The following is a 115,343-nucleotide window of genomic DNA, read 5'->3' on the forward strand; positions in this document are numbered from 1 at the left end:
AATTCTTTCCTAATAAATTTTGTGTCTTCTAATCTAAACTTAGATGTGGCAGACAAACAAAAGTTATTGCAAATAGGAGACTTGCAAGAGAGAGCTCTGGCTACATTAAAATATATGAATACTGAGCTTCAAAAGTTGGAGCTTAAGAATGATATTCAATCTAAGGTTAAGAGTGATATGGACCAGCAACAGCGGGAGTATTACTTGCACCAGCAGATGAAAACTATTCAGGAGGAGTTAGGTGGCGTTTCTTATGAAGAAGAAGTGGAAGAAATGCGCCAGAAAGCTAAAGATAAGAAGTGGAGTAAAAAGGTAAAAGAGCATTTTGAAAAAGAAGTTGCCAAAATGCAACGAATGAATCCGCAAGTGGCAGAATATTCAATTCAGCGTAATTATTTGGATTTATTTTTAGAATTGCCTTGGAACGAATATTCTAAAGATAAGTTCGATTTAAAACGAGCAGAAAAAATATTAGATAGAGACCACTACGGTTTAGAAGATGTTAAAAAACGTATTGTGGAATATCTAGCGGTGCTAAAACTCCGTAATGATATGAAATCTCCTATCCTATGCTTGTACGGTCCTCCTGGGGTAGGTAAAACCTCTTTAGGTAAATCTGTAGCAGAAGCATTGGGTAGAGAATACGTACGGATGTCTTTAGGTGGTTTGCGAGACGAAGCGGAAATACGTGGACACCGTAAAACCTATATAGGTGCTATGCCGGGTAGAATAATTCAAAGTATTAAAAAGGCAGCGACCAGTAATCCTGTTTTTATTTTAGACGAAATAGATAAGTTAAGCAACAGCCATCAAGGAGACCCGTCTTCTGCCATGTTAGAAGTATTAGACCCTGAACAAAACGAGGAGTTTTACGATAATTTCTTGGAAATGGGGTACGATTTGTCTAAAGTGATGTTCATAGCTACCGCCAATAACCTCTCTACCATTCAACCTGCTTTAAGAGACCGAATGGAAATTATAAATGTAACAGGTTATACCATAGAAGAGAAAGTAGAAATTGCTAAGAAACATTTACTTCCTAAGCAATTAAAAGAACATGGACTAACAGGGAATGACCTTAAGATTGGTAAGCCTCAATTAGAAAAGATTGTAGAAGGCTACACACGAGAATCTGGGGTGCGTACTTTAGAAAAGCAACTAGCCAAAATGGTTCGTTATGCGGCTAAGAATATTGCCACGGAAGAAGAGTACGAGGTTAAGGTAAGTAATGAAATTGTAGAGAAAGTTCTTGGTCCGGCACGTTTAGAGCGAGATAAGTATGAAAACAATGATGTAGCTGGTGTAGTAACTGGTTTGGCATGGACCAGCGTTGGGGGCGATATTTTATTTATAGAATCTATCTTATCTAAAGGTAAAGGGGCTATGAATATTACAGGTAACCTTGGTAAAGTAATGAAGGAGTCTGCCACCATTGCCATGGAGTACATAAAGAGCAATGCAGAAGAATTTGATATAGACCCTGCTGTTTTTGAAAAATACAACGTACACATTCACGTACCAGAAGGAGCGACTCCAAAAGATGGTCCTAGTGCAGGTATTACCATGCTAACTTCTTTAGTTTCTCTGTTTACTCAGAAAAAGGTTAAAAAGAGCTTGGCTATGACAGGAGAAATTACTTTACGTGGTAAGGTATTGCCTGTAGGCGGAATAAAAGAAAAAATTCTTGCAGCGAAAAGAGCTAGAATTAAAGAAATCATCCTTTGTGAGGAAAACCGTAGAGACATAGAAGAGATAAAAGCAGAATATTTAAAAGGGCTTACTTTTCATTATGTTTCTGATATGAAAGAAGTGGTAGAAATAGCGGTAACAAAACAGAAGGTTAAGAATGCCAAGAAGTTGTAAGTAAGCTTAATTTCTTGATTAACTTTAGGGTATGAAGCAGATTACGATAGCAATAGACGGGTATTCTTCTACAGGCAAAAGTACTGTGGCCAAGCGTTTGGCAAAAGCGCTTAATTACATTTACGTAGATACAGGTGCAATGTACCGTGCTGTAACGTTATATGCTCTAGACCAAAATTTAATTACAGATGAGCATTTAGATGTACAAGGTGTTGTTAATGCTGTAGAAAAACTAAAGCTCAATTTTGTTTTAAATCTAGATACCCAACAAGGCGAAATTCACCTAAACGGTGCTAACGTAGAAGGTAAGATTAGAAACCTTAGGGTAAGCAGAAAGGTAAGCAAGATAGCAGCCATACCAGAGGTAAGGGCCAAATTAGTGGCGTTACAACAGAAAATGGGTGAAGATAAAGGTGTAGTTATGGATGGCAGGGATATTGGCACGGTAGTTTTCCCTAATGCGGAGCTTAAGTTGTTTATGACAGCTTCTGCAGAAAAGAGAGCCAACAGGCGGTATAAGGAGTTATTGGAGCGCGGAGATAAAGTTTCTTATGACGATGTATTAAAAAACGTGCAAGAAAGAGACCATATAGATAGTACCAGAAAAACTTCACCTTTAAAAAAAGCAGCAGATGCAATTGAGTTTGATAACTCTGATATGGGTCTTGATGAGCAGTTTGAACGGATACATCAATTTGCTTTACGCCTAATAAATAAATAAAAAAAGCCACTCAAGAGTGGCTTTTTTATCAAATTTACTTAATCTTATTATAGATTTGGAATTACCAATTCTTGGTCTGGGTGAATAACATCTGGATTGCTCAACACCCCAGTGTTTGCTTCAAAAATTTGCTTGTACTTCATGGGGTCACCGTAGTAGTGTTTTGCAATTAAGCTTAAAGATTCACCACTTTTAACCGTATGTCTATGGTAAACAGAGTCATCAGCAACAGTAATATTAGCTTTAACGTCTGCTGGGCTATCGCCACCTATTTCTTTTATTTTATCCCAAAGTAAGTTTTTTTCATACTGGGTGTTTGCTTCACCTTTTATTTTTAAAACGCCACCTTCTTCAGAAACGTCTCCATTTTTAATAGCTAATTCTTCGCCTAAATCTAAAACAGGTTGGTATTTTGCTTTAACGCTCATAGTGTAAAATTTTTTAATGGTTACTAATAAGAAACAAGATAACTATAAAAGTCACACCTAAGTATAAATTAACTTTAATTGTTTTTCAGTTTTGTTTTAAGATAAAATAAAGCTTTGTAAAACAAGGAATTAATTGTATTTTTGCACACCTTTTTAACGAGAGACAGGAGAAAAAAGGGTTAATTTATATATATAATCACTTCTACGGTAAGCGTTAGCTCCTGTAAATCCGTAGGATACAAATTAAAATCAGCAAATGGCTGAAGAAAAAAACGCTGCCGAAGTAACTGAACAAGCTACGGCACCAGTTGTGTCTCAAAAAGACCCTAAAGAATTTTTAGAAAACTTTGATTGGGACAAGTACGAAGAAGGTATTGAAAAAGTAGACGACAGCAAACTTAACGAGTTTGAAAAGTTAGTTGAAGAAAACTTTGTAGATACTGCAGATGAAGAGGTTGTAGAAGGTACCGTTGTACACATGACGGACAGAGAGGCAATCATTGACATCAATGCTAAATCTGAAGGAGTTATCTCTTTAAACGAGTTCAGATACAACCCAGACCTTAAAGTAGGGGACAAGGTTGAAGTATTGATTGACATCCGTGAGGACAAAACAGGACAATTAGTATTATCTCATAGAAAAGCTAGAACAATCATGGCTTGGGATCGTGTTAACGCTGCCCATGACAAAGAAGAGATTGTTACAGGATTCGTTAAATGTCGTACCAAAGGTGGTATGATTGTAGACGTATTCGGTATCGAAGCTTTCTTGCCAGGTTCTCAGATAGATGTTAAACCAATCCGTGATTACGATCAGTATGTTGGTAAAACTATGGAATTTAAAGTGGTTAAGATTAATCACGAATTTAAGAACGTAGTTGTTTCGCATAAAGCACTTATCGAGGCAGATATTGAAGAGCAGAAGAAAGAAATCATCGGCCAATTAGAAAAAGGTCAGGTATTAGAAGGTGTTGTTAAGAACATCACTTCTTACGGTGTATTCATCGATTTAGGAGGTGTAGATGGTCTTATCCACATTACAGACCTTTCTTGGAGCCGTATTAACCACCCGAATGAGGTTGTTGAACTAGACCAGAAACTTAACGTTGTAATCTTAGACTTTGATGATAACAAGTCAAGAATTCAATTAGGTCTTAAGCAATTAGAGAAGCACCCATGGGATGCGTTAGGAGAAAACATCCAGGTAGGCGAAAAAGTTAAAGGTAAAGTAGTTGTAATCGCTGATTACGGTGCATTTATCGAGGTTGCAGAAGGTGTAGAAGGTCTTATTCACGTATCAGAAATGTCTTGGTCTACGCACTTGCGTTCTGCTCAAGATTTTGTAAAAGTTGGTGATGAGGTAGAGGCTGTAGTATTGACTTTGGACAGAGAGGAAAGAAAAATGAGCTTAGGTATTAAGCAATTGACTCCAGACCCATGGACAGATATTACTTCTAAGTACCCAGTAGGTTCTAGACACAAAGGTATTGTACGTAACTTTACTAACTTTGGTGTGTTTGTAGAAATGGAAGAAGGTATTGATGGTCTTATCTATATCTCTGACCTTTCTTGGACTAAGAAAATTAAGCACCCATCAGAATTTGTTAACGTAGGTGACGAATTAGAGGTTGAGGTACTTGAACTAGATGTAGACGGTAGAAAATTAAGCCTTGGTCACAAGCAAACTACTGAAAACCCTTGGGATAAGTACGCAGCTGACTTTGGTGAAGGTTCTGTACACAAAGCTACAGTAACAGACATCGTAGATAAAGGTGCAACAATCGTATTGAATGACGATATCACTGCATTTGTTCCTTCTAGACACATGGAGAAAGAAGATGGCAGTAAAATCAAAAAAGGTGAAGAAATTGAATTTAAAGTAATAGAATTCAATAAAGACTTTAAGAGAGTTGTTGCTAGCCATACTGCTATTTTCCGTGAGCAAGAGGAAAATAACATTAAAACTGCCAAGCGTAAAGCTGCTGCATCTGCAGAGGAAAATGCACCTACTTTAGGTGATGCTAACGCTCAGTTGCAAGCATTGAAAGAGAAAATGGAAGCAGACGCTAAAAAATAAGCATCGCTTGTATTTAAAATAGAAAGCCTCGAACGTAAGTTCGGGGCTTTTTCATTTATCATCGTTACTTAGAAATGTGTACTTTTGTAATAAGTGTTGGAAAAATTGCCAATGAGTCAAAAAATACTGCTTTCCGCTAAAGAAATAAACATCATTCTACATCGTTTGGCTTGCCAATTGTTAGAAAATCATTTAGATTTTTCAGAAACAGTTCTAATCGGTATACAGCCAAGAGGCACCTATCTTGCAGAAAGATTGGCTAAAATTCTTAAAGAAGAATACAAAGTTAAAAATGTAAAAATAGGTTTCTTAGACATTACTTTTTATAGAGACGATTTTAGAAGAGGTAATAAAACATTAGAAGCCAACTCTACCAAAATAGATTTTATAGTGGAGGACAAAAGTGTTGTATTTATAGATGACGTTTTATATACAGGTAGAAGTATACGGTCTGCACTAACAGCCGTGCAGTCTTTTGGTAGACCAAAGCAAATAGAACTATTAACGCTTATAGATCGCAGATTTAGTAGACATTTACCTATACAGCCTAATTATAGAGGTAGACAGGTTGATGCAATTAATAATGAGAAAGTAAAGGTAATGTGGCAAGAGAATGATGGGGAGGATGCCGTTTATCTAGTAGAAAAAGTATGAGTGAATTAACTGTAAATCATTTATTGGGCATAAAATATCTTAAAAAGAAAGATATAGACTTGATATTTGAGACAGCAGACCATTTTAAAGAAGTAATTAATAGGTCTATAAAAAAAGTCCCTACGCTTAGAGATATTACAATAGCCAACATCTTTTTTGAAAATAGTACTAGGACAAAACTTTCTTTTGAATTAGCACAAAAAAGGTTATCCGCAGATGTAGTTAATTTCTCTGCTTCTCAATCTTCTGTCAAAAAGGGAGAAACACTAATAGATACAGTAAATAATATCTTGAGCATGAAGGTGGATATGGTGGTCATGCGCCATCCTAATCCCGGTGCTGGTATCTTTTTATCTAAACACGTAAATGCAGCAATCGTAAATGCGGGTGATGGTGCACACGAGCATCCTACGCAAGCATTATTAGATTCTTATTCAATTAGAGAAAGACTGGGAGATGTTGGGGGTAAAAAGGTGGTTATTGTTGGTGATATTTTACACTCTAGAGTAGCCTTATCCAATATTTTTGCCTTAAAATTACAAGGTGCAGAAGTTAAGGTTTGTGGGCCTAAAACATTGCTGCCAAAATACATAGAGTCTTTAGGGGTAGAAGTAGAAACCAATTTAAGAAAAGCCTTAGAATGGTGTGATGTGGCCAATATGTTACGCATACAAAATGAACGCCTAGATATTAGTTATTTCCCAACTACTAGAGAATATACCCAACAATATGGCGTAAATAAGGCTTTGTTAGATAGTCTGGATAAAGAAATAGTTATAATGCACCCAGGCCCAATTAACAGGGGGGTAGAAATTACTACAGATGTTGCAGATTCCGGACAATCCATTATCTTAGATCAAGTAGAAAACGGTGTGGCCGTAAGGATGGCAGTAATCTATCTTTTGGCCTCCAAAATTAAATAGCCATGATATTTGATAAAGAAGGTAATACTACCATTGTTTTGCAAGAAAATGCATCTTTAGCTACTTTTTTAACCAATTTAAGGTCGACTTACGATAAGTTACAACATGATCATTTGATCATTAATCTTTTTTCTTTTGCCAAGTTGTCTCCCGATGATGTTTTAGAGTTTCTAGAACTGTCTAATACACACAGAGCACGTAAAAAGTCTTTTGTGTTGGTGAGTAATAAGGTAAGTTTTGAAGAAATTCCAGATGAAATCTGTTTAGTGCCAACACTACAAGAGGCAAAAGATATTATTGAGATGGAAGAAATTGAGCGCGATTTAGATTTATGAAATTAACCATCTTGGGCTGTTATTCTGCCACCCCACGAACTTTAAACAATCCTACAGCACAGGTATTAGAAATTAAAAATCATTTGTTTTTAATTGATTGTGGAGAAGGTACACAAGTGCAGCTAAGAAAGAGTAAGCTTAAATTTTCTAGAATAAAACACATCTTCATCTCTCATTTGCACGGAGACCATTTTTTTGGTCTGCCAGGTCTAGTGTCTACTTTTAGGCTATTAGGGAGAGAATCAGAATTGCACATCTATGGTCCAAAGGGGATTAAGGAGGCGATAACACTTTTATTAAAATTAGGTGATTCTTGGACCAATTACCCACTTTATTTTCATGAGTTAGAGTCTAAAGAACCACAACTCATCTTTGAAGATGATAAAGTAAAAGTAACTACAATTCCATTGCAACATAGAATTTATACCAATGGTTTTTTATTTGAAGAGAAGGAAGGTGCCCGTACTTTGAATGCGGAGGCAGCACAGTCATGGAATGTAGACCGCAGTCAATATCATAATATTAAGGCAGGCAAAGACGTAGTTTTAGAAACTGGAGAAATAGTGGCGAATAAATTACTCACTTTTGATCCTCCGAAACCAAAAAGTTACGCTTTTTGTAGTGATACAAAATATAATGAAGCCATAGTGCCACAATTGAAAAAGGTAAACTTACTATATCATGAGGCTACGTTTTTAGAAACAGAAGCACATCTAGCAGAAAAAACTAAACATAGTACCGCAAAACAAGCTGCTACTATAGCTTATATGGCCCAAGTTGAAAAACTGGTCTTAGGGCATTATTCTACGCGTTATAAATCTATTGCTCTATTTAAAGAAGAAGCAGAAACAGTTTTTGGTAACGTGGTTTTGGCAGAAGACGGTAAGTCTTTTGTTGTTAACTGATTCCTTTTAAATCTGCATGCTTTTCACCAACTTTGTAGTATGCAGCAAGACTTAAGTAATTACAGAAAAACATATCAGAAAAGTCAGCTAACAGAAGCTGAAATTGGTGATAATCCTATGCAACTATTTCAACAATGGTTTTATGAGGTAGAAGCATCCGATGGCGTTGATGAGCCTAACGCCATGACTGTAGCAACCATTGGTTTAGATGGTTTTCCTAAGAGTAGGGTAGTTCTCATGAAGCGGTTTACTCACGAAGGATTTATTTTTTACACCAATTACAAAAGTGAAAAGGGTAAAGCGATTGCTGTTAATCCAAATCTTTGTCTTTCTTTTTTTTGGCCCAATTTGGAACGTCAAGTAATTATTAAGGGTACAGCAGAAAAACTAGCAGAAAATTTATCTGACGGTTATTTTGAGTCGCGTCCCAGGGGTAGCCAATTAGGAGCTTTGGTTTCTGAACAAAGTGAACCTGTAACCTCTAGAGATGTATTAGAAGAAAGGTTGCAGCAATTAGAAAAAGAATATGACGGTCAAGAAATAAATCGTCCAGAGCATTGGGGAGGGTATCTAGTGCGGCCAGTTTCTCTAGAGTTTTGGCAAGGGAGGCCTAACCGTTTGCATGATCGCATTCGTTTTGAGTTACAAGAAGATTATGATTGGAAAATAGACCGACTTCAACCGTAAATAATGAAAAGAATCATTTTTATACGCCATGGTAAATCCTCTTGGGATTACGATGTTGCGGACAAGGACAGACCACTTAAAGAAAGAGGCATCACTGATGCTAGTAATATTGGGGTGGCTTTGGCAAAGATGGATTTACCAATAGATTTTGCATTCTCTAGCCCTGCAAATAGGGCTTTACACACAGCAATGATTGTTTTGCATACGATGCAGGCAAACTTAAATGATTTTAAGGTGGTTGAAAACCTATATGATTTTGCTGGGGAAGAGGTACTTAGTTTTGTGAAATCACTAGATAATAAACTAGAAACAGTACTGTTGTTTGGACACAACCATGCCTTTACCCATCTTGTAAACACTCTGGGAAATAGTAATATAGATAACCTTCCTACAGCAGGCATGGCAATAATAACATTTGATGTAGAAAAGTGGACTGACCTAACTGAGGGAAGAACTGAAAAACTTATCTTTCCAAAAGAATTAAGATAAATGGCAAAACCAAAAAACGACTACGTAAATAGAGAAATTAGCTGGCTACATTTTAATGACCGCGTGCTGCAAGAAAGTGCAGACAAAGATGTGCCTTTAATAGAAAGACTTCGGTTTTTAGGAATCTTTAGTAATAACCTAGACGAGTTTTTTAAAGTACGCTACGCCACAGTAAAGCGTATTGTAGATGCAGGTAAAAGTGGTAAAAGCGTTTTAGGTGGAGAAAAAGCGAAGGATTTGTTAGAAGAAATTACGCGTATTGTAATTAAACAACAGACCAAAAGTTTAGAAATACTAAATAAAATACAACGCGAGTTAGCTACAGAAAATATATTCATAATTAATGAAACGCAGGTGCCAGAAGCGCTTGCGCCATTCGTAAAGGAGTATTTTCTAAAAAAGGTAAACCCAGATTTAACCACCATTATCTTAAACAATTTAAGGCAGTTTCCTTTACTAAAAGATACAGCAGCATATTTAGCGGTACGTATGGTTTTGAATGACCAAGTAGGTAATTTTTTAAACCGTAGAAATGAGGTGCAATATGCGTTAATTGAGATTCCAAAAGGTATTGACCGCTTTGTGGTGTTGCCAGAACAAGACGGTAAAAATTATATTATCATGCTAGATGATGTTATCCGTTTTTGTATGGACAGCATTTTCACTATGTTTCAGTATAAAGAGATCTCTGCACATATGATTAAAATTACTAGGGATGCAGAGTTAGATATTGATAATGATTTAAGTAAAAGTTTTATACAGAAAATATCTTCTAGTGTAGAGCATAGAAAAATTAGTGACCCCGTACGTTTTGTCTATGACAAAAAGATAAAGGTAGATACCCTTCGTTTTCTAAAAGAGAAAATGGAGATAGAAGAAACGGATAGTGTCATCCCTGGGGGTAGATATCATAATCGTAGAGATTATATGGGCTTTCCTAGCTTGGGTAGAACAGATTTGTTGTACGATAAGATAAAACCGCTACCGGTAAAAGGTCTAAGTTTAGAAGGGAGTATTTTTGAAAAGATTGCGCAAAAGGATTACATGATTTATGCGCCCTACCATACTTATTCTTACGTAGTCAAATTTTTAAAAGAAGCAGCCTTAGATCCATATGTTAGGAGTATTAAGATTACTATTTATCGTTTAGCTAAGAACAGTCAAGTAGCGGCTGCATTAATTAATGCAGTCAAAAATGGTAAGGAAGTTACAGTTCAGATAGAATTGCAAGCCCGTTTTGACGAGCGAGCCAACATAGATTACGCCAATAAACTTCAAGATGAAGGTATTAAGCTCATCTTTGGGGTGCCTGGTTTAAAAGTACACAGTAAAATTTGTCTTGTAGAAAGAGAAGAGGAGACTGGTGTTAAATTTTATGGTTTTATAAGTACGGGTAATTTTAATGAAAGCACAGCTAGAATTTATACGGATTACACACTATTTACCGCTCACGATGCTATTTTAAAAGAAATAGATAAGGTATTTGGATTTTTTGAAACCACCTATAAAATAAATAAATACAAACATTTAATTGTTTCACCTCACTATACGCAAAGTAAGTTTTCTAAATTAATAGATAACGAAATTGCAAATGCAAAAGCAGGTAAAGAGGCCTATATCCGTATTAAGATGAACAGTTTTACCTCTTATAAGATGGTAGATAAGTTGTATGAAGCGAGTAGAGCAGGGGTTAAAGTACAGTTGATTATTAGAGGTATTTGTTGCTTAATTCCAGGAGTGGAAGGAATGAGTGAAAATATTGAGGCTATTAGTGTTGTTGATAAATTTTTAGAGCATCCTAGGTTATTTATTTTTGGAAATAATGGAGACCCAAAGGTGTATATTTCTTCTGCGGATTGGATGACTCGTAATATTGAATTTAGGGTAGAAGTTGGTTGTCCTATTTATGATGAAGATATTAAGCAAGAATTGATAGATACATTTGAACTTTCGTGGAAAGATAATGTAAAAGCCCGTGTATTCTCAGAAAAACAAGACAACGCCTACAAGGACGATGACCAACCACGTGTTCGATCTCAATTTGCTACGTACGACTACTATCAAAAGAAATTAGAAGGAGAATAAATGGGTATAAACATTAGAAAATTTGCTGCTATAGACATTGGTTCTAACGCAGTACGTTTATTAGTGCAAAATGTGATAGAACGAAAGGGAAAATTAGTTCAGTTCAAAAAAAGTGAACTGATTAGAGTTCCTATTAGGCTGGGAGAAGATGCTTTTGTTTTGGGAGAGATTTCAGAGAAAAACCAGGCCCGTATGATCAAAGCTATGCAGTCTTTTAAACTTTTGATGGATGTATACGGGGTAGAAAATTATTGGGCTTGTGCTACTTCTGCCATGAGAGAAGCTAACAATGGCCTAGAGGTGGTAGATAAAATTAGACAAGAAACGGGTGTTGCTATAGATATAATAGATGGTAAAATTGAAGCTAAGATAATTGCATCTACAGATTTAAAAGAATTATTGCAAAAAGGAAAAACCTATTTGTATGTAGACGTTGGTGGGGGGAGCACAGAATTTACGGTTTTTAACGGGGATCAAGTGGTGGTTTCTAAATCTTTTAAAATAGGAACAGTACGTTTATTGAATGACCAAGTAATAGACTCCGTGTGGGATGGCGTTAAAGCTTGGGTAAAAGAACATTTGGCAGCAAAAGATAATGTAGAAATTATAGGTTCTGGTGGTAATATTAATAAGTTGCATAAAATGTCTGGTCGTAAAATGGGACAGCCTTTATCTTATATTTGGTTAAACGCCCAATATCATTTTTTAGACGCTATGAGTTATGAAGATAGGGTATCGGAACTTGGACTTAATCAAGATAGAGCAGATGTCATTGTGCCGGCTACAAAAATATTCTTGAATACGGCTAAGTGGTCAGGCGCTAAAAAAATTCATGTTCCTAAAATAGGATTGTCAGACGGTATGATAAAAACGCTTTATAAGCGCGAAACTAGCCATGCATAGTTTCCTTGGTACCTAAATCTTTCATTATTTCGGCTTCATAATCTAGTAAATCTTGCCATTTTTGGTCTACCTCTTCTCGATTGCCATAATGTCTTGCAAACTTTAAAAACATGGTATAATGGTTTGCTTCACTAACCATCAACTTTCTGTAAAATTCCGCTAAATCTGTATCAGAAATATTTTCAGAGAGTAGCCTAAATCGTTCACAACTACGAGCTTCAATCATAGCAGCATATAACAATTTATGAACCAAATGAGTGGTTTTGCTGCCCCCTTTTGGAAAGAATTGCATCAGTTTGATTACATACTCATCCTTACGTTCTCTACCTAATTTTAAGTTCCGTTCTAAAATTTTTTCATGTACCATGTTAAAATGACCCATTTCCTCTCTAGACAAGGCAATCATTTCTTTTACCAATTCCGTTCGGTCTGGAAATCCGACAATTAAGGAAATAGCCATGCTGGCAGCCTTTTGTTCACAATAGGCATGATCCGTTAGAATTTCTTCAATATTCATTTCCACAATGTTAACCCATCGTGGGTCCGTAGGGAGTTTTAAACCTAGCATCAATCACATTTTTTTTGGATGATAAAGATAATTGTATAGAATTAAATATTTTAAGTAGACCCTCGTTATATTTGTAAGACAAACAGAATTAAACCAAAAAACGCTACCAATTGACCACGGAAGTATATACTACACTTTTAAAAAAATGCCTTTCCACAGAAGAATATAACTGGTTGCAAACAGCTATCGCAGAAGTAGTAGCCACTCAAAATAAGCAAAAACTTTACATAGCTTACAGCTTATGTGCTACTAAAATACATGCCGAAACTGTTAAAGAATATGACATTTTCCCAGGTGATAAAGCATCATGGTTATCTTCTCAAGAAATAAATTTTTTAGAGTTATCTAGAATTGTTTTGTTGAGGTCTATTTTAGAGGCAGAACCAAAGATGGAAGGTGCAGTACAAAAATTAATCCAAGTTGCAGATATCACCGAATTAGAAACCTTTTTAAAATTTTTAGTATTACTGCCTAAACCAGAAAATTACAAATTTGTTGCTGTAGAGGCTTTACGTACCAATATAGCTACGGTTTTCAACGCTATTTCTCAAAATAATCCATACCCGTCAGCATATTTTACATCAGCGGAATATAACCAGATGTATTTAAAATCGGCCTTCATGCAACAAGATTTGACCAAAATTATCGGAGTTGATGAAATGGCGAATGCAGATTTAGCACGCATTATTTCAGATTATGCCCACGAAAGATGGGCAGCGTCTAGGACAATTGACCCCGCATTTTGGAGGCCTGTATCCAATTTTTTAGACGGAACTCTTATAGATGATATCGAACGACTATTTAAGAGTAAAGATGCAAAAGAGCGTAGAGCAGCGACATTAGTTTGTTATCATTCTAAGAAAAAGGCAGCACAACAGCTATTGCAAATAAATATAGAATACCTAGAAGAGGCTAAGAATGGCACTCTTACTTGGCAAAACTTATAGTCCTATGGAAGACAAATTAATGATAATTGACCCACATGTGCACATGAGTGCTAGAACTACTGATGATTACGAAGCTATGGCCGCGGCAGGTGTTGTGGCCGTAATTGAGCCTTCTTTCTGGTTGGGACAGCCTAGAACACAAGTGGGCTCCTTTCAAGATTATTTTAGTAGTCTCGTTGGGTGGGAGCCCTTTAGAGCATCGCAATTTGGTATAAAGCACTACTGTACTATTGGTTTAAATTCTAAAGAGGCGAATAACGTGCCCTTGGCAGAAGAAGTAATGGAATTGCTACCGCTTTATTTACATAAAGAAAATGTAGTTGCTATAGGTGAAATTGGATATGATGACCAAACCGAAGCTGAGGACCGTTTTTTTAGAGCTCAATTAGAGTTAGCCAAGACCTTTAATATGATGGTCCAAGTGCACACACCGCACCGAGACAAAAAAGCAGGAACATTAAAAAGTATGGAGGTGTGTCTAGAACATGGTTTGGACCCAGGGATGGTAGTTATAGATCACAACAATGAAGAAACCGTAAAGGATGTTTTGGATAAGGGGTTCATAGCAGCTTTCACTATTTACCCAAAGACCAAAATGGGTAACCAAAGAATGGTAGAGGTAGTCAAGAAGTATGGCAGTACCAATATTATTGTAGATAGCTCTGCGGATTGGGGTGTGTCTGATCCTTTAGCAGTGCCTAAAACTGCCAACTTAATGCTTCAAAACGGAGTGGCTAAAGAAGATGTGGTAAAAACATGTTATCAAAATGCCTTAGATTTCTTTGGGCGTTCTGGAAAAATGAAAGATGAGCATTGGTTAAATCCAGAAGCTATAGATCAACGTAAATTATTTAATGATAATAGCGTTTTGCGTGGCCAAGAACCCAAAGTGGGGAATAATAAAATAATCTAATGGCGCAAAAACTAAAAGCCTATTTGCAACTTTGTAGACCTGCTAACTTACCTACTGCTGCTGCAGATATTTTAGCAGGTCTTGCTATTTCTGGTGTTTTCTACCAACTTGGACCGTGGCAATTTCCATTTTTGTATTCTTGGAGGCCAATATTGCTCGTTTTGTCGTCAATTTTCTTGTATGCAGGGGGAGTAACGCTTAATGATGTTTTTGATGCAGATTTGGATGCTGTGGAGCGTCCAGAAAGACCAATACCTAGAGGTAGTGTGAGTCTTAAGCAAGCACAAATCTTAGGGTATAGTCTTTTAAGTCTAGGTGTTATTTTGGCATTTTTAGCTCAATCTGTATGTGGCATTGTTGCCATTGCATTAGCAACAGCCATACTCTCTTATGATAAGTATGCTAAGCACCACCCCTTTATTGGTCCATTAATTATGGGTGTGTGTAGAGGGTTGAATTTACTAATGGGTATTTTATATTTAAATACTTTAGAACACTGGCCTTATACGCTGATTCCTGTGGCCTTTATTTTTGCTATAACGATGATTAGTAGGGGAGAGGTTCATGGAAATAACACAACAAATATTGTTATTGCGGCAGGGCTGTATGCATTAGTTATTTCTGCAATCGTTGGCTTGCACTACACATTTGCAAAATACAGTTGGTGGTATTTAATATTTGTAATGCTATTTGCTATAATGGTTTATTTACCCTTGTTAAAAGCGTATAAAATCAATAGCCCAGAAAATATAAAGAAGGCAGTAAAATCAGGGGTAATTGCTATTATTATATTAGATGCTGCTTTTGCTGTAGCGTATACAAATATAATTTTCGGACTTTTAGTACTTCTTTTACTTCCCTTATCTATATTCCTTGCAAAAAGATTTGCGGTAACTTAAATTGAATGCATGAAAGAGTTAATGCCGATAACGCAAAGTTTTACAGTCAACTATCAATATCAATTGCTGTTTACTAATGGATTGTTTTCCTTGGATAATACGCTGCTTAGAGCAATTATAAGGAAGTATAAACCTGTAGGTGAGGTAAAGTGTTTTTTTGTTTTAGACGATAAAGTATTAGAGTTTCATCCCAATCTAATAAATGCAATTAAAACGTATTGTAATCAAATTGGAGATGCTATTAAATACACGCAGACATTAGTTGTACCTGGTGGAGAGGCGAGTAAGAAAGATGATGCAGCTGTTCAGCAGGTGTTAAAAGGAATTAATGATTACGCTATTTGCAGGCATTCTTTTGTTATTGCAATAGGTGGTGGGGCGGTGATAGATATGGTAGGATACGCTGCCGCCATTGCACATAGAGGTGTAAAGCTAATTCGTGTTCCAACCACAGTATTAGCACAGAACGATGCTGCTGTTGGCGTGAAAAATAGTATCAATGCCTTTGGAAAAAAAAATTTCTTAGGCACGTTTGCTCTACCCTATGCCATTATCAATGATTTTCAGTTTTTGGAAACTTTAGAGCAACGAGATTGGATTTCTGGCGTTGCAGAGGCAGTTAAAGTGGCGTTAATTAAAGATGCAGACTTCTTTCAATACATAAAGAATAAAGCACAAAATTTAGCTGCTAGAGAAATGGAAAGTATGAGTTATGTAATTCACCGTTGTGCAGAATTACACATGCAACACATTGCGTTAGGTGGTGATCCATTTGAGAGTGGCTCTTCTAGGCCATTAGATTTTGGACACTGGGCGGCTCATAAATTGGAACAAATGACACATTATCAATTAAGACACGGAGAAGCCGTGGCTATTGGTATGGCTTTAGATTTAACTTATGCGTATTTGGTTGAACTTATAGATTTGCAAACGTTAGAAACCATTCTAACAGTTTTGCAGCAAATAGGCTTTAATTTAAAAGTTCCTGTTCAAACCGAAGTAGAACTTAGTGTACTTCTTAAAGGGATTGAAGAATTTAGAGAGCATTTAGGCGGAGAATTAACCATCACCTTAATTTCAGAAATTGGTAAGAAGCATGATGTGCATACTATAGATTACTTGGTGATGAAGGATGCTATTAGAGTTTTAAATCAAAAAGTGGCGTAAAAGGATGTTAATAAAAGATACATTTCACCTTACGTATTGCACCAACATTCATGCAGGTGGCGATTGGCAACAAACTTTAAAAAGTCTTAAGGAAAATTTACCTACAATAAAAACAAAGGTAGCTCCAGATAGCTCATTTGGGCTTGGCTTACGGCTATCAAATAAAGCCAGCTTAGAATTAAATCAGGCAGATAATCTCAACAGATTTAAGTCGTATTTAGCGTCTTTAAATTGTTACGTTTTTACAATGAATGGATTTCCTTACGGTAACTTTCATGGAGAACCTGTTAAGGATCAAGTTCACGTTCCTGATTGGACAACAGATGAGAGAGTTACCTATACGCTAAGGCTTTTTAATCAATTACATGTATTGGCTCCGGAGGGGCAAGACGCGGGTATTTCTACTTCGCCTATTAGTTATAAACATTGGTATTCCAGCGGTAAAGAGCGTGTTGATGCCTTTGCTAAGGGAACAGAAAATATGCTTAAAGTGGTTTTAGAGCTATACAATATAGAACAAACCACAGGTAGATATTTGCATTTAGATGTAGAGCCAGAACCAGACGGGTTTTTAGAAAACACAAAAGATGTGCTTCATTGGTATAAAACATATGTAATTCCACAAGGCATTGCCGCATTTTCTTATTTAAACATTACAGAAAAAAAAGCTATTCAATTACTCAAACGATATTTGACAATTTGTTATGATGTTTGCCATTTTGCTTTAGCTTTTGAAGAGCCAGAAGATACTTTAAGGCAATTAAAGACAGCCGGAATACAAATAGGTAAAATACAAATTAGTGCGGCACTGAAAGTAGTTCATCAGGCTGGCAAGGAGAATCAAATATGGGAGGAGTTAGCCAAATTTAACGAACCAGTATATTTACATCAGGTAACGGAAAGGGTAGAAGGAAAGGTTAAAACATACAATGATTTGCCCATCGTCCTAAAAGAAAAAAAAGCCTTTACAGAATTGCGTTCACATTTTCATGTACCTATTTTTTTAGAAGATTATGGGGTATTACAATCTACCCAAGACCATATTTTAAAAACGTTGCAAGTGCTCAAAGAACACCCAGTAAGTGGGCATTTAGAAGTGGAGACCTATACTTGGGATGTATTGCCTAAAGATTTAAAACTCCCTATTGCAGATTCTATAGTTAGAGAATTAAATTGGATGAAATCGCGTTTGGAATGAATAAAACTGTAGTTATTAATGTAGTTGGCCTTACCAAAAGGTTACTTGGAGCGCATACACCCTTTCTTACTACTTTTTTGGCTGCATCTAAGCAGCAATTTATTCAGCCAGCGTTCCCGGCGGTAACCTGTACAGCACAGAGTAATTACCTAACAGGAAAACTCCCAACTAATCATGGAATAGTTGGGAATGGATGGTATTTTAAAGAGGAGTGTGAGGTAAAGTTTTGGCGGCAAAGTAATAAGTTGGTACAGGTGCCAAAACTATGGGATGAGCTAAAAAAGACCAATCCAAATTTTACCTGCGCCAATATGTTTTGGTGGTATAACATGTATTCTACGGTAGATTTTAGTGTTACGCCCAGACCGAATTATTTAGCAGACGGTAGAAAAATTCCAGATATTTATTCGCATCCTGCTGAGTTAAGAGATACCTTGCAAAATCAATTAGGTACCTTTCCATTATTTAACTTCTGGGGTCCTAAAACATCTATAAAATCTAGTCAATGGATAGCAGATGCTACTATAAAAACAGACCAATTACACAATCCTACACTCACTTTGGTCTACTTGCCGCATTTGGATTATAACATTCAACGGTATGGATTAGATTTCTCAAAAATAGGTAAAGACTTATCAGAGATAGACACGGTTGTAAAGCAATTAGTATCCTATTACGAGGCTCAGCAAGCGTCTGTTGTTATTTTATCAGAATACGGTATAACAAACGTGAATAATCCTGTTCACATTAATAGATATTTAAGAAAAAAAGGATGGTTGGGCATCCGGGTAGAGCGCGGTTTAGAGTTATTAGACGCTGGAGCTAGTGAGGTATTTGCAGTAGCGGACCATCAAATTGCGCATGTCTACATAAAAAATAAGGAACAATTAGAAGTTGTAGCCGACTATTTAAAAAAAATAGATGGGATAGAACAAGTTTTGTTGGGAAAAGAGAAAGAAACTTTAGGTATGGCCCATGAGCGTGCCGGTGATATTGTTCTAGTAGCCGATTCCAAAAGTTGGTTTACCTATTATTTTTGGGAAGACGACGCTAAGGCACCTGATTATGCCAGAATGGTAGACATTCATAAAAAACCGGGATACGATCCTGTGGAAATGTTAACCGACCCAAAAGACCCATTTGTGGTGCCCAAAATTGTTGGTAAACTACTTAAAAAGAAACTCGGTTTTAGAACAGTTATGGACGTAATTCCATTAAAAGCAGAATTGATTAAAGGCTCTCACGGTAGAGTACCAGAAGACCGTGACGACTGGCCAATTTTTATGAGTAAAAATGCTTTTAAAGAAACGGTTATTTCTAGTACCCAAGTATACAGCCAATTAAAACAAATTGTAACGCATTGATTATGAGATTATTTTTAAAAATTTTTGCAGGCTTATTTACCATCTTATTTGGATATGCTATGGTAGTACAATTTAACGACCCGGATGCATTTAAATGGATTGGATATTATGGTATGGCTGCCTTGGCTTCTATTTTATTTCTGTTGAAACAATTAAAGGCTTTTACTTACTTTTTTTTAGGAGGTTTTTTCCTTGTGCTGTGTTATATGTACTGGCCAGAGGCATTTGAAGGTGTACAGTTAGACCAAGGAATGAAAACCGAAAATATAGAAAAAGGGAGAGAATCTTTAGGTTCCTTAATCGCAGCAATTGTTCTCTTTATTTACGGTATAGCTACTTTTTTTAATAAGCGCTAAAAATCCAAATCGAACTCTTTTCTTAAGATATCTATTGCTGGATTTTTCTCTCTTAATTTTTCGAATTTTTCCTGAGGTGTAAAGGCATATTTTTTAGCTGATGCTTCGTTTACATCTATTTTCAATTCAATAGAATAGTTTTGTAACTTCTCTCTTAGATAACGTATAAGCGGTCCCTGTTCTCTTTCCACTTCTTTTTTCATGGTGCTATTAGGGAGTTCCATCCATAGCGTATGTGTACCTCTTAGTCTAGGCGTGTCTGCTTGCAAATTACTTGATAATATTTTTTTTCCTTCGTTTTCTAACTTATTCACAAAGAAATTCCAGTGAGCTAACATAGCCTCTTCTGTAAAAGGCTTTTGCGGTAAGTCTTTCTCGTCTATTTCTTCCCCTTTTTTAGACTCTAGGTGTTCTTTTTTTGCCTTAATACTAGATAGGGATAAGCCAGAAACTCTTTTTACTCTATTTTTTAGGTTGATGGGTTTTATTGGTTCTTGCGGAGTCTTTTCAACTTTACTGGTAGCTATAGATTGGTTTACATTTGTCTTAGAACTGGGCACTGCTGCTGCACTACTGGTTGATGTTGCTGTAGTATTAACTACCGTTTCGTCTGTAATGGAGTACGATTTAGGTGCCTTTACAAAAGGTTGTCCTCTAAAATGTGTGGCCGGAATTATAAAATCAGGCTTTTTTTTTTCGCCCTCAAAACTTAGCGAAGCTAATTTCATTAGGGTTAATTCTACCAGCAAACGTTGATTTTTACTGCCTTTATATTTTAAATCACAGTCATTGGCTAAATCTAACCCTTTAAGTAGTACATCTCGATTTATTTTCTTGGCCTGCTCCAAATACTTGGTTTTGGCATCTTCCCCAACTTCTAAGAGCGAATGTGTTTGAGGATGTTGACATACCAGCAAATCTCTAAAATGTGAAGCCAAGCCGGCAATAAAATGATGACCATCAAAACCTAATGAAAGGGTTTGGTTAAACAGTAATAACAAATCTGGAATAGCATTAGCTAGCATCAAGTCTGTTGTCTTAAAAAAGGTATCGTAATCTAAGACGTTAAGGTTTTCAGTTACCGCTTTACGTGTAAGTTCTTTGCCAGAAAAACTAACTACTCTATCAAAAATAGAAAGTGCATCTCGCATAGCGCCATCTGCTTTTTGAGCAATAATATGCAATGCATCATCTTCTGCAGCAATACCTTGTTCTTCGGCAATGTACTTAAGATAATCTGCAGCATCCTTTATAGTAATTCTTTTAAAATCAAATATTTGACATCGAGATAATATGGTTGGGATTATCTTGTGTTTTTCCGTAGTTGCTAAAATAAAAATAGCGTGTTTTGGAGGCTCCTCTAAAGTTTTTAAAAAAGCATTAAAAGCAGATTGAGACAACATGTGTACCTCATCAATAATATAAACTTTATATTTCCCTACCTGTGGTGGTATCCGAACTTGATCTATTAAGTTTCTAATATCATCTACGGAGTTGTTAGATGCCGCATCTAACTCAAATATATTAAAGGCAAAATCTTCATCTTCACGCTCTGTACCGTCTTCATTTATTTTTTTGGCTAGGATACGAGCACAGGTGGTTTTACCCACTCCTCTAGGACCACAAAAAAGTAATGCCTGTGCCAAATGGTTGTTGGCAATGGCATTTTCTAAGGTGTTGGTAATAGCTTGTTGCCCAACAACATCCTTAAAGGTTTTTGGTCTGTATTTTCTTGCTGATACTATAAATGGTTCCACGCGTAAAATTTAAGCCGATTACAAATATAAAAATAGCCTCTGTGTTACTTATTGTATTTGCTTTTAGGTTACCTAATATTTATTAACAATTAAAGTATATTTGCGGCTTGCAGGCCACCTTATCGCTGCTGCGTTTTTGCGCAGGAGAGGAAAGTCCGGACACCATAGTGCAACATAGCGGGTAACGCCCGTCCGCCGAAAGGTGAGGACCAGTGCAACAGAAAGCAAGTACAGTTAGGCTGTAGTGAAATCCGGTAAACTCTATGTGGTGCAACGTCATGTATACCAGTGTTCTGGCAACAGAAAAGGGCGGCACGTCCAAGCTGGAGGGTAGGCGGTTAGAGCACAAAGGTAACTTTGTGCCTAGATAAATGATAAGGCCCCATTTTTGGGTACAGAATCCGGCTTATGGCCTGCTTTTTATTATACCTAAGGGTTCTTTGCACTACTAAATAAGGGTAATTTAATAGGCTATATTTCGATTATATTATTCGTTTTTCTAGAATTTTTTAGGTGTAAATTAAATTCTAATTAATGGGTATACTCCCATACCCGGTAAAGTCAATATTAAGGAATTATTGAAGGGATTGTAACCAGAATTAAACCCAAGAGAATACGTTTTTTCGACAATTGCAATCTTAAAAGGAATTGATAGAAGAAGTAGTAGTACTGTGTGCGAATTTAAGGAGGCAGAAGCTACTATAATCATAGAAAAAACGAAAGCAGATGAATCAAGTTTGCCTTATAGTTTTATTGCATCTTGGATAACTCTTACCCTACATTCTTTTTAGGATGCTGTGGATTTAACAGCAGTTTTTTCTATTGAACTACCTAGGAACCCTCTAATTTGCAATGTTATAGCGGGGTATTCCCTTGATTAAATATTTGTAGTTACAGTAGATGCAGAAAAAGCAATGTCCTATCTAGAAACGGGTAGTAAACAATGCTATTTTCCTTAGGTAATAGCTTCAAAAAAGCTAAAGACATTGCTACCGTACTTTCTGTTTTCTTGAAAAAAGGGAAGGTTTTCTAAGTTGGTTTGTGGGCTATGTTCTACAATTAGTAAACCTTCTGGAGCTAATAGGTTATTTTCAAAAATTAAAGCGGGTATTTGCTCAAACTTTTCCAAAGGCATGTCGTAAGGAGGGTCAGCAAAAATTAAATCGTATTGTGTTTTGGTCCGTTCTAAAAATTTGAATACATCGCTTTTGATAACACTTATATCAAAATCAAATTCTTGGGCGGTATTATGAATAAATTTGGTGCAACCTGCATGCTGGTCTACAGCGGTAATACCTTGCACACCTCTAGAAGCCATCTCAAAACTTATATTACCTGTACCTGAGAATAAGTCAAGCACACGTAAATCTTCTAAATAATATCGGTTTTTCAAAATATTAAAAATCCCCTCTTTAGCCATATCTGTAGTAGGCCTTACAGGTAATTTTTTTGGGGCAGTAATGCGCCTGCCTTTATGGGATCCAGAGATAATTCTCATAATTATAATGTGCTTAAAAGCGAATAATCTAACAGATGGGCTTTTGCTTCAGCTATATTGTAGGTGCCTTCTTCTGGTCTAAATACAGTAACGTCCTTAATGTATTCATAACAAAGTTTGTAGTTGTTATCTTCTGTGGTTATGGCACCGAATAATTTTAAAGGTGTAGACGCTACATTTAGTCCTAATTGCTCATAAGTAAATAGGATATAGTACAAGAAATCCTCTTTTACTTGATAGGTAAATTGATTATAAAGTATTAAATTTTTTTGCTCTAGAACTGCCATTTCTAGTTGAGTTGGTGTTACATGAACATAACAAGTGGTAGTTGCACTACTATTTTGTAATAAAGTCTGTAAAAGCGAAACGCTAGCATGTTTATACTCAAATTCTCCAAAGAGAGTAAAAAGATAGTTATTGATGTTAGTAAATGGCACATAAACACATACCATTTCTGTGTTAGGAATCTGGTCGTGTACAATCTGGTCTGTAGCTAAAATCTTAGTATTGAACTTTAAATAATTGGCAAGTTCATTTTTATCAAACAAAGCTACGGGGACTAAGCTGTACAAATTATTTCTATGCAGCACTAGCACTTCTGTAAATTCTCGCTCTGCTAACTTATGGTGCTCTACAAGAGCTTTAAGTTCTTTAAGTACTAAGTAGGGAGTAAGTTCTGTTTTAAAGAACTTTTGTTCCATTTCTTCTAATTGTAAAGAAACGGTGTCTTGAATACAAAAAGAAAGTCCATTCAAGCTTACCTGAATGGACAATTTTTTAAAAGTTGTGTTAGGATTGTTCACCCCATTAATTTTCTGTCTTTCTATCATAGATAGGAGGCCAGTTACCGTTGGTGCTAACTTCTGTTAAAGAACCAACTTTAATTTCAGTTCCATTAACTTCTTCTACACTTACGTGAGCGTTTTCTCTAGCAACTAAATCTTTAGGCTGATCGTATAATAAAGCATCCTTTTTAATCTTAGCTTCAAAAACTGGAGCTTTATAACCACTTTTATCCACTTGCCCTGCTTTCATGTCAAACTTAACATCTCCCTCAGCGTAAGGCACGTTCATCATAGTTTTATAACGGTCGTCTGTGCCGAATAATTTTTCTTTTACTTTTTCAAAACCTAAAGTATCAATTACTACGGTGTCTACCTGTAAGTCAATTTGATAAGTTTTGTCATAACGCATAAAAGAAGAATCTCTTTGCTGGGTAATGGTAAAACTTGCGGTGTCTATAAACTGTACAAGGCTGTTAAAGTCTTTTGCATATGTGCCAGTTACTTTTTTGTGAGCTTCTTGTGAATCTCTGATATCCTTAAGTTTAGCAATTACTGCAGAAAAACGTTCTTCACGGACTTTGTTGAATTCAATCGGTGCATTAATGGATTGGTAAATCATATAAGCCAATACCCCGCATACAATCCAAAGAACAATTTGTAAGATGGTCTTCATTTTATATAGTATTAATTACATTTAGTGGTTAGAAGCAAATCTACAATTTTTTTTGAATGATGAAAGTTTTTGTCCTAAAAATGATAGCTATCTTTGGACATCTATGGATAGCATAACACCGCAGGTTTTTCTAAAATTTTTAAAAGAAAAGTTTCCTCACGAGCCTACTTCGTTGCAAGCCTTAACGTTACAGCAATTAGCAGACTTTATTTTATCTAAGAATAATGAGCGTTTATTTCTTTTGAAGGGATATGCCGGGACAGGTAAAACAACCATAATTGGTAGTGTTGTAAAAAGTTTATGGAAAGTAAAGAAAACTGCAGTTTTGTTGGCTCCAACAGGTAGGGCAGCAAAAGTGATGACCAATTACTCTAATACCCAGGCCTTTACAATACATAAAAAGATTTATTTTCCTAAAAAACAACAGGGAGGTGGTGTTCAATTTACATTAGCACCAAATAAACACAGGAATACTGTTTTTATTGTAGATGAAGCTTCTATGATACCAGATGCCCCGTCTGATTCTAAGTTGTTTGAAAATGGTTCACTTTTAGACGATTTAATATATTATGTTTATTCGGGATTTAGGTGTAAGCTTATTTTGATTGGAGACACAGCGCAATTACCACCCGTGAAATTAGATTTGAGTCCTGCTTTAAATGAAAATACTTTGGGACTAAACTATAATAAAGAGGTTACCAAGATTGAGTTGGATGAAGTAATGCGGCAGTCTTCAGAATCTGGTATTTTATTCAATGCTACTAATTTAAGGGAGCAGTTGCAAAACGACTATTTTGATGATTTTAAATTTGCTTTATCAGGTTTTAAAGATATTGTAAGATTGATTGATGGTCATGAGATACAGGAAGCAATAGATAATAGTTACGCTACCAATGGTAAAGAAGAAACGGCGATAATTGTACGCTCTAATAAAAGAGCGAATTTATATAATGAAAACATTAGGCAACGTATCTTGTTTTTAGAGAATGAGATTTCTGTTGGGGATTTTATGATGGTGGTTAAGAATAATTATTATTGGCTAAAACCTACCACAGAAGCTGGATTTATTGCCAATGGAGATATCATAGAAATCTTAGAATTATTTGCCATTAAAGAACTTTATGGTTTTAAATTTGCAGAAGTTAAAGTTCAAATGGTAGACTATCCTAATCAAAAACCATTTGAAACAGTTCTACTTTTAGATACAATTACAGCAGAAACACCCTCTTTAAGTTATGAAGATGGTAATCGTTTGTACCAAGAAGTCAATAAAGATTACGCTCACGAAACCTCTAAATATAAACGCTTTCTAGGGGTTAAGAATAATAAGTATTTTAATGCTTTGCAAGTAAAATTTTCATACGCTATCACTTGTCATAAATCACAAGGTGGGCAGTGGGATACCGTTTTTGTGGAACAGCCCTACTTGCCCAATGGTTTAGATAAAGACTACCTAAGATGGTTGTATACAGCTGTTACAAGGGCCAAAAATAAATTGTATCTTATTGGTTTTAAGAAGGATTTTTTTCTTGGGAATGAATAGGCTATTTTAGTCCAAACCATTAACTATGACTACGGAAACTATAATTAGTATATTTTTAGGAGTAGGCCTTGCGGCATCTGCAGGTTTTAGGGTCTTTCTTCCGCTTTTTGCTTTAAGCTTAGCTGCTTATTTTAACATATGGGAACTTAATGATTCTTGGCAATGGATTGGTAGTTTAGCTGCTGTACTTACTTTGGGTGCTGCAACCGTTTTTGAAGTGTTTGCTTATTTTATACCTTGGGTAGATAATGCGTTAGATAGTATTGCAATTCCGCTAGCTGCTATTGCTGGTACAGCGGTAATGGTATCTACAATGGCAGATTTAGACCCTGTAATAACTTGGTCACTGGCTATAATTGCAGGTGGTGGTACTGCCTCCGCTATCAAAGGCGCAAATGCAGCAGGTAGATTAACTTCAACAGCAACAACTGGTGGTTTGGCAAACCCATTGGTATCTACTGTAGAAACGGGAACCGCTATGGTGGTTTCTACCGCATCTATTTTTGCTCCTCTATTGGCAGTTGTTTTAGTTATCTTAATTTTGGTTATCATTTTTAGGATTTACAGAAAGCTAAGACCTAGAGTATAACAACCAAAAAAATAACAGACTACCTATTATGAAGGTAATTTCCATGATTCCTGCCCGTTACAAGGCTTCTAGATTTCCTGCCAAATTAATGCAAGATTTAGCAGGTAAACCCGTGATATTGCGTACCTATGAGGCTGCAGTAAATACTCAGTTGTTTGATGCTGTTTACGTGGTAACAGATAGCCAAGAAATAGAAGAATTAATTGCAGCTAATGGCGGTAAGGTGATACGTAGTAAAAAAGAGCACGAAAGTGGTAGCGATAGAATAGCAGAAGCTGTATTAAATTTAGATGTAGATATTGTGGTTAATGTCCAAGGAGATGAACCCTTTATAGATGCAGCTAGTTTAGAAAAGGTAATACAAGTATTTAAAAAGGACCCGGAAAAGGTTATTGATTTAGCATCTTTAATGACTCCTATTACAGATTGGGAAGAAATAGAAAACCCAAATACTGTAAAAGTTATAGTTGATCAAGAAGATTTTGCCTTATATTTTTCAAGGTCGCCTATTCCTTATCCTAGAGATAAAGAAGTGGGTGCAACCTATTACAAACACAAAGGCATCTATGCTTTTAGAAAAAGAGCTCTATCAGATTTTACTAATTTACCCATGCTTTCTTTAGAGGCAACAGAAAAAATAGAAGCTATTCGATTTTTAGAATACGGCAAAAAAATTAAGATGGTAGAAACTACGGTCTCTGGTGTAGAAATAGATACTCCAGAAGATTTAGAAAGAGCTAGGAGAGAATGGAAGTAGACTACAGTAAAATAAAAGTTATTGGTTTTGATGCAGATGATACCCTGTGGATAAATGAAACATATTTTAGAGAAACAGAAGAACATTTTGCATCATTGTTAGAAGGTTATGAAACCAAAAACAAAATAGACCAAGAGCTTTTTAAAATGGAAATTAAGAACCTAGAATTATACGGTTATGGTATAAAAGGGTTTGTGCTTTCTATGATAGAATCAGCTTTAGACTTATCTAATAATAAACTGCCACAAGAAACACTTTCTAAAATTTTAGACCTAGGTAAAACCATGCTAAGGCAGCCGGTAGAATTGTTAGATGGGGTAGAAGAAGTGTTGCAGAGATTAGAACAAAAAGGCTACCGTTTAATTGTGCTTACTAAAGGAGATTTGTTAGACCAAGAGCGTAAATTAGAAAAGTCTGGATTGTCTAAGTACTTTCACCATGTAGAGGTGCTAAGTGATAAAAAAGAAAGCAATTATAAAAACTTACTAGAGCATTTAGAAATTGATGTAAATGAATTTTTGATGGTAGGGAATTCCCTTAAGTCAGATGTTATACCCTTATTAAATATTGGTGCACAAGCCATCCATATTCCATTTCATACCACTTGGGTACACGAGACTGTGTCTGAGAAGGAAGAACAAGAAAATGATTATCTAAAGTTGAATTCTATAAAGGATTTATTGAAGTATCTGGATTAATGACAAAAGAAAACAACGCACAACTAAATATAAAAACACTGGAACACTTAAATCAACATAAGAATTTTCCCATGGTCCCTAGAGTGGTATTTGGCAGGGGAAGTTTTAGCAGCTTGGGTAGTATTTTACTGCCAAAACGTAGAAATTCTGATGCTCCATTTATCTTTCTAGTCGATGCTTTTTTTGAGGGGTCAGATTTGGAAAACAGATTGCCTTTGTTGTTTAACGACCAAGTAATATATGTTTCTGCAGAAGAAGAACCTAAAACAGCACAAGTAGATGCATTAGTTCAAAAATTAAAATCAGATTACACAGAAGAACCTTCTGGTATTGTTGGGATAGGTGGGGGTACACTTTTAGATTTAGCCAAGGCAGTAGCATTATTAATGACTAATGCAGGTTCATCTTCTTTATATCAGGGATGGGATTTAATTCAAAAGCAAGGACTTTACCACGTGGGTATCCCAACCATAAGTGGTACAGGAGCAGAAGTTTCTAGAACAGCGGTACTTATGGGGCCTGAGAAAAAACTAGGCTTAAACTCAGATTATACGACCTATGACCAGGTAGTGTTAGACCCAGATTTTTTGGCTACAGTGCCTAAAGACCAGTGGTTTTATACGGGAATGGATTGTTTTATACATTGTGTAGAGTCGTTAGAAGGTACTTATTTAAATGCTTTTAGTCAGAGTTATGGGGAAAAGGCATATGACCTTTGTAAAGAAGTATTTTTAGGTGACATAGACCAAAAAGAAGCCGAAGAAAAATTGATGATGGCTTCGTGGCACGGAGGTATGAGTATAGCATACTCGCAAGTTGGTGTAGCACACGCCATGAGTTATGGCCTTTCTTATGTGTTGGGCACAAAACACGGGATAGGGAATTGTCTGGTTTTTCAATTTTTAGAAGAATATTATCCAGAAGGTGTGGCATTATTTAACCAAATGATGCAAAAACATCAGATTACGTTACCAAAAGGTGTTTGTGCCAATTGTACTGCAGAACAATTAGATACTATGGCAACCATCTCTTTGTCTATGGCACCACTATGGGAAAATGCACTTGGTGCAGATTGGACTTCTAAAATTTCTAAAGAAAAGCTAATCGCTATTTATAAAAAGATTTGATGCTAAGGAGCCTATCTAAATTTATTTTATTCCGTTTACTGGGGTGGAAACTAGAAGGCAACTTTTCTAAGCTTAAAAAGTACGTTATTATAGTAATACCACATACCCATTGGTTAGATTTTCCGTTGGGCGTTTTTGTACGTAAGATTGTGGGGTTAGATATGCATTATATTGCCAAGAAAGCACTTTTTAAGCCGCCTTTTGGTTGGTTTTTTAGGTGGACAGGAGGTACACCAGTAGACCGTAATAAAAACAATAATACGGTAGATGCCATTGTTGCTCTTTTTGATGAAAAGGATGAATTTAGGCTAGCGCTAGCCCCAGAAGGTACTCGTAAAAAAGTTACAAGTTTAAAAACAGGCTTTTATCACATTGCAAAAAAGGCAGGTGTTCCTATTGTTATGGTCGCTTTTGATTTTAGGAACAAAGCTGTTAGGATTAGGGATCCTTTTTATCCAACCTCAGACATTATAGCTGATTTTAAACTCATTTTTGAGTACTATGATGGCGTTACGGGAAAAGTCTCAGAAAATAGTTTTAATGGAGATGTGACTACTATTTGAAACCAAAAAAGACCGCTATTGCGGTCTTTTTTAGTAAGCTTACATGTATACCTTTCTATTACTCTTGCATGGTATGATATACGTTTTTAACATCATAATATATAACGTAAAGTATTTATTTTAAATATATTATATTTATGCCTTATGAAGTTTGTTCGATATTTGTTCGTATTCAGACCAATTAATTAGGCTATGCTATTAGCCATTCGGGCACTTATTCTATAGCTTGCACAATGACCAATAACACTTAAATATTTAGCCTGAAATTTGTGTTTTTAAAACTATAATTCAAACCAAACACAGCAGGACACTTTCCAATTAAGAGTTAGATATATTTGGTTTAATGCTGTAGCAATTGTTTAATGCGTTTTAGCTTAACAAATAGTGTGCTAGTGGCTTTCTAGAATGTAATAACGATGAAACTGTTTCATAATATTAGAACCATCTTTACGATTAGTTTATTGGGTTGTTTCCTTTTGAGTTGCCGGACCGAACCTACGTTGAAACCCGCTCAAGACCTTACCTTAAATGAAGGTTTTGTGAACCCTATAGGTTTTTATGACGCTACGCCTTCCTTTTCGTGGAAATTACCACAAGAAATACAAAAACAAACGGCATATCATTTAGTTGTGGCCTCTTCGCCAGAACTCTTATCAGAAGACCCAGATTTGTGGGATACGGGCAAAGTCAGTTCAGGTCAATCTTTATATATTTCTTATGAAGGAAAACCTTTGTTATCACGTGATAAGATGTATTGGAAAGTACGATTTTGGAATGCAGAAGACCAACCCTCAACATGGAGCGAGATTGCCCAGATGGAGCTAGGATTATTACAAAATGAAGACTGGCAAGCAAAATGGATTGGGTTGAATACCAGAAAGGATAGTATCAAGGGAAAAAGTAATATCATAATTCATACACCGCAATACCTAAGAAAAGAATTTGAGGTCAACAAGCAACTTGTATCTGCAAAATTGTATGTGACAGCTAAAGGGGTTTTTAAAGGATTTATCAACGGTAAGGCTATCAGTGAGGATGTAATGTCGCCAGGGTGGACACCCTATCAAAAACGCATAGAATCGCTCACCTATGATGTAACCGATTTGCTGAAAGAAGGGGATAATGCTATCGGGTTTCAATTGGCTTCAGGGTGGCATTTTGGACGCCTATTATGGAATAAAATGATTTGGGGGCAAAACGGTTCCCCAAAAGTGTTGAGCCAACTGGAATTGCTTTATAAAGATGGAACCAAAAAAAACATTGTTTCAGACAACAGTTGGCAAGGTACAACCAGAGGTCCTATTCGTTTTGCAGAGATATACGATGGGGAGATTTATGATGCCAATTTTCAAATGCATGGGTGGGCCACTTCAGATTTTGAGGCGAAAGAATGGAGCAAGGTTGAGGTCGCTCCGTTGGAGAATGCTATAGCCATACGACCAAAAAGGCATCATTCCGTTAGGCAAAAAACAACTTTGGATACCAAAGAAATCATCACACCGAAAGATGGTAGTGGTGTCATATTCAATCTACAACAGAATATGTTAGGTGTGCCAAGACTTCGGGTTCCCATGAAAAAGGGAGATACCTTAAAAGTCCGTTTTTCTGAAATGTTAGATCCAGACGGTTCTTTTTATACAGATAATTACCGTTCAGCAGAATCAACCGATTATTATATAGCAGCTGAAGATGGTAGGATAGATTGGCATCCCACCTTTACCTTTCACGGCTTTCAATATGCAGAACTTAGCGGTTTTGATACCTCAAAAACCCCTAAAAAAGAATGGGTTACGGGTTTAGTTCAGTACTCCGACTTTGATAAAACTGGGTACTTTTCTTCTTCACATGATAAACTAAATCAACTTCAGAGTAATATCAATTGGGGTTTAAGGGGAAACTTTTTTGATATTCCTACTGACTGTCCCCAACGTGATGAAAGATTGGGTTGGACAGGGGATGCACAAGTAATTTCTCCGACATCCATTTTCAATAACAATGTTCACGCATTTTGGGCAAGTTGGTTGCAAACACTAAGAGAGTCTCAATATGTAGATGGAGGAATTCCTTTCGTCGCCCCAGATGTATTAGAAAATAATAAGGTTAGCTCTGGTTGGGGAGATGCAGCAGTAATAATACCATGGGATATCTACACCCGAACAGCAGATACTACTGTTCTAAAAGAAAATTATGAAATGATGAAGAAATGGGTTTCACATCATCAATCCATTTCAGAGAATTACATTTCTCAGATGAATTCTTTTGGTGATTGGTTACAGCCCTTTCAAGCTAAGGAGAGCAATAAACGAGGTGATACATCAAAAAAGTTGATAGGCACCGCGTTTTTTGCCCATGCCGCTCATCTTACATCAAAGGCAGCAGAAGTGTTGGGTTTGAAAGAAGAAAAAGAAGAATATCAAAAACTTTATCAAACTGTGGCTAACGCTTTTGAAAGTGAGTTTTTTGATAACGAAGGGAAAATTAAAAATGGCAAGGCTACTCAAACAGCATATTTATTGGCCCTACATTTTGATTTGTTATCGGATACTATTACCAAAAAAGCTGAGCAACATTTGTTGCATAAGATTGAAGAAGCTGACAATCATTTGAGAACAGGATTTTTGGGTACACCTCTTTTGCCAAGAGTTTTGGATGCTATGGGTGAAACGGACTTGATGTACCAAATCTTATTAAAGGAAACTTATCCTTCATGGTTTTATTCTATAAATCAAGGTGCTACTACTATGTGGGAAAGATGGAATAGCTACAGCCGGTTAGAAGGCTATAATCCAGAATCAATGAATAGTCTAAACCATTACGCCTATGGTGCTGTTGGTGAATGGATGTATGAGCGTATTGCTGGAATTAAACCACTTGAACCTGGATATAAAAAAATACGGATAGCCCCTATACCCGGTGGGGGATTGACTTCTGCGGAAGCCACTTATGACTCTCCCTATGGCGAAATTAAATCCACCTGGAAGATTGAGGGTGATACCTTTTATCACGATGCAACCGTTCCGCCGAATACGACAGCCTTGTTGTCGATTATTTCAGATAATGTACAAAGGGTTATTGTAAATGGAGCGTCTTTAAAAGACTTTAAATATGGTCAAGTCATAGAAAATGAAGACGGCATCATAACCATTGAAGTACCATCAGGTAACTACAGCATACAAACTTTACGTTAAAACACTCAAAATGAAAATACGCAACCTAACTATTTTATTGTGGACAGTGTTGGTTTGTTTTGCTTCCTGTAAGGAAAATAAGCAAAACAACGAAACCGCCAAAGTGGAGGAACGACCACCGAATATTGTTTTTATCCTATCGGATGACCAAGCGTGGACAGATTACGGTTTCATGGGTCATAAAGCCATTGAAACACCATATTTAGATAAGTTGGCGGCAGAGAGTCTTACGTTTGAACGAGGTTATGTGCCTACTTCATTGTGTTCACCGTCATTGGCATCGATTATAACGGGTGTTTATCCACGTACGCACATGGTATTGGGTAACGATCGGGTGCTACCGGGAGATGATAGATCTAGTCCACAACCATGGCGTTCTTCATGGAGGCCTAAAAATTATGAAGCAGTTATCAATCATTTTAATACGCTAGAGACGCTACCTAAACTATTAAAAAATAAAGGTTACCTTTCTTTTCAAACGGGAAAATGGTGGATAGGAAATTATAAAAATGGAGGTTTTGATTATGGGATGACACATGGTGACCCTAATCGTGGTGGACGCCATGGCGACTACGGACTAGAAATTGGTCGCAAGGGTATGGATACCCTTTACAATTATATAGACTTGGCCCTTGAAAAAAAGAAACCATTTTTTATGTGGTACGCTCCTTTTCTACCTCATGCCCCCCATACACCACCAGACAGTTTATTACAAAAATATCTTCCTAAAGCTCCAACACCATATGTAGCTAAATATTGGGCAATGTGTGAATGGTTCGACAAGACCTGTGGTGATTTAATGAATTATATTGAAGAAAAAGGAGAAACAGAAAATACGTTATTCGTATATGTATGTGATAATGGATGGATTCAAAATGAAGATAATTCAAGTTATGATAAAAACTCCAAACGCTCCCCTTATGATTTTGGACTCCGAACACCAATAATGTATAAATGGAAAGGAAAAATAAAACCACTTAGAGATAGTATCACATTAACAAGTAGTTTAGATATGGTTCCTACGGTTTTAGATTTAGTAGGTATGAGTAAACCTAAAAATTTAGATGGAATTAGTGTTTTAGACGAAAAAAAATTAAAATCTAGAAATGCTATTTACGGTGAAATTTATGACCACGATTTTAATACTGTAGATAGTAGCTTGCAGTATAGAATGGTGATGACTAAACCATATAAATTAATTCTTCCAAATTTGCAAAATGCCCAGATTAAAAAAGAAATTGAACTCTACAATATCTATACAGACCCAAAAGAACAAAACAATTTGGCCAACGAGCATCCAGAAGTTGTTTCTGAACTCAAAATGAAAATAGAATCCTCTTGGCTAGAGAACTAATAGCATTTTATGTTTATTTCTTCTTTTTTTAACTTAAAATTTTAAATCAGAATTTAGGATACTAATGATTTTATTTTCCAAGTAATAATAAGATAAGTTTTACTTAAAAAAACATCTAGGCCGATGGTGTTACTCTTTTGGATGTACTACAAAAGTAATTTTCCCCTTTTCAAGAAATACTACTTCATTTCAATTCAAAATTTTTAAGCATAGTGATTACCACTAGGCTTGTAGCTGATTTCCTAAATCGTTTGTTGTGTACAATAATTAAACTCGCAAATAAGACAAATTGCAAATTCATATACTAGTGTAGTAATTAGTAAATAACATTAATTTCTGTTAATATTTAAATGATATTAAAAATTAAACAAGGATATGTTGTGAACTTGAAAATTGCTAAAGCCATTAATTACGGTCATTTTAATGTTATTTCTTGATCTGTTTATTTAACCAGTACAGTACAGTACAGGATGTAATAGAATATCCTTAATGTTATTTTTCTTAATATAAATTAACTAGCTCTTTAAGAGAAACTGTATGAAAAAAACTAAATTAAATTCTAACAAACGAAGGGTAGAAGTAGTAGTTCTTCTATTATTCTTCAATTTATTTACAGTTTGGTCACAACAGACCGTAACTGGAATTGTATCCGATTCGGATGGTCCATTGGCAGGAGCATCAGTAATTATTAAAGGAACAACCAATGGTGTGTCCACGGATTTTGACGGTAATTTTAGTGTAATCGCAAAACCGGATGATGTACTTGTAATTTCTTACATTGGTTATAATCCAAAAGAGATTAAAGTAGGTAATCAAAACCAACTAAGAATTGTTTTAGAGGCAGGTAATCAATTAGATGAAGTAGTAATTATTGGTTACGGTACACAGCGTAAATCTGATTTAACAGGATCAGTCGCTTCGGTAAGTTCCGAAGATATTACCCAGGTACCAGCCTCTCGTGTCGATCAGGTTCTGCAAGGTAGGGCTGCGGGTGTTCAAGTAACCCAAGCAAACGGCGCTCCTGGTGCAGGGACAACTATTAGAGTAAGAGGTGGTAACTCTATAACAGGTAGCAACGAACCTCTTTTTGTAGTTGATGGTATTGTGGTTGGGACCAACTTCAACTTGAACAATATAAATCCTAGCGATATTCAATCTCTTGAAATTCTAAAGGATGCTTCTTCCATTGCTATTTATGGTTCTAGAGGTGCAAACGGTGTTGTTTTGGTTACGACCAAAAGTGGTCGTGGTTCAGGAGCCTCAAAACCTGAAGTGAGTGTTAACGTATTTACAAGCATGCAAATGCTTCCTGAACTGCCCGATGTATTAACTCAAGAAGAACAGATTGCCTTTACAAATGAACATAACACTTTTAGAGGAGTGGCAATACCTTTTCCAGATGACCCATCTAGCTACCCCAATAACGATTGGGTTGATTTAACTACGGGGCCGGCTCCAATTTATAATGTAGATCTATCGGTTTCAGGGGCTTCAGAAAATGTCAATTATTACAACTCCTTCAATTATTTTAATCAAGAAGGTGTTGTAAAGACTTCTGGACTCGAAAGATTTATTTTTAGATCTAATTTAGATATCAATCTAAGTGATAAGTTAAAAACCGGATTTCGTATAAATTACTCTAGATTAAACCAAGATAATGGTCTTACTAATTTTGGTGCCAATCTCTTTGGAACCTTGCGTACACAACCTGCATTTAATGATGATGGTACTTTCAATGGATTTGATGACGTTGTAGGTGCGCCCTTCAATAATCCGCTAGCCAATTTTGAGTTGAATACCAATGAGACCTTTACCAATAACTTATTGGCAACAGCTTATTTGGAATACAAACCAGCAGCTGGTTGGATAATTCGTTCTACCTTCAGTCCAGAGTTTAATAATGTTAAGCGCAATAGATTTAATTCTAGTCAATTGCCAGGTAACCTTGCTGTTGGTATTACGGATGGTGGTAATGCAAGCGTAAGAACTGTAGCTAGTGTAGGTTGGAATAATGAAAATACAATTCAATATCAAACAGATATTGATGAAGACAATAGTTTAACTGTTTTAGGAGGAGCTTCTTTTCAAAAAGTAGAAACAGAAATTACGGAGGCAGAAGCCTTTGGTATTACAAGTGATGCCACTGGGTTTAATAATTTAGGTAATTCAGATCCCATTAGATCAGTTGTTAGTAGTGGTTTTAGTGGATTTCAGATAGCATCGTTTTTCGGCCGAATAAACTATAGCTATAAAGATAAATATCTCTTAACCTTGGTCGGTAGAACAGATGGAAGTTCGGTTTTCGCACCTGGCAATAAATATGAATTTTATCCCTCTGTCGCCGCTGCCTGGAAAATCAGTGAAGAGAATTTCATGCAAAACCAAGAAGTATTCAAAGATTTAAAACTAAGAGCTAGTTGGGGACGTTCTGGTAATCAGGCTATTGGTCCCTATAGAACATTAGGTGTTTTAACTGAAGCAAATACAACCTTAAATGGGGCTGAGGTTCCTGGTTTAACCTTGGGCAGACCTTCAAATCCAAACTTGCAATGGGAAACTACCACCTCTTTTGACCTTGCACTTGAAGCATCATTATTCGGGGGTAGAATCTTTACCGAATTCAATTATTATTATAAAGAGACCAACGACCTGTTGTTGGATGTTACCATTCCAAGACAAACGGGTTTTACAAGTCAATTGCAAAACGTTGGTGCTCTTAAAAACAAGGGCTGGGAACTATTGTTGAATTCCACGAATATATCTAACGAAGATTTTAGTTGGAACTCTACCTTAACCTTAGCTAGTAATAAGAATGAAATATTAGATTTAGGCGGTCAAGAATTCATTGACCTTGTTGTAGATCCTATCATAGGTTCGGGTAATACACGATTAATTGTTGGTGAATCGGTTCCTGTTTTCACAGGAGTAAATTATTTAGGTACTTGGAAAAGTCAGGAAGAAATTGATGCTTCAGGTTTATCATCACAAGTTGTTGGTGGGCCAAGATTTGAGGATTTGAACGGAGATGGTATTATCTCAACTGAAGACAATGTGGTTCTAGGTAGCCCTTTTCCAGATTTGATTTTTGGTCTCGAAAACTCATTCTCGTATAAGAATCTTGATTTTTCATTTTTCTTTCAAGGTACTACGGGTAATGAGGTGTTCAACCTAAGAATGCGAAATCACTATTTTAATCGCGGAGAAACGGTAAAGTTTGGTGATTTACGAGACCGATGGACTCCTGACAATCCAACTTCCAATATACCAAGAGCAGGGGCGGACTCCGTGACAAATACACCAATAAATTCTGAATACGTGGAAGATGGCTCACACATACGTCTTAAAGCAGTACGCTTGGCCTATAATTTTCCAACTGAAAAAATAGGCTTGGATGGTGTAAAGAATGCACAGGTTTATTTATCTGGAACTAACTTGTTATTATTCTCTAAAACTCGTTTAATTGAGCCTGAGGCTAATAGCTTTAATGAAGGGAACAATCAATTTGGTAATATAGCACTAGGATTCTTAAATGCGAATTATCCCAACCCAAGAGTTATTACATTAGGTCTAAACGTAACTTTTTAAAAAATAGATATGAAAACAAAAAATTTATATATACTTATACTCATAATCTTCACTTGTATTGGTTGTGAAGATTTCTTGGAAGAAGACCCAAGAGCAATCATTGCTCCAGAAAGCTTCTTTGCCTCTGATAATGATGCGCGACAAGCCGTACAGGGTACTTATGCCATTTTAAAGAATAATTCTATTTATGGTCAGGTGGGTCTTGATCATTTTTATGATAATGGTGCTGATATAATTGAACCGAACCGCCCTGCAAATTTTGTACAGCCAATTGGCGATTATAGTTTAGACGAAGCTTTGGCCGATGTATCTGTTCAAAAAATGAGTGTTTCCGATACATGGAAAGACCTGTATAGAGTTGTATTTAATTCAAACTTCATTATTGATCGAGTAACGGATAATGAGTCTATAACGGAAGACGTACGTACAGAGGTTATCGCAGAATGTAGATTTTTGCGTGCATTAGCCTATTGGCATATTACCAATCTTTGGGGTAATGCACCGTATTATACCGAGGCTTTAACACTAGATGAAGTACGGGTTTTAGGTAGAACGGATGAGAACATCATCATTGACGGTATAATTGAAGATTTACAAGTTGCACAAGCAATTTTACCGTCAGCATATGCAGATGACCAAAGAGGTCGTGCTTCAAAATGGGCCGCAGCTATTATTGAAGCGAAAATCTATATGAAACAACAAGACTGGCAAGCAGGATTGACTAAATGTCTTGAGATTATCAACCAATCACCACATATGTTATTACCGACTTATGAAGAGGTATTTGACCCGTTAAATGAATATAATGCTGAAATTATATGGTCTTTAGATTTTGCGCGAGATATCACTGGGCAATTTGATCCGGCATTTCCAGGTGCAGCTTTTGCAGGTAATAGTAATTGGAGACCCAGTATGTTCAACCCTCGCTTAAGGGACGAACCTGCTAATTCGGACGAAAGAGGTGCTTTGGGTGATGCATTAAGGGCAAGAGGCGAGGCTTTTAACGGTACGGGCTTACAAGTAGCGGCAAAAGATTTTGCTGAAAAATTTCCATTAAATGATTTAAGAAGACCTTTGAACATTGTTGATAATTATTTGGGCTTTGAATTAAACTTTCCTTACATGGCTAAATTCTGGAATTTGGATCTTGCAACATCACCACGATTCAACCATGAGGACAATAGAATGGTATTTCGTTTAGCGGATGTGTATTTGATGGCTGCAGAATGTGAAAACGAATTGAATGGTCCAGCAAATGCTTTTCAATATTTAAATCCAATTCGCCAAAGAGCTTATGAAACTGAAGAAGAATGGGATTTAACAGGATTAGATCAACAGGGCTTAAGAGAGGCTATTTATGATGAGCGTAAGTGGGAGTTGGCTGGTGAGGCCCACAGAAGATATGATTTAATTAGATGGGGAATTTTGTTTGACGTAATGGAAAATATTGAATACAGGTTTTGGAACCCTGCCCAGAATATTAAACCATGGCACGTGTTGTTACCTATACCATTGCAAGAATTGGAGCAGAACCCCGCTTTGTTGGAGTCAGACCCAACAAATAATGGATATCGTTAAAATGGCAGTATTTTTTGTTTTTAGTTATAGTTCAGTTTAGTTAGAAGAGGGCAAATTTATTTTGCCCTTTTCATTTTAATACAGGATGCTACGGGATAACCTTGTTAGCATATATTTTTATTTTTCATCGTTTTTACATTTATATTATGAAGAAGAATATAATTTTCTTTTTAGGTTCGATTTTAATTACCCTTTTAACGCATAGTCAAGTAGACCAAACCGCTGATGATAATGCCTCTGAAGTAGATTTTAAAGTTTCAAATCTGCTTAATAAAATGACGCTTGAGGAAAAAATTGCAGAAATGACCCAAGACGCACCAGCTAATGAGCGTTTAGGTATTCCGTACATGAAGTATGCAGAAGCATTACATGGAATGTGGCTAGTTCTAGATTATTATGGTAATACAACAGTTTATCCCCAAGCTATTGCTGCTGGTTCTACTTGGGAACCTAAGCTAATTAAAAAAATGGCCTCCCAAACAGCATTAGAGGCGCGCGCTTTGGGAGTTACGCACTGTTATTCCCCTAATTTAGATGTAATATCTGGTGATCCTAGATATGGCAGAGTAGAAGAATCTTACGCCGAAGACCCTTATCTGGTGTCTAGAATGGGTGTTGCATTTATAGAGGGTTTGCAAGGTACTGGTGATGAGCAATTTGATGAGAATCATGTTATAGCTACCGCCAAACATTTTATTGGATATCCTGAAAACCGACGTGGTATTAACGGTGGTTTTAGTGATATGTCAGAGCGACGTTTACGCGAAGTGTATTTACCACCTTTCGAAGCAGCAATAAAGGAAGCTAAAGTAGGTTCTGTGATGCCCGGTCATCAAGATTATAATGGAGTACCAAACCATATGAATACCTGGTTACTTAAAGATATTTTACGAGATGAATTAGGTTTCGACGGTTTTATAGTTTCAGACAATAATGATGTTGCGCGTTTAGAAACGATGCATTTTATTTCTGAATCGAGAGCCGAATCAGCCATTTTAGGTTTAAAAGCTGGTGTTGATATGGATTTGGTCATTGGCAAGAGTATTGACCTTTCATCGTATCATTCAAATGTATTACTGGATACGCTAACAAAGAATCCTGAATTGGTAAAGTATATTGATAAAGCAACATCACGTATTCTAACCGCAAAATATAAATTAGGTTTATTTGATACGGAACCCAAAAAGATTGACCCCAAAACGGTTGATGTTGGTAAAAAAGAACATCAAGATTTTGCCTATGAAATGGCGCAGAAGGCCATCATCCTATTAAAAAATGAAAACAATCTATTGCCTTTAGATAAGTCAAAAATTTCTTCACTGGCAGTTATAGGACCGAACGCTACCGAAGAAAGGCCTGAGAAAGGCACTTATTCTCTATTGGGCGGTTATTCTGGACTACCACCCTATTATGTCTCTGCATTGGAGGGTATTCAAAAGAAGGTTGGGGATGACATCAAAATTAATTATGCCAAAGGCTGTGACTTATTGAGTAATTCTAAAGATGGTTTTACAGAAGCTATTGCAGCCGCCAAAAAATCTGATGCCGTGGTTTTAGTGGTAGGAGGGTCACGCAAAACGGGTGGCGAAGGTGTAGATCGTTCTGATTTGGATTTGTATGGTGTACAAAATGAGCTAGTCGAAGCTATACATAAAACAGGTAAACCAATTATAGTGGTTTTAATAAATGGTAGGCCATTGACCATTAATTATATCGCGGAGAATATTCCATCCATTCTAGAAACCTGGTATTTAGGTATGCACTCGGGTGATGCTATAGCTGATGCTTTGTTTGGTGATGTAAATCCTGGAGGTAAATTAACAGTTTCCTTTCCGCGTTCTGTTGGTCAATTACCTGTTACATACCTTGAAAGACCAGACTTTGTTGGTTCAGGAAAAGGTTTATATAAAGACAATGATAAATCACCTCTTTTTCCATTTGGATTTGGTCTTAGTTATACCACTTTCGATATCAGTGAACCCATCTTAGCTCAAAATACCATTTCAAATACCGACAGTACTAAAGTTTCAGTAACAATTACTAATACTGGAAAAGTTGCAGGAGATGAAGTAATACAAATGTATATAAGGGACGATTTTGCATCCGTCGGCAGGTACATTAAACTTTTAAAGGGTTTTGAACGCGTAGCTTTAGCTCCGGGAGAAACAAAAACTATTAGTTTTAATTTAGGTTTTGATGAATTAGCACTACTAGATGCAAATTTAACCAAAGTGGTTGAACCCGGTACGTTTACAATTTATGTAGGAAGCTCTTCACTTAACAAAGATCTAAAATCAGTAAAATTAATAGTTAAGTAATAGCATCATCTTACACTTGCCTTATCATTTACTAAATCTAGCCATTAAAAACAGAACTGAAATGCAAAACTTAGACTCCTTAGACTGGATAGTAATTTGCTGTTATTTTATTTTACTACTAGCAGTGGCCTGGTGGGTCATTAAACAAAGACAGAAAGATACTCAAGACTATTTTTTAGCAGGTAGAAACTTAGGATGGTTTGTTGTAGGTGCTTCCATATTTGCTTCAAATATTGGATCAGAACACGTTGTTGGTCTTGCAGGAAATGGAGCTGGAGACAAAATGCCATTACTTATTTATGAACTACATGCTTGGATTGTTTTAATGTTAGGATGGGTTTTTATTCCATTCTATGTTAGAAGTGGCGTTTTTACAATGCCAGAATTTTTAGAGAAACGTTTCGATGCTCGGTCAAGATGGGTCTTGTCTGTGGTATCTATCATCGCTTATATTCTCACAAAAGTGTCAGTTACCATTTATGCTGGCGGTGTAGTAGTTTCTTCATTAATGGGTATTCCATTTTGGATTGGGGCGGTTGCTACGGTGGTATTAACTGGTCTTTACACTGTCTTAGGAGGTATGCGGGCAGTTGTATACACAGAGACAATTCAAGCAATTGTTCTGGTCATAGGTGCAGGTATTCTTACCTATTTGGGGTTATCTGAAATAGGAGGGTGGTCCAACTTAAAAGCCACTGTCGGTACAGAATATTTTAATATGTGGAGGCCAAACACGGATCCAGATTACCCTTGGTTACCCTTATTTATTACAAGCACAATTGTTGGTATTTGGTATTGGTGTACTGATCAGGTTATTGTTCAACGGGTACTTACTGCAAAAAATATCAAAGAAGCACGTAGAGGAAGTATTTTCGGAGCATTATTAAAGTTAATGCCAGTATTCTTGTTTTTAATCCCTGGAGTAGTTGCTTTAGGATTAAAAATGCAAGGAAAATTAGAATGGAGCAGTCCAGATGAGGCTTTTCCGGTTTTAATGAGTAGTATTCTACCATCTGGATTAAGAGGTTTAGTGGCTGCTGGTTTATTGGCAGCCTTAATGAGTTCGTTGGCTTCGGTATTTAATTCTTGCTCTACTTTATTTACGTTAGATATTTATAAAAAACTAAAACCCAATAAACCAGAAGAAAGTCTGGTAAAAACAGGTCGTATAGCCACTTTTATTGTTGTAGGTTTAGGATTATTGTGGATACCTATTATTACAAAACTTTCTAGTGGACTGTATGAGTATTTACAGAATGTTCAAGCCTATATATCACCTCCGATTGCAGCAGTTTTCCTTCTCGGAATATTTTACAAGAGAATTAATGCTAATGGTGCTATTGCTACATTAATTGCAGGATTCGCAATAGGGTTTTCTAAATTAACATTAGAAATTGTAAAAGATAGTTTTGCTAAGGAGTCTGTATTATATGTTATAGCAGATATTAATTGGTTGGTGTTCGGGGCTTACTTTTTTATGATTTGTGTATTAATATGCGTAGGGGTAAGTTTACTCTATACGAAACCCTCAGAAAAGAAAATTGAAGGTTTGACCTTTACCAGCGTGACTAGCGAACAAAAAGCTATAACTAGGGCAAGTTATAATTGGAAAGATATTGTTATAACCATAATAACCATATTGATAGTGGTTTACATAATGATAGCTTTTAGTAAGTTAACACTGTAAATCAAGAGGTTGACTAAAATTTTCTTCTAATAATTTCACTTGGTAGAAAACCAATACGATGTGACTGGACCTCAATTTCAGTGTTCTTTTCTACTGAAAAGGGTCCAGAATAAACAGACCAACTTTCAGGTTCGTTACCATCTGTTATTATTTTATACCCGATGGACGCCGCAGCTGTAGCACAGTTCACACGTACCTCGTTTCCTTGAATGCTGATATTGGGTATAGCAGTTTTGGGTTGTGTTTGGTCCCCATCCCATAATCGCTGTACCAATTCCTTTTCCGGTAGGTTGGGTTGGTCTCCAATTTCAATCAGCCAACGGTCCATCTCAGTTTTAAGTTCAATAAGCTTCTCGGCATATTTTGGGTCATTTGCTAGATTGTGTAATTCATGTGGGTCATTTACACAATCAAATAATTCTTCTGGGTCCTTTGTTTCACGGAACCATTGCATTTGTATGCTATCCAGCTTTCCAGCATCACGCAATCGAAGCAATTCTTGCATGGTGGGTATCTTTTCTCTGTAATCAATTGGTAAATAATAGCCTTGTTCTGGGCGGTAATTTCTAATGTACTTAAACCGTTCATCACGCACGGCACGGATTGCATCGGTATACCCGTCAAAGCGGTCCGCGGCCGCGTGAATGTATTTCCGTTCTTTTTCTGTCTTAAATTCACCCAGAAAGGCTTGACCTTGTAAATATTCTGGTGGATTGCTTCCAGTAAGGGAAAGCAAGGTTGGCGCAAAATCAACGAAACTAACCAATTGTTCATCGACGGTTCCTGCTTTCCATTTGTTGGGGAAACGCACAATCATAGGCGTATTCAATCCAGAATCATAAATCAATCTTTTTTGTCTTGGCAAGGGCCCGCCATGGTCCCCGTAAAAGAAAATAATCGTATTATCCAAAAGGCCATCATCTTCTAATTGTTTTAACACGGCCCCAACTTGTCGGTCCATTTCGGCAATATTGTTGTAGAGTTTCCACATGTCCCGTCTAACTATTTCAGTATCCGGAAGGTATGGGGGAATATCAAAATCGGTATCCTTAGGCAGGTGTTTTGGGGTTTCATCCTCGGTCATCTTACCGGGCTTCCATGTGAAATCTCTGTCACCGGAATGATGATGTCGCTCTTCTATGTACCTATGGCCATAAGGTTCAAAAAGGCCTGATTCGTGGGTATCCGTAAAATTCATTACGGCAAAAAAAGGTTGTTCATTTTTACGATTGCGCCAGTGCGCATAGGGGCTACTTTCGTCCCAGGCCGTCACGGGTTCTTTAAACTGATAATCGGTTTTATAGTTGTTGGTGCAGTAATAGCCTTTGCCACGTAAAAGTTCACTGATCATTTTTACCTCTGGTGGCGGTACCGCCCCGTATTTTGGTAAGCCGGTGACCTCGGTGTATGAAGTAGTTCGCATATGGTTGGCACCAATACTTGAAGGATACATACCTGTGGCAATAGCGGCCCTACTAGGTGCGCAGACTCCAGAGGTTGAAAAAAGATTTGGATAGACCACACCTTCATTTGCCAGTCGACTCAAATTAGGAGTCACGATGGTAGAATCCCCAAACATGGATAAATAGGCGCCCATATCTTCAGTAACTAACCATAGAATATTGGGTTTTTTAGGTAATTCAACTTCTTTTATTTTGCTACTGTTTATTTCACCTGTTTCATTTTTACAACCAATAATGGTCATTATTAAGGTAATGAACAAACCTGTTCTTATTTTAATGTTTATTGCTGAGTTAATCATAATTTAAGCTTATGTAATCAATGGACCAACACAATATTACAAGCTCAAACGTAAATTAATATCCTGTGCTGTTACGTGTAACATGTTATTTATTTAACAGGGTTTAGAATAAAGCTTATCCTCAGGATAGAACAGGATGGGATTGCCACACCTTAAAATTAAGTTTGATTTTATTGTTGAATGCTTATTGTATTTAGTTCAAACTACTAACTTAACTGCAAATTCTAAACTATTTTGAAGCAAATTAAGATTATTTCAATCATTACTCTTTTTTTCGTTAGTCAAGCTGTTGTGGCACAGAATAACGTGTCTAGTAAAGAAAAACCCAACATCATTTTTATTTTGACCGATGACCAACGTTTTGATGCTATTGGTTATGCAGGAAACAGCTTCGTTGAAACTCCTCAAATGGATAAATTGGCAAAAGAGGGAACCTATTTTAAAACCGCCATGGTAACCACGCCCATTTGTGCGGCTAGTAGAGCCAGTATATTGACAGGTTTGTATGAACGTTCCCATAATTTCAATTTTCAAACGGGTAATGTACGAGAAGAATATATGGCGAACTCCTATCCAACGTTACTAAAAAACAATGGTTATTATACTGGATTTTATGGTAAATATGGGGTGCGTTACAATGATTTAGATAAGCAATTTGATGAATACGAATCTTATGATAGAAATAACCGCTTTAAAGACAAAAGAGGGTACTATTACAAAACCATAAATAAGGACACCGTTCACTTAACTCGGTATACGGGCCAACAGGCGCTAGATTTCATTGAAAAGAATGCGGGCAATGAAAAACCATTTTGTCTCTCCCTTAGTTTTAGTGCTCCACACGCCCATGATCCGGCCGAAGACCAATATTTTTGGCAAGAAGCCACAGATGGTATGTTGCAGAACACAATCATTCCTAATCCCAAGTTAGGAGCCGATAAATATTTTGAAGCACAACCAAAAGCAGTGAGAGATGGCTTTAATAGATTAAGATGGACGTGGCGTTATGACAATCCAGAAAAATACCAACATAGTCTAAAAGGCTATTATAGAATGATTTCTGGTATAGATTTAGAGATTGAAAAAATTAGGAAGAAATTAGTAGAAACCGGTCAAGACAAGAACACTGTCATCATTTTAATGGGTGACAATGGATATTTTCTTGGAGAACGTCAATTGGCTGGTAAGTGGTTAATGTATGAGAATTCCGTAAGGGTTCCTCTATTGGTTTACGACCCGCGAGTTTCTAAACCAAGAGATGTAGACGAAATGGTTTTGAATATAGATGTAACTGCTACAATTGCCGATTTGGCAGGAGTTAGTATACCCGAGACCTGGCAGGGTAAAAGTTTAATGCCCATAGTCAATAAAGAAACCAATACCATGAACCGCGATACGGTACTTATTGAGCATATTTGGGATTTTGAAAATATTCCTCCTAGTGAAGGTGTGCGCACTAAGGAGTGGAAATATTTTAGATATGTCAATGATAAAACAGTAGAAGAACTTTACAACTTAGAAAAAGACCCTTTAGAAATCAACAATTTAATTGGTAAAAAGAAGTATCAGGAAGTGCGAGACAAGTTAAGTGCTAAACTAGATGCACTAATTAAAGAAAACAGTAATGAATACAGGGCAGCCCCTTCAGACCTTACCGTAGAATTGATAAGAGAGCCAGAAACTGATGTGAAAATATTCGACCTAAAACCAGAATTTGGATGGACGGTGCCTTTGACCTCAAAATTTCAATCTGGTTACCAGATTTTGGTTTCTTCAAGTCAATCGAAAATAGAAACCAATAATGGGGATGTTTGGGATAGTAAACGTGTTGCTTCCAACCAATCGACAGATGTTGAATATACGGGAACTTCTTTAGAACCCAACAAAACATACTATTGGAAAGTACGTATTTGGGATGAAGAAAATCGTTTGGTTGATTATTCTGAGCCGCAAAAATTCACCACCGGTATAAGCGATAGCTATATCATATCCACAGAAAATAAATACCTTATAGATAAGGTACATCCTACCAAATTTGAAAAAAGAGGAGATTTTTACTTTTTAGACTTTGGCAAAGCTGCTTTTGCCACCATAGACTTCAATTACGAAGCTAAAGAACCACATACCTTGACGGTCAGAATTGGAGAAATGTTGGATGACGAAGGAAATGTAAACAGAACACCACCGGCAAAAAGTAATATTCGCTATCAAGAAATTAAGGTCGATGTAACCCCTGGAAAAACAAAATATCAGATTAACATCGAACCTGTGCCTGATAACCGCATGAAAGGACCAAGTAAAGCTATTCCCTTACAAGAAGGGTGGCCCGTTTTACAGCCGTTTAGATATGCGGAAGTGGAAGGAGCCCAAATCACTTTAAAAGCCGAAGATTTTGAGCAATTGAGATATACTAGTTATTGGGATGATACAGCAAGTAGCTTTACCAGTAACGATGAAATTTTAAACCAAATTTGGGAGTTTTGTAAATACTCAATAAAGGCAACCACTTTTGCAGGTCTTTATGTAGATGGCGATAGGGAACGTATCCCGTACGAGGCTGATGCCTACCTTAATCAGTTAAGCCACTACACAACCGATAGAGAGTATGCCATAGCGAGGCGTACCATAGAGTATTTCATGAAAAATCCTACATGGCCAACAGAATGGCAGCAGCATGTGGCACTATTAATTTATGCCGATTATATGTATACGGGCAATACTGAATTAATTGAGCGTTATTACGAACCATTAAAACATAAAACGCTTTTTGAGTTATCCAATGAAGATGGGTTAATAACATCTACAAAAGTTACCGAGGATTTTATGTATAAGCTTGGCTTTGAAAAAGGGTATAAAAAGCCATTGACTGACATTGTAGATTGGCCTTCAAAGAATTTTGCAGGAAGCAAAACAAAAGGTGAACGCGATGGTTTTGTGTTTCAGCCTTATAGTACGGTAATCAATGCCTTCTTTTATGAAAACATGAAAATCATGGCGGAGTTTGCCAAGGTTTTAGGAAAGACGGATGAGGTTTTAGATTTTGAATTACGCGCCGCCAAAGCCAAAAAAGCAGTGAATGAACAAATGTTCGATAAGGAACGTGGTATTTATGTGGATGGTATTGGCACCGACCACGCCTCTTTACATGCCAATATGATGCCTTTAGCATTTGGCTTAGTACCAAAAGAGCACTATGAAACCGTAATAAACCATGTAAAATCTAGAGGAATGGCCTGTAGTGTTTATGGGGCACAATTTTTAATGGATGGTTTGTACAATGCCGGTGAAGCGGATTATGCCCTCGATTTATTGACAAGTCAAGCAAAAAGAAGTTGGTACAATATGATACGTGTAGGCTCAACAATTAGTTTAGAAGCCTGGGATTATGAGTATAAAGTGAATTTGGATTGGAACCATGCTTGGGGGGCAGCACCTGCTAATGTCATACCCAGAGGCTTGTGGGGCATAAAACCTAAAACGCCAGGTTTTGGTATTGCTACGATAAAGCCACAAATGAGCAGTTTAAAAAATAGCAGTATTGAGGTGCCGACAGTACGTGGAACCATAAAGGGAACCTACACCTATATCGGCCCCAGATTACAGACCTATGAATTAGAAATTCCGGGTAATATGGTTGCGGAGTTCTCTTTGAATGATTTGGACGGAAAAGACTTTATCCATAACGGGGAAAAAGTACCAGCGGCATTTGATTATATACGACTTTCCCCAGGGAAGCATACGATACAGTTGAAGATTAATTCTTTCTAGGATTAGCTTGTTGTTCCAAATGAGTCACAAAGGGGAATCTCAAAATAATAAGATTTCCCTTCGCATGTTAATCGCCCTGTTGAAAATATAAGGGTAGTGTCATTTCGAGCGTAGTCGAGAAATCTCAAATACTGTATCTTCAATACGTTTTGGATTATGCTCACCTGAAAAGAAATCGATGGGGCTGAAAGACAATAGCATATAAATTAATTTTTAGCCAAATCAATTGAAATTATAGAAATCATAAGTACAATAAGGCTTGGAGAACTACGAATAGAAATACAAAACTTGAGTGGTTTTGATTAATCAAATACCGATTAGATTATGAGAAAAAAGGGTTTTCTCTATTGCCTTCTTGTCTTTGCCTTTTTAAATACTCATGGGCAAACAAAAAATCGTCCATTTATTTGGGTGGATGCTGACGACCGCCACATCATCCTGAACAAAATAGAGACCAAAGCATGGGCGAAATCATCTTATGAGGAAGTTAAACAAAGGGTTGATAGCACTTTGGTATTTTATCAAGAAAACCGAGACAAATTTCTTAGAAATTTACCGTTGGATTGGAGTCAAGCGAAAACCAATAGTATTCCTCCCCTAACTTACACGACTACAGGTGAAAAGGGAAAACATGAAAATCTAGATAATGCCTCTGACGAAGAGATGGCCAATTTCTTTAAACTGTCCGAGTATCTGGAGCTGGCTAGAGATGCTGGTTTTTTGTATTACCTAGATAAGAAGAATAGCTATGCCCAGTTTGCTACAGACATACTATACACCGCGGTCATGGGTATTTCGCAATTGGAACCTTCGGATTGGAGACCCCGTGGTGGCTGGCTATGCCCTGATGATATTCTGAGGGAAGCCCGCATAATTGGAGAAAAATTTCCTATTGTTTATGATTTTGTCGCCCCTTTTATTGCAAAAGGTGGTAAACCTTATGATGTGGCACGCCAGTCTCATGTTGATTTTCCTATGGCGAAAGCCCAAGAGGTTTTCCTAACTTATGCAAGATTGGTTGTAGATAATGGTATAATCAATTCAAATCATCCAGTATTGGAATCCAATTGTTTGGTATACAATGCGCTGGCTTTAGAAGATATTCAGGAGAGGAATATGTATTTGGAGTATTATTTAACCAAGAATACCTCCAATCAAGATGCGCTTGCTAAAGTGGCTGAATTTTATAAAAATGAAGGGGATATCTGGCCAGAATCTTCGCAGTATACGAATGATGTTGCTGAGCGCTCTACGAAATTGATGTACGTATTGACCAAATATGACCCCTCTTTACAAATGGGCCGCACTTACCCAAATATTCCCTGGGCAATTCAGCGCTTGGACTATTTGGTAAATCCGAACGGAGAACTCATACTTTGGGGCGACGGCCATCGCAAGTACAAAACACCTTATGATGCCTATGAGTTAGCTTATAAGCTGGGTAAAATTGATAGCGTACCCAAATTAGAAAAGCAGTTCAGCAACTTATTGGGCAGCGCAATGGCCAAGGGAGAATATCAAAGAGAAGGGTTAGAAGCATTGATGTGGTACCATGATGACTTTGAACAAAAGGAAACCACTATTGAACTGCCCCGAACCGACGAACAGCCCCATGCTGGAATTTTTCTGCAACGAAATTTGAGTAGTACGGGTAATCCTGATGATGGGTTAATGTGCTTTGTTGGTGGTGCTTCTATGGTGCACGGTCATGCCTCTGGAATGTACATGGAACTATATGGAGAGGGTAGGGTATTGGGAGTAGATAATGGTCGTGGAAAATACGCTCAAGACATCCACGAAAACTACTCCCGAATTTTTGCGGCCCACAATACGGTCATCGTAAACGGAGCATCACAAGGCGAAGGCGAATGGGTAAATCTAGGAATGGATACAGTTACCTTGGAATGCATGGAACCAATGCCTAAACAAAAAGCAGTATCCCCCAATTATTCTTTTACCACGACCAATTTTTATGATGGTGGAGGTACAAAAGCAGAAGCCGAGCAACAACGTACTATGGCCTTGGTTCGTACATCGTCAACAACAGGCTACTATTTGGATGTTTTTCGTTCGAAATCTAAACTACCCATTGAATACCATGATTACCTCTACCATAATTTGGGCGAGTCCCTTACTTTTTTAAATGAAGACCTTGTTTTAAATCTGGATGCCAATCGATTCATGGCAAATGCGAATGCAGAATGGAGGCGAAACAGAAAATATCGGAATCCTGGATGGCACTTTTTTAAAGATGTTGAAACTTCCGAAAGGTATTCAGAAGATGTTGAACTACTTTTTAAAGCAGAACGGTTTAAAGACAAAAACCGATATATGAAGGTCTTTATGCCTGGTTTTGAGGGTAGAGCTTATACCAAAGTGATGGCTCCCAAAACATTTGAAGCACCAGAACCTTATGATAGCTTACCTACACCAACACTGGTCGTACGTCAACAAGGTGAGGCACATACCAAACCCTTTGTGGGCGTTTATGAACCCTTTGCCGAATCAGCGAACAATGGCTCAGTGCTATCAGTAGAAAAGTTGGAACAAAACGGACTATTTCAGGGGGTAAAAGTGACAAGTAAGATTGACTATAAAATCTTGGTACAGTATCATCTAATGCCTTTTGAAAACGGTACGCTTTCCCTAAGAGAACACGCTATTGAGTTTCAGGGGCATTTTGCTATCATCACTTTTGATGGAAACAATGTGTTAAAAGACATTTATATCGGAAATGGAAAGCGTCTCAAAATTAAATCTTTTTTAGTTGAGAGTAAAACCGATAGATCCAATAAGGTCTATATCGATTTTAATACTGAAACTCCCATAGTAGAAGGTGATTTTAACATAGGTAAAATAAAGCAGGAAAGGTAGTTTCTTATTGATGAAGTGTAAGGGTATTCTACACCTCTATTGGAGCGATGCAACATTTCTTCTACCATTTACATCATTTCTGATTTAAAGTCATTTCCGCAGAAACTATTTTTACATAAAAATTGGTTTTATGAGGAATTATATCGTAGTAGCACTATCCGTAGTCTTTTTCTTTTCATGCAGTTCAGATTCGGTTGAGGTAGTCACAGTACCCAATATGGAGTCTACAGAAGAACCTGTTGACAATACCAATGATGGTGGTAGTAATAGTGACAACAGCAATGATAATAGCGACAACACTTCTCAAGAAGTAGATGTTACTGTTTATGGTGATGACCTTGAAAGTGACGGAAGTGATTTTGATAATGGCGTAATGCGAGGTTTAACACCTATCCAGTTCGCTGCGGAAATGAAGACGGGTTGGAATTTAGGAAATAGCCTTGATGCTGAGGGGCCAGACGAAACATTCTGGGGAAATCCTAGAATTACTAAAGAGATGGTTGACGCAGTGGCCAATCGTGGTTTTACAACCTTAAGGTTGCCCGTAACATGGCGTTTTCACCAAGGTGATGCTCCAAACTATGCAGTTGAGATTGCTTGGCTGGATAGGGTTGAAGAAGTTGTAAATTATGCAAGGGCGAATGATATGTATGTTATTGTAAATGTGCATCATGATGATCCTTGGATTATTCCAACTCAAGCCGAAAGTGATGGAGTTAAAGACCGTCTTGCGAAATTATGGACGCAGATTGCAGTGAGGTTTAGAGATTACAGTGATTACGTGATTTTTGAAACCTTGAACGAACCTCGTCACGAAAACACCCCTGAAGAATGGTCAGGAGGAACAGTTGAAGGTAGAGACATGGTAAATGCTTACCATCAAGTAAGTCTTGATGCCATAAGGGCGACAGGTGGCAATAACGAGACTAGAAAAATTATGATCTCTACCTATGCGGCCAGTACGGTGCCAGTTGCCATGGATGCTCTTATTATTCCTAATAATGACCCAAATACAATGGTTTCATTACATTCTTACTTTCCATTCCCTTTTACTTTAGAAGGTACGGATACTACATGGGGATCAAGTCAAGATAGAGCAGATTTATTGGCAGAAATGAACCGAATCAAGACTAGGTTTTCAGACAGGGGCATGGCTGTGGTCTTAGGTGAATGGAGTTCTGCTAATCAAAATAATATTGAAGACCGTTTAGCTCATGCAGAATACTATTCGCAACTAGCAGCAGAACGGGGCTTTGCAAGTATTTGGTGGGACAATGGGGACACCAGTGCGAACAGGGACGGATTGGCCATATTTGATCGAGATAATCTGACCTTTACTTTTGATAACATTGCGGAAATCTTGATTCAAGCGAACGAATAAATTCTAACTTTTTTTCAACTGTTTTAACAGTTGTATAGTTCAAAAGGGAAGCCTGAGTATACTTTACTTAGGCATCCCTTTTTTTATTGAGATTGTGCAAGTCGATTAAAAGTTAGTAATGTAAGTTCTATATATTCGGTGCTTTTGTTTTCAAAATCAATCGGTAAAATAGTGTCATTTCGAGCTTGGTCACTAAGCGACCCGTTAGAATTGCAGCAGAGAAATCTTAAAACCCGTGCTTTTCAATTAGATCTCTACTTTAGTTAAAGAATTTCAACAAAGTCCAAGAAATCATTGTTGTTGGCAACAAGGATATAGTTCTTCCCCTTAATGGTTATCATGGCCAAGTCTTTGACGTCACCATCAACAAACAAACCGGTTTGTGATGCGCCCAAGACATTGAAAGCTGCATTTTTTGATCCTTTTAAAAAAGAACCAAAACCAGCATCGGCTCTTGGGGTTTCAACCTCAGAGGCGAAAAGGTTACCAGCAAGTAACAGGTCTTTTATTCCGTCTTTATCAAAGTCAGAAACTAAAATTTGGTTCGTAGGGGCCATTTGCGCTTTGAGCGGTAAATCTTTTCGAACAAATTTTCCGTCAACATTTTCAAAAACTGCACTTTTAAAAGACTTTACAGAGTAATGAATACTGTTTTCCAATTTTTTCTCGTCATAAACATCTATCAAAGTCGCTTTAGAAAAAGCATCATAGTTTTCAAATTTCTTTTTAATGTTTGGCATTTGTTGTGAGCTACATTCGCGCCCTCTAACCGGATATTGTTCTCCGTCGTTGTAATAGCTTAAAACAATATCATTGGTTCTGTTACCATCAAAATCATTTAGAAAAATATCAAAGGTGGCATCTTCGGAGGCTTTGTATTTATAGTTTTCTCCCAAATTTCCTGCGACAAGGTCAATATCCCCATCATTATCAATATCATCGGCTTTTAAACTAAACCACCAGCCAACGGTGTCTTCCAACCCTAAGTCATTGGTAACTTCTTTAAAGCCATTTCCTTTGGCATTCTTAAAGACTTTAATACCCATCCACTCACCGGTAACGGCAAGGTCTTGCCAACCATCTTTGTCAAAGTCTGCCCATTGCGCTGATGTTACTAAACCAATTCTAGTAAGTTCAGGGGCAAGTTTCGGTGTACTATTAACGAACCTGACATTTTTGCCCGTACTTATATTTTCCAATAAGTAGCTGTTTGATGGATAAGGATAATTGCCCGGTATTAACCTACCACCAACAAAGAGGTCCAAATCACCATCCTTATCAAAGTCTGCGGCATAGACCCTACTGCCACTTTCTGTTATACGTGGCAGTGCGTTTTTATTTTTCACAAAAGTTCCATCACCTTGATTGATGTACAAACGGTCTTGAAGTAGTGGTGACCCGGGTTTAAATTCATTACCTCCACTCACGATATAGATGTCGTTATAACCATCGTTATTGGCATCAAAAATTAAGGACCCGATATCTTCGTGCATCCTATCCTCCAATAATAATTTGAATTTTTGTTGCTCAAATGAACCATCTTGTTTTTGATAAAATAAGCCGCCAGGATATTTGTTGGCTGCCCCAATGTAAAAATCATCCAATCCATCTCCGTTTAAATCCCCAACGGACAACCCTGGTCCAAATTGTGAGGTTTTATGGGGCAGGAGAATTTCTTTTTTAAAGTCATCATAAACATTCTCTTTGTGCTTATAAAGCGCAGGAGGAGTATCGACATTTGAAAATAATGATGGTTTGGTTTCCTTTGGTGAGAATTTTTCCGCTGCATTTAGAACGTCGACGGTTAAAAGTTGATTTACACTGACATCTACCAGTTTTTGTTTTTTCTTATTGGGCCAGATGACCAAAAGGCTGTCAATTTGCTCATCTTTTCCTAATCCAAAATGGATTCTTGGCGCTACGGAAGATTGAAAACCCCTACTTAATGTTAGTTCTTGAAATTGATGTGTATTGTTATGGTACAGCTTTATTTTGGCTCCAATACCCAATTTATTTCCATCAGGCCCGTTGAGTTCTAAAGCGAGATAATTGTTTGTTTTTGAACTGTTATTGTTGAAAATTGAGGCTTTTTGGTCAATATTGTTCACAACAAGCTCAAGATCTCCATCATTATCAAGGTCTACATAAACGGCCCCATTGGAAAATCCTTTATCATTAATGCCCCAATTCTTATTGTTTTTTGTAAAAGTAAGGTCGCCGTTATTCTTGAATATAAAATTATCAATGGGTTCTGATGGAATACGCAGACTTTTTACAAGTAGACTGTCTTCATGTTTTTTTTCGCCTTTTAAGCTTTCAAAATAATCTTTGTTGTTGATTTCCCTGCGGGTTCCGTTGGAAACGAAAAGGTCTTTATGACCGTCATTGTCAAAATCTGCCAACAGCGGTGCCCAACTCCAATCTGTTGAAGATATTCCCGCCAAACGCGAGATATCCTTAAGTTTTGGAACACCAGCCTCTGAGTAGCCTGTATTCAATTGTAAACTGTTTTGCATGTATTGGTATTGAAACCCGACCCGTTCAATATTTGCAAACAGTTCAGGGTTCATACTGGCCATGTTGGCTTTTGACCTACGGTTAGATGCGGCATCCATGTCCATCTGAATAATATCCAGCAAGCCGTCATTGTTGAAATCGGCAATATCAGCCCCCATACCATAGAAAGAAGTATGGGCAGTGGCAGTCTTAATTTCATTTTTAAACGTACCGTCTTTTTGGTTGATGTATAGGCAATCAGGCGTGCTAAAATCATTGGAAATATAAAGGTCTGTCCACCCATCTTGATTGATATCCGATGCTGTTACGCTAAGTGAAAGACTATATTCTTTTACACCCGAAGATGCTGTTATTTTAGTAAAGCGATTACCATCATTTCTGTAGAGATTGTCGGTTTCGGTATCGGTTACCCGATCCATGCGCATTTTGTAATTAAAGCTGTTGTATTCGAAAGGGGTAATAGGGTAGTTTGCAACGTATACATCAAGGTCACCATCGTTATCAAAATCAAAGAAGGTGGCATCAACACTGTTTCCTTCATCGTTTAAGCCATAGGCTTCAGCTTGTTCAGAAAACGTGTTATCCCCATTGTTAATGAATAGTTGGTTCTGTTTGTTGCCTGATTGACCGGCTACCAAGCAGTATATGTCCAAAAGGCCGTCGCCATTTACATCGGCCATGGTTGTGCCTGTGTACCAACGGGTGTCACCTTCAATAGATGCATTATCGGTAATATCGGTAAATTTCAAATCGCCATTATTCAAATAAAGCTTATTAGCAACCATATTCCCGGTAAAGAACAAATCGATAAGGCCGTCATTGTTAACATCGCCTGCTGAGACACCACCGCCCATATAAATGTAAGGATAGGTAAAGTAGTTGAGGCTATCGGTTTCTGTAAGTTGATTTTCAAAGTGGATACCTGTCGAATCTGACGAAAGTTTTGAAAATATTGGGGTTGCCTTTTTAGGCAATTTATCTGCACCTTGTTCAGTTTTGTTTTTGCAGCCAAATACCAAAATGATTCCGAAAAGAGTTGCGAGAAAGTAAATCTTCAGTTTCTGCATTTTCAATTTTTCCTTCTTGTTCTATCGTTGAATTTACTAAAAAGTAAATGAGCAAGAATTTATATTCTCGCCCATTGATTGTGAAATAACTAAACTAACTCGAACAATTAATATCCAGGGTTTTGATCAGCCTCAGTCAATGCAGTGTTGGCGTCAATTTCATTTTGTGGTATGGGCATCACGCGATGCACATTTGGATCATAAACGCGAACGTTACGTAACGATTCATCTGGATTGTCAAAATTAGCATCCGGGAAAAAGGATAATTCTTGATCATCGAGATTCCATCGAACAAGATCATCGAATCGCTGTTGTTCTCCAGAAAGTTCTACAAATCTTTCATGGACAATGGCCTCAAATATCTGTTCTGGTGTATTTACTTGAAAGCCTCTGGCATCCATAGTGGCGGTACCGTATCGTGGCATTTCTGCACGATCTCTAATTTCATTCAATAGGTCTATTGCACCTTGGGTATTCCCCAAGTTCAATTCTACCTCAGCACGCATTAAAATTACATCTGCATAGCGCATGATTCGAACGTTTACACCACTGTTTTCAGAAACATTTGTTTCGTCATACAATTGGGAGAATTTATACCATGCCGGCGCTCCCACACAACCGGGACACGGAAACTGGAGGGAAAAATCTGGGCCGTAGAAGGTATTTTCATTATCTACCAAAATGGCGAATTCAAGTCTAGGATCATCCTCTTCAAATTCTTGTATCATTTTATCTGAAGGTCTGGCATTCGCCCATCCAGTGTAATCTTGTGACCTAAATGTTATTTCTGAAGTACCGATACCAGTCTGAGCCCAACGTTCGCTATCAGTACCTACTCCTGAAGCAACTTGATATCCTATCTCAAACATTGATTCGTCATTATATTCGCCAGAAGCATTAAAGTTATCGGCGTAGTTTTCTAGTGGTAATAAGCTATGATTGGTTACATTGTTAAAAGCTTCTCGTGCTTCGATGTACATTTCGCGATGCAAATATACTTTGCCCAACATGGCAAAAGCTGCTTCACGTGTCACCCGACCAGCTACAGAAGTTCCTTTTGGAAAGGTCAATTGGGTAGAAAGTTGCAAATCTGCTATAATTTGGGCGTAAATCTCATCTACTGTAGCTCTAGGTGAATCCACAGTAGCTTCTTCTAATTCAACCTTTAATGGAACCCCTCCAAAGCGTTTTACCAAATGGTAATAATATAAAGCCCTAAGATAATATGCTTGCCCAAGGGCATTGTCTACATCTGATTGTGTATAATCACTTGATGGCAAATCTGCAGTTGTACGCATTCTTTCTTCGTTGCCAATAACAAAATTACAGGCTCCAACACCATTGAAACACGATGTCCAATACTGGGCGATGTTTTCTAAAGTTGGATTAAACTCAAATCGATTGAAAGGTGCATAGTTTGGATCCCCACTTGAAAGTACTTCATCAGAAATAGCATCTTGCAAGATATAACCATTACGTTGATACAGTACTTGAAATTGATTGTAGCTTGCATTCACTGCAGCCTCAACTTGGGTCAACGATTCAAAGAAAATCTCTGGATTCAGCGCATTGGTATTCTCAACAGGCACTTCCTTATCACAGCCTATTACAAAAAGTAGTGCCGCAAAAGGGATACACTTTAAAAGGTTAAAACTATTTTTTTTCATTTTTCTCACACTTTTTATTAAAACTCTAATTGAATTCCTGTAACTACGGTAATCGGTCGTGGTTGTGCACTTCGATCTATGCCCAGACCATCAACCAGGCCAGCTGCATTATAGAAAGGTGCAACTTCAGGGTCAAGACCTGAATAATTTGTAAAAGTTAATAAATTTTGCCCTTGTGCATACACTCTGAACTTTTTAAGAAAGCCATTCCCAGATTTATTAACCATGGTATTGGGGAAGGTATACCCTACAGTCACATTACGCAATCTAAGAAATGAACCATCTTCAATATATCTAGAAGATATTTCATTATTGATATTGTTACCGAATCTAAACCTTGGGATATCAGTGATATCTCCAGGGTTTTGCCATCTACGTAATACCTGTGTTCCGTAGTTCAATCCATTATCCAATCCTTCCAAATAAAATACATTACTGTTCAATATATCAACACCTTGTACCCCATTGAAAAGTACATCAAAATCCCATCCACGGTAATCCGCTCTTAAGTTAACGGCGTAGGTAAAATCTGGGTTGGGATTACCAATTACGGCTCTATCATCCAAATCAATAAGGCCGTCACCGTTAATATCACGGTAACGAACGTCACCAGGTTGCACAGGAACCGCTGTATTTCCGTTGTTGGGTAATGCTTCGTCAATTTCAGCCTGCGTTGAATAGACACCGTCAGCTACTAATCCAAAAAAGTGAAAGGGGGCTTCACCCACTGCCAATCGGTTTAGCGCAGATGCAAAAGGCGGATTCAAGCGTGCACGTTCAATAGGCTCACCCGCCAGTCCTAGGCGTTCTACCCTAGCTTCTGCCCGAGTTACATTTGCCCAAAAATTCCATTTAAATTCACCTTTGTAGTCATTATAACCCAATGTCAGCTCTAGTCCTTCGACATCAACAATTCCAACGTTTCTGATTACTGTTGCCCCAGTTTGTGAATTACCTGGTATACCGGCTGATGAAGGCAATTCCACTGGAATTAACAAATCTTCACTACGGTTTTTGAAATAATCCATGCTGAATTGAATCTGGTCGTATAAAAATCCAGAACTGAACCCATAATTTTGTTTGATTTGTGTTTCCCAACGTAAATCAGGATTGGCTGCATTATTAGGACTAATCCCAGGAACTACCACATCATTTAATACAGTAGGTAGATTTAGGCCTAAGGTGGGAAGAAACTGGTTCACTACGTTACCTGTTCTGTTGTTACCGGTCTCCCCATAACTACCCCTAAACTTAAAACTATTGATAAAATCAATATCAAACCACTTTTCATTTGAAATATCATAGCCAAAAGCACCTGAAAAGAACCATTGTGAGGCATTCTCTGGCGAAAAGCGTGAAGAAGTATCTCGTCGACCAGAGCCACTGATGGAGTACCGATTATCAAATTCATATCCTGCAAGAAAGAGAACGGAATTTAAATTTTCTGGTACCGAAAAAGATAGAGAACTGGCGTTCGGTGAAAAAATCTCAGGGATTTCTGAAGAGATTTCTTGGTTATCCGAAAGTAACCCTGATTCAAAATTGATTTGGGTTTGTTCCAACACAGCAGAGGCATTGACAGAATGTTTACCAAAGTCTTTATCAAATGCCAAGGTATTTGTAAAAATGGTCTGTGTTGTCGTTTGTCGTATTTTATCAACAAAATTAATTGGATTAGCAAAAGTGCCTAATTCAGCAAATGCCCGGCGCTCATTATCTTGTAATAAAAGGCTCGCATTCAATCCAAATTGGGAACGAAAACTAAGTCCATCAAATATTTTAGCATTTACAAAGACGCTACCGATTGCTGATGAAAACCTTGTAAGGTTATCTTGGCTATTCTGTATTCTAATTTGATTTCGAGAGTCGTTTAAATCCAATTCGGTGGTACCCCCAAAGCCATCCACAGGATTTCCAACTTCGATGTAGGGTGCCATTCCTAGTATATTTTGAAAAGGATCACGACCACCATCGCGTTCTGGTGATACCGTTCTATTATGTCCCAATGATAGGGTCTGACCTATATCGAGCCATTCTGAGATTTTGGCATCGGTATTGATATTTAGTGTGGTTCTTGAGAATCCAGTGTCAATGAAGATTCCCTGTTGATCCAATCTTGAAAATCCAACATTATATCTAGCCTTTTCACTACCGCCGTTCACATTAGCACTAATGTTATTAATAGGAGCTTGTCTAAAATAGGCATCTTGCCAATTGGTATCTACCCCGTTGCCATTAAAGTTTGGGTCTAGGTTAATTCGATCTACAGGAAAATCAGGCCCACCTTGCTGTCCGGCCAAAGCGTTGACTTCGCGCAAGAACTGAATGTATTGTTGTGTGTTTAAAACGTCGTAACGGTCGTTAAATTCTTGTACTCCACTAGAGGCATTAACGGTAAAAGAGGCGTTGCCGACTTTACCTTTTTTGGTGGTGATGAGAATTACCCCGTTGGTACCCCTTGATCCATAAACCGATAATGAGGCGGCATCCTTCAGTACATCTATTTTTTCAATACTTGCTAAATCAATACTGTTGATACTGTTAGTGAAAACCCCATCAACAACAAAAAGTGGGGTACCATCTCCAAAGGTATTCACACCGCGTATTTGAATCAGTGTCTGTGAACCGGGTGAACCACCATTGGTAATCGTAACACCGGCTGCCCTTCCCTGAAGTGCCTGCCCAATGTCCGTAGTAGGAAATTCACTTAACTCTTCACCATCTACGACAGATACAGGTGTGTTTCTTTGTTTACCATATGACACTAGTACGACTTCATCTAAACTGACCAAATCCCTTTGTAAAGTAACATTAAGCACAGTTTGATTGGTGTAGTTAATCTCTTGCCGGCTGTATCCTACGTAAGAAAATATAATTGTGGCGCCGTTGCTTACCCCTTTTAAGGAGTATCTGCCATCAAAATCAGTTACCACACCATTGGAGGTGCCCTCTACGAAGACCGAGGCTCCTGGAAGCGGTCCATCAGCATCGCTTACTGTTCCGGTGATTTCTTGAGATATCATTTGCGCTGACAACAATAGTAGCAACACAAAACTTAATTTTTTCAGCATTTTCTAAAAGGTGTTAATTGAATCTTCGGTTAAACCCTTTCCCTTTAGTAATAAGGAAAAGACGTTAAAATTTGTTAAAGTGCAAGTTAGTTTACTTGAAAATTGAGCTATAATCTATTTGATGCAATGTTTGTAGCAAATGTTGCATAACATTGAAATTGTTGTTTGTTTAAAGAATGAATGTCTTTTAGGAATGCCCTTATTATCCCCTTTTCGGAAGTTCGCCGAATTGTTTTTTGTAACAAACGGTAAAGTATGAAGCCGATAAGAATCCTACACTATGGGCAACCTCACTTACATTCAAGTTTGTGTCATTTTGCAATAATGTTCGGGCTCTTTCCAACCGGATTCTTCTAATAAAAGTTATCGGTGATAGTCCAGTCAGGTTTTTTACTTTTCGGTAAACCTGGCTTCTGCTAAGACAAAGATGTGAGGATAATATTTCAACATTTAGGTCAGGGTTGTCGATGTTACTTTGAATAAAATCGACTACTTTTTGTATAAAATCATTATCAAAATCAACAAGATTCTTTTGCTCTTTTACTGGTGTTGCAGCTACCTTCTGTAATTTGGAGAGGTCATTTTTCTTAAGTTGTTGTGCAACGATTGCTTCTAGCTCTTCTTTGTCGAATGGTTTGGTCACATAAGCATCGATACCGATTTGAATGCCTTTGACCCTATCTTTTGGCAGGGCCTTGGCCGTCAGCATAATAATTGGGGTTTGCCTTAGCTTTTCGTTATTTCTGATTTTTTTACAAAATTCAATGCCGTCCATTATGGGCATGATAACATCTGTTATTATTAAATCAGGTTCATGCTCAATGCCTTTTAGCCAACCTTCTTGCCCGTCTGATGCCAAAACCAATTTATATTCATTCTTGAAGATTGAACTTATATAATCTTGAAGATCAAGATTGTCTTCGACAATCAACAGCGTCTTTTTTCTCTCTTTGACGCTCAATATCTCGTTTACGTCATATTTCTTTTTCGATTTTATTGTGTTCGATATTATGGCACTTGTAGTTCTTCCAGTTTTATTCAATTCTTTTTCAAAGAACTTTTCACCATGTGGTATGATGACTGTAAAGACTGAGCCCTTACCTAAAATGCTTTCGACTTCAACAATGCCCCTATGGAGTTCAACGAAACTTTTTACCATTTCAAGACCGATTCCTGTACTTCCGTAATAGGTTTTGTTCTTCTCCCCAATTTGATAGAACCTGTTGAATATCTTTTTGTACTCTTTTTGATCTATGCCGGGACCGCTATCTTTTACGCTTATTTCAATGACCGGTACCGATTTTTCGGTATCTATGTTCGGTAAGACTGTTTGCCCTTTAGAGCGGATTTCTACTTGGATCCGACCATTATTTGGGGTAACCTTAAAGGCATTTGAAAGGAGATTAAAGAAAATCTTATCCAATAAGCCTTTGTCGGCATATGCCTCAAGGTTAATGTCATCATACTTAAGGTCAAGACGAATTGCCCTTCTTTGCGCTTCCTCATTGAAAAAACTTAGAATGTTCTTTGTCTGCTCTGTCAATTTAAAATGACTGAGCATTAGTTGAAGTTTATCGGATTGCAATTTTCTAAAATCCATCAACTCATTGATAAGCCTTGACAAACGATCTGCATTTTTATGAATGATTTGATGTTTCTCACGAACATTTTTTGTGAACTCGGTTTGGTTCATGTTCACTAGCTCTTTGATCGGATTTATTATAAGGGTCAACGGCGTTCTGAACTCATGTGAGATATTGGTGAAAAACTGGAGTTTTTGTTGTTGGAGTTCTACTTTCTGTTTCCTTCTTTCCCTTTCAAGTCTGCGGGTGTTTTTTATTTCTATTCTTTTTCTGTAGGATAACATAATCGTAGTGACCAATGCTCCAATCAGAATAAAGAAAAGTAGGTACGCCCATTTGGTTTGCCACCATGGCGGTAATACTTCAATGGTTAAAATGGTTGTGGCTGGGGTCCAAAGCCCATCATTATTTGACACTTTGAGGTAAAACGTATAATCTCCGGGTTCTAAATTAGTATATGTTGCCATTGTGGATGTACCGACATAATTATAGGTATCATCAAAATTTTCTAGGTAATGGGCGTACTGATTATTGCCAGGTCTCGTATAACTAATGGAACCATAATCGATGGTCAATGCCGTTTGATGGTGTTTTAATTTGACGGTGTTTTTACTGTCACTGATTTGTAGCGGACTATCCTTATCTTGACTATTTACCTTTTTGTTAAAAATTCGTAGGCCTTTTAAATAAGGTTTGGGTAGATTTGGATTTGAAGGTATGTTCTTTGGATTAATTGTGTTTAGTCCATTTTTTGTGCCCAGATATAAGGTGTTTTCCCCTGCTAAAACGATTGCCCCATCGGCAAGAAAGTTTTTCAAAAGGCCATCTTGAACTGTAAAATTGGTGACTTTGTTTAACGCTCTTTCTATTTTTAGAACACCCAATTTACTGCTGAGCCAGAGTTCATTTTTGACCGGTTCATAAATTGCGTTTACATAGGTCAAATCTTGACCGTCTAGCTTAAATCGTTCAAAACCTTTTGTTTCTCGATTATAAGAGAAAAGACCTCCTCCATTGGTTCCGCACCAAACCGTTCCGTCTTGGGTTTCGTATATATCGAGTATCTGATTGGAACTCGGGTGGCCACCAAAAGTTGATGAAATCGCGTTATTGTGTGAAACGACATCAAATTCAGTTTTTTTAGCAACGTTGATATGGTAAAGCCCTGAAGAAGTGCCTACCCATAGAAAACCATTACTGTCGTGATGAATGACCTTTATATCTTTAATATTCAATTGAGAACTTTGATATTTCTCGCCGGAGGGTATCTCTATCGTTTTTTTTATCGGATCGTAATAACATACGCCCTCTAAAAAAGTACCTATCCAAACCCTACCGTGGCTATCTTCCGAAATACTTTGGGTTTTATCTGTGCGAAGCTTCCCTCCAGTAGTCTTTTTTGTGAAATTCACGAAGGTTTTGCTTCCTTTTTTTAACCAATAAATTCCGTTCCCCCAGGTTGCAATCCATAGACCATCCATACTATCAACGAATATGTCTTCAATAAAATTACCCTGCGGAAAACCAGTGTATAACGTATTCTTTTTCCCGTAAATTGCGGTGACTTGCCCTGAGGTCGTATTCAAATAATCGATGGCGTTGGTTTGGGCAATATAGAGATTACCATTACTCGTAGTGGCAAAAGCCCTAATGTCATTGGATTGAACCGTATTACTCCCAACTTGCATTCTCAAGGCCTTGAACTTATTATGGTATTGGTCGAGAAAACCCAAGCCGTCTTCATAATAACCTAACCAAAGCCTGTTTTCGTTATCATATAATAATGACCAAACCGAATCAGACCCTATACCCTGTTTGTTTTTTGGATCATACTTTAAGTTTTTTAACAAACTGCCATCATCATTCAGAATTGCCAAACCCTCATTTTCAATAGCTATGAATGTTGTGTTTTCATTCCCTGTAATGGCCATAACCTTGTTATTGGCCACGTTGATTTTTTTTGCTGTCTTTCTCGGTTTTTTCAGGTCGATTGTAAATACGCCATTTTTGACAGTTCCTATCCAAAGGTTTTCCTTTTGGTCTATATGAAGTTTAGTGATGTTAAAGATACTTTTCGACCTAGCTACCGGTAGGTCTTTTATGGTACCTTTATTAAAGTATTGTTCGGTCTTTAATCCTTTATTGGTTGCAATGTAAAGGTTGCCCTTGGTTGAAAATTTTAAATCGAGTATCGCATTTCCTGGGATTGCATAGTTTTTTATGGAAAGATTGGATAGGTCGATTTTTTTTATGCCGTCATATGTTCCAACGAGAATAGTTCCTTCAAATTCAGCAAAGCAGAGTACGTTGATAAAAGAATTATCTGAGTTTTGGTATGTCTTATTCGAGATTCTTACAAATTCATTTTTGAGTTTGTCGTATTTACTCATACCGGCGTTGGTGCCGACCCAAAGACCGCCTTTTGCATCTACGAACAATGAATTGATGGTATTGCTACTAATGCTATTTTTGTTATTGAGCTCATGCCCAAAGTAGGTGTATGAAAGACCATTAAAACGATAGAGGCCAGCACCATCTGTGCCAATCCAAATAAAACCATTATGATCTTTGACCATGGCCGTTACCGGTCGTTGAAACAAGTTTTTTTCAGCAGTATGAAATTCAAAATCCTCTTGATCAAATTGTGATTGAACAATGTTTGTTGTAAAAAGTAAGATAACGACCGCTAGTTGTACTAAGCGCTTTGAATGCTTCATCATTAGGTACATTGCTTGTAAGTCTTGTTTACTGTAAAATTGAACTTAAGTTTTAACGAGAAAAATAAAATTTGTAGCAATTTATCCCTCATATGTTGCAAAGAGTCTTTTTGGATGTAACTAAAAGAATGTTAATAAGAGTTAAAAAACTATATTCATTTTTGATTTATTAAAGTTAATGAAATATGAAATCGTTTATTCTTGGCCTCCTATTAATTCTATTTATCTCATGTGAGAAAAATGAGTTTAAAGCCGTTTTACAGGAGGGGGCTCCTCCTTCCGAGGTTCGAGCCAACATAGTTTTTAATAATGAAGAAGCGCCCTTTTCGGTGACCATAAGTCCTACTGCTATGGGGGCCACCGCATTCGAAGTGTTGTCTGGAATTCCTGGAGAGCCTGCCAAATTAATAGGTATTCAACAATCTGTTACTTTTTTATATCCGGAAGCGGATGAAAACTTTTTTGCAATCGTACGCGCCATTGCACCCAATGATTTGGTGACGGAAGAACGTTTTGAAGTAGTACCGCCTGCAGACCCTTGTACTCAGATTTTCAGTGCCCCGGTTACTTGGGATGCTGACGGCCCCAGTGCCTTTGAATTTGGTTTCAACGGCGCCGAAGTGTCGGTGGTGCCAAATCCTGATCTATCTGGAGCCAATCCATCAGAATCTAATGTTTTGCAAATCACACAAGATGGAGGTGGAAACTTTGATGGCTTTGGCGTTCAAATGACGTCTCCTGCGCTCTTTACCGCAGCTGATAAGATTGTTCGATTGACATTCTGGTCAGATAGGGAAATTCCTTTAAGACTTACAGTACAGCAAGATCCAAACAATACAACTGAGCGTGAAGCCGAGGTTAACTTAATACATACTGGTTCAGGATGGGAAGAACTTCGTTTTGATTTCTCTACTGCAACTGCTGGCTTCACAGGTAGCCCTGATGGCGCATTGGGTATTCCAGATTTTGTTCCTTTTGTTCCGACTGGTGACTATATTAGATTCCAAATGTTCATAAGCCCTGGTGATGACGTTTCAGGTACGTTCTATTTGGATAACGTTGGTGTGTGCCCAGACGGCGGTGCAGCGCCTCCACCGGTTGGTGAAGAAGAAGAGGTGGAAGAACCAGATCCTTGTACTGCGATTTTCGAGACCCCAGTTACTTTAGATAATGGTGAAGAGTTCTTTGGTTTTAATGGTGTAACGGTGCAAACGGTTACCAATCCCGATCCTTCAGGGGCAAATCCCGAATCAAATAACGTTTTGGAAATCGTACAAGATGGCGGAGGTAACTTTGATGGCTTCGGAACCGTATTAGGAACACCAACCAACTTCGCTGCAGACGATAAGGTGGTTCGTGTATTATTTTGGTCAGAGGCGGAAGTTACTGTCAGACTGAACATGCAACAAAACCCTACAAACAACGAGACCGAACGTGAAGTGGAAGTTGCGGTAGCGCACGGGGGAACTGGATGGGAAGAGTTGCGTTTTGATTTCGCTAATGCCACTGCTGGTTTTGTTGCTGAAGGTGAAGCTCTCGGAGTTCCCACTGGCGCGCCTTTTGTGCCAACAGGGCAATATAATCAACCAACCTTCTTTATAGCACCTGGTGAAAATGTTGCCGGTACATTTTATATTGATAATTTAGGTTCTTGTCCTGAATAGGACTTAAGACATATATTCATAAGAAGTAAGGCGAGTTGGTTTATTACTCGCCTTACTTTTTAAACAAATCAAAAAACTTTTTGTTAAAAAAAATCGCTCTTAAAATTTATTTTTTATGAAAAATCGGGCGATCACTAAACCATATAATTTGTGGTTTGGTAGATATAACTAACTCAAGGTTACGGTTAAATACAAAGAGTAGATGAATTTTCTTCTGAATACTAAAAAAGCGATTATACTGATTCCTTCACTTTTTTGTGTCTGTTTATTGTTTGCGCAGACTGAAGAAGTGTTCTTGGTCACTGATTTTGATGGAGGTGGAATTTTACCAAGTACTTGGGAATCTTTTGGTGATTTAGGATTGAACGGTGTCCAAAGAAATAATTCCCTTAGAGATGGCAAGTATTATGAGTTGGCTTGGAACGGCACCTCTGATAAAGGTTATGTGGTAAGCCAATCCGGCATCACTTTTAGATTGATTCCCAAAAAGAAATTGAAAGGTAAGACCATAGACAATGTTTTTTTAAGGCTTGATGTCAATTGTGGTGGAGCACCGGGAACGGTTGTAAATATTGTTTTGGTAGATGGTCCTAATGATTGCTGTAAAAATGAAGTGAATTGGCAATATACTTTTACAAAAGAGACATGTGAGTGGGAATCTTTAGAAATAAATCTAGCTGATTTTGGGTATGCCTATGATCCTAATAATCACGAAAAGACCATAGATTTCACAAAAGTTGGTCGAGTGAAGGTAGGTATTAACCCTGAACAAGGACCAAAAAAGCAAGTGGTCCAATTTGATAATGTGCAATTGGTGGTTAAAGAAAACGTGACTGCCCAAGGATACCAACCAAATATTGTGATACCTGAAAGCACAACACTAAAAACCGCTGCTAAAGATTTTTTTGTTGGGGTTGCTGTCAATCCTGATCGAGTAAGGGCTACAGACCATAGTAGTGTTTATACCAGAGAGTTCAATAGCATTACAGCTGAAAATGCCATGAAGATGAAAAGCATTTTTAAGGGTATTGATGAAAATATGAAGATTATATATGATTGGACACAATCAGACGCTATTGTTGATTTTGCGGAAAATAACGGAATGAACCTTCATGGACATGCTTTGGTTTGGCACGAAAGCATACCTGATGTATTGGAAAACTTTAAAGGTACCAATGCCCAATTTGAAGCCATAGTAGGGCAATACATTACCACTGTGGTTAAAAGGTATAAGGGTAAGGTAGATTCGTGGGATGTGGTGAATGAGGCCATTGCAGACAATACTACCAAAATGCGGGAATCCTTGTTTTTAGAACGAATGGGACTAAATTATGTAGAAAAGTGTTTTGAATTTGCGCGAAAAGCGGACAATAAGGTCAAATTGTTTTACAACGATTACGGCTTAGAACATGACGTTCAAAAGCAACAGGGTGCTTTTAAGCTCATCGATGGTTTAAAGAACAAAAACTTGATTGACGGCGTAGGATACCAAATGCATTTGGATTATAACTTTCCCAGCAAGACTACGCTTCAAACTGCGACCAATCTAGCTGTAGATCGTGGTCTTTTAATCCATTTTTCGGAGTTGGATATAAAAACAAATCCGAAAGGGGATGTAACTGAACTTACAGAACAACGTAACCAAGCGCAGGCAAAAAAAGTTTACGAAGTGGTTTCAGTATATAATAAGATACCTGAAAACTTAAAATACGCCCTAACAGTTTGGGGACTTAAGGATGATGAGTCTTGGATTACACCGCGATATGGTTTTCCAGATTGGCCCTTGTTGTTTGATGCCAATTTTAAACGAAAGGAAGCTTTTTCAGGCTTTGTTCAAGCTTTAGAATAAATAAGGAGTAATAGGTCGTAAATAGGTTAAAAAATAATAATAAAGACAAATAGTTCAACTAATATAATACGTATGAATTCGGTTAAAATCATAGGAAGTGCTCTGGTAATCTTTTGTTTCTTAGTGGGCTGCTCAGAAACAAAAAAAGAGGCAGATAATGTAAAAATCATCAGTAAGTCTGAATTTGAACAGCAAGCAAAAGACTTGGTTGCTCAAATGACACTTGAAGAAAAAGTGTCGCAAATGAGTTATGAATCCCCTGCTATAGAACGCTTGGGTATACCGGAATATAACTGGTGGAATGAGTGTTTGCATGGTGTTGGTAGGGCAGGGCGTGCCACTGTGTTTCCACAGGCTATAGGGTTAGCGGCAACTTTTGATAAAGAGAACATGTCTTTTATTTCAGAAATTATTTCAGACGAAGCGCGTGCCAAACATCACGATTTTGCTTCAAAAGGTAAAAGAGGCATTTACCAAGGCCTTACGTATTGGACACCAAACATCAATATTTTTCGTGATCCAAGATGGGGCCGTGGTATGGAAACCTATGGGGAAGACCCCTATTTGGCAGGTGAACTGGCCGTTCGTTTTATAAAAGGATTGCAAGGTGACGACCCCAATTATTTAAAATTGGTTGCCACAGCAAAACACTTTGCGGTGCATAGTGGGCCAGAAGCTGATCGTCATCGATTCAATGCAGTGCCCAGTCCTCAAGATTTTTTAAATACCTATAGCCCACATTTTGAAAAAGTGGTGAAAGAAGCCGATGTGTATTCCATTATGTGTGCTTATAATAGTTACAATGGTGAACCCTGTTGTGGTAATCAAGAATTAAGCGGATTGTTACGGAACGATTGGGGCTTTGAAGGCTATATCGTTTCCGATTGTTGGGCCATTAGAGACTTTTATGATGAAAATGCGCATCACATAAGTCAAGATGCAAAAGAGGCCTCTGCATTAGCCGTAAAGGCAGGAACCGACTTAAACTGTGGTAATTCATACCCAGCCTTAGTTGAAGCCGTGAAAGATGGCTTGATTTCAGAAGCAGAGCTTGATGTTTCTTTGGAACGATTAATTGTTGCTCGTCTAAGATTGGGCTTATTTGCTCCTGAAGGGGCGGTAAAATATGCTGATATTCCTTATGATGTAGTTGACTCTGAAAAGCACCAACTGGCAGCCCTTGAGACAGCCAGAAAATCTATGGTGTTATTAAAAAATGAAAATAAGATTTTACCACTTGATAAAGCAAAAACAAAAAAACTTGCCGTTATAGGTTCCAATGCTGATGATTTAGAAGTGTTGTTGGGCAATTACAATGGGTATCCAACCACACCAATTACTCCTTTAGACGGTTTAAGAAATAAGTTGCCGAATGCAGAAGTCTCTTATGCCATAGGATGTAAGTTGGCAGAAGGATTGCCAGTTTTTGAAGCTATGCCAGAGTCGGTATTGTTTTCAGATAGTTCACTAAAGACAAGTGGTCTTAAAGGAGAATATTTTAATAATATCACTTTTGAAGGGGAACCAAAACATACCAGAATTGATAAGACAATTGATTTTACTTGGCGCACAACACCTCCTTTTGAGGACATGGATCCAGACACGTATGCGGTACGTTGGTCCGGGGTACTTACTGTGGATAAAACAGGATCATATGCTCTTGGTGGTGAAGCTTTTTCATCTATGAAATTGTTTTTGGACGATGAATTATTGATGGAGCGTAATGATGTACACCATCCGAAGAAAATATACGAATACGTCACCTTAAAGGCGGATAAGAAGTATGATATCCGATTTGAATGTACCCAAAATAAGACGGAACACTCTATTATGAGATTGCTTTGGGAAGCACCAAAAGACAATCTAGAAGAAGAAGCTATCGCATTGGCTAAAGATGCAGACGCTGTAGTATTATGTATGGGTATCAGCCCGTTATTAGAGGGAGAAGAAATGAAAGTTAAGGTAGACGGGTTCTCTGGTGGTGACCGGGTACATACCAAATTGCCAAAAACCCAATCTGATTTGATAAAGAAAATTGCAGCCTTAGGCAAACCAACTGTATTGGTGTTGTTGAATGGTAGTGCACTATCCATAAATTGGGAGCAAGAAAATATCCCGGCCATTATTGAGGCTTGGTACCCAGGTCAAGCAGGTGGTACTGCTATAGCCGATGTTATTTTCGGAGATTATAATCCATCGGGTAGGCTACCTGTAACTTTTTATAAAGACATCAATGATATTCCTGCTTTTAGCGAATATGATATGCGAGGGAAAACCTATCGTTATTTTAAAGGAGAACCCTTGTATGAATTTGGATATGGCTTGAGCTATTCGACCTTTAAATACAGTAATCTGAACATTCCTGATGAGCAGAAGACTGGTGATGAGGTTACCGTAACGGTTGATGTTCAAAATACCAGTAAAGTAAAAGGTGACGAGATCGTACAGGTCTACGTTCAAAACACGAATGCCGATGAATTTAATCCGCATAAAACGCTCGCAGCCTTTGATAGGGTTTCATTGCAACCGGGAGAAAAGAAAACCGTGTCGTTTACGATTGCTAAAGACCAGTTAAGTAGTGTGACCACGCAGGGGCAAAAAGTTATTCAACCTGGAGCGTATGCCATATCAGTAGGTGGGGCACAACCTTCTACCGAAAGAATTGAAAATGGCACAGTAGCTCAGAAAATAATAATGCTTGCAGGAGATGTAGTGAAATTATGATAGCTTTTACATCAGAACCAAAAGCGTCGATTGCTCTCAGGAGTTACTTGAACCAATAACTATGCTAAAAGAGTGTAAAAAAAAACCATCATTGGCATATTCGCAATGATGGTTTCATGGCTAATGTTTAGATATAATCTAAAGGGTTAAAAATTTACTTTTCCAAGATTCCTCATAAGGTTTGCCCCAATGGTTCATGGCATCCCTGTTGAACATGGTACCTTTTATATCATCTACTTCAAAGTTTTGTTTTATTCGCGAAGAAACATTGGCATAATGCACCATTGCCATGGATATATTGGCATCTTCAATAGGTGCGTATAACTTTGTTTTCCCACGAATGGCATCGAAAAAGTTTTGCACATGAAGTGTAGACATATCGCCACCACCACCAAGGGCAACGCCTCCTTCTTCACCGCCACTGCTCACTTCTTCAACCAATTGTCCTTTTCTATCAAAAAGTCTATAATGACCTCGGTTTACAAAAACGGTACCCTCGGTTCCGTAAATGATTACCCCACGGCCACTACCGTAGGTATTGTAAGCATTTCGGCTTTTGCCGTCCCATTCAATTTGCTTGTTCCCTTCAAAAGTAAAACGGGCCAACATGGTATCGTACATCTCCCAGCCATCATCCTTAAAATGCCTTTTGTCAGACTCTACTTCCACCAATTGCGGTAAGTCCACATTTAAAGCCCATCTAGCCACATCTAATTCGTGGGTTGCGTTATTACCCATTTCGGCGGTGGCATAGTTCCAACCGTACCAGTGCCAATTGTAGTTCCAAGTTTCTGACGTATACTCCCGATGCACCGCTGGACCTTGCCATAGATTCCAGTCCAATCCCTCAGGCACAGCGGCTTTTTGCTGATTGGGTACTTCCCCACGACCATTGCTATAGAATGCTATAGCTTTGTAGGCTTCTCCAATAGTACCTTCATGAATTTTTTGGATGATTTGCTGAGTATGTCCCGATGAACGTTGCTGATTGCCCATCTGAACAATCTTCCCATACTTTTTGGTTGCCGCTACGAGAAGTTCGTTCTCCTCCATGGTGCAACTACTGGGTTTTTCAACATATACATGCTTACCGGCCTTCATGGCCATAATGGCTCCAGGGGTATGCCAATGGTCGGGCATGGCATTGATTAAAACATCTACCTTGTCATCATCAAGCACTTTGAAAATATCCTGTTCTAAGGTGGGTTTATATTTGATATGTTCTGCAAACTTTTCTGCTGCTTTGGTCATTTGACTCTGTTTGGCATCACACAGATATGTTAACCGAACGTTGCTATCCTTATGGGCGATGGGGGCGTAATAGGCACCTAATCTTCGGCCCAAACCTGCAATGGCTACATGCAAACGGTCATTGGCCCCCATAATGTTCTTATAGCTTTGGGCACTCATACCCATTGATGAAGCACTTGCTAGACCTATGGTCCCCAAAGTTGTTTTCTTCACAAAACTTCTCCTACTATTTTGCTTACTCATAAGTCTTTATTTTAATGTTTTTAAAGGAAACTAGGTCGCCATGGTCCTGTAAAAGAATATTGCCTTTTTCCAAAAGTCCAAAATTTGGCCAGTCTTTGTATTTGCTTTCCGCTACCAATTTTAAGAACTCGTCACTACCACGTTCGTATTCCAAAACCTTAACACCATTGAGCCAGTGTTCAACCGTGTTGTCTTTTGATACGATATGTGCGGTGTTCCATTCTCCAACGGCATTCATGTGTTTATTGGGGTTGGCCTGAATCAAATCGTACAATGATGCCACTGTTCGGCTACCTTCATGACTACCCTTTTTTGCGTCGGGGTGACGCTCATCATCCAAAATCTGGTATTCCAATCCTATCGAAGATCCTTCACCCTTGTTCAGTTCGGTATCCACGTAATATTTGATGCCGCTGTTTGCACCTTCGGTGATTTTAAAATCGACTTTAAGTTCAAAGTTGGCATACATTGCCTTGGTGACAATATCACCACCCGCGGCAGATTCCGCTCCACCACTTGCAAGTACACTGAGTACACCATCCTTGATTTCCCATCCTTTTTCTGGGAATTCCTCCAATTTGGCACCACGCCACCCGTTTGTGGTTTTTCCATCCCAAAGTAGTTGCCAGCCCGATTTTTTTTCTTCAAAAGTGAGTTGGTTTTTCGTGACAACTGCCGGTAGGGGTGACGGTTGGGTATATTGATTAAGATTTTCCGTTATAAACTCAATATTTCGCCATTTGATATCGACCCCAGGTTTTCCTTTTTTGCCAATACTGTGTACTTGAAGGCCTAAAAAACCTTCTTGGTTCATTTCGTCCACTAAATGTGATGCAGGTACACCATTAATCCATGTTTTTAAGGTGTCACCAATGGCTTCGATTCTAAAATGGTTCCAATCGTTGGGCTTATACGTTTTTTGTGCCGCTTCATTACCTTCTAATGGATGCAACCACTTTCGGCGCTTTTCATCATAAATACCTCCGCTCCAAGAGCGTTCAGACGGGTCTATTTCCACTTGATATCCATGAACAATGCCATCTCGGTACCAATCATAACTATTGCTACGTATCTGTACCCCAGAATTGGAAACGGAATCGGTCTTAAAATCAAGTTCCAAAATAAAATCGGAATAAATGGAATCGGTAACCAAAAACGTATTTGGGGTATTGGCAACTGTAGTTCCAATGATTTCTCCATTTTCAACACGATAGGTAGCCTCACCGCCCAGGGTATGCCATCCCGTTAAGGTCTCACCATCGAATATGGAGGTTAGATGGTCTTTGTTTTCTTCCATGCAACTTGTCAAAAAGACAAAAAGAAATAGAAAGCATATCCTTGGAAAATAGTGTTTTACGTCAGTTTTTTTCATTAGTATTTGATTTATTAAGCATAGGTCTAAAGTTATCTTTTATTGACCGTAAACTATCCTGTAGTCTCATGTCAGCATGATTGGTACTAAATTTTAATTTGTACCAAACACCACAGGATAGCATAATTAGGTCAAAACACTAGCTTGCTCGAAGCCAATGACTTCATAAAAACTTTAAAAATTGAATGGTAATAAGCAAACACTAAGGGGTTTCAAATGGCTTTTTATGATGGCCTTGATTTTTTATGCCCTTCAACTTCGTGCACAACATAAGTTTCCACAGTTGGTTGAAGAGGATTCCATAGGTTTTACCTCCATCTTCGATGGAGAAACCTTAAACGATTGGGAAGGCGACCCCACCTATTGGCGCGTAGAAGATGGCAATATTATTGGGGAGGTTACTTCGGAAACCTTACTGAAGCGAAACTCCTTTTTAATTTGGCGTGGGGGGCAACCGGCTGATTTTGAACTCAAACTAGAATATAAGGTTTCAAAAAGCGGAAATTCAGGTATTAACTACAGAAGTGTGGAAGTTGAAGACACCCCTCATGCGCTAAAGGGGTATCAATGTGACATTGATGGTGGTGGCCGTTGGAGCGGTCAAAATTATGAGGAACGAGGGCGAAAATTTTTAGCCTTGCGCGGGCAGTTTTCACAAATTAAAAATCAAACAGAACCTCAAGCCTACGGCACTATTGGTGATAAAGACGATTTGCTTGAATTTATCAATGATGAAGATTGGAACATATGCCATATCATTGTTCGAGACAATACTATGGTACATATTATTAATGGTCAGGTGATGAGTGTGGTTATCGATAACGATGAGGAGAATAGAAAAAACAAAGGTTTGATTGGGGTACAGGTACATACAGGACCACCCATGACCATTGCCTATCGAAATATAAGATTAAAAGAGTACTAAAACATGAATATGAAATTCGCATTGGCGTTTGCATTTTTGTTGCAGATAAGCATTTTAGAGGCACAAGAATCAGTCTTGTCCTTACCCCTTTTGGAAGAACAACACTTTTTTGAAGAAAAGGATGGAATGGTTGCCGTAGAAGCAGAATTCTACTATAAACAACAAAAGTCCGATACGCGCCAATGGTACCGCTTCAACAAGCACGAATCAGCAAACACCAATAAAGAAAACCATAGCCTTGGAACTGGTAATAACGGCTATATTCAACTATTGCCCGATACTAGGGTAACACATGTCGATAGATTAATAAAGGGTGAGAATTTTTCAAATGAAGCAGGTGCTTTAGGTATCGTTACCTATCGTGTTAAAATAAATACCCCGGGGCGCTATTACGTATGGTCTAGGGCATTTAGTTCAGGCAGTGAAGATAATAGTGTACATGTAGGAATCAATGGTCAATGGCCAGAGCACGGGCAGCGTATGCAATGGTGCGATGGAAAAAACCAGTGGACGTGGGCTAGCAAGCAACGTACAAAAGAGGAGCATTGTGGAGTTTCTAATGAAATTTACCTCGATATTCCCGCAGCGGGCTATCACAACATTGAATTCAGTATGCGTGAGGATGGTTTTGCGATGGATAGATTCCTATTGACCACAGATAAGGATTTTGTACCATCTGAGATAGGTCCTCCAGCAAGAATCAAATGGCCGGAGCCTTCCTATTACGAAACCATAAGCACTTCGGTAATTGAAAATAAAACATTGCCTGTTGCTGACTTTCCAATGCAAAACACAGGATTTTATAAAGACGCAGGCGGTAGGTGGTTTGCCATTAATCCCAATAAAAACAAAGAAGCTTCCACTTCAGTGGATTTCAACTTTAAAAGTGGTTTATATGACGTGGTATTTGTTGGGGTAGGCGAAAATGATGGGCAATCCGAATTTACGGTGTTGATTAACGATAAAGAATTGGGAACCTTCTCGCCCAAACTATCACAGAAACTGTTTTTTGAAGGAAACGGTTCCAACAAGGTTTGGGAGAAAGTAAACTTACAAACTGGTGATAGGATTACCGTAAAGGCCAAAATAGGCAGTAAAGACGGTAATGAATGGGCCAGGGCCCGTTGGTCGGGATTGATTTTTGCTCCCGTGGGGCGGGGAATATTAGTTAGTAATGCCCCAGGAATATTAGTTTCTGGTAATACCAATCCACCTTCAATTAATCCCCCAAAAGGACGCATTGCCATAGTTGCTGACGGAAATTCACCTGATCCTGATGATTTGGGAGGTACTGCGGTTTCCCTTTCCTTATTACGTGCCGCAGGCCTAGAGGATAGGTTGGTACATTACTCCCATAGCTGTGATCTGGTACGTGTGGAACGTATATCTGAACGCGCAGAAAGAGAACGTCATGCCCTTATGCAATCTGCTTGTGATGTAACCGCTAGGCGGTGGGGCGGATTTGATGACCTCACTTTTTTTGATGCCAAGTGGCAACAAGAAAAAACCGTAGCTGATTTGGCAAATGCGATAAATGCTTCTTCTGCCGATGACCCTTTGTGGATCGTTGAAGCTGGGGAGCCTGATATTATCGGACTCGCTTTGGATGCTTCAAACAAAGCAAAACACCCATATGTGAAAGTGGTGACGCATCATCCTGCCAATGATGATGCCGGTGATTTTTATTCGTGGCAACAGATTTTGGATTACGGGGTGGAAGAAGTGCGTATTCCCGACCAAAACGTGAACCTAAAGGTGAATATTGAAAATTGGGATTGGGCCAAAAACCATCCGGACCCACGAGTGCAATGGGTTTGGCTGCAAGGCAAGATTGCTGAGGTGGACGATGTAGTCAGATTTCAAAAAGGAAAATGGGACTGCTCGGATGCAGGGATGGTGCTGTATTGGATTACAGGCGCAACTAATGGAGGTTTAAGATTGGGAACGGTGGCTGATGTGAAACACATTTTGCTGAGTTCCATCGAAAATAAATAACAATAGATGGCAAGATATATTTCAGATTTCGGCTTGGTTACAATGAGGAAATTCATAGGAATTCTCTGTGCCTTATTTTTTGTAGGATGTGAGCAAGACGTAAAACCAACCAAAAATGTCTTGTTCATTCTTGTGGACGATTTTGGGTATAACGACCTAAGTTTCAGGGGCAGCAAATTTTATGAAACCCCCAATATAGATGCTTTGGCAAAAGAAAGTACCATTTTTAACGAGGGCTATGCCAACTCTAGGGTTTGCAGTCCGTCCAGGGCCAGTATTATGACAGGGAAATTTACTGCTCGTCATGGAATTACCGATTGGATTGGAGCTCCCACAGGTGCAGAATGGCGAAAGAGGAATAGATTCAACCAGCTTTTGCCACCGGAATACGTAAGGCAATTGCCTTCAGAAGATATCACTTTAGCTGAGGCCCTTAAGGAACAAGGGTATACCACTTTTTTTGCTGGTAAATGGCACTTAGGCGGCGAAGGTTCCTGGCCAGATGACCATGGATTTGAGTACAATGTAGGCGGTTGGGACTCCGGTAGTCCAAAAGGGGGGTTTTTTGCCCCGTATAACAATCCAAAGCTAAAGAACGGACAGCCTGGTGAAAATTTAAGTATGCGGTTGGCAAAAGAAACCGTAGCCTTTATGAAGGACCAAAAAGAACAACCCTTTTTTGCCTTTCTTTCTTTTTATGCCGTGCATGCACCCATACAGACTACCCAAGAAAAATGGAACAAATACCGAAATAAAGCTGCAGCCAACGGGTTGGCAGCATCGGGTTATGGCATGGAGGCCGTGCTGCCCATACGCCAGGTTCAAGACAATCCCATTTATGGCGGATTGGTCGAAAGTATGGACGATGCCGTGGGTCATGTTTTGCGATCGCTAGAGGAACTGGGGCTAGATAAGAACACCATGGTGGTATTTACTTCGGATAATGGAGGCGTAGCTTCTGGGGATAATTATGCAACATCCAACCTTCCGTTACGTGGGGGTAAAGGTTATCAGTTTGAGGGAGGTATTAAAGAGCCTTACCTCATAAAAATCCCTTGGCTCGAGAATCAGGTGGTTGAGACCAATGTGCCGGTAACCGCGGCCGATCTCTATCCAACCATTTTAGATGCTGTTGAAGCGGAATTGATGCCTGCCCAACATCAAGATGGAATTAGTCTTCTTCCGCTGATGGGCGGATTGCCCACAAAAGAGAGAAGCCTAATCTGGCATTACCCGCATTATGGAAACCAAGGTGGGCAACCCTCCTCCATTATTAGAAAGGGGAAATGGAAACTCATTCATTACTATGAAGATGGTCGGAACGAATTGTATGATTTGGAAAGGGATATTTCAGAAAAGAATAATATATCAGAGGAAAATCTAGAACTCACAAAGGTTTTGTATGAAGAGCTAATGGATTTCTTGAATGGGGTAGATGCTAAGTTTCCCGAAAAAGACCCACTTTACGATGCTGCAAAGGAACGGGTTTATTTAGAGCGAATGGCTACAGAAAAGCGGAAAGCTTTGGAGCAACAACGTTTGGAAATACTTGAACCCAATTTTCAGCCCAATGAAGATTGGTGGGGCAGTCAAACCACAAAAGATTAAATATGAATCAATCCTTCTTCTTTAAATATCTTTTATGCTTTTTAGTGCTTGGGATGGTTCTCATGTCGTGCAGTAAAGAAAATAATGCGTTGCCAAAAACGCTTGTTGATGATTTTAAAAATCCACCTAACGCCTTTAAACCTATGCCCTTTTGGCATATTAATGGAGAATTGACTTCTGAGGGTATTCGCCGGCAGATGAAAGATGCCAAGGAATTGGGTGGTTTTAGTGGTATAAGCGTTTTGCCTCTGGCCCCTAAAAATGATGGAAGACCCGGTACTACGCCTAAATTTCTATCGCCTGAATATTTAGCACGTTTTCAAGATGTACTAGAGACTGCTGAAGAATTGGATATGGAGGTGATTTTATATGACGATAATGACTTTCCCAGTGGTATGGCAGGTGGTCAATTAGGTGAGCTATATCCGGAACATACTATGAAACGCTTGGATAAGGTGGAACAAACGGTGCAAGGCCCTATACGATTCAATCAAAGACTACCGGACGGAAAGCTACTTTCCATAGTGGCCATGAATACCGAAACTTTGGAAAGAATTGAACTTACTCCGTTTATTAAAGATAATTTTTTGAGTTATGAACTGCCATCAGGTACATGGAAAGTCATGAGCTTCGTTTTGGTAAAAGATAGCTATCATAAGGCCTATCCCGTGGTGGATTATTTGGACACTACTGCGGTGCGTAAACTCATGGAACTGACCTATGAAGTTCACCAAAGAAATTTTGGCGACTATTTTGGGAAAACCATCAGAAAAGTATTTTTCGATGATGTGGGCTTTTGGAAGCACCCCCGTACATGGACGGGCTCATTCAACGAAAAATTTGAGGAAATCAATGGTTACGACCCCAAACCTTGGTATCCTGCCCTTTGGTACAATATTGGTCCCGAAACGGAATCCGTACGACATGCCTTTTTTAAAACCCGGGCAGAATTGTTGGCGGAAGGTTTTCCAAAATTGGTAGGTGAATGGGCCATAGAAAATGGCTTGGAGGATACGGGGCATCCCCCGGGGAATTATGACCCAACTCCGATTGATATGAATGCCGACATATTTAAATTCTACAGGCATATGGCCATGCCATTAACGGATGCCATTATTGGATATCAGTTTGGTCAAAATGGGCACAAACTCATCAGTTCGGCGGCTGATTATTATGACAGACCTGTGGTGTCCACAGAAATCTATGGGGCGTACAAAGAAAAATCTTTTGACTCCTTGATGCTCTATCGCTCGGCAATGGACCTCTTCTCTCGGGGCGTGAATTTTGTGGTGCCCCATGGGCTATGGTATAATCCGGAGCAGGTGTATATTCCGCCTTTAGTTTCGCCATACAGTGAAAAACTGGCCCCTGCTTTGCCCAACTATTCTGAATTTGTGGGTCGTAGTTGTATGCTACTCCAAGGCGGCAAACGGGTATCGGAAATAGGAGTGTTTTATCCTTTTGAGGAATTGGCGGGCTGGTACCGTTTTGAAGACCCTGCTAATCCCCGACAGGGCTTTTTTATATCGCCAGAAACCAATTACCAGGAAATTAGCGGCATGTTGACCAACGACTTACGACAAGATTTTACGTTTATCCATCCCGAGTTTTTCCTAGATGAAAAATATAGTATCGAAGAAGGTTCGTTGAGTCTCAACAATACCGAAAACAAACAGACCTACAGCACCTTAATTCTAACCGGATGCAAAATCGCCTCGGTAAAAAGTTTACAAAAACTCAAAGACTACTACGATAAAGGTGGATTTGTGATTTCAACAGGCCAGTTACCCTTTAAAGCTGCTGAAATGGGCCAAGATAATGAAGTACAGGCGTTGATTAAGTCCATTTTTAATGTGGAGGCAACAGGAACAACAACCGAGGAGTTCGTGGTAAATACCAATGAAAAGGGTGGTCTGGCCATTCATGTTCCCAACCCAACTCCAGCGTTATTGGCCAAAGCATTGGAGAACGGACCTACCCAAGATGTGCAATTTGGATCCAACCCTGTTTTGGCCACTGATTTTGGAAAATTCAACTACATTCATAAAATCAAGGATGGGAGACATATTTATTTTTTCTCCAACTCCAGTGATGAGGTCATTAATACAGAGGTAACCGTAAGAGGAAAACTGAAATTATTCGAAGCAGACCCTCATACAGGTGATATCCATCCCGTCAAGAATGTCAAACAAAAATCCATTGAAAATCAAGACTATACAACGGCAAAGTTAACCTTGTCGCCAGTTAGTAGCATGTTTTGGATATCAAATCAATAAAAACAATACTATGAGAACACGGCTACTTATTTTAATGATATTCATCGGATTTTGGGTAAATGCCCATGAAATCAAAAATTTGAAGTGCGAGAATCAAATAAATCCATCGGGCATAACAAATGCCAGACCCCATTTTAGTTGGACGTTTGTTCCAGGTGGGAACAGTACCGAACAAGGGGGCTATCGCATCATGATGGCCACTTCCATTGAAAAACTCCAGTACCCGGATATTTGGGATACTGGCCCAACCAGTACTTCAGAAACCGGCCCCTTCGAATATTGTGGTGAGCCTTTAAAATCTGGTCAGCGTATTTATTGGATGGTTACGGCCTGGGGCAATAATCGTGGTGTTACGCACAGCGAACCTGCATGGTTTGAGATGGGTGAAATCGAAAACTCTGAAACTCCGTTCAAACCTCATGTTTTTGATCAAGAACAAGGTGTTGTTAAAATAGCCCTGAATGGGGATGATAAAGGAAGGGTCTTTGAAGGAATAGGAGGGGTAAGCGCAGGTGCTTCCACAGATTTATTATATGATTATGAGGATCCTATAAGAAGTCAAATTTTGGATTTACTTTTCAAACCAAAATTTGGAGCGGGCTTTCAACATTTAAAAGTGGAAATGGGTGGAGGTGAGAATTCAACCTGCGGTTCAGAACCATCCCATGCCATCACCCGCGAAGAGCTACAGCATCCCGTTTCAAGAGGTTATGAGTTCTGGTTGATGAAAGAGGCTAAAAATCGAAATCCGGATATGATTCTGGAATACCTACCATGGAGCTTTCCCGCTTATCTTAAGCCCAACATTTTCACCAAAGAATCTGCGGAGTATTTTGTTACATTTCTAGATGTCGCGAAAAAACAATGGCAGTTGGATATAGATTGGGTGGCGGCCGCGGAAAATGAGAATTATACGAATAGGGATTGGTTGGTCAATGATGTACGGCCATTACTGAATGCCCGTGGATATGAAAATGTAAAAATACAAGGGCCTGATGACAATAGTGGTGACTGGAAAATATTTAATGAATTTGAAAACGACAAAGCCTTTGATGATGTAGTGGAGGCCGTTGGTTATCATTATGTCACCGGTCGTGAATTCAATGAAAATATGGTAGATGGTCGAGGACGGCCAACTACTGATAAAGCCAAAAACACTGGCAAACCATTATGGGCCAGTGAAGATTGGAGCTGGACGGGCAAAGATTGGGGAGGTGCTGGAGCGTTGAATTTAGCGCGTATGTACAATAAATTCTATATCAGGGATAGAATTACGAAGACCTTAATATGGGCTCCAATTGGATCTATCTACGAAACGGTTACCTGGGATAAGGCTGGGGCAATGAAAGCCAATAGTCCCTGGAGCGGATACTATGAAGTTTGGCCAACCATCTGGGCCACTGCCCATACCACTCAATTTGCAGAACCCCATAATTGGAGGTATCTAGATGATGCCTGTGGTCTTTTTGATAGCGATACCTACAAAGGAAGTGCCGTTGCACTTAAAGAAACCAATGGAACGGATTGGAGCCTGATCTTATGCACCGAAAACAAGGAAGAAGTGGAAATCAAGATAGCGGAAAATCTCTCCAACGGTAAAATCAATATTTGGAAATCCAATAAGGAAGAACAATTCATAGGACAAGAACCTATTTATCCTAAAAATGGTACCATTAGGCTTTCTTTGGATGCACAAAGCATCTATTCCTTAACAACTACCTCTGGACAGCAAAAAGGGAGTTACGAAATTCCGGACAAAACGTCTTTTCCTTTTCCCTATAAGGAAGGTTATGAGGACCGAAAAGTTGGGGATTTGCCCAAATACCATTCGGATCAAACAGGCAGTTTTGAAATCGCCCTTAAAGAAGACGGGACACAATGCTTAAAACAAATTGTCCCTGAACAGGGTTACGATTGGATGCGCGTATACCGACGTTCCAATATAAAGCCCAATACCTTAATTGGAGATGCCACTTGGAAAAATTATACCTGTAGTGTAGATGTATTTATCGAAGGCGGTGATGTGGAAATTGGTGGAAGGGTCACGGGTAGTTATTTGAAGGGCTATCGTTTTCAAGTGACCAAAGAAGGTGATTGGAAAATGTTGTTTGATCAAGAGACACTTCAAAATGGTACCATCGCCAATTTTGACCCAAAAATGTGGCACAAACTCCAGTTGAAATTCAATGGGAAAGCGATTGAAGCTTTTGTTGACGGACAGCGAGTAATGAAGACATCGTATCAAGAGAAAAATGGATATGTCATGCTCGCCAGTTCTTATGATGGAAACCGTTTTGATAACCTTGAGATAATACCTTAACATGCTATTAATGGCATCCATATCCAACTGTATTTTCAGATGAAGATCAACTTTCACATTCTTGTCTGTCTTTTCTCCATTTGCTTTTCATGGGTGACCGATGCACAATTGAATTCCTTGAATTTGGAGGAAGGTTTCAAAAATCCGCCAAAATCCGCCAAAGCCCGTACGTGGTGGCATTGGATTAGTGGCAACGTATCTAAAGCGGGCATCACCAAAGATTTAGAGGCCATGAAAGCGGTTGGTATCCAAGAAGCACAATTGTTTAATGTACACTTGGGTTTCCCGCAGGGACCTGTGAAGTATCTAAGTGAGGAGTGGTTGGATTTGTTTCATTTTTCGGCACAAGAAGCCAAGCGTTTAGGACTGGAACTGGCCTTTCACAACGGCCCGGGCTGGTCGTCTTCCGGAGGGCCTTGGGTTACCGAAGAACATGCCATGCAAACGGTGGTTTTTAGCAAACTTGAAGTTGTCGGTGGAAAAACAATAGCACAAAAATTACCACGGCCAGAAACCAAATTCGACTACTATAAAGACATAGCCGTTTTGGCCTTTCCAAAACCAAGGCAAGATCAGAAAATTGAGGGTTTGGATTATAAAATGTTATCCGAACGCATCCGGAATCATTTACTACCTGACCCTAAAGCGATTTCAAAAGATGCTATTATCCCCACGGCATCAATTATCGACATCACTTCTAAGCTTTCTGAAGACGGGAGCCTGGAATGGACTGTTCCTGAAGGCGAATGGATTATTCTACGATTGGGGCATACCCCCATTGGCACAACCAACCGCCCAGCACCACCAGAGGCCAAAGGTTTGGAAGTGGATAAAATGAGTACTCAAGCGCTTGATGCCTATTGGGCAGCGGGCGTGCAACCCATGCTCGATAAGTTAGGTGATTTGGTAGGTACTACCGTAAACAATTGTTTGATTGATAGCTATGAGGTGGAAACCACCAACTGGACAGTAGGATTTGATACCCAATTTGAAGATTTAAGAGGATATAATTTAACCCCGTATTTACCAACATTAGCAGGTTATTACGTGGAAAGTGGTGAAGTTTCTGAGCGTTTTCTTTGGGATTTTAGAAGAACCATTGGTGATTTAATTGCCAAAAACTACTATGCTCATTTTGCAAAATTATGTCATGAAAATGGACTAAAATTCTCTGTGGAACCCTACTGGGGTCCATTTGATAATATGCAAGTGGGCGCTACGGGCGATATCGTTATGTGTGAGTTTTGGAGCGGTGGCTATCCGTTTTTTGATTCTCCAAAATTCGTGTCGTCCATAGCGCATTTAAATGGAAGTTCCATCGTAGGAGCGGAGTCATTTACGGGTATTGGAGGCTGGGACAAACACCCAGCAGATTTAAAAACGATTGGGAATCGAGCCTGGACAGAAGGCATCACCCGATTCATTTTTCATACCTACGTACATCAGCCTTGGGATTTTGCTCCGGGCTTGGCCTTAAGTTATCACGGATTCGATTTTAACCGATTGAACACCTGGTGGCCGCAAAGCAAAGCCTATATGGAGTATATCGCCCGTTCCCAGTTTTTATTACAACAAGGCAAAAATGTCGCTGATGTGTTGGTCTTTACCGGAGAATCATCACCAAACACTGGGTTTATTAAACCTGAAATTCGGGCCATGGGTTTTGATTATGATTTGATTGGAGCCAACAAATTGAAAGACATAACGGTAAAGGAGGGAACAATGTATTCCTCCGTTGGAAATGCCTATCAACTTTTGGTCTTACCAGAATCCGATTTTATTCAACCTGAGACCTTGGAAAAAGTAAAAGAATTGTTCGATGGTGGCGCAAAGATAATCGGTCGAAAGCCTATACAATCGCCTAGTTTAATGAATTATCCTGCCTGTGATGAAGCCGTTAAAACGTATGTTGATGATTTATGGGGCAATGGTTTGGTTCAAGATACGAGTATTGAAGAAGCATTAAGCAATATAACTCCAGATTTTAAGGTGGAAAGTAGTGATGCTGCCGATATCAGTTTTATCCATAGAAAAACAGATGAGGCCGATATTTATTTTATTGCCAATACCAGAAAACAGGCTAGGGAAATAATGGTGCGCTTTCGAGTAACGGGCAAGCAACCCGAATTCTGGAATGCAGAAACGGGTACAATGGAGGATGCTGTGGTTTTTAAGGAAAATAAAGATGGTACAATAAACGTAGTATTACAACTGAATCAGGAAGAATCGGTATTTGTTGTTTTTAAAAAGCCAATAAAACAAAGGCATTTGACAGAAGTTGTTGAGAGGCTAGAACAACCCGAAGCTGTACCACTTCCAGATTTAAAAATTGTAAAGGCAGAATACGGTACGTTTCTGCAAGAAGGACTGGTAGATATTACCGAAAAAGTAGCCGATGCCGTTAAGGATGGAGTTCTCGATTTTAAAATGACCCGTGCGTTTTGCGATTGTGACCCTGCCATGGGATATAAAAAAGCGTTTAGAATGGCCTATAGCTTAGGTGGTGTTGAAAAGGATTTGTATGCCGAAGAACGCGAGCATATAAAAATAGGTGCTGGAAATAAGGAGCTAAAAGTTTTAAAGGCGGTTTTCGGAAAATTTAAAGCGGAAACCAAAGGGGTGCCACAGGCCTATAAAACTTTAGATGTTACCGATAAAATTATCGACCGAGTAGCAAAAGGAAATTATAAAATACCAGTTACCGATGCCTTAATTGAAAACAAAGGTTTAGAAAGTCCAAATACGGTTTTAAAAATAACGTACATCACGGAAGGTGAAGATTGCTCGTTGACCATTCCAAAAGGACAGTTTTTAGACTTATCAAGAGCTATCCCCAAACCAGGACTAGTGTATAGAAATGATGCCATGCATTGGGTAACACCTTATGCTGGAGATATCGAATACACCAGCGTATCGGGAGCGGTAGAACGTAAACGAGTTACATCAATACCGGGTCCTTTAGATTTGTCAGGTGGTTGGGAGGTTACCTTCCCAGGTAAAAATGAAACATCAAAAACCGTAAAATTCGATTCGCTTACCTCATGGTCCAATCATGCCCATGAAGACCTAAAATATTTCTCGGGAACAGCTACCTATAAAAAAACCTTTGAACTAACTGCTGACTTGCTTCAGAAGGACAAGCAGTTAGAACTGGATTTAGGTAGCGTGGCCGTAATAGCCGAAGTTTTGGTAAATGGCAAAACAGTAAGAACCCTATGGAAAGCTCAATTTAGAACCGATATTACCGATTACGTCAAAACAGGTTCAAATACTCTTGAGGTAAAAGTGACCAACCTCTGGCCAAACCGTTTAATAGGTGATGAACGCTTTGATTTGGACTATGAACTCCAAGGAAAGCGACCGAAGCAGTTACCGGATTGGTTATTAAATAATACAGAACGAACCTCGCAACGCACCACTTTTGCCTCGTGGAAGCATTGGGATGCAGATAGTCTGTTATTGCCGTCGGGACTATTGGGTCCGGTTGTTTTAAGAACGTACCAAAAAATAAAATTGAAATGATAAAGACCAAATATCTTGTGGGAGCCCTTGCCTTAATGATCATCGCTTTTTCCTGTAAAGGTCAGGTTAAAAAAACCGCTTCGGTTGTGAAGCAAAATGAAACGGTCGATTTTTTTGCCGATAATGGCTACGGTAACGCTGTTGCCGTGGTGCAACATCCGGCGGGTATTTACCATGATGGCATCACCTACGTTTGTTATCAAGGCCCTGAAGAAGATCCGTATGTAGCCTCCTATAATCACGAAACCAAAGAGTGGCAAGGCCCATTTAAGGTGGGTATAAGTGAAATGGGAAAAGACCCTAACCGCAAGAAAAAAATTGACAACCATGGTAAACCCTCCATATTGATTGATGACCAGGGCTACATTCACATTGCCTTTGGAGGTCATGGCGGTATGAGGAAACACGGGGAGAATCTTTTGGGAAACCATCATTACGGTAAAAATTTACATGCGGTATCTAAAAAGCCATTGGATATATCCAACTGGGAAACCTTGGATAACATTTCGCCCTTTGGCACCTATAATCAATGGATTAAAATGGACAATGGCGATATCTATCTTTTTTACCGTCATGGTGCGCATCGCAGTAATTGGGTTTATCAGTTGTCAACAGATAACGGACGTACATTTTCTGAACCCATCTCATTTCTTAAGCATAAAAGGCGCAATGATATGGCCGCAGTAGATTCTTGGTATCCTTGGATAACCAAGGGCGAAGGCAACGAATTGCATGTGGTATTTGATTATCATTTATGTATGGATGTGAAACCCAGCACCATGGGCCTTGGACATATAGCCAAAAGATACAATGTGTACTATATGAAGTTCAATGCCAAAACTGGGGAGTGGACCAATATCAACAATGATATCCTTAAAACACCGGTAACCCGAGAAATTGCAGAAGCTAAAACTTTAGTCGCTGAAACCGATGATAATTGGACTTTTCAAGGGGTAATGGACCTTGACTCTAAGGGCCGGCCCCATATTGGTATGACAGTAGGTAAAGAAATACCCAATTCTAGACGTAGTCCCCCTAAGAAAATGCACTATTTCTGGTGGAATGGTACGCAATGGGTACAAAATACCAATCCCGGCATGCCCGTTGGTAATGGGGATATGGAACTGACCCCTTCTAATGAAATACAATTTTATCTCGCCGAACAAATTGCTGGGGGAACAGGGGAAGTCGCCCTATGGGATGGCGGTGTGAACGGTGAAACCTTTCAAAAAACCAAAATTCTATTAACAAAGCCCAACGCCAATTTTGCCATTTCGGCCTTAATTGAAAACCCGCACCCCGACGCAAGACTGATAGTGGCTGAAAGAAAACCGGGTACCGATTATAGAAAAATGTATTTGTTGGGGGATAATGGCCCTATACCAAGAGTTAAGAAAGAGGCAAACGTACTGGAAAAATCAATAAAATAATGCCGTTATTTTATGTTAACTGTATTTACCACTATTAATATAATTTAGAATTAAATGAAATTTATAATAAGCCTAAACATCCTGTTCATTACCATTTGCACATGGGCCAATCAACCTTTATTGCAGAACAATTACTTAAGAAACGGTCAAAGCTTGAATGGAAGGTGGCACTACATTGTGGATGTGTATGAAACTGGGTACTACAATTACAGAATGGAACCTCACGATGGCACCGAAAATCCGGGTTCCAGTGCTTTCTTTTTAAATAAAAAGCCCAAAAATAAAACCGATAGGATCGAGTACGATTTTGATGCAGCGCCTACCATGAACGTTCCCGGTGATTGGAATTCACAAAAAGAAAAGCTGTTTTATTACGAAGGAACGGTTTGGTACAAAAAGTCCTTTAATGTAGAAAACTATGATGCCTCCAAACGGTATTATGTGCATTTTGGTGCAGTAAACTATAGGGCAGACGTCTATTTGAATGGCAAGAAACTAGGTGCGCATGTGGGTGGTTTTACACCTTTCAACTTCGAAATGACGCACCTTTTACAGGAAAAAGACAACTTTTTAATTGTTAAGGTCGATAACAAACGCGCAGCAGATGAGGTGCCCACCCTGAGTACGGATTGGTGGAATTACGGGGGCATCACCAGGGATGTCACTATTTATGAGTTAGATGAAACCTTTATTGAAGATTATAAGATTCAACTCACTAAAAATAACAATAAGGAGGTGTCTATATACATTCAATTAAATGGAGAAAATAAGGGAAATCAAAACGTTAGCCTTTCCATTCCAGAATTAAAAATAAATAAAGCCTTTATTACAGATGACGAGGGTTATGTTGCGATAAAAATTCCTGTGAAACGTGTATCGTATTGGAGTGATACCAATCCAAAATTATACGAGGTAACTATTGCTATTGCAAAAGATAAAGTCACCGATAAAATCGGCTTTAGAACCATAGAAACAAAAGGCAAGGAGATTTTATTAAATGGTAAAAAGATTTTCCTGAAAGGTATTTCCATCCATGAAGAAAACGTCATGCGAGGTGGTAGGGCATGGTCTATGGAAGATGCCAAGGTATTATTGGGTTGGGCCAAGGAATTGGGTTGTAATTATGTCCGTTTGGCGCACTATCCCCATAATGAAAACATGATTCGTTTAGCGGACCAAATGGGCATTTTGGTCTGGGAGGAAATTCCCGTCTATTGGACCATTCAATGGACGAATGCCGAAACCTACCAAAAGGCCGAAACACAGTTGACTGAGCTGATACAACGCGATAAAAATCGGGCCAGTTCCATTATTTGGTCCATGGCCAACGAAACGCCAACGTCTCAGGAACGATTGACCTTTTTGACCAAATTGGCCACCAAGGCTAGAGCATTGGATGATACCCGTTTAATCAGTGCGGCTTTGGAGGATCATGGCAAGAAAGAAGACAAAAATATTATGATTGTTGAAGATGAATTCGCTGAGGTTGTGGATGTGTTGAGTTTTAACCAATACTATGGCTGGTACGGCGGGGAAATTGACAACATCAAAAACATCCGTTGGGAAATAGATATCGATAAACCCGTCATCATTTCAGAGTTTGGAGCTGGGGCCCTTCAAGGCTTTCATGCCGATAAAATGACGCGCTGGAGCGAGGAATTTCAGGAATTATTATATGAGGAGACTTTACCCACCCTGGCCAAGATACCTGGAATAAGCGGTATCACGCCCTGGACCTTGGTCGATTTCAGGTCGCCCAGAAGAACCTTGCTTCCCTACCAAGATGGATGGAACAGAAAAGGTTTGATATCAGAAACGGGAAACAAGAAAAAGGCCTTTTACACCTTAAAGGCGTTTTATGAAAACATCGAATAACTCATAAGAGAAAAATGAGAAAAAAACTTGTAATACTAGCCGTTTTTGGTTTTTTGATAAGCTCTTGTAAAACCAAACCTTCACTGGATAAAGCGATTTCCGAAGAACCTTCAAAGCCCAATATATTATTTATTTCAGTGGATGACTTGAACAACATGATTGGGCCAATCGACAACTTTTCAAATATAAAAACACCCAATTTTGATAGGCTGGCCAAAATGGGCGTAACCTTTACCAATGCTCATGTACAGGCGCCACTTTGTGGTCCTTCTAGAGCATCGATTATGACGGGTCTACGGCCATCAAATACCGGGATATACGGAATGGTGCCAGATAATGATATCAGAAGACCTGGAAATGAAGTTACTGAAGACATTACCTTTTTGCCAGAATATTTTGGAAATAATGGATACCATACCATGGGTATTGGCAAGTTATTTCATAACCATGCGCCCGATAGTATGTTTCACGAATCTGGTGGTCGAGTACCAGGCTTTGGGCCAGTTCCTGAAAAACGATTTGTTTGGGATGGATTTGGAAAAGGTACCAAAGGTGTTCATGGCAGAACAAGTACGGATTGGGGGGCATTTCCTGAACAAGATAGCTTAATGCCAGATCATGCATCCGCCAATTGGGCCATTGAGCGCTTACAAAGGGATTATGATAAACCCTTCTTTTTAGGACTAGGGTTTTTACGGGTTCATGTGCCTTTATATGTACCTCAAAAGTGGTTTGATTTATATCCATTGGAAGCCATTGAAACACCGCCCTACCGAGCAGACGATTTAAATGATATTCCTGATGTGGGCTTGCAGATAAACGATTTGCCCATGATGCCAACTACCCAATGGGCCAAGGAAACTGGTAATTGGAAAAAAATTGTTCAGGCATATTTAGCTTGTATAAGTTATGTAGATAATGAATTAGGTCGTGTTTTAGATGCCTTGGAAAGTAGTAATTATGCTGATAATACAATTATAGTATTATGGTCTGACCATGGATACCGTTTAGGAGAAAAAGAAACCTTTGCAAAACATGGCTTGTGGGAGACGGCAACAAAAGCACCTTTAATCTTTGCCGCACCAAATTTACCTAATGGGAAAAAAATTGATACCCCGGTAGAGATGTTATCGATTTACCCGACGCTTTTGGAATTAAGTGGACTTCCTGCTTATGGTCGAAATGAAGGGAAAAGCTTGGTTTCCATGATGACAAAAGATGAAGGTGTTGACGATTCTTATGCCTTAACAACCTATGGTATGAACAATCACGCGGTACGAACCAATCAGTTTAGATATATACAGTACGAAGATGGTACAGAAGAGTTGTACGACCATTATAGCGACCCCAACGAGTGGACCAATATTGCAGCTAACAAGGAGTACAAGAAAACCATTGAAGAATTAAAGAAGTTACTGCCTGCTAACAATGCCCAATGGGATGAAAAATCCATGTATAAATTCCAGCCTTATTTTGTGGAGCAGAAAGCCAGAACAAGTTTAAATAAATAAACCAAGCTAGAATTGCGTTTAATGAAAGCAATCCTCATCTGTATTGCGGTAATGGTTGTTGTGATGAGCTGTAAAAACAACCAAGCGTTAGTCTCGGAAAAAGCTAGTGATCGTGGAGAATGGAAGTTGACATTTCAGGATGACTGTACCGAAGATTGGTCAAAACTTTGGTTTTTGGACGGTCTTAAAGCTAGCGTGGAAAACTCCGATAGCGGAATGCATTTTAAAGCGGGACCCGATGCGGAGAATGATGCCCACCATGCCGTTTTATGGACCAAAGAATCCTTTTCCGGGGATGTAAAAATAGAGTTCGATTACACCAGGACGGATGCGGCCAATAAATACGTGAATATCCTGTATATACAAGCTACCGGTGATGGGGAAGGTGATTATGTAGAAGATATTTCTAAATGGAATAAGAAGCGTGAAGTACCGGCGATGCGTCAATATTTTGAGAATATGAACGTTTTTCATATCAGTTTTGCGGCTTTTGGAAACACGGGGGATGGTTTTCATTACGTCAGGGCAAGAAGGTATCCAAAGCTGAAAGACCAATCTTTCCAGCTCACCCAAATTGCACCTTCTTATGATATGCAGGGTTTTTTTGAAACTGGTAAGACCTATCATATTACGGCCATCAAAACTGCTGAAAAACTTAGTTTTAAAATGGAGCATGATGGAAGGGAACAATATTTTGAATGGGATATTTCCAAAATAGCTCCAATTAATGACGGTAGAATAGGACTAAGGCATATGTATACACGTTCTGCACGATACAGTAATTTCAAGATTTACACGAAGTAATTACTGCAAAGATTTGCTAAAAATTTTATTAACCACGTGGTTTATCTTGTAATCAAGATTTTAGTACCATCGCTTCAAATTCACTAAAATAAGCCTTTGACTTTTGTATTAGTTCGATATTTACCTGGAGACATTCCCATTTTCTTTTTAAAAATCCGGTTAAAATAATAGTCCGATTCAAAGCCTAGTTCAAAGGCTATTTCCTTTTGGGTTTTGTTGGTGGCCAAGAGAAGTTCCTTTGCCTTTTCAATCTTTAAACTTAAAAAATATTGTAGTGGGGATACTCCGGTCTGTTTCTTGAAATCCAATCGAAACTTAGAATAGCTTACCCCTAACTGCTTGGCAATTTCTTTAAGCTCAATATTGGAATTAATACGATTGTACATAATGGACTTTACTCGGTTAATCATAGTGTTCATGTCCGCTATGTTTGATCCACCTGTCTTTAAATTATACAATTCGGCCATGAGCTGTAAACAGAGGGCGGAGGCTGTTCGTTGAAAACCAAAGTCTTCCCTTTCAAATAGCAAAAAGAGCCTATCAAATAGGGTTAAAATTTGAGCTTGGTCGGCATTGGAAATTATCGGGTCTTCAGGGCTAAAAAATCCGTTGGCTATAAACTGCTTGGCAATCGTACCCGAAAAACCTATCCATCGTTCCGTCCAACCCTTATTTTTTTTGGGTCTATACCGGTGCCAAACCCCTGGAAAGAGCAAGAATACATCTCCATCCAAAAGCCTAATTTTTCCTGTAGGTCTACTTTCAAATTCGCCTTCCCCTTGGGTAATCAACACCAAATGGAATTCGTCCAAAACCCGGCCGTTTTCCCAAGCAAACATATAAGAATCGGGATGGTCTGTACTTGGGTAATTGGAGTATGCTGGGATTTCGGTCCGTCCCAAATTGTTGATGTAGAATCCCCATGCCTTGTCCCGATCAAAGACCATCAAGTATTTTTTATAGCTATTTTTCATATCATTTTGTGCAATAAAAATATCAAATTGTCAATTGGTATTGGTTTTATATTTCTAGAAATTGTAGGAATTATGGAAATAAAGGGCGGATTTATTGTAAAAAATATAAATCATCCCTCATAATGTGATTAGTTTGTCAATTAAGAAATCGAACACAACCTTAAAATAAAGAAACAGAATATGCTATCAGTATTCGATAAAGTAAATAACTTTCAATCCTAGACGACATGAAAACTTTGAAATTCTCTTATCTCATACTATTGATGATTCTGGGCAGTTGCACCTCTGAGTCTGGGGTTGCCGTTGCAGATTTAAGATGTGAGTACCGTGAGAATCCTTTGGGGGTTGATAATACCACACCTCGATTTAGCTGGAAACTATTAAAGGACAATTTTGCCAGGGGTGAAAAACAAACGGCTTATCAAATTTTACTGTCAACGGATTTTGAGGATGAAAAGGCCTTGGTTTGGGATTCTGGAAAAGTGATGGAAGACCAATCGGTAAATGTACGGTATGGAGGAGAGGAACTGGCATCGAGTAAAAAGTATTTCTGGAAGGTTAAGATTTGGGATGCAAAAGGTCAGACTTCGGATTGGAGCGAGGTTGCCCATTTTTCGATGGGACTCCTGCAAGCTGAAGACTGGAAAGGCGAATGGATACACAAAAAAGACCAAAAGAAAATAGACCACAACTGGTATCGAAAAACCTTTGAGCTTTCAGAAGAGGCCGAATCAGCCTTTGTCTATATAGGCTCTTTTGGCTACCATGAACTATATGTAAATGGCGAGAAGATTACTGAAAATGTAATGAATCCTGTTTCCTCCTACATGAAAAAACGTATTCCCTACCTCACCTATGATGTTACGGATTTACTTCAAGAAGGAAAAAATGTCATCGCCATTTGGCATGCCGCTGGTTGGGCGCGATGGGATAGGATTATGGAATACAGAAATCCACCTTTTGTGTTCAAGGCCCAAGCTGAAATAAAGACTCCAAACGATGCCCTGGTGCTAGGAACGGATGAAACTTGGAAATGCAAAAAGAGCCATAGCGAATATTATGGCGATTGGGATATTTTGGATTTTGGTGGCGAAACCATCGACGATAGAAAAAAGGAAGACGACTGGAATACGCTTGCCTACGATGATAGTGACTGGATGAATGCCAGTATTTACAATCATGAAGCATTGAATGCCTCTTTGGATGAAATCAATGAAGATGTTGAGGTTTTGGAAGATATATTAATTGGTAAGGGCAAATTTAAAAATAGGCGATTTACCCCCATAACTGCTGAACTGAGTTCTCAAATGGTAGAGCCCCAAGTACGGTTTAAAGAAGTAAAACCTATTGGAGTTTCAAAAAACGAAGATGGTTCCTACCGTATTGATATGGGGGAAAACTATACCGGTTTTTTTGAGATGGAACTGTACAAAGGGAAAGAGGGCGATTCTATTTTGTTTGAAATCAGCGACCGAGAAGAGGTCACTTCCAACTGGAAACAAAAGAGCAAATACATTTATGGAGCGTCAGGCGAAGGCAAATTTGAAAATCGATTCAATGTGGCCGGTGGTCGTTGGGTTACTGTCTATGGTTTGGGCTACGAACCAGAATTAAAAGATATTAAAGGTTATGTGGTTACTAACGACCGCAAACACATCAGTTCGTTCGAATCCTCAGACCCGCAACTGAATGAAATTTATCAAGTGAATCTCGATACCTATATCGCCAATACCATGGATGGCATTTTGGTAGACTGCCCCCATCGAGAGCGTCGGGGCTGGGGTGAGGTGACCGTCGCTGCCATGTACGGTGATGCGCTGCCCAATTTTGAAAGTGGTGCCTATATGGACCAATACCTACAATATACAAGGGATGCGCAACTGCCTGATGGACAAATACGGGCCATCATCAATGAAAACGACCGACCCTTTTTAATGTGGAAGGCCAATAATCCCTTGACCGTTTGGGAAACCTATAAAATGTTGGGCGATAAAAAAGTGCTTGAGGACAATTATGAGTCCATGCAAAAATGGATGACGTGGATGTACGAGAATTCTGATTATAAAAATGGAGGTCCGCTCATTGCTGGAGAACGCGGGGCAAGGGCATTCCCCGGATTGGGCGATTGGTGTACGCCAAGAGGTAATTTTTGGACGAGCAGCAACTCTCCCAATGCCTTGCACTTTAACAATAGTATTTATGCCTATATGTTGGATAATGCTGTGAAAATCGCATCGGCTTTGGACAAGGAAGAAGATGTGGCTATTTATTCCGATAGACTTGAAGTGCAGCGAGAGGCAACCCATCAAATGTCGTATGACCCTGAAACAGGAAAATATGTGAATGGCCAACAGGTGAATCAGGCCTTTGCCTTATTGGCCGGAGTGACCCCAGAATCCGAAAAGAAAAAAGTCTACGATAATTTGGTGGACAATATCCTGTATAAATACCCTTATTATGATACCGGAAGCTCTGGGCAGGCCTTGTACACGCGCTATTTTTTGGAGTCCGGTGAACGCATGGACCTTATTTACGAGTTGCTTAAAGATAAGCACCACCCCAGTTACGGCTACTTTTTAGAGCAGGGCAAAACGGTTTGGCCAGAACGTTGGTCGGCGGTAGGAGTCAGCCAAATTCATACCTGTTACACGGGTATTGGGGGTTATTTTATCAAAGGTTTTGGTGGCATCAGACCGCAACCAGAACATCCGGGGATGCAACAGATGATGATAAAACCCGCTGTGGTCAGCGATTTGGAATTTGCAAATACGGCATATGAATCTATGTATGGCAACGTGGTAGTGAATTGGAAAAAAATTGATGAGGGTGCTTCTTTTCATATTGAAGTTCCTATGAATACAACAGCTAAAATTTACTTGCCCGCGAATTCCAAAGAAGTCATCAAAGAAAATGGTATGCTTGCCGAAAATGCCGAAGGATTACAATTCGTAGGAACAGAAGCCAATGATGCCGTTGGCAACTATGTGATTTTTGAAGCAGTTTCGGGCAGCTACGATTTTAAAGTAGACGAACTACCAAAAACTTCTTTTCCAGCACCATTGGGTACTACTGAAAATTTAGCGCAATTGGGCAGGATAAGCGCATCATCCATGTATATCGAAACAGAAAAATTGCCGGGGTTTGAAGCCTTTAAGGCCAACGATTCGGATAATGAAACACGCTGGTTGGCCGCAGAAGCAAAAAACCAATATTTGGAAATCGCTTGGATTACACCCCAAACCTTTAGTACTGTTGAAGTGGATGAGGTTGGTAACGCCATTAAGGACTTTAAAATTCAGATTTGGAACGAAGGTACTTGGCAGGATGTATCAATTACCAGCGCTAGAGGGGCAACGAAAAAGCACAATTTCGAAAAGGCAACGACGACTAAGTGTCGGGTTTTAATTGAAGATGCCTCAGCGCCACCATCCATTTCAGAAATCAGGATATTTTAATCGGCATTCCATGAATAATAGAAGAAAATTCATTAAAAATGTGTCAGCTCTCGGAATTGCTGGCGCAACCTATCCGTTACTGAGTTCTTGTTTGGATAAAAGCAAAACAACACCACTGGATGAAAAAATAACCAAAATTGAGTTGTACCGATACGACATTAATATCCCAAGATATTTCTCCTTCGGCACCTGGTACAATCGCCAGCATTTGTTCATGAAATTAACTGCAGGAGACTTTTACGGTTGGTCCGAAATTCCCGCCTCCAGAAATGAACCCGAATTGCAACCCGTCAGTTGGGTAAACTATGTAAAGCAATTTAAGGGACTGACCGTTTCATCGGCCCAAAAATTATTGGAATCACAACAAGTGCCCAATAGTAAAACATCCTTAAAGGAAATGGAATTGATGGATGTGGCCCTCTTGGATGTGGCAGGGCGTTTACAAGAAAAGTCCGTAGTCAAGTTGCTTGATTTACCCTATCGTGGTGCCGTACCAGGGCTTTATTGCATTTTGTATAAGGATGAAGAGGAGGTTAGGAAAGAAGCAGAAAAAAGTCTGGAACAAAACCTAGGCCATCATCTAAAATTCAAGATGTACGGTGAGCAGGAGCTGGACCTAAAATTATTGAAGACCATTCGAGGTGTGTTGGGGGATGAATCGGTGGTCATCTCCGATGTCAATAGTGGTTATAAGAATTGGAATTCCTTAGAAGAACTTGCCGATATCATCAACGTATTCAAGGAAAATGGTTTAAACGCCATTGAGGACCCCGCTGAAATGAGCAACGAGCAATGGGCGACATTGCAAGCGATGGTGGGCGAACTCTCTTTGATTCCCGATAAACCCATGCGGCCTTCGTGGAAAGGTATGGAATCGATTCGGCCGGATATGGGTCGCATCTTTAACATGCACCCTTCTACCATGGGCAGTTTTAAACAAACCGCTTTATTGGCCAATAAAATCCGTGAAGTTGGAGGCAAAATTATGGTGGGGGATGATAGTTTGGTAGGTCCGGCTTGTTCGGCATGGCAACAACTGGCCATAGCTGTTGGCGCCGATTGGGTAGAGGCCATTGAGAAAAAAGAAGACTCTGCCTTGTATAGGGACTGTATTATAAAATCGCCCACTAAAAAACTATCCAATGGCTATTATACTTTGGAGGAAGCCCCTGGTTTTGGGTTGGTTTTGGATGAGGAACGATTACAAAATGAATGTGGGCTTTACATTGAGGTCTAACCAAAAAAGTAATTATGAATACAACTAAAGTTGGATTATTCGGAATAGGGTTGGATACCTATTGGCCCCAATTCGAGGGTTTGTTGGAACGTTTGCAAGGCTACCAGAAGCAAATTGCGGAAAGAATTCAGGGTTTTGGCGCGGAGGTGGTCAATGTAGGCTTGGTGGATTCTCCTGAAACGGCACGGGAAGTAGCAACTTCGCTCAAAAAAGAGGATATCGACATGCTATTTTTATATGTTTCCACCTATGCCTTGTCCTCAACGGTATTACCCGCAGTACAAAAGCTAAAATGCCCAATAATTATCTTGAATATTCAACCTGTGGCGGCTATTGATTACGAAAGTTTCAATGCCCTTGGGGATAGGGGAAAAATGACGGGTGAATGGCTGGCCCATTGCCAAGCCTGCTCGGTTCCTGAATTGGCCAATGTTTTCAATCGCTCAGGAATTGATTACCAATTTGTAACCGGATACTTAGACGAGCCTGTCGTCTGGGAGGAACTACAAGATTGGATAGAAGCTGCACATGTAGCCAAGGTGATGCGCAACAATCGACTGGGAGTTTTGGGCCATTATTATGGCGGCATGCTGGATGTGTATTCCGATTTGACGAAGCAATCGGCCGCCTTCGGAACCCACATAGAAATTCTGGAAATGTGCGAGGTCAAAAAGTACCGCGATGCAGTCACGGATAAAGAAGTTGAAGAAAAAATCAAAGAGTTCAAAAATACGTTTGTAGTGGTTGATGCTTGCGAACAAAAAGAACTGGTTCGAGCAGCAAAGACCTCGATAGCCTTGGATAAACTTGTAGCGCATCACGAATTGAGTTCCATGGCCTATTATTATGAAGGCGAGAGCGGTAACGAGTATGAAGATATCGTCACCTCGGTCATTGCTGGAAACACCCTTTTGACAGGTAAAAATGTTCCCGTGGCTGGTGAGTACGAGGTTAAAAACGCACAAGCCATGAAAATTATGGATGCCTTTGGTGTTGGCGGTTCTTTCTCAGAGTTTTATGCGATGGATTTTAATGACGATATCGTAATGCTCGGTCATGATGGTCCTGCCCATTTTGCCATCGCTGAGGGCAACGTGCAATTGGTGCCCTTACCCGTGTATCACGGCAAACCTGGTAAAGGCCTATCAATTCAGATGACTGTAAAGCATGGCCAAGTTACCTTGTTGTCTGTAGTAGAAGGTAAAGATGAGGTGTTTTTGTTGGTGGCTGAAGGCGAATCTGTTGAAGGGCCGGTATTGCATATTGGTAATACCAACAGCCGTTACCGGTTTTCCATTGGGGCACGAGCATTTATGAACGAGTGGTCAAAACAGGGGCCTTCACATCATTGTGCTATCGGCGTCGGTCATATTGCGAACAAAATTGATAAGCTGGGCAACCTATTGAACTTAAGGGTGGTGCGTATTTGTTAAGATAGAACCAGCAAAGCAGGGTTGGGCAAGATAATCAGCACGCCAGAGATGACGTTGTGCTTGCTTTTTTAGCCACGCCATTTCATCTAATTGCCACACAATAGATTAATAATCAGAATATTAATCTACTTCTGAAAAATCTACCAGCGAATACCGTTGCCTAATTTACTTCCCAATGGTATAGCGCCTATCTCCAAAATATTAGTATAGTACAGGATAGTCTTAAGAAAACATTAAGATAATTTTAGCAAAAACCTCACAATATGAATAAAATTACTTTTAAATCATTGTTATTTAGTTGTTTGGCATTCTTTTCGATTGCTTTAGCAGCACAAGATGCGCCACCCTCTGATGGTGTTTTTAGATTGCAAAATGTAGCAACTGGTGAATTCTTAACTACAGCACCTGGCAGTACCCAACCGGTTACCATGTCCGCTACAGGGGAAGCTCAAAATACCTATTGGTCTTTTGTGGAAAGTGCAAGCGGAAGTGGAATATATAATATAGATAGTGAAAGTACCTCTGGTGGTACTGGAATACTTCGTGCAACAGGGGCTAACTTTTCAGCAGGGGCCTATGCCATTGTAAGTACGTTAAAGGCTCCGCCGGCAGCCGATACCGATAAGGTGTGGACAATCGCTTACAACGCCACAGCGGACACTTATAGATTTGGGTCAAATACCACAGGAAGATTTTTGTACCAAAATGAAGATGGAACGGTAACCCATTCTCAAGCCGATGCAACCGATAATCGAAGCAATTGGAAACTGATTCCGCTGCTGCAAATTCCGCTGGAAACAACACTTACATTTCAAAATGTGGAAACCGGGGAATTCTTAACCACCGCAGCAGGAAGTAATCAACCTGTTACCATGTCGGCTTCAGGAGAAGCTGAAAACACACATTGGGCACTTGTGGAAAGCGGAGACTTTTTTAACATAGATAGTGAAAGTACCTCTGGTGGCACGGGAATACTACGTGCACCAGGTGCTGGTAGTTCTGCAGGCCCTTATGTGGTTTTAAGTACCTTAAAGGCTCCACCGGCGGCCGATACCGACAAAACGTGGTCCATTGAATATAATGGTTCAACCGATACCTACAGATTCGGTTCTAGAACCTCCGGTAGATTTTTATATCAGAATGCAGATGGAACTGTTACCCATTCCGTTGTTGAAGCTTCCGACAACCGCAGTAATTGGAGACTTAGTCCTGTTGGAGGAACCTCTGCAGAAGTAGCTCCAGATGAAGATACCAATCCAGATTTGTCGTGTTCAGGTGAATTCGACAACAACAATACGCGAAATTTTGACATTCCAAACGCCGTAAATGTAGGAACAGTTGATGATAGAAGCTGCTATGCTGATTATTCTGAAGTTGATTTATATGGCAAAACTTGGGGTGTCTATAATATTACGGACGGCTCTAACCATATTGATGCCCCCAATACTTTACAACCAAGAATAGAACGTTCTTTATCCAGATCTCAAGAAACCGGAGTAGGGAGTTTTGCAAGATTCACGGGAATTGTAAGAATTCTTGAAGTAGGCGATGCAGGTTCTTTCAACCAAGACGGAAGCTACCTAATACAAGCCAAAGGAAAACACTCAGGCGGCGGTGGTTCTGCAGACCCAGCTATCTGTTTGTATTTGGCAAAGCCCGTTTATGGCACTGGTGACGATGCAGATAAGCAAGTGGCCTTTGATATTTATGCGGAACGTATTCTGGAACGAGGCGGATCTGGTAGTGGTCGAGAAGTAGTATTTTTAAAACGTGTAGCGAAGAATGCGGAAATTGATTTTAAGTTGGAAATTGGTTTCAGGGAAGATCCAAACGATGCTTCGAAGAAGATACATTATTGTGATGCCGTTATCGATGGCGAAGCCTTTAATTTTAATATTCCTGACCCCGAAAGAGGGCTCCAATCCGGTATCAGATATGGTGCCTATCGTGTAAGAGGGGGTAGGGCTCAAATAAGATGGGCAGAGACCACCTATGAAAAAGCGGAAGTTGTCGACAATTCAGGCCCAACATTTGGCGATGACGTTGTTGTATTACGAAATGTAGAAACGGGAGAATTCTTGACCGCTGCGGCAGTAAGCGCGCAACCCGTTACCATGTCAGTTTCAGGAGGAGCAGAAAATACGCAATGGACGTTTGTCAAAAGTGGGTCCTATTATAATATCGATAGTGAAAGTGCAACCGGTGGAACCGGAATTCTGCGCGCACCAGGTGCCGGAGGCCCAGGTGGTCCGTATGTGGTTTTAAGTACCACAAAAGAACCGCCAGCAGGCGATACCGATAAGACGTGGATTATAAATTATGACGAAACTACGGATACGTATCGCTTTGAATCCAGAACCTCTGGCCGATTTCTGTATCAAAATGAAGATGGAACAATAACACACAGCAAGGTGCCTGCTACGGATAACAGAAGTGTTTGGCAGGCTATACCAGTAGGGGAATCTTTGCAATCGGAGGTAGTTGCTACAAATGTGAGATGCGCTGGCGCAGATGACGGTACGGCCAGTGTGTCGGTTACTGGGGGAATAGCCCCTTATACCTATGAATGGAGTTCCGGTGAAACAACGGAAACGATTAGCAACCTCGCGGCAGGTATTTATTCCGTAACGGTTACCGATGCTTTGAACGCAACCACCGTAGCAAGTATCGAAATTACAGCACCCGATGAAATAGTTGTTATGGTCACTGATGCTGTGACTTTGTACAAAGGGTATGAAGAAGACCAATGTGCTACCATTGGAGTAACAGCCGTTACAGGAGGAGAAGGACCTTATACGTATGAATGGAGTACCAGCGAAACAACCGAAATGATAGAAGTATGTCCTGATAGCACACAGACCTACACCGTAACGGTAACCGACGCTAATGGTTGTGAGACCAGCGCAGAAATTACGGTTGAGGTGATTGATGTAAGCTGTGGCAACAATTCTCAACGTCCAGGAGTACAGGTATGTTTTAGGGGCGTAAGTTTATGCGTTCCCAAAATTGCGGCAGAACGGCTTTTGGCAAGAGGAGCCAGTTTGGGCAGCTGCGACAATGGACCACCAGTGGAGCTTGATATTACGGTTTCCCCCAATCCTTTTACAAACCATACGAACATCCATTTTTCTGAAACTACGACAAAAAACTATTGGGCAATTATGTACAATAATAACGGTCGTATAGTTTACAGTACACTAATCCCTAAAAACACTTCTGAAAAAAGGCTTGATGTGAATTACCTTAAGAAAGGTATTTATTTCATAAATATTTTTGATAGAGGTACCAAGATAAAGAGCATTAAGGTAATCAAGAACTAATATAAGTGCAGTAAAGCTTAAAAAAAACAAGGGCCGGCGATATGCCGGCCTTTGTTTTTATTGTACCATAGGCGTAGGGCATATCTTGAATAAAATTGAAAAACTGTTAAAGCTTCCTGTAGTTCAGGTTTGTTAAGATAGAACCAGCCAAGCAGGACGTAGCAGGATAGTCTGAGCAATTCCAAATTGTATTTTCAGGGATTAAGAAATAAAGATTTAAGGTTTCCAATCGCTCAAGCATTCTCTTAAAATGAAAAAAATCCTCGTATACCTACTAACATGTTGTCTCTTAACCGCTTCATGTCAAGATAAGAACCAGAAAAAAGAAGTAAGTCAGCCGAACAAACCCAAGAATATCCTATTTATAGCGGTCGATGATTTACGACCTGAACTGAATTTTTACGGGGCAGACCAGATATCATCTCCAAACTTAGATAAACTCGCCGCAGAGAGCATGGTCTTTAATAGGGCCTATTGCAATGTTCCCGTATGTGGTGCATCAAGGGCAAGTCTACTTACGGGTACCAGACCCACACGTTACCGATTTTTAGACGCCCCAACCCAGAAAGATGTAGATTACCCTGAGGCAGTCTCCTTGCCACTGTTATTGAAACAGAATGGCTATACGACCATATCCAACGGAAAAATCTACCACAATGGTAAAGATGATAGAGCCGCGTGGGATTCCAGATGGTTTCCCAAAGGCAATGTTAGGGACTATCAATTGCCCAATAATGCAAAAGAAGCTTTGGAAACCAATTATGGACCGGCTTTTGAAGCTATTGAAACAGCCGACAGCACCTATTTTGACGGTAAAATTGCCCAAAAAGGCATTGAAGATTTAAGACAATTGAAGGATGTGGACCAACCATTTTTTCTTGCCCTGGGTTTTATGAAACCCCATTTGCCTTTTAATGCCCCCAAGAAATATTGGGATTTATACGATAGAAGCAGAATTGAATTGCCCGATAATTATGTTCAGCCCGAAAACACGCCAAAAGAGGCATTCCATAGATTCGGTGAACTAAGAAAATACAGCAATGCACCCAATGAAGGTGAGGTTTCGGAAGATTTGGCCAAAGAACTTATCCATGGATACTACGCCTGTGTAAGTTATGTGGATGCCCAGATTGGCTTGGTGCTCGATGAATTGAGGCGTTTGAAACTTCAAGATGATACCATTGTCATACTTTGGGGTGATCACGGTTGGAATTTGGGAGACCACAAATTGTGGTGTAAGCACGTAACTTTTGAAAGCTCCCTTAGAACCCCTTTGATGATCAAGGTGCCGGGTACAACCAGTGGGCAAACCACTGATGCCATAACGGAATATATCGACATCTATCCAAGTTTAGCGGAATTGGTTGGATTGGAAGTTCCCAAGACCGTACAAGGACAAAGTTTTGTGCCGCTCTTAAATGGGGAACCACAAGAAAAGGATTGGGCGGTATCTAAATTTAAGGATGCCGTGACTTTAATTAAAGGGGATTTGTTTTATACCGAATGGACAAAAGATGATGGAGTTGCCTATGCCCGTATGTTGTTCGACCATAAAACAGACCCCTTAGAGCTTAATAATCTGGCAGAACTTCCGGAATATCAAGAAGCGGTAAGCCAATTGGCAGAAGAATTAAGGGAGAAATGGGGGGAGGATTTTCTACAAAAAAATTAAAATTCCAACTACAACAAAAACACAAACACATGAATAACAATTTTTACAATTGCATCTCATGGAGAACCTACCAATTTTTACTGATTTCTTTATGTTTTTTATTTGGTAGCCCTACTGTTACTTCACAAGAGCGTAAGGCATCTTCCAACGAGAGGGAAGCTGAGCTCCAGTTATCGAAAAACGGGAAAGAATTATTGGTAGAAGGCTATATTCCGAAAGGGATTACCGAATTCGAAATTCGAATTGAATCCGATAGAAACCATCCTGTCTCCAGCGCCCGTGAAATTTACCGGGATGACCCAAATCCTGAGTGGGCTGCCAAAAATTTTCAAAAGTCCCCTCTGGACACCAGATACCCGGTGGTGGATGTTGCATTGGAACTGGGTATGGATGGGGTCTGTGTTTTTGAGGAGGAGCCAACAGGCAATTATATCTTCGGAGGGCCTTATTTCAGGGAAAGTTCACCTTTGAAAAAGGAAATCATTTTACCATCACATAAATTGGAACATTGGGAGAACTCCCTCATGCTTAACCATACCACTCCAAAAATTGAGAAGGTTTATTTGCGAAAAACCTTTCCGGTTATTCTCAGGGAATTTACACATACCTTCCGCCTTTTATCAGAAGACTGGTCGGGTAGGGTGAGCCTTGTGGTCTACAATGATGACAAGGCTGTGGAAATCGCTTCCGCCCAAATAGAAAAAACCCCAATAGTATCCAAAAAAGCTATGGAGTTGGAAAAAATGAAGGGCGGACCTGTATCCCGGGAACGACTCATTGCGGCATTGGATTTGGTTATAGCGGATGGACTTCGTAGACAAAACAATAATCCTGCCAGTCCAACCTACGGCAGCCTTTTTGCCTTTTACGATCTTGAAGCGAAACTGCACAGGACAAGTTATTGGAATTGGGCTAGCACCCAATATGTAAAAATGGTGCTCGACGCTATACATGTGCCGGAAATCCAAAAATTATATGAAACGGAGGAGTTGATAGCGTCCGCAGACAAAATTGGCCGTAACATTCTTAAGTATCAAGTAAAGGAAGAAGGACACCCAAGTGAGGGGTCTTTTTTGGTCATATGGATGCGTAGGTTTCATTCCTACGCAAAATGGATTGGTACTTCAGATTCTGGTGTGATGGTTCGATGGGCGTTAATGCCATTGTATGAAGCTACGGGAGACAGGACCTATTTAGAAGCTTCAAAGTATTGGGCTGTTAAAAAAGCCGAAATACTTGAAAATTTTGATGTGCTCCCACACTTTTACCGCTATGATGAAGATTTGTTTAACGCAAAAATACTCGATGAGACCGGATGGGACCCCGAAGGGCATGCCGCCCTTTATGAGGTGACCAGGGAAAATCAATTTCGTGAGAGTGGTAAAAAATTTATGGATAAACACATGAAGGTTTTTCAACGGGAGGATGGCCTTTGGCATCGGGCATATGATTGGACTACCAAAGAAAATGTGGAAACCATGAGAATGACCCGCGGCTCAGGATGGGCCATGGAAGGTTTGTTGGCAATGAACAGAATGTATCCGGATACCATTTACCTACAATATGCCGAAAAAATGGCAAAACATCTTCAAGAAAACCAGAATGAGGATGGCTCTTGGTCCTTTATTTTTGATAAAGACCCAAAAGAAGTAAGCGTTACGGAAAAGGGTACCCCGCTATGGAGTTTATTGTTTTACCAGCTTTATGAGGCAACGGGAAAACCCGAATATTTACAGACCGCTCGTAAGGCACTTTCATGGTGTTTGGAGAATCAATACACTGGTCCGGATATAGAAGCCATTGGAGGGTTGGTAGGCAGCACCTCACATTCCATGGTGGGCATCAGGGAGTATTTTCCTTCAAGTTGTGCCTATACCACGGGATTCTTCGGTATGGCGATTTTGGAGGAACTAAAAGTATTAGGTTCCCAGTAATGGCGACCATTCCAATAAAATGAAGAGACACTTTTTAAATCAAAAGAACGGCCGCAGACAAAAATTTAGGCTATTACTAGGTATTGTTTTACCAGCATTTCTTTTTTCCTGTGTGGAAAAAGCACACGAAAAGGAACAGGGTATTGAAAATAAGCCCAATATTATTTACATCTTGGCAGATGATTTGGGCTATGGCGATTTGAGCATCACGGGGCAGAAAAAATTTGAAACGCCTAATATTGATAAGCTCGCCCAAGATGGTATGCTTTTTACACAACACTATTCCGGTTCTACGGTCTGTGCGCCCTCCCGTTCTGCTTTAATGACAGGTCTGCATACGGGCCATACCTTCATCAGGGGCAACAAAGAAATTAGGCCAGAAGGGCAATATCCATTGGATTCGTCAGTGGTCACTGTTGCAGAACTTTTAAAATCCGCAGGCTATGTCAACGGAGCCTTTGGTAAATGGGGTCTAGGGTATCCCGGTTCCGAAGGAGACCCCAATCGACAAGGGTTTGATACGTTCTATGGCTATAATTGTCAGCGAATGGGTCATAATTACTATCCCTATCATTTATGGGAGAATCAAACCAAAGTGACCCTTACGGCCAATGAAGGAAAAAAAGAAGGAACGTATGCGCCGGATGAGATACACCAAAAATCTTTGGAGTTTTTGGAACGGAACAAGGACACTACCTTTTTTATGTATTATCCCTCTATCATTCCCCATGCGGAACTCTTGGTGCCGGATAGCCTCCTTCATAAATTCAGAGGAAAATATTTACCCGAAAAAGAATATGTTGGTCTAGATGATGGTCCACAGTATCGAAAAGGCCCTTACGGTTCACAAAAAGAGTCCCATGCCGCTTTTGCTGCAATGGTTTATCTGCTTGATAAACAGGTGGGTGAAATTCGAAAGAAAGTTGAGGATTTGGGTATTGCCGAAAATACGCTGATTATTTTCACCTCGGATAATGGTCCCCACCAAGAGGGCGGTGCAGACCCTGATTATTTCAATAGCAACGGGGAATTTAAGGGGTACAAACGTGATTTGTATGAAGGTGGTATTCGTGTTCCCATGATTGCGTATTGGCCAAACTCCATTAAAGCCAATTCCATTTCAAACCATATATCTGCCTTTTGGGATTTTCTACCTACCGTTGGGGAGATTGTGGAAGTTGCGATTCCAGAAAAGGTTGATGGCATTTCATTTTTACCGGAACTATTGGGCAAAGAACAGCGCAAACATGATTTTCTATATTGGGAATTTCATGAGCGAGGTGGCAAACAGGCGGTTCGTATGGGAGACTGGAAAGGGATTCGTTTAAAAATGGCAAATAACCCCGATGCCCCAATCGAATTGTATGATTTAAGTACAGACCCTAGCGAGGAAGATAATGTAGCAGATGATAATCCAGAGATGGTAGCTCAGATAGAACAAATCATGAAGGAAGAACGAACACCATCCGAAGTATTTCGTTTTGAATTTGAAAAGTTGCTTGAACAATGAATAGATCTCTCTGTACGCTATTACTCCTGGGGCTTGTCCTAGGTTCTTGTAGTAGGCCTTCAAAAAAATCAATGAAGCCCAATATCATTATCATCAATGTAGATGATATGGGTTGGAAAGATGTGGGTTTTATGGGGAGCGAGTATTACGAAACCCCCAATATAGATGGGTTGGCCAGCCAAGGTATGATCTTTACCAATGGCTACGCTTCCGCTTCCAATTGTGCCCCGAGTAGGGCCTGTTTAATGACAGGGCAGTGGACGCCCAGGCATGGTGTGTATACGGTTAACTCATCGGAACGAGGCAAAGCAAAAGACAGAAAACTTATTCCTACAAAAAACACCCATACCTTAGGTAAGGAACACAGGATATTGCCAATCGTTTTACAGGAAAATGGCTATACCAACTGTCATGCGGGAAAATGGCATCTGAGCAAAAATCCGCTTGAATATGGTTTTGATGTTAATATAGGCGGTGGCCATAACGGTTTGCCAAAGAGCTACCTTCCGCCTTACGGGAATGTGAAAATTGAAGATGGTAAGGCAGCATATCTTACCGATTTAATCATGGAAAAGGCTTTAGGCTTTTTGGATACGGTACAGAAACCATTTTTTCTTAATTATTCCCCCTATGCGGTACATGTGCCCATTATGCCCGTGGATAGTCTTTTGCCCATCTATCGGAACAAGACGTCTTGGGAAGGACAGGGCAATGCGGAATATGCCACCATGGTTGATAATCTGGACAGAAATATTGGCTTGCTCATTCAAAAGCTAAGAGAGAAGCATGTTTTTGAAAATACGATGCTGGTTTTTACCTCGGATAATGGGGGTCTGTACGGCGTGACCAAGCAGAAACCGTTGCGGGCAGGAAAAGGCAGTTATTATGAAGGAGGTATTAGGGAACCTTTTTTCTTTGTGTTGAAAGAAAAGATAAAACCGAATGGTAAAAGTGATATTCCTATATCCAATCTGGATATTTTTCCAACCATCTTGGAATATGCAGGTATTCAAAATACTTCCATAACATTTGACGGTGCTAATTTATCTGATGTTTTAGAGAAGAAAATCAAAACTTTGGAACGCCCCCTATTTTGGCATTTCCCCATATACCTACAAGCCTATAATGTTAATGATAATGAAACAAGGGATTCCTTGTTTAGAACGCGCCCGGGTTCCGTAGTTCGACAGGGTGATTGGAAATTGCATTACTACTTTGAAGATAATGGTATGGAATTGTACAATCTTGCTGAGGATATTGGGGAACGCAACAATCTAGCGGAAACCCATCCCGAAAAAAGAGAAGAACTTTTACGGTTATTGAAAAATTGGTGGGAAGAAACCAACGCCCCCATACCCACAGAGTTAAATCCAGAATACATTGAAAAACTTTAATAGCGTCGTATGCAAGCAATTTTAGGGGTTTTATTTCATTCGTTGGGCGGTATTGCCGCAGGTAGTTTTTACATGCCTTATAACAAAGTGAAAGGCTGGGCGTGGGAAAGTTATTGGTTGATAGGTGGCCTCATGTCATGGCTTATTGTGCCCCCGATTGCAGCCTGGTTGACCGTACCCAATTTTATGGAAATTATTGGTACTGCTTCCGGTAGCATCTTGTTTTTTACATTTTTGATGGGTCTGCTTTGGGGCGTAGGTGGACTCTCCTACGGATTGGGCATACGATACTTGGGCATGTCCTTAGGTAATTCTGTTGTGCTCGGCTTTTGCGCAGCCTTTGGGGCATTGGTTCCGCCGATTTATTACAATCTAGTTCCGACTGACGGGAAGGTGACTTTTACCGAAATGTTGGCATCTACGGGTGGTCAGATTGTACTCTTGGGGGTGGTTGTCTGTATTTTGGGCATTGCGGTTTGCGGCAAGGCTGGAATGCTAAAAGAAAAGCAACTTTCCGAAGCAGAAAAAAAGAAAACCGTCGCGGAGTTCAACCTTGTAAAGGGCTTATTTGTGGCCATACTCTCTGGAATTTTAAGTGCCTTTTTCAATTTTGGGATTGAATCGGGTAAACCCTTAGCAGAAGCTGCCGTAGCATCGGGCCATGATGCCCTATTTGCCAATAACGTCACTTTTGTGGTCATCCTTTGGGGCGGACTCACCACCAACCTGTTTTGGACCACAATGCTGAGCGTTAAAAACAAATCATATAGCGATTTTACCAATAGCGATTCTCCAATAAGCAAAAATATCCTATTTGCTTCTTTAGCGGGAACTATCTGGTTCTTACAGTTTTTCTTTTACGGTATGGGCGAAAGCAAACTGGGCAATGGGGCCAGTTCGTGGATTTTACACATGTCCACCATTATTCTGACCGCCAATTTATGGGGTATATATCGAAAGGAATGGAAGGGAGTGACACAAAAAACCAAAACAACAATTGTACTTGGAATTATGACCATACTATTATCGGTTGTCTTGGTGGGGATTGGGAATTCGATTTAAGGGATATTTATCAAAAATTTATAGACCAATAAAAAAAGCCGGAGAGAAACCTCCCCGGCCAACAATTAACCAAAAACTATGAATACACTAAAATGAATTCTATTGCGGTTGTATTTCTACACGAACTAAATTGTAACCACCTCTAGGGTCTCCTAACCAAACAACACCTGGTCCACTTGAAATCAGTCCTTTTCCAAACTGAACATCATTTAGCTCGCTCACACGACGAACAGTTGTGTTCTCATCAGCAGGACCTTCATCAGCTCCCGACTGTCTTGGGGCCTGATAGATGCCAAAGCCAACGGGCTCATCGATTTCAGTACCTGAATCGTACATGTATGATTTCTCGCTAGCACCTGTTCCCGATACCGGAACTCCGTTTTCATCGAACAATGGGTAACCAGCATTGTTATAAGCCAAGAACCAATCATTGGAGTTCACGAACATTGTTGAATAACCGAATTTGAAGTTTTGACCTTCAGGAACAGTCAATGTAAAGGTCAAAGCACCACCAGGACCAACAGGGGTAGTCTCGTTACTTGCAGCCACTGGTATTCCAAGACCTTCTAAATAAGATACTGCAACACTGTTATTTCCATCTTCTGCAATTTCTTCCAATCCGTTGTTGGGATTATTGGTTTCACCTTGCAATACAAAGGGGTCTCTATCACCATTAAAGGCATAAACAATACCAGGTGAGAACACGCTTATTGAGGATGCCAAACGCAGTGGCGCTCCTTGCTCACCTGCCTCATGAAACCAGTTGTACAATGGCATTGGGTTACCATCTTCGGCAATCGCCTCTAGACCTACACCCCTATCTTCTTCACCCAATGTGAACAATGGATTCTCCAAGGCGTGCAATACCACTATACCAGGTGTCACAACAAAATCAGTGGCTTTTTTGGTAATGGTAAGGGTAAATGTACCTGCAGAAGAACCGTCACCAGCTTCGTAATCCAAAATTGCGGAAAGGTAAAAGTCACCGCGATTACCATTACGGTCCACTAATCGAGTTGCTGGGTTTGGATCATCAGGGCCAACATTAGCACCCGCAGGAGGGAAAGAGGCAGGGTCATTATCAGCCTCAGTACCCAAATCGTATAGTACCAACTCACTCGCGATATCTACTCCATTAAGGGCTGCACCATTTTCCCAAAGGTCAATACCACTAAAATCTTCTGGTGCTAAGAACCAATCGTTACTGTTACCCATCATGGTTACTGGCGAAATTTTTGCACCAGGTACGGCATTAAACTCGAGCACATATTGGCCACCTTCCTCTGTTAACGGACCGGGCTCTGAAGCGCCTACAGGCGTATTAAAAACATGGGCATTAAAATAGTTGGCAACATTACTGATGGTAACATTGAATGTAGTGGTGCGAGCTTCAGTCGCATTACCGGCTCCTAAAGAAGGAATAGCCTCTTCTGACCAATCAGAAGCTGAATCACCTTCGCCGTCATATTCTATACTGGCTGAAAGACCTACGGTAGGTACAAACTCACCAGCTGTCCAGATACCTGCTTCAACAGCTACATTCTCACGAGCAGCACCAGGAGCTCCCCATTGTACGAAATCTACAATGGCTTCGGCATTGGTAAACTCATTGGTTGAGTAAAAACCTAAACCACCTTGCTCGTCGGGCATTTCATATGGCAATACCAAGAATTCACCTGCTCCCAATGTTATTGAACCAGATACTGGTTCTATGGTTCCAATTCTTGAATATTGACCTGGGCCAAGACACAACCAAAAATCACTGAGGTCGATAGCATTTGAGCCATTGTTCCAAATTTCCACTTGATTCAAGTTCCCGTATTGAACCTCATTGATAACAATCATTGCCTTAGCCTCTGCTGGCATGGTTAATTCATTTGCCGCACCAAAGGTTTCTGTACCAGTTTCTGACCAGTTGGCCACACCGTTACCTTCACCATCATAAATAATAGTGTTTTCAGCATTCCCGCTGACAGGAACAAATTCGCCTGCCGTCCAAAGACCAGCATCTACCGCAACATTCTCGCGAGCATTTCCACCTTCGCCCCATTGCACAAAATCTACCATGGCTTCTGCATTTGTGAACTGATTGGATGAATAAAGCCCTAGGCCCCCAGAATTTCTTGGGGTCTCAAAAAATACGGTCAAGTATTCGCCCTGTGCTAAGTTTATATTTCCCTCTGTAGTGAGGTTACCAATTTGTCCATAAGCACCTGGACCAAGACATAGAAAATAGCCACTAAGATTACCGGTTGCATTACCATTGTTGAAAATTTCCACTCGATCTCCTAAGTACTCCACCTCATTCAGAACGAATGAAGCTTGACCAGTGGGCTGTGGTGCAGGCTCCTCCTGCATTCCTTCATCTGGTGGAAGTGTTACCACTTCATTGTCGTCTTCAGAACATGCCATTACCAACAATGATAGGGCAGCCATTCTTAAAAAATTCTTTTTCATAACAATTATATTTTTGGATTAAAATTCGTTTACGGTGCAAATGAAGTCACAACAAGGGCCTACATACCACTAATTATGTGTGAAACGGAATTTTGAGCTTTAAAACGGAATAATTCCTTTCTTTGGAAAGCAATGTGTTTACTAGGTTTTTAATAAAAACCACTTTAATACAGCATGGAATTGAAAGTTTTGGGCTTTCTTTAAGAACTAATGTAGATTACTATATTTATTGGCCTGAAAATTGAGCCAAAAGCAACTTTTTAAATTATGCGCAAAGACCGATTATACCTATATACATTTTTATCCATAGCCATTATTTTTGTAATTATAGGTGGTTTTGCCACACAATACTTTGTTCAAGCGAGTGCAAATGAAATGTTGAGTTCACAATTGGAATCCAGTAAAAGGGAAGCACGTGAAATTTCAATATTGATTGGAATCCAACTTGAAAATGGTATCGAAAAAAAGGACTTTATCGATACCTTACAAAATGCCATAAATAACTCCAACAAAGAATCCCTGGGGTTTATTAGCATTATTGATTGGTCTGGAAAGGTAATCTGCCATCCGAATCGCCCACAAATCGGAACGACTATTGACCAAAATAACTCGGCCAATATTGCTGTGGATGGTGAATTTACCGCCGACCAATTGTTCGATTTGGTAAAAAAAGGAAATTCTTCACAGGATGCTTCAGAAATTATTCACCTCAACGCAGTTCCAAATTCAGACTGGTTGGTCGCTTCACATGCCAACATTGGTTTGATTTTGCAACGATTCCAAAGCCTTCGTGACCATTTTTATTTGCTGTTCAGCGTTATGGGTTTTATCATGATTCTTTCTTCGGTATTCATGGTTCGATTAATTGGGAGTGTTTATGAAAAAAGGTTGGAAACCAAGAACCAAGAATTAGAAAGCGAGGTCATCAATTTGGCCAAACTCAATAGTGATTTGGGCAAGTATAAAAAACGGGTCATTGAAGAGAAACCTAAAGTTGAAGAGATTAGTAGTGAGGAAGACCAAGAAGTAAAAGAAACGAACAAAAAACGGATTCTCACCTATTTACGTAATGAACTCTTAACGGTTTCCGTCGAAGACATCGCTTTCATTTATACCGAAAACACGATAACCTACGTAGTCGATATGACTGGTAAGCGTTCAACGACCAATAGTAGTCTTGACGAGCTATATTCTGGTTTTGACAGCAATTACTTCTATCGGGCCAACCGTCAATTTATCATTGCCATCACTGCGATAGATAAAATTATCCGCTACGGCAACAACCAATTGAAAATCGTGGTCAATCCAAATTCAGAATTGGATATCATCATTGGAAAAAACAAGGCTGCAGAATTCAAACAATGGTTGAATAGCTAGCTTTTTATTTTAGCTTTTGTTTTTTCAAGTGAAGAATAAAAATGGCGTTCACCCCAATATGTAAGCCTCCATCTTCAAAATTAAAATTGTTGGGTGTCAAAAGAATACTCGAGGCCTCGTCAAAACTTTTGGTATTGGTCATATGCATTTGCATGGTAACGTCACCAATTTCCCAGTTTAACCCGATAGCAAATGAATTGTAGCCTTCCGGACCTTGGTCTCGATTCCCTACCCAATGGTATTCGCTGGTTAATTCGGTATGCTTTCCGATACGATAACGCCCTCCTAGACCTAACGCGAAAAAGTCCGTTCGCCCTAAGGTAGGTTGCGGCCAAGTAGCATGAATGTATGTCGGTGCTACTTGAAGTGACAGATTTCTATTGAACTTTCTGGCAATAATCAACTGTTGGGTAAAGAAAAAACGGTCAGACTGCATTCGTGGTAGGCGAATACCATTGTACTCTCGAGTCAACAATGTGGTACTCTGAAGCGCTGTTATACCAAAAGGTACCTTATTGTCATCCGTTTGACGTAGCAACCGATACTTTAAAAAGCCGTTT

At 39.2% G+C, this 115,343-nt stretch carries 72 protein-coding genes, 1 other RNA gene and 1 pseudogene (2 of these 74 cut by a window edge); 58 read left to right on the forward strand and 16 right to left on the reverse strand.

Annotated features, from left to right (window positions below):
- Both lon and cmk read left to right on the forward strand, forming a co-directional pair.
- A protein-coding gene (gene lon, locus HCO57_RS00300; protein ID WP_167987317.1) for an endopeptidase La crosses the window boundary here: on the forward strand, positions 1-1,863 show its 3' portion. The gene continues 588 nt to the left of window position 1, outside the view; 1,863 of the gene's 2,451 nt are visible here — the last part of the coding sequence; the start codon falls outside the window, past its left edge; it ends in the stop codon at positions 1,861-1,863.
- A gap of 31 nt (positions 1,864-1,894) precedes the next feature.
- Positions 1,895-2,584: a (d)CMP kinase gene (cmk, locus tag HCO57_RS00305; RefSeq protein ID WP_167987319.1), complete on the forward strand. Its 690-nt coding sequence runs from the start codon at positions 1,895-1,897 to the stop codon at positions 2,582-2,584.
- A gap of 47 nt (positions 2,585-2,631) precedes the next feature.
- On the opposite strand, the gene HCO57_RS00310 is transcribed toward cmk, so the two are convergent.
- Complete coding sequence (locus HCO57_RS00310; RefSeq protein ID WP_167987321.1) at positions 2,632-3,012, reverse strand: LysM peptidoglycan-binding domain-containing protein; 381 nt, start codon at positions 3,010-3,012, stop codon at positions 2,632-2,634.
- A gap of 256 nt (positions 3,013-3,268) precedes the next feature.
- Between HCO57_RS00310 and rpsA the strand changes: the two genes are divergently transcribed.
- From rpsA to HCO57_RS00355, 9 genes are all read left to right on the forward strand, one after another.
- The gene (gene rpsA, locus HCO57_RS00315; RefSeq protein WP_167987323.1) at positions 3,269-5,089 is read left to right on the forward strand and encodes a 30S ribosomal protein S1; all 1,821 of its coding nucleotides are present in this window, start codon (positions 3,269-3,271) and stop codon (positions 5,087-5,089) included.
- Positions 5,090-5,200: 111 nt separating this feature from the next.
- A complete protein-coding gene (gene pyrR, locus HCO57_RS00320) occupies positions 5,201-5,743 on the forward strand; it encodes a bifunctional pyr operon transcriptional regulator/uracil phosphoribosyltransferase PyrR (RefSeq protein WP_136950810.1) in 543 nt (180 codons plus the stop codon).
- A complete protein-coding gene (locus tag HCO57_RS00325; protein ID WP_136950809.1) occupies positions 5,740-6,666 on the forward strand; it encodes an aspartate carbamoyltransferase catalytic subunit in 927 nt (308 codons plus the stop codon). The genes pyrR and HCO57_RS00325 overlap by 4 nt, the downstream gene beginning before the upstream one ends.
- 2 nt (positions 6,667-6,668) lie before the next feature.
- Positions 6,669-7,001, forward strand: a complete 333-nt coding sequence (locus tag HCO57_RS00330) for a ribonuclease Z (protein WP_167987325.1) — start codon at positions 6,669-6,671, stop codon at positions 6,999-7,001.
- A complete protein-coding gene (locus HCO57_RS00335; RefSeq protein ID WP_167987327.1) occupies positions 6,998-7,906 on the forward strand; it encodes a ribonuclease Z in 909 nt (302 codons plus the stop codon). The genes HCO57_RS00330 and HCO57_RS00335 overlap by 4 nt, the downstream gene beginning before the upstream one ends.
- 39 nt (positions 7,907-7,945) lie before the next feature.
- On the forward strand, positions 7,946-8,593 hold the full coding sequence (gene pdxH / locus HCO57_RS00340) for a pyridoxamine 5'-phosphate oxidase (protein WP_167987329.1): 648 nt from the start codon (positions 7,946-7,948) through the stop codon (positions 8,591-8,593).
- Between the two features lie 3 nt (positions 8,594-8,596).
- On the forward strand, positions 8,597-9,082 hold the full coding sequence (locus HCO57_RS00345) for a SixA phosphatase family protein (protein ID WP_167987331.1): 486 nt from the start codon (positions 8,597-8,599) through the stop codon (positions 9,080-9,082).
- Positions 9,083-11,167, forward strand: a complete 2,085-nt coding sequence (ppk1, locus tag HCO57_RS00350) for a polyphosphate kinase 1 (protein ID WP_167987333.1) — start codon at positions 9,083-9,085, stop codon at positions 11,165-11,167.
- Positions 11,168-12,070, forward strand: a complete 903-nt coding sequence (locus tag HCO57_RS00355; protein ID WP_167987335.1) for a Ppx/GppA phosphatase family protein — start codon at positions 11,168-11,170, stop codon at positions 12,068-12,070.
- Here HCO57_RS00355 and HCO57_RS00360 read toward each other — a convergent pair.
- A complete protein-coding gene (locus HCO57_RS00360; RefSeq protein WP_136950802.1) occupies positions 12,057-12,638 on the reverse strand; it encodes a tRNA-(ms[2]io[6]A)-hydroxylase in 582 nt (193 codons plus the stop codon). The genes HCO57_RS00355 and HCO57_RS00360 overlap by 14 nt on opposite strands.
- A 110-nt stretch (positions 12,639-12,748) precedes the next feature.
- Between HCO57_RS00360 and HCO57_RS00365 the strand changes: the two genes are divergently transcribed.
- Genes HCO57_RS00365 through HCO57_RS00395 form a run of 7 tightly spaced genes read left to right on the forward strand, consistent with a single transcriptional unit; the run spans position 12,749 to position 19,482 of the window.
- Positions 12,749-13,585: an EboA domain-containing protein gene (locus HCO57_RS00365; RefSeq protein WP_136950801.1), complete on the forward strand. Its 837-nt coding sequence runs from the start codon at positions 12,749-12,751 to the stop codon at positions 13,583-13,585.
- Between the two features lie 4 nt (positions 13,586-13,589).
- A complete protein-coding gene (locus tag HCO57_RS00370; protein ID WP_167987337.1) occupies positions 13,590-14,498 on the forward strand; it encodes a TatD family hydrolase in 909 nt (302 codons plus the stop codon).
- Positions 14,498-15,397 (forward strand): UbiA-like protein EboC, encoded by a 900-nt coding sequence (eboC, locus tag HCO57_RS00375; RefSeq protein ID WP_167987339.1) that lies wholly within the window; start codon positions 14,498-14,500, stop codon positions 15,395-15,397. Before HCO57_RS00370 ends, eboC begins: the two co-directional genes overlap by 1 nt.
- A gap of 9 nt (positions 15,398-15,406) precedes the next feature.
- Positions 15,407-16,564 carry a 3-dehydroquinate synthase gene (locus HCO57_RS00380; RefSeq protein WP_167987341.1) on the forward strand — a complete coding sequence of 386 codons (1,158 nt, stop codon included), beginning with the start codon at positions 15,407-15,409 and terminating at the stop codon, positions 16,562-16,564.
- Between the two features lie 4 nt (positions 16,565-16,568).
- Entirely contained in the window at positions 16,569-17,762 is a 1,194-nt protein-coding gene (gene eboE, locus HCO57_RS00385; protein ID WP_167987342.1) for a metabolite traffic protein EboE, read from the forward strand.
- A complete protein-coding gene (locus HCO57_RS00390) occupies positions 17,759-19,126 on the forward strand; it encodes an alkaline phosphatase family protein (protein ID WP_167987344.1) in 1,368 nt (455 codons plus the stop codon). Before eboE ends, HCO57_RS00390 begins: the two co-directional genes overlap by 4 nt.
- Positions 19,127-19,128: 2 nt before the next feature.
- A complete protein-coding gene (locus HCO57_RS00395; protein WP_167987346.1) occupies positions 19,129-19,482 on the forward strand; it encodes a transmembrane 220 family protein in 354 nt (117 codons plus the stop codon).
- Here the strand turns inward: HCO57_RS00395 and HCO57_RS00400 are convergent.
- Positions 19,479-21,239: a DNA polymerase III subunit gamma/tau gene (locus tag HCO57_RS00400; protein ID WP_136950794.1), complete on the reverse strand. Its 1,761-nt coding sequence runs from the start codon at positions 21,237-21,239 to the stop codon at positions 19,479-19,481. The genes HCO57_RS00395 and HCO57_RS00400 overlap by 4 nt on opposite strands.
- 106 nt (positions 21,240-21,345) lie before the next feature.
- Between HCO57_RS00400 and rnpB the strand changes: the two genes are divergently transcribed.
- Both rnpB and HCO57_RS16800 read left to right on the forward strand, forming a co-directional pair.
- Positions 21,346-21,663: RNase P RNA component class A (gene rnpB, locus HCO57_RS00405), an RNA gene on the forward strand.
- A gap of 181 nt (positions 21,664-21,844) precedes the next feature.
- Positions 21,845-22,030, forward strand: a pseudogene (locus HCO57_RS16800) (ACT domain-containing protein); the annotation flags it as partial.
- Between the two features lie 164 nt (positions 22,031-22,194).
- Here the strand turns inward: HCO57_RS16800 and HCO57_RS00415 are convergent.
- From HCO57_RS00415 to HCO57_RS00425, 3 genes are read right to left on the reverse strand one after another with little or no spacing between them, the layout of a single operon-like run.
- On the reverse strand, positions 22,195-22,737 hold the full coding sequence (locus tag HCO57_RS00415; RefSeq protein WP_167987348.1) for an RsmD family RNA methyltransferase: 543 nt from the start codon (positions 22,735-22,737) through the stop codon (positions 22,195-22,197).
- A gap of 2 nt (positions 22,738-22,739) precedes the next feature.
- Complete coding sequence (locus HCO57_RS00420) at positions 22,740-23,567, reverse strand: DUF3822 family protein (RefSeq protein WP_167987350.1); 828 nt, start codon at positions 23,565-23,567, stop codon at positions 22,740-22,742.
- Complete coding sequence (locus HCO57_RS00425; protein WP_136950791.1) at positions 23,545-24,195, reverse strand: hypothetical protein; 651 nt, start codon at positions 24,193-24,195, stop codon at positions 23,545-23,547. Before HCO57_RS00425 ends, HCO57_RS00420 begins: the two co-directional genes overlap by 23 nt.
- A 103-nt stretch (positions 24,196-24,298) precedes the next feature.
- On the opposite strand from HCO57_RS00425, the gene HCO57_RS00430 reads away from it, so the two are divergent.
- The 12 genes from HCO57_RS00430 (at position 24,299) to HCO57_RS00485 (ending at position 43,182) form a co-directional block, all read left to right on the forward strand.
- Positions 24,299-25,738: an ATP-dependent RecD-like DNA helicase gene (locus HCO57_RS00430; RefSeq protein WP_167987352.1), complete on the forward strand. Its 1,440-nt coding sequence runs from the start codon at positions 24,299-24,301 to the stop codon at positions 25,736-25,738.
- Positions 25,739-25,763: 25 nt separating this feature from the next.
- Positions 25,764-26,327 carry a DUF4126 domain-containing protein gene (locus HCO57_RS00435; protein ID WP_136950789.1) on the forward strand — a complete coding sequence of 188 codons (564 nt, stop codon included), beginning with the start codon at positions 25,764-25,766 and terminating at the stop codon, positions 26,325-26,327.
- A gap of 28 nt (positions 26,328-26,355) precedes the next feature.
- Positions 26,356-27,084: a 3-deoxy-manno-octulosonate cytidylyltransferase gene (gene kdsB / locus HCO57_RS00440; RefSeq protein ID WP_136950788.1), complete on the forward strand. Its 729-nt coding sequence runs from the start codon at positions 26,356-26,358 to the stop codon at positions 27,082-27,084.
- Complete coding sequence (locus HCO57_RS00445) at positions 27,075-27,782, forward strand: HAD family hydrolase (RefSeq protein ID WP_167987354.1); 708 nt, start codon at positions 27,075-27,077, stop codon at positions 27,780-27,782. The genes kdsB and HCO57_RS00445 overlap by 10 nt, the downstream gene beginning before the upstream one ends.
- On the forward strand, positions 27,782-28,909 hold the full coding sequence (locus tag HCO57_RS00450) for an iron-containing alcohol dehydrogenase family protein (RefSeq protein WP_410492659.1): 1,128 nt from the start codon (positions 27,782-27,784) through the stop codon (positions 28,907-28,909). Before HCO57_RS00445 ends, HCO57_RS00450 begins: the two co-directional genes overlap by 1 nt.
- Positions 28,909-29,472 (forward strand): 1-acyl-sn-glycerol-3-phosphate acyltransferase, encoded by a 564-nt coding sequence (locus HCO57_RS00455; protein ID WP_136950786.1) that lies wholly within the window; start codon positions 28,909-28,911, stop codon positions 29,470-29,472. Before HCO57_RS00450 ends, HCO57_RS00455 begins: the two co-directional genes overlap by 1 nt.
- Positions 29,473-29,888: 416 nt before the next feature.
- A complete protein-coding gene (locus tag HCO57_RS00460; RefSeq protein ID WP_167987356.1) occupies positions 29,889-32,660 on the forward strand; it encodes a family 78 glycoside hydrolase catalytic domain in 2,772 nt (923 codons plus the stop codon).
- Positions 32,661-32,670: 10 nt separating this feature from the next.
- Positions 32,671-34,014, forward strand: a complete 1,344-nt coding sequence (locus HCO57_RS00465) for a sulfatase (protein ID WP_167987357.1) — start codon at positions 32,671-32,673, stop codon at positions 34,012-34,014.
- Between the two features lie 537 nt (positions 34,015-34,551).
- Positions 34,552-37,599, forward strand: coding sequence for a SusC/RagA family TonB-linked outer membrane protein (locus tag HCO57_RS00470; protein WP_167987358.1), 3,048 nt, complete (start codon positions 34,552-34,554; stop codon positions 37,597-37,599).
- A 9-nt stretch (positions 37,600-37,608) separates the two neighbouring features.
- Positions 37,609-39,177, forward strand: coding sequence for a RagB/SusD family nutrient uptake outer membrane protein (locus tag HCO57_RS00475; protein ID WP_167987359.1), 1,569 nt, complete (start codon positions 37,609-37,611; stop codon positions 39,175-39,177).
- 146 nt (positions 39,178-39,323) lie between these two features.
- The gene (locus tag HCO57_RS00480; RefSeq protein ID WP_167987360.1) at positions 39,324-41,495 is read left to right on the forward strand and encodes a beta-xylosidase; all 2,172 of its coding nucleotides are present in this window, start codon (positions 39,324-39,326) and stop codon (positions 41,493-41,495) included.
- 61 nt (positions 41,496-41,556) lie between these two features.
- Positions 41,557-43,182, forward strand: a complete 1,626-nt coding sequence (locus tag HCO57_RS00485; RefSeq protein WP_167987361.1) for a sodium:solute symporter — start codon at positions 41,557-41,559, stop codon at positions 43,180-43,182.
- Positions 43,183-43,195: 13 nt separating this feature from the next.
- On the opposite strand, the gene HCO57_RS00490 is transcribed toward HCO57_RS00485, so the two are convergent.
- Positions 43,196-44,944: a sulfatase-like hydrolase/transferase gene (locus HCO57_RS00490; RefSeq protein WP_245167512.1), complete on the reverse strand. Its 1,749-nt coding sequence runs from the start codon at positions 44,942-44,944 to the stop codon at positions 43,196-43,198.
- Between the two features lie 291 nt (positions 44,945-45,235).
- Between HCO57_RS00490 and HCO57_RS00495 the strand changes: the two genes are divergently transcribed.
- The 3 genes from HCO57_RS00495 (at position 45,236) to HCO57_RS00505 (ending at position 52,967) form a co-directional block, all read left to right on the forward strand.
- Positions 45,236-48,712: a sulfatase-like hydrolase/transferase gene (locus HCO57_RS00495; protein ID WP_317171084.1), complete on the forward strand. Its 3,477-nt coding sequence runs from the start codon at positions 45,236-45,238 to the stop codon at positions 48,710-48,712.
- Between the two features lie 324 nt (positions 48,713-49,036).
- The gene (locus tag HCO57_RS00500; protein ID WP_167987363.1) at positions 49,037-51,586 is read left to right on the forward strand and encodes a heparinase II/III family protein; all 2,550 of its coding nucleotides are present in this window, start codon (positions 49,037-49,039) and stop codon (positions 51,584-51,586) included.
- A 130-nt stretch (positions 51,587-51,716) separates the two neighbouring features.
- Complete coding sequence (locus HCO57_RS00505; RefSeq protein ID WP_167987364.1) at positions 51,717-52,967, forward strand: glycoside hydrolase family 5 protein; 1,251 nt, start codon at positions 51,717-51,719, stop codon at positions 52,965-52,967.
- A gap of 263 nt (positions 52,968-53,230) precedes the next feature.
- Here the strand turns inward: HCO57_RS00505 and HCO57_RS00510 are convergent, their stop codons facing one another.
- The 4 genes from HCO57_RS00510 to HCO57_RS00525 all read right to left on the reverse strand — a co-directional run bounded on the left by HCO57_RS00510 (position 53,231) and on the right by HCO57_RS00525 (position 65,592).
- The gene (locus HCO57_RS00510) at positions 53,231-56,551 is read right to left on the reverse strand and encodes an FG-GAP-like repeat-containing protein (RefSeq protein ID WP_167987365.1); all 3,321 of its coding nucleotides are present in this window, start codon (positions 56,549-56,551) and stop codon (positions 53,231-53,233) included.
- A gap of 107 nt (positions 56,552-56,658) precedes the next feature.
- Positions 56,659-58,218, reverse strand: a complete 1,560-nt coding sequence (locus HCO57_RS00515) for a RagB/SusD family nutrient uptake outer membrane protein (RefSeq protein WP_136950776.1) — start codon at positions 58,216-58,218, stop codon at positions 56,659-56,661.
- Between the two features lie 17 nt (positions 58,219-58,235).
- A complete protein-coding gene (locus HCO57_RS00520; RefSeq protein WP_167987366.1) occupies positions 58,236-61,289 on the reverse strand; it encodes a SusC/RagA family TonB-linked outer membrane protein in 3,054 nt (1,017 codons plus the stop codon).
- A gap of 202 nt (positions 61,290-61,491) precedes the next feature.
- Positions 61,492-65,592, reverse strand: a complete 4,101-nt coding sequence (locus HCO57_RS00525) for a hybrid sensor histidine kinase/response regulator transcription factor (protein WP_167987367.1) — start codon at positions 65,590-65,592, stop codon at positions 61,492-61,494.
- 182 nt (positions 65,593-65,774) lie between these two features.
- Between HCO57_RS00525 and HCO57_RS00530 the strand changes: the two genes are divergently transcribed.
- From HCO57_RS00530 to HCO57_RS00540, 3 genes are all read left to right on the forward strand, one after another.
- Positions 65,775-67,253: a hypothetical protein gene (locus HCO57_RS00530; RefSeq protein ID WP_167987368.1), complete on the forward strand. Its 1,479-nt coding sequence runs from the start codon at positions 65,775-65,777 to the stop codon at positions 67,251-67,253.
- A gap of 202 nt (positions 67,254-67,455) precedes the next feature.
- A complete protein-coding gene (locus tag HCO57_RS00535) occupies positions 67,456-69,102 on the forward strand; it encodes an endo-1,4-beta-xylanase (protein ID WP_167987369.1) in 1,647 nt (548 codons plus the stop codon).
- Between the two features lie 72 nt (positions 69,103-69,174).
- On the forward strand, positions 69,175-71,826 hold the full coding sequence (locus tag HCO57_RS00540) for a glycoside hydrolase family 3 C-terminal domain-containing protein (protein WP_167987370.1): 2,652 nt from the start codon (positions 69,175-69,177) through the stop codon (positions 71,824-71,826).
- Between the two features lie 138 nt (positions 71,827-71,964).
- Here the strand turns inward: HCO57_RS00540 and HCO57_RS00545 are convergent, their stop codons facing one another.
- Together HCO57_RS00545 and HCO57_RS00550 are read right to left on the reverse strand one after the other, a co-directional pair.
- Positions 71,965-73,320 (reverse strand): Gfo/Idh/MocA family protein, encoded by a 1,356-nt coding sequence (locus HCO57_RS00545; RefSeq protein ID WP_136950770.1) that lies wholly within the window; start codon positions 73,318-73,320, stop codon positions 71,965-71,967.
- Entirely contained in the window at positions 73,313-74,617 is a 1,305-nt protein-coding gene (locus HCO57_RS00550; protein ID WP_245167513.1) for a DUF1080 domain-containing protein, read from the reverse strand. The genes HCO57_RS00545 and HCO57_RS00550 overlap by 8 nt, the downstream gene beginning before the upstream one ends.
- 301 nt (positions 74,618-74,918) lie before the next feature.
- Here HCO57_RS00550 and HCO57_RS00555 point away from each other — a divergent pair, with 301 nt between their 5' ends.
- The 10 genes from HCO57_RS00555 to HCO57_RS00600 all read left to right on the forward strand — a co-directional run bounded on the left by HCO57_RS00555 (position 74,919) and on the right by HCO57_RS00600 (position 92,958).
- Positions 74,919-75,617, forward strand: coding sequence for a DUF1080 domain-containing protein (locus HCO57_RS00555; RefSeq protein ID WP_167987372.1), 699 nt, complete (start codon positions 74,919-74,921; stop codon positions 75,615-75,617).
- A gap of 3 nt (positions 75,618-75,620) precedes the next feature.
- On the forward strand, positions 75,621-77,612 hold the full coding sequence (locus HCO57_RS00560) for a hypothetical protein (RefSeq protein ID WP_167987373.1): 1,992 nt from the start codon (positions 75,621-75,623) through the stop codon (positions 77,610-77,612).
- 6 nt (positions 77,613-77,618) lie between these two features.
- Complete coding sequence (locus HCO57_RS00565; RefSeq protein ID WP_245167514.1) at positions 77,619-79,220, forward strand: sulfatase; 1,602 nt, start codon at positions 77,619-77,621, stop codon at positions 79,218-79,220.
- A gap of 2 nt (positions 79,221-79,222) precedes the next feature.
- On the forward strand, positions 79,223-81,496 hold the full coding sequence (locus tag HCO57_RS00570; protein WP_167987374.1) for a glycosyl hydrolase: 2,274 nt from the start codon (positions 79,223-79,225) through the stop codon (positions 81,494-81,496).
- A 319-nt stretch (positions 81,497-81,815) separates the two neighbouring features.
- On the forward strand, positions 81,816-83,816 hold the full coding sequence (locus HCO57_RS00575; RefSeq protein ID WP_167987375.1) for a family 16 glycoside hydrolase: 2,001 nt from the start codon (positions 81,816-81,818) through the stop codon (positions 83,814-83,816).
- 39 nt (positions 83,817-83,855) lie between these two features.
- Complete coding sequence (locus tag HCO57_RS00580; RefSeq protein WP_167987376.1) at positions 83,856-87,338, forward strand: glycosyl hydrolase; 3,483 nt, start codon at positions 83,856-83,858, stop codon at positions 87,336-87,338.
- Complete coding sequence (locus HCO57_RS00585) at positions 87,335-88,768, forward strand: BNR-4 repeat-containing protein (RefSeq protein WP_167987377.1); 1,434 nt, start codon at positions 87,335-87,337, stop codon at positions 88,766-88,768. The genes HCO57_RS00580 and HCO57_RS00585 overlap by 4 nt, the downstream gene beginning before the upstream one ends.
- Before the next feature lie 54 nt (positions 88,769-88,822).
- Positions 88,823-90,643 (forward strand): glycoside hydrolase family 2 protein, encoded by a 1,821-nt coding sequence (locus tag HCO57_RS00590; RefSeq protein ID WP_167987378.1) that lies wholly within the window; start codon positions 88,823-88,825, stop codon positions 90,641-90,643.
- A 14-nt stretch (positions 90,644-90,657) separates the two neighbouring features.
- The gene (locus tag HCO57_RS00595) at positions 90,658-92,154 is read left to right on the forward strand and encodes a sulfatase (RefSeq protein WP_167987379.1); all 1,497 of its coding nucleotides are present in this window, start codon (positions 90,658-90,660) and stop codon (positions 92,152-92,154) included.
- Positions 92,155-92,175: 21 nt separating this feature from the next.
- Positions 92,176-92,958, forward strand: coding sequence for a DUF1961 family protein (locus HCO57_RS00600; protein WP_167987380.1), 783 nt, complete (start codon positions 92,176-92,178; stop codon positions 92,956-92,958).
- 83 nt (positions 92,959-93,041) lie between these two features.
- Here the strand turns inward: HCO57_RS00600 and HCO57_RS00605 are convergent, their stop codons facing one another.
- Positions 93,042-93,932 (reverse strand): helix-turn-helix domain-containing protein, encoded by an 891-nt coding sequence (locus HCO57_RS00605; protein WP_167987381.1) that lies wholly within the window; start codon positions 93,930-93,932, stop codon positions 93,042-93,044.
- Between the two features lie 227 nt (positions 93,933-94,159).
- On the opposite strand from HCO57_RS00605, the gene HCO57_RS00610 reads away from it, so the two are divergent.
- The 9 genes from HCO57_RS00610 (at position 94,160) to rhaT (ending at position 110,949) form a co-directional block, all read left to right on the forward strand.
- Positions 94,160-97,387 (forward strand): family 78 glycoside hydrolase catalytic domain, encoded by a 3,228-nt coding sequence (locus HCO57_RS00610; RefSeq protein ID WP_167987382.1) that lies wholly within the window; start codon positions 94,160-94,162, stop codon positions 97,385-97,387.
- Positions 97,388-97,397: 10 nt separating this feature from the next.
- Positions 97,398-98,624 carry a mandelate racemase/muconate lactonizing enzyme family protein gene (locus tag HCO57_RS00615; protein ID WP_167987383.1) on the forward strand — a complete coding sequence of 409 codons (1,227 nt, stop codon included), beginning with the start codon at positions 97,398-97,400 and terminating at the stop codon, positions 98,622-98,624.
- 14 nt (positions 98,625-98,638) lie between these two features.
- Entirely contained in the window at positions 98,639-100,057 is a 1,419-nt protein-coding gene (locus HCO57_RS00620; RefSeq protein ID WP_167987384.1) for an L-fucose/L-arabinose isomerase family protein, read from the forward strand.
- Positions 100,058-100,320: 263 nt separating this feature from the next.
- The gene (locus tag HCO57_RS00625; RefSeq protein WP_167987385.1) at positions 100,321-103,377 is read left to right on the forward strand and encodes a T9SS type A sorting domain-containing protein; all 3,057 of its coding nucleotides are present in this window, start codon (positions 100,321-100,323) and stop codon (positions 103,375-103,377) included.
- 250 nt (positions 103,378-103,627) lie between these two features.
- Entirely contained in the window at positions 103,628-105,049 is a 1,422-nt protein-coding gene (locus tag HCO57_RS00630) for a sulfatase (RefSeq protein WP_167987386.1), read from the forward strand.
- 29 nt (positions 105,050-105,078) lie between these two features.
- Positions 105,079-106,983, forward strand: coding sequence for a glycoside hydrolase family 88 protein (locus HCO57_RS00635; RefSeq protein ID WP_167987387.1), 1,905 nt, complete (start codon positions 105,079-105,081; stop codon positions 106,981-106,983).
- A gap of 19 nt (positions 106,984-107,002) precedes the next feature.
- Positions 107,003-108,493, forward strand: coding sequence for an arylsulfatase (locus tag HCO57_RS00640; RefSeq protein ID WP_167987388.1), 1,491 nt, complete (start codon positions 107,003-107,005; stop codon positions 108,491-108,493).
- A gap of 71 nt (positions 108,494-108,564) precedes the next feature.
- Positions 108,565-109,887, forward strand: a complete 1,323-nt coding sequence (locus HCO57_RS00645) for a sulfatase (RefSeq protein ID WP_245167515.1) — start codon at positions 108,565-108,567, stop codon at positions 109,885-109,887.
- A 9-nt stretch (positions 109,888-109,896) separates the two neighbouring features.
- Complete coding sequence (gene rhaT, locus HCO57_RS00650) at positions 109,897-110,949, forward strand: L-rhamnose/proton symporter RhaT (RefSeq protein WP_167987390.1); 1,053 nt, start codon at positions 109,897-109,899, stop codon at positions 110,947-110,949.
- Between the two features lie 99 nt (positions 110,950-111,048).
- On the opposite strand, the gene HCO57_RS00655 is transcribed toward rhaT, so the two are convergent.
- Positions 111,049-113,406 carry a spondin domain-containing protein gene (locus HCO57_RS00655; protein ID WP_167987391.1) on the reverse strand — a complete coding sequence of 786 codons (2,358 nt, stop codon included), beginning with the start codon at positions 113,404-113,406 and terminating at the stop codon, positions 111,049-111,051.
- A 267-nt stretch (positions 113,407-113,673) separates the two neighbouring features.
- Here HCO57_RS00655 and HCO57_RS00660 point away from each other — a divergent pair, with 267 nt between their 5' ends.
- On the forward strand, positions 113,674-114,783 hold the full coding sequence (locus HCO57_RS00660) for a LytR/AlgR family response regulator transcription factor (RefSeq protein WP_167987392.1): 1,110 nt from the start codon (positions 113,674-113,676) through the stop codon (positions 114,781-114,783).
- Positions 114,784-114,787: 4 nt separating this feature from the next.
- Here HCO57_RS00660 and HCO57_RS00665 read toward each other — a convergent pair whose 3' ends face one another.
- Positions 114,788-115,343, reverse strand: partial view of a DUF5777 family beta-barrel protein gene (locus tag HCO57_RS00665; RefSeq protein WP_167987393.1) — the 3' portion only. It continues 347 nt past the right edge of the window; only the last 556 of its 903 coding nucleotides appear in the window; its start codon lies off the right edge, out of view; its stop codon occupies positions 114,788-114,790.

Source organism: Croceivirga sp. JEA036 (assembly GCF_011882165.1).
In the GTDB taxonomy this organism is placed as follows: Bacteria; Bacteroidota; Bacteroidia; order Flavobacteriales; family Flavobacteriaceae; genus Croceivirga.

Excerpts from the sequence above, each read along its gene's own strand:
- cmk (WP_167987319.1), top strand. The coding sequence starts at position 1,895 with ATGAAGCAGATTACGATAGCAATAGACGGGTATTCTTCTACAGGCAAA.
- HCO57_RS00310 (WP_167987321.1), bottom strand. The coding sequence starts at position 3,012 with ATGAGCGTTAAAGCAAAATACCAACCTGTTTTAGATTTAGGCGAAGAA.
- rpsA (WP_167987323.1), top strand. The coding sequence starts at position 3,269 with ATGGCTGAAGAAAAAAACGCTGCCGAAGTAACTGAACAAGCTACGGCA.
- pyrR (WP_136950810.1), top strand. The coding sequence starts at position 5,201 with ATGAGTCAAAAAATACTGCTTTCCGCTAAAGAAATAAACATCATTCTA.
- HCO57_RS00325 (WP_136950809.1), top strand. The coding sequence starts at position 5,740 with ATGAGTGAATTAACTGTAAATCATTTATTGGGCATAAAATATCTTAAA.
- HCO57_RS00330 (WP_167987325.1), top strand. The coding sequence starts at position 6,669 with ATGATATTTGATAAAGAAGGTAATACTACCATTGTTTTGCAAGAAAAT.
- HCO57_RS00335 (WP_167987327.1), top strand. The coding sequence starts at position 6,998 with ATGAAATTAACCATCTTGGGCTGTTATTCTGCCACCCCACGAACTTTA.
- pdxH (WP_167987329.1), top strand. The coding sequence starts at position 7,946 with ATGCAGCAAGACTTAAGTAATTACAGAAAAACATATCAGAAAAGTCAG.
- HCO57_RS00345 (WP_167987331.1), top strand. The coding sequence starts at position 8,597 with ATGAAAAGAATCATTTTTATACGCCATGGTAAATCCTCTTGGGATTAC.
- ppk1 (WP_167987333.1), top strand. The coding sequence starts at position 9,083 with ATGGCAAAACCAAAAAACGACTACGTAAATAGAGAAATTAGCTGGCTA.
- HCO57_RS00355 (WP_167987335.1), top strand. The coding sequence starts at position 11,168 with ATGGGTATAAACATTAGAAAATTTGCTGCTATAGACATTGGTTCTAAC.
- HCO57_RS00360 (WP_136950802.1), bottom strand. The coding sequence starts at position 12,638 with ATGCTAGGTTTAAAACTCCCTACGGACCCACGATGGGTTAACATTGTG.
- HCO57_RS00370 (WP_167987337.1), top strand. The coding sequence starts at position 13,590 with ATGGAAGACAAATTAATGATAATTGACCCACATGTGCACATGAGTGCT.
- eboC (WP_167987339.1), top strand. The coding sequence starts at position 14,498 with ATGGCGCAAAAACTAAAAGCCTATTTGCAACTTTGTAGACCTGCTAAC.
- HCO57_RS00380 (WP_167987341.1), top strand. The coding sequence starts at position 15,407 with ATGAAAGAGTTAATGCCGATAACGCAAAGTTTTACAGTCAACTATCAA.
- eboE (WP_167987342.1), top strand. The coding sequence starts at position 16,569 with ATGTTAATAAAAGATACATTTCACCTTACGTATTGCACCAACATTCAT.
- HCO57_RS00390 (WP_167987344.1), top strand. The coding sequence starts at position 17,759 with ATGAATAAAACTGTAGTTATTAATGTAGTTGGCCTTACCAAAAGGTTA.
- HCO57_RS00395 (WP_167987346.1), top strand. The coding sequence starts at position 19,129 with ATGAGATTATTTTTAAAAATTTTTGCAGGCTTATTTACCATCTTATTT.
- HCO57_RS00415 (WP_167987348.1), bottom strand. The coding sequence starts at position 22,737 with ATGAGAATTATCTCTGGATCCCATAAAGGCAGGCGCATTACTGCCCCA.
- HCO57_RS00420 (WP_167987350.1), bottom strand. The coding sequence starts at position 23,567 with ATGATAGAAAGACAGAAAATTAATGGGGTGAACAATCCTAACACAACT.
- HCO57_RS00425 (WP_136950791.1), bottom strand. The coding sequence starts at position 24,195 with ATGAAGACCATCTTACAAATTGTTCTTTGGATTGTATGCGGGGTATTG.
- HCO57_RS00430 (WP_167987352.1), top strand. The coding sequence starts at position 24,299 with ATGGATAGCATAACACCGCAGGTTTTTCTAAAATTTTTAAAAGAAAAG.
- HCO57_RS00435 (WP_136950789.1), top strand. The coding sequence starts at position 25,764 with ATGACTACGGAAACTATAATTAGTATATTTTTAGGAGTAGGCCTTGCG.
- kdsB (WP_136950788.1), top strand. The coding sequence starts at position 26,356 with ATGAAGGTAATTTCCATGATTCCTGCCCGTTACAAGGCTTCTAGATTT.
- HCO57_RS00445 (WP_167987354.1), top strand. The coding sequence starts at position 27,075 with ATGGAAGTAGACTACAGTAAAATAAAAGTTATTGGTTTTGATGCAGAT.
- HCO57_RS00450 (WP_410492659.1), top strand. The coding sequence starts at position 27,782 with ATGACAAAAGAAAACAACGCACAACTAAATATAAAAACACTGGAACAC.
- HCO57_RS00455 (WP_136950786.1), top strand. The coding sequence starts at position 28,909 with ATGCTAAGGAGCCTATCTAAATTTATTTTATTCCGTTTACTGGGGTGG.
- HCO57_RS00460 (WP_167987356.1), top strand. The coding sequence starts at position 29,889 with ATGAAACTGTTTCATAATATTAGAACCATCTTTACGATTAGTTTATTG.
- HCO57_RS00465 (WP_167987357.1), top strand. The coding sequence starts at position 32,671 with ATGAAAATACGCAACCTAACTATTTTATTGTGGACAGTGTTGGTTTGT.
- HCO57_RS00470 (WP_167987358.1), top strand. The coding sequence starts at position 34,552 with ATGAAAAAAACTAAATTAAATTCTAACAAACGAAGGGTAGAAGTAGTA.
- HCO57_RS00475 (WP_167987359.1), top strand. The coding sequence starts at position 37,609 with ATGAAAACAAAAAATTTATATATACTTATACTCATAATCTTCACTTGT.
- HCO57_RS00480 (WP_167987360.1), top strand. The coding sequence starts at position 39,324 with ATGAAGAAGAATATAATTTTCTTTTTAGGTTCGATTTTAATTACCCTT.
- HCO57_RS00485 (WP_167987361.1), top strand. The coding sequence starts at position 41,557 with ATGCAAAACTTAGACTCCTTAGACTGGATAGTAATTTGCTGTTATTTT.
- HCO57_RS00490 (WP_245167512.1), bottom strand. The coding sequence starts at position 44,944 with ATGATTAACTCAGCAATAAACATTAAAATAAGAACAGGTTTGTTCATT.
- HCO57_RS00500 (WP_167987363.1), top strand. The coding sequence starts at position 49,037 with ATGAGAAAAAAGGGTTTTCTCTATTGCCTTCTTGTCTTTGCCTTTTTA.
- HCO57_RS00505 (WP_167987364.1), top strand. The coding sequence starts at position 51,717 with ATGAGGAATTATATCGTAGTAGCACTATCCGTAGTCTTTTTCTTTTCA.
- HCO57_RS00510 (WP_167987365.1), bottom strand. The coding sequence starts at position 56,551 with ATGCAGAAACTGAAGATTTACTTTCTCGCAACTCTTTTCGGAATCATT.
- HCO57_RS00515 (WP_136950776.1), bottom strand. The coding sequence starts at position 58,218 with ATGAAAAAAAATAGTTTTAACCTTTTAAAGTGTATCCCTTTTGCGGCA.
- HCO57_RS00520 (WP_167987366.1), bottom strand. The coding sequence starts at position 61,289 with ATGCTGAAAAAATTAAGTTTTGTGTTGCTACTATTGTTGTCAGCGCAA.
- HCO57_RS00525 (WP_167987367.1), bottom strand. The coding sequence starts at position 65,592 with ATGATGAAGCATTCAAAGCGCTTAGTACAACTAGCGGTCGTTATCTTA.
- HCO57_RS00530 (WP_167987368.1), top strand. The coding sequence starts at position 65,775 with ATGAAATCGTTTATTCTTGGCCTCCTATTAATTCTATTTATCTCATGT.
- HCO57_RS00535 (WP_167987369.1), top strand. The coding sequence starts at position 67,456 with ATGAATTTTCTTCTGAATACTAAAAAAGCGATTATACTGATTCCTTCA.
- HCO57_RS00540 (WP_167987370.1), top strand. The coding sequence starts at position 69,175 with ATGAATTCGGTTAAAATCATAGGAAGTGCTCTGGTAATCTTTTGTTTC.
- HCO57_RS00545 (WP_136950770.1), bottom strand. The coding sequence starts at position 73,320 with ATGAGTAAGCAAAATAGTAGGAGAAGTTTTGTGAAGAAAACAACTTTG.
- HCO57_RS00550 (WP_245167513.1), bottom strand. The coding sequence starts at position 74,617 with ATGGAAGAAAACAAAGACCATCTAACCTCCATATTCGATGGTGAGACC.
- HCO57_RS00555 (WP_167987372.1), top strand. The coding sequence starts at position 74,919 with ATGATGGCCTTGATTTTTTATGCCCTTCAACTTCGTGCACAACATAAG.
- HCO57_RS00560 (WP_167987373.1), top strand. The coding sequence starts at position 75,621 with ATGAATATGAAATTCGCATTGGCGTTTGCATTTTTGTTGCAGATAAGC.
- HCO57_RS00565 (WP_245167514.1), top strand. The coding sequence starts at position 77,619 with ATGGCAAGATATATTTCAGATTTCGGCTTGGTTACAATGAGGAAATTC.
- HCO57_RS00570 (WP_167987374.1), top strand. The coding sequence starts at position 79,223 with ATGAATCAATCCTTCTTCTTTAAATATCTTTTATGCTTTTTAGTGCTT.
- HCO57_RS00575 (WP_167987375.1), top strand. The coding sequence starts at position 81,816 with ATGGTTACGGCCTGGGGCAATAATCGTGGTGTTACGCACAGCGAACCT.
- HCO57_RS00580 (WP_167987376.1), top strand. The coding sequence starts at position 83,856 with ATGAAGATCAACTTTCACATTCTTGTCTGTCTTTTCTCCATTTGCTTT.
- HCO57_RS00585 (WP_167987377.1), top strand. The coding sequence starts at position 87,335 with ATGATAAAGACCAAATATCTTGTGGGAGCCCTTGCCTTAATGATCATC.
- HCO57_RS00590 (WP_167987378.1), top strand. The coding sequence starts at position 88,823 with ATGAAATTTATAATAAGCCTAAACATCCTGTTCATTACCATTTGCACA.
- HCO57_RS00595 (WP_167987379.1), top strand. The coding sequence starts at position 90,658 with ATGAGAAAAAAACTTGTAATACTAGCCGTTTTTGGTTTTTTGATAAGC.
- HCO57_RS00600 (WP_167987380.1), top strand. The coding sequence starts at position 92,176 with ATGAAAGCAATCCTCATCTGTATTGCGGTAATGGTTGTTGTGATGAGC.
- HCO57_RS00605 (WP_167987381.1), bottom strand. The coding sequence starts at position 93,932 with ATGAAAAATAGCTATAAAAAATACTTGATGGTCTTTGATCGGGACAAG.
- HCO57_RS00610 (WP_167987382.1), top strand. The coding sequence starts at position 94,160 with ATGAAAACTTTGAAATTCTCTTATCTCATACTATTGATGATTCTGGGC.
- HCO57_RS00615 (WP_167987383.1), top strand. The coding sequence starts at position 97,398 with ATGAATAATAGAAGAAAATTCATTAAAAATGTGTCAGCTCTCGGAATT.
- HCO57_RS00620 (WP_167987384.1), top strand. The coding sequence starts at position 98,639 with ATGAATACAACTAAAGTTGGATTATTCGGAATAGGGTTGGATACCTAT.
- HCO57_RS00625 (WP_167987385.1), top strand. The coding sequence starts at position 100,321 with ATGAATAAAATTACTTTTAAATCATTGTTATTTAGTTGTTTGGCATTC.
- HCO57_RS00630 (WP_167987386.1), top strand. The coding sequence starts at position 103,628 with ATGAAAAAAATCCTCGTATACCTACTAACATGTTGTCTCTTAACCGCT.
- HCO57_RS00635 (WP_167987387.1), top strand. The coding sequence starts at position 105,079 with ATGAATAACAATTTTTACAATTGCATCTCATGGAGAACCTACCAATTT.
- HCO57_RS00640 (WP_167987388.1), top strand. The coding sequence starts at position 107,003 with ATGAAGAGACACTTTTTAAATCAAAAGAACGGCCGCAGACAAAAATTT.
- HCO57_RS00645 (WP_245167515.1), top strand. The coding sequence starts at position 108,565 with ATGAAGCCCAATATCATTATCATCAATGTAGATGATATGGGTTGGAAA.
- rhaT (WP_167987390.1), top strand. The coding sequence starts at position 109,897 with ATGCAAGCAATTTTAGGGGTTTTATTTCATTCGTTGGGCGGTATTGCC.
- HCO57_RS00655 (WP_167987391.1), bottom strand. The coding sequence starts at position 113,406 with ATGAAAAAGAATTTTTTAAGAATGGCTGCCCTATCATTGTTGGTAATG.
- HCO57_RS00660 (WP_167987392.1), top strand. The coding sequence starts at position 113,674 with ATGCGCAAAGACCGATTATACCTATATACATTTTTATCCATAGCCATT.